This window comes from Pseudomonas phytophila, assembly GCF_025643095.1.
Lineage (GTDB): Bacteria > Pseudomonadota > Gammaproteobacteria > Pseudomonadales > Pseudomonadaceae > Aquipseudomonas > Aquipseudomonas quasicaspiana.
On sequence record NZ_CP081201.1, the window covers coordinates 5,209,804 to 5,325,146 of the forward strand.

The 115,343-nt window shown below is 57.0% G+C and carries 100 protein-coding genes and 1 pseudogene (1 of these 101 running past the window's edge); 56 read left to right on the forward strand and 45 right to left on the reverse strand.

Going from position 1 to position 115,343, the window contains the following annotated elements; genetic code table 11:
- The 3 genes from K3169_RS23580 to K3169_RS23590 form a co-directional block, all read left to right on the forward strand.
- A protein-coding gene (locus K3169_RS23580) for a sensor histidine kinase (protein WP_263268258.1) crosses the window boundary here: on the forward strand, nt 1–458 show its 3' end. The gene continues 1,429 nt to the left of window position 1, outside the view; 458 of the gene's 1,887 nt are visible here — the last part of the coding sequence; its start codon lies beyond the left edge, outside the window; the stop codon is at nt 456–458.
- Between the two features lie 141 nt (nt 459–599).
- Nucleotides 600–1,928 (forward strand): sigma-54-dependent transcriptional regulator, encoded by a 1,329-nt coding sequence (locus tag K3169_RS23585; protein WP_027900771.1) that lies wholly within the window; start codon nt 600–602, stop codon nt 1,926–1,928.
- Nucleotides 1,929–2,062: 134 nt separating this feature from the next.
- A complete protein-coding gene (locus tag K3169_RS23590; RefSeq protein ID WP_122703974.1) occupies nt 2,063–2,392 on the forward strand; it encodes a GlpM family protein in 330 nt (109 codons plus the stop codon).
- A gap of 118 nt (nt 2,393–2,510) precedes the next feature.
- Here the strand turns inward: K3169_RS23590 and K3169_RS23595 are convergent, their stop codons facing one another.
- The 7 genes from K3169_RS23595 to metE all read right to left on the reverse strand — a co-directional run bounded on the left by K3169_RS23595 (nt 2,511) and on the right by metE (nt 12,184).
- Nucleotides 2,511–3,437: a PfkB family carbohydrate kinase gene (locus tag K3169_RS23595; protein ID WP_263268260.1), complete on the reverse strand. Its 927-nt coding sequence runs from the start codon at nt 3,435–3,437 to the stop codon at nt 2,511–2,513.
- Nucleotides 3,427–4,896 carry a purine-cytosine permease family protein gene (locus K3169_RS23600; RefSeq protein WP_027900774.1) on the reverse strand — a complete coding sequence of 490 codons (1,470 nt, stop codon included), beginning with the start codon at nt 4,894–4,896 and terminating at the stop codon, nt 3,427–3,429. Before K3169_RS23600 ends, K3169_RS23595 begins: the two co-directional genes overlap by 11 nt.
- A 146-nt stretch (nt 4,897–5,042) precedes the next feature.
- Nucleotides 5,043–6,056, reverse strand: coding sequence for an ADP-ribosylglycohydrolase family protein (locus K3169_RS23605; RefSeq protein WP_122703934.1), 1,014 nt, complete (start codon nt 6,054–6,056; stop codon nt 5,043–5,045).
- Complete coding sequence (locus K3169_RS23610; RefSeq protein WP_263268263.1) at nt 6,053–6,766, reverse strand: GntR family transcriptional regulator; 714 nt, start codon at nt 6,764–6,766, stop codon at nt 6,053–6,055. Before K3169_RS23610 ends, K3169_RS23605 begins: the two co-directional genes overlap by 4 nt.
- Before the next feature lie 200 nt (nt 6,767–6,966).
- Nucleotides 6,967–7,614, reverse strand: coding sequence for a DsbA family oxidoreductase (locus tag K3169_RS23615; RefSeq protein ID WP_231675436.1), 648 nt, complete (start codon nt 7,612–7,614; stop codon nt 6,967–6,969).
- A 57-nt stretch (nt 7,615–7,671) separates the two neighbouring features.
- Nucleotides 7,672–8,664, reverse strand: coding sequence for an alpha/beta fold hydrolase (locus K3169_RS23620; protein WP_099270397.1), 993 nt, complete (start codon nt 8,662–8,664; stop codon nt 7,672–7,674).
- A 1,201-nt stretch (nt 8,665–9,865) separates the two neighbouring features.
- A complete protein-coding gene (metE, locus tag K3169_RS23625) occupies nt 9,866–12,184 on the reverse strand; it encodes a 5-methyltetrahydropteroyltriglutamate--homocysteine S-methyltransferase (protein WP_263268266.1) in 2,319 nt (772 codons plus the stop codon).
- A 122-nt stretch (nt 12,185–12,306) separates the two neighbouring features.
- On the opposite strand from metE, the gene metR reads away from it, so the two are divergent.
- The 6 genes from metR (at nt 12,307) to K3169_RS23655 (ending at nt 19,448) form a co-directional block, all read left to right on the forward strand.
- Nucleotides 12,307–13,224 carry a transcriptional regulator MetR gene (metR, locus tag K3169_RS23630; protein WP_231675434.1) on the forward strand — a complete coding sequence of 306 codons (918 nt, stop codon included), beginning with the start codon at nt 12,307–12,309 and terminating at the stop codon, nt 13,222–13,224.
- Between the two features lie 448 nt (nt 13,225–13,672).
- Nucleotides 13,673–14,056: a glycine cleavage system protein GcvH gene (gene gcvH, locus K3169_RS23635; protein ID WP_095101330.1), complete on the forward strand. Its 384-nt coding sequence runs from the start codon at nt 13,673–13,675 to the stop codon at nt 14,054–14,056.
- Nucleotides 14,057–14,066: 10 nt separating this feature from the next.
- Complete coding sequence (gene gcvP / locus K3169_RS23640) at nt 14,067–16,931, forward strand: aminomethyl-transferring glycine dehydrogenase (protein WP_263268270.1); 2,865 nt, start codon at nt 14,067–14,069, stop codon at nt 16,929–16,931.
- 199 nt (nt 16,932–17,130) lie between these two features.
- Nucleotides 17,131–18,252: a glycine cleavage system aminomethyltransferase GcvT gene (gene gcvT / locus K3169_RS23645; protein ID WP_263268272.1), complete on the forward strand. Its 1,122-nt coding sequence runs from the start codon at nt 17,131–17,133 to the stop codon at nt 18,250–18,252.
- 397 nt (nt 18,253–18,649) lie between these two features.
- Nucleotides 18,650–18,862: a cold-shock protein gene (locus tag K3169_RS23650; RefSeq protein WP_027902257.1), complete on the forward strand. Its 213-nt coding sequence runs from the start codon at nt 18,650–18,652 to the stop codon at nt 18,860–18,862.
- Nucleotides 18,863–18,962: 100 nt separating this feature from the next.
- Nucleotides 18,963–19,448 (forward strand): RDD family protein, encoded by a 486-nt coding sequence (locus K3169_RS23655; protein ID WP_231675432.1) that lies wholly within the window; start codon nt 18,963–18,965, stop codon nt 19,446–19,448.
- A 536-nt stretch (nt 19,449–19,984) separates the two neighbouring features.
- Here the strand turns inward: K3169_RS23655 and lptG are convergent.
- Both lptG and lptF read right to left on the reverse strand, forming a co-directional pair.
- Nucleotides 19,985–21,046, reverse strand: a complete 1,062-nt coding sequence (gene lptG, locus K3169_RS23660) for an LPS export ABC transporter permease LptG (protein ID WP_027902259.1) — start codon at nt 21,044–21,046, stop codon at nt 19,985–19,987.
- Nucleotides 21,039–22,160 carry an LPS export ABC transporter permease LptF gene (lptF, locus tag K3169_RS23665; protein ID WP_027902260.1) on the reverse strand — a complete coding sequence of 374 codons (1,122 nt, stop codon included), beginning with the start codon at nt 22,158–22,160 and terminating at the stop codon, nt 21,039–21,041. Before lptF ends, lptG begins: the two co-directional genes overlap by 8 nt.
- Nucleotides 22,161–22,480: 320 nt before the next feature.
- Here lptF and K3169_RS23670 point away from each other — a divergent pair, with 320 nt between their 5' ends.
- The 5 genes from K3169_RS23670 to rlmF all read left to right on the forward strand — a co-directional run bounded on the left by K3169_RS23670 (nt 22,481) and on the right by rlmF (nt 29,276).
- Nucleotides 22,481–23,971, forward strand: coding sequence for a leucyl aminopeptidase (locus K3169_RS23670; protein WP_027902261.1), 1,491 nt, complete (start codon nt 22,481–22,483; stop codon nt 23,969–23,971).
- 155 nt (nt 23,972–24,126) lie between these two features.
- The gene (locus K3169_RS23675; protein ID WP_122807209.1) at nt 24,127–24,555 is read left to right on the forward strand and encodes a DNA polymerase III subunit chi; all 429 of its coding nucleotides are present in this window, start codon (nt 24,127–24,129) and stop codon (nt 24,553–24,555) included.
- A 7-nt stretch (nt 24,556–24,562) separates the two neighbouring features.
- Nucleotides 24,563–24,994: a hypothetical protein gene (locus tag K3169_RS23680; protein ID WP_027902263.1), complete on the forward strand. Its 432-nt coding sequence runs from the start codon at nt 24,563–24,565 to the stop codon at nt 24,992–24,994.
- A 242-nt stretch (nt 24,995–25,236) separates the two neighbouring features.
- Nucleotides 25,237–28,083 (forward strand): valine--tRNA ligase, encoded by a 2,847-nt coding sequence (locus tag K3169_RS23685; protein WP_122807207.1) that lies wholly within the window; start codon nt 25,237–25,239, stop codon nt 28,081–28,083.
- A 170-nt stretch (nt 28,084–28,253) separates the two neighbouring features.
- Entirely contained in the window at nt 28,254–29,276 is a 1,023-nt protein-coding gene (gene rlmF / locus K3169_RS23690) for a 23S rRNA (adenine(1618)-N(6))-methyltransferase RlmF (protein ID WP_411567012.1), read from the forward strand.
- Between the two features lie 189 nt (nt 29,277–29,465).
- Here rlmF and K3169_RS23695 read toward each other — a convergent pair whose 3' ends face one another.
- Nucleotides 29,466–29,747: an HU family DNA-binding protein gene (locus tag K3169_RS23695; RefSeq protein ID WP_027900723.1), complete on the reverse strand. Its 282-nt coding sequence runs from the start codon at nt 29,745–29,747 to the stop codon at nt 29,466–29,468.
- A 405-nt stretch (nt 29,748–30,152) separates the two neighbouring features.
- On the opposite strand from K3169_RS23695, the gene yejK reads away from it, so the two are divergent.
- Entirely contained in the window at nt 30,153–31,154 is a 1,002-nt protein-coding gene (gene yejK, locus K3169_RS23700) for a nucleoid-associated protein YejK (RefSeq protein ID WP_027900722.1), read from the forward strand.
- Nucleotides 31,155–31,166: 12 nt separating this feature from the next.
- Nucleotides 31,167–31,517 carry a glutaredoxin family protein gene (locus K3169_RS23705; RefSeq protein ID WP_122397848.1) on the forward strand — a complete coding sequence of 117 codons (351 nt, stop codon included), beginning with the start codon at nt 31,167–31,169 and terminating at the stop codon, nt 31,515–31,517.
- Nucleotides 31,518–31,695: 178 nt separating this feature from the next.
- Here the strand turns inward: K3169_RS23705 and K3169_RS23710 are convergent, their stop codons facing one another.
- The 4 genes from K3169_RS23710 to K3169_RS23725 all read right to left on the reverse strand — a co-directional run bounded on the left by K3169_RS23710 (nt 31,696) and on the right by K3169_RS23725 (nt 35,149).
- Entirely contained in the window at nt 31,696–32,628 is a 933-nt protein-coding gene (locus tag K3169_RS23710) for a glutathione S-transferase family protein (protein WP_231675429.1), read from the reverse strand.
- 350 nt (nt 32,629–32,978) lie between these two features.
- On the reverse strand, nt 32,979–33,302 hold the full coding sequence (locus tag K3169_RS23715) for a GIY-YIG nuclease family protein (RefSeq protein ID WP_231675428.1): 324 nt from the start codon (nt 33,300–33,302) through the stop codon (nt 32,979–32,981).
- Nucleotides 33,303–33,346: 44 nt separating this feature from the next.
- Nucleotides 33,347–33,832, reverse strand: a complete 486-nt coding sequence (locus K3169_RS23720) for a nuclear transport factor 2 family protein (protein WP_027900718.1) — start codon at nt 33,830–33,832, stop codon at nt 33,347–33,349.
- A 90-nt stretch (nt 33,833–33,922) separates the two neighbouring features.
- Nucleotides 33,923–35,149, reverse strand: coding sequence for a CynX/NimT family MFS transporter (locus K3169_RS23725; protein ID WP_231675427.1), 1,227 nt, complete (start codon nt 35,147–35,149; stop codon nt 33,923–33,925).
- A gap of 916 nt (nt 35,150–36,065) precedes the next feature.
- Between K3169_RS23725 and K3169_RS23730 the strand changes: the two genes are divergently transcribed.
- From K3169_RS23730 to K3169_RS23740, 3 genes are all read left to right on the forward strand, one after another.
- Entirely contained in the window at nt 36,066–36,548 is a 483-nt protein-coding gene (locus tag K3169_RS23730) for an Hcp family type VI secretion system effector (RefSeq protein WP_122703910.1), read from the forward strand.
- Nucleotides 36,548–37,252 carry a DUF4225 domain-containing protein gene (locus tag K3169_RS23735; RefSeq protein WP_263268285.1) on the forward strand — a complete coding sequence of 235 codons (705 nt, stop codon included), beginning with the start codon at nt 36,548–36,550 and terminating at the stop codon, nt 37,250–37,252. The genes K3169_RS23730 and K3169_RS23735 overlap by 1 nt, the downstream gene beginning before the upstream one ends.
- A gap of 164 nt (nt 37,253–37,416) precedes the next feature.
- Nucleotides 37,417–38,097: a hypothetical protein gene (locus K3169_RS23740; protein WP_263268287.1), complete on the forward strand. Its 681-nt coding sequence runs from the start codon at nt 37,417–37,419 to the stop codon at nt 38,095–38,097.
- A 311-nt stretch (nt 38,098–38,408) separates the two neighbouring features.
- Here K3169_RS23740 and K3169_RS23745 read toward each other — a convergent pair whose 3' ends face one another.
- The 4 genes from K3169_RS23745 to K3169_RS23760 all read right to left on the reverse strand — a co-directional run bounded on the left by K3169_RS23745 (nt 38,409) and on the right by K3169_RS23760 (nt 42,572).
- Nucleotides 38,409–39,173, reverse strand: coding sequence for an amino acid ABC transporter ATP-binding protein (locus tag K3169_RS23745; RefSeq protein WP_027900712.1), 765 nt, complete (start codon nt 39,171–39,173; stop codon nt 38,409–38,411).
- Between the two features lie 10 nt (nt 39,174–39,183).
- Nucleotides 39,184–40,281, reverse strand: coding sequence for an amino acid ABC transporter permease (locus K3169_RS23750; protein ID WP_027900711.1), 1,098 nt, complete (start codon nt 40,279–40,281; stop codon nt 39,184–39,186).
- 10 nt (nt 40,282–40,291) lie between these two features.
- Nucleotides 40,292–41,473 carry an amino acid ABC transporter permease gene (locus K3169_RS23755; protein ID WP_027900710.1) on the reverse strand — a complete coding sequence of 394 codons (1,182 nt, stop codon included), beginning with the start codon at nt 41,471–41,473 and terminating at the stop codon, nt 40,292–40,294.
- A gap of 70 nt (nt 41,474–41,543) precedes the next feature.
- Nucleotides 41,544–42,572 (reverse strand): amino acid ABC transporter substrate-binding protein, encoded by a 1,029-nt coding sequence (locus tag K3169_RS23760; protein WP_027900709.1) that lies wholly within the window; start codon nt 42,570–42,572, stop codon nt 41,544–41,546.
- 480 nt (nt 42,573–43,052) lie between these two features.
- Here K3169_RS23760 and K3169_RS23765 point away from each other — a divergent pair, with 480 nt between their 5' ends.
- Together K3169_RS23765 and rhlB are read left to right on the forward strand one after the other, a co-directional pair.
- Nucleotides 43,053–43,709 carry an alpha/beta hydrolase gene (locus K3169_RS23765; protein WP_231675423.1) on the forward strand — a complete coding sequence of 219 codons (657 nt, stop codon included), beginning with the start codon at nt 43,053–43,055 and terminating at the stop codon, nt 43,707–43,709.
- 575 nt (nt 43,710–44,284) lie between these two features.
- Nucleotides 44,285–45,565 (forward strand): annotated as a pseudogene (gene rhlB / locus K3169_RS23770) (ATP-dependent RNA helicase RhlB); the annotation flags it as partial.
- A 107-nt stretch (nt 45,566–45,672) separates the two neighbouring features.
- Here rhlB and moaE read toward each other — a convergent pair.
- From moaE to K3169_RS23795, 5 genes are all read right to left on the reverse strand, one after another.
- A complete protein-coding gene (moaE, locus tag K3169_RS23775; RefSeq protein WP_231675421.1) occupies nt 45,673–46,122 on the reverse strand; it encodes a molybdopterin synthase catalytic subunit MoaE in 450 nt (149 codons plus the stop codon).
- Nucleotides 46,123–46,124: 2 nt separating this feature from the next.
- A complete protein-coding gene (locus tag K3169_RS23780; protein ID WP_231675420.1) occupies nt 46,125–46,370 on the reverse strand; it encodes a MoaD/ThiS family protein in 246 nt (81 codons plus the stop codon).
- The gene (gene moaC / locus K3169_RS23785; protein WP_027900704.1) at nt 46,367–46,855 is read right to left on the reverse strand and encodes a cyclic pyranopterin monophosphate synthase MoaC; all 489 of its coding nucleotides are present in this window, start codon (nt 46,853–46,855) and stop codon (nt 46,367–46,369) included. Before moaC ends, K3169_RS23780 begins: the two co-directional genes overlap by 4 nt.
- A 177-nt stretch (nt 46,856–47,032) precedes the next feature.
- Nucleotides 47,033–48,427, reverse strand: coding sequence for a PhoH family protein (locus tag K3169_RS23790; RefSeq protein WP_027900702.1), 1,395 nt, complete (start codon nt 48,425–48,427; stop codon nt 47,033–47,035).
- A 332-nt stretch (nt 48,428–48,759) separates the two neighbouring features.
- Entirely contained in the window at nt 48,760–49,896 is a 1,137-nt protein-coding gene (locus K3169_RS23795) for a polysaccharide deacetylase family protein (RefSeq protein ID WP_263268292.1), read from the reverse strand.
- Nucleotides 49,897–50,853: 957 nt separating this feature from the next.
- On the opposite strand from K3169_RS23795, the gene yaaA reads away from it, so the two are divergent.
- The 15 genes from yaaA to K3169_RS23870 all read left to right on the forward strand — a co-directional run bounded on the left by yaaA (nt 50,854) and on the right by K3169_RS23870 (nt 70,826).
- Complete coding sequence (gene yaaA, locus K3169_RS23800) at nt 50,854–51,633, forward strand: peroxide stress protein YaaA (RefSeq protein WP_122703896.1); 780 nt, start codon at nt 50,854–50,856, stop codon at nt 51,631–51,633.
- Between the two features lie 933 nt (nt 51,634–52,566).
- A complete protein-coding gene (locus K3169_RS23805) occupies nt 52,567–53,883 on the forward strand; it encodes a nucleotide sugar dehydrogenase (protein WP_027898936.1) in 1,317 nt (438 codons plus the stop codon).
- 106 nt (nt 53,884–53,989) lie between these two features.
- Complete coding sequence (gene alg8, locus K3169_RS23810) at nt 53,990–55,471, forward strand: mannuronan synthase (protein ID WP_099270421.1); 1,482 nt, start codon at nt 53,990–53,992, stop codon at nt 55,469–55,471.
- 42 nt (nt 55,472–55,513) lie between these two features.
- The gene (locus K3169_RS23815; protein WP_095102239.1) at nt 55,514–56,683 is read left to right on the forward strand and encodes an alginate biosynthesis protein Alg44; all 1,170 of its coding nucleotides are present in this window, start codon (nt 55,514–55,516) and stop codon (nt 56,681–56,683) included.
- Nucleotide 56,684: 1 nt separating this feature from the next.
- Nucleotides 56,685–58,103 carry an alginate biosynthesis TPR repeat lipoprotein AlgK gene (gene algK, locus K3169_RS23820; protein ID WP_122703894.1) on the forward strand — a complete coding sequence of 473 codons (1,419 nt, stop codon included), beginning with the start codon at nt 56,685–56,687 and terminating at the stop codon, nt 58,101–58,103.
- The gene (locus K3169_RS23825; protein WP_263268295.1) at nt 58,100–59,587 is read left to right on the forward strand and encodes an alginate export family protein; all 1,488 of its coding nucleotides are present in this window, start codon (nt 58,100–58,102) and stop codon (nt 59,585–59,587) included. The genes algK and K3169_RS23825 overlap by 4 nt, the downstream gene beginning before the upstream one ends.
- Before the next feature lie 26 nt (nt 59,588–59,613).
- A complete protein-coding gene (gene algG / locus K3169_RS23830; protein WP_231675415.1) occupies nt 59,614–61,236 on the forward strand; it encodes a mannuronan 5-epimerase AlgG in 1,623 nt (540 codons plus the stop codon).
- A 13-nt stretch (nt 61,237–61,249) separates the two neighbouring features.
- Entirely contained in the window at nt 61,250–62,689 is a 1,440-nt protein-coding gene (locus K3169_RS23835; RefSeq protein ID WP_027898942.1) for an alginate O-acetyltransferase AlgX-related protein, read from the forward strand.
- An 8-nt stretch (nt 62,690–62,697) separates the two neighbouring features.
- The gene (locus K3169_RS23840; protein ID WP_231675414.1) at nt 62,698–63,819 is read left to right on the forward strand and encodes a mannuronate-specific alginate lyase; all 1,122 of its coding nucleotides are present in this window, start codon (nt 62,698–62,700) and stop codon (nt 63,817–63,819) included.
- Between the two features lie 200 nt (nt 63,820–64,019).
- The gene (locus tag K3169_RS23845) at nt 64,020–65,597 is read left to right on the forward strand and encodes an MBOAT family O-acyltransferase (RefSeq protein WP_027898944.1); all 1,578 of its coding nucleotides are present in this window, start codon (nt 64,020–64,022) and stop codon (nt 65,595–65,597) included.
- Nucleotides 65,598–65,606: 9 nt separating this feature from the next.
- A complete protein-coding gene (locus K3169_RS23850; RefSeq protein WP_027898945.1) occupies nt 65,607–66,794 on the forward strand; it encodes an alginate O-acetyltransferase in 1,188 nt (395 codons plus the stop codon).
- Between the two features lie 13 nt (nt 66,795–66,807).
- Nucleotides 66,808–67,476 carry an alginate O-acetyltransferase AlgF gene (locus K3169_RS23855; protein WP_027898946.1) on the forward strand — a complete coding sequence of 223 codons (669 nt, stop codon included), beginning with the start codon at nt 66,808–66,810 and terminating at the stop codon, nt 67,474–67,476.
- Nucleotides 67,477–67,592: 116 nt separating this feature from the next.
- The gene (locus tag K3169_RS23860) at nt 67,593–69,044 is read left to right on the forward strand and encodes a mannose-1-phosphate guanylyltransferase/mannose-6-phosphate isomerase (protein WP_099270426.1); all 1,452 of its coding nucleotides are present in this window, start codon (nt 67,593–67,595) and stop codon (nt 69,042–69,044) included.
- Nucleotides 69,045–69,531: 487 nt separating this feature from the next.
- A complete protein-coding gene (locus K3169_RS23865) occupies nt 69,532–69,996 on the forward strand; it encodes a multidrug transporter (RefSeq protein ID WP_263268300.1) in 465 nt (154 codons plus the stop codon).
- A gap of 17 nt (nt 69,997–70,013) precedes the next feature.
- Nucleotides 70,014–70,826, forward strand: coding sequence for an SDR family oxidoreductase (locus K3169_RS23870; RefSeq protein ID WP_263268302.1), 813 nt, complete (start codon nt 70,014–70,016; stop codon nt 70,824–70,826).
- Between the two features lie 144 nt (nt 70,827–70,970).
- On the opposite strand, the gene K3169_RS23875 is transcribed toward K3169_RS23870, so the two are convergent.
- Nucleotides 70,971–71,183, reverse strand: coding sequence for a DUF6124 family protein (locus K3169_RS23875; protein ID WP_122703880.1), 213 nt, complete (start codon nt 71,181–71,183; stop codon nt 70,971–70,973).
- A gap of 1,026 nt (nt 71,184–72,209) precedes the next feature.
- On the opposite strand from K3169_RS23875, the gene K3169_RS23880 reads away from it, so the two are divergent.
- Complete coding sequence (locus K3169_RS23880) at nt 72,210–74,270, forward strand: hypothetical protein (protein WP_263268304.1); 2,061 nt, start codon at nt 72,210–72,212, stop codon at nt 74,268–74,270.
- Between the two features lie 358 nt (nt 74,271–74,628).
- On the opposite strand, the gene K3169_RS23885 is transcribed toward K3169_RS23880, so the two are convergent.
- The 4 genes from K3169_RS23885 to K3169_RS23900 all read right to left on the reverse strand — a co-directional run bounded on the left by K3169_RS23885 (nt 74,629) and on the right by K3169_RS23900 (nt 79,701).
- Entirely contained in the window at nt 74,629–75,501 is an 873-nt protein-coding gene (locus tag K3169_RS23885) for an HlyD family secretion protein (protein ID WP_027900197.1), read from the reverse strand.
- Between the two features lie 16 nt (nt 75,502–75,517).
- Nucleotides 75,518–75,718: a DUF1656 domain-containing protein gene (locus K3169_RS23890; RefSeq protein WP_099270435.1), complete on the reverse strand. Its 201-nt coding sequence runs from the start codon at nt 75,716–75,718 to the stop codon at nt 75,518–75,520.
- Nucleotides 75,708–77,885, reverse strand: a complete 2,178-nt coding sequence (locus tag K3169_RS23895; protein ID WP_263272355.1) for an FUSC family protein — start codon at nt 77,883–77,885, stop codon at nt 75,708–75,710. Before K3169_RS23895 ends, K3169_RS23890 begins: the two co-directional genes overlap by 11 nt.
- Nucleotides 77,886–78,189: 304 nt before the next feature.
- The gene (locus K3169_RS23900; RefSeq protein WP_263268306.1) at nt 78,190–79,701 is read right to left on the reverse strand and encodes an efflux transporter outer membrane subunit; all 1,512 of its coding nucleotides are present in this window, start codon (nt 79,699–79,701) and stop codon (nt 78,190–78,192) included.
- Nucleotides 79,702–79,883: 182 nt separating this feature from the next.
- Between K3169_RS23900 and K3169_RS23905 the strand changes: the two genes are divergently transcribed.
- Together K3169_RS23905 and K3169_RS23910 are read left to right on the forward strand one after the other, a co-directional pair.
- A complete protein-coding gene (locus tag K3169_RS23905; RefSeq protein ID WP_027900201.1) occupies nt 79,884–80,831 on the forward strand; it encodes a LysR family transcriptional regulator in 948 nt (315 codons plus the stop codon).
- A gap of 193 nt (nt 80,832–81,024) precedes the next feature.
- Nucleotides 81,025–81,999, forward strand: a complete 975-nt coding sequence (locus K3169_RS23910) for a 2-hydroxyacid dehydrogenase (RefSeq protein ID WP_263268309.1) — start codon at nt 81,025–81,027, stop codon at nt 81,997–81,999.
- Nucleotides 82,000–82,098: 99 nt separating this feature from the next.
- Here the strand turns inward: K3169_RS23910 and K3169_RS23915 are convergent, their stop codons facing one another.
- On the reverse strand, nt 82,099–82,998 hold the full coding sequence (locus K3169_RS23915; RefSeq protein ID WP_263268311.1) for a DMT family transporter: 900 nt from the start codon (nt 82,996–82,998) through the stop codon (nt 82,099–82,101).
- 121 nt (nt 82,999–83,119) lie between these two features.
- Here K3169_RS23915 and K3169_RS23920 point away from each other — a divergent pair, with 121 nt between their 5' ends.
- Nucleotides 83,120–84,013 carry an AraC family transcriptional regulator gene (locus K3169_RS23920; protein ID WP_231675405.1) on the forward strand — a complete coding sequence of 298 codons (894 nt, stop codon included), beginning with the start codon at nt 83,120–83,122 and terminating at the stop codon, nt 84,011–84,013.
- A gap of 103 nt (nt 84,014–84,116) precedes the next feature.
- Here K3169_RS23920 and K3169_RS23925 read toward each other — a convergent pair whose 3' ends face one another.
- The 3 genes from K3169_RS23925 to K3169_RS23935 are packed head-to-tail and all read right to left on the reverse strand — an operon-like array spanning nt 84,117 to nt 86,361.
- The gene (locus tag K3169_RS23925) at nt 84,117–84,449 is read right to left on the reverse strand and encodes a DUF3325 domain-containing protein (RefSeq protein WP_263268313.1); all 333 of its coding nucleotides are present in this window, start codon (nt 84,447–84,449) and stop codon (nt 84,117–84,119) included.
- Nucleotides 84,449–86,020, reverse strand: a complete 1,572-nt coding sequence (locus K3169_RS23930; protein ID WP_263268315.1) for a PepSY-associated TM helix domain-containing protein — start codon at nt 86,018–86,020, stop codon at nt 84,449–84,451. The genes K3169_RS23925 and K3169_RS23930 overlap by 1 nt, the downstream gene beginning before the upstream one ends.
- A complete protein-coding gene (locus K3169_RS23935) occupies nt 86,017–86,361 on the reverse strand; it encodes a DUF3649 domain-containing protein (protein ID WP_406643781.1) in 345 nt (114 codons plus the stop codon). The genes K3169_RS23930 and K3169_RS23935 overlap by 4 nt, the downstream gene beginning before the upstream one ends.
- A 209-nt stretch (nt 86,362–86,570) precedes the next feature.
- Between K3169_RS23935 and K3169_RS23940 the strand changes: the two genes are divergently transcribed.
- From K3169_RS23940 to fecA, 3 genes are all read left to right on the forward strand, one after another.
- The gene (locus tag K3169_RS23940) at nt 86,571–87,074 is read left to right on the forward strand and encodes a sigma-70 family RNA polymerase sigma factor (protein WP_099270445.1); all 504 of its coding nucleotides are present in this window, start codon (nt 86,571–86,573) and stop codon (nt 87,072–87,074) included.
- A complete protein-coding gene (locus K3169_RS23945) occupies nt 87,071–88,048 on the forward strand; it encodes a FecR domain-containing protein (RefSeq protein WP_231675402.1) in 978 nt (325 codons plus the stop codon). The genes K3169_RS23940 and K3169_RS23945 overlap by 4 nt, the downstream gene beginning before the upstream one ends.
- Nucleotides 88,049–88,295: 247 nt before the next feature.
- Nucleotides 88,296–90,650 (forward strand): TonB-dependent Fe(3+) dicitrate receptor FecA, encoded by a 2,355-nt coding sequence (gene fecA / locus K3169_RS23950; RefSeq protein ID WP_263268318.1) that lies wholly within the window; start codon nt 88,296–88,298, stop codon nt 90,648–90,650.
- Nucleotides 90,651–91,056: 406 nt separating this feature from the next.
- Here fecA and K3169_RS23955 read toward each other — a convergent pair whose 3' ends face one another.
- Nucleotides 91,057–93,555 (reverse strand): TonB-dependent siderophore receptor, encoded by a 2,499-nt coding sequence (locus tag K3169_RS23955; RefSeq protein WP_231677647.1) that lies wholly within the window; start codon nt 93,553–93,555, stop codon nt 91,057–91,059.
- Between the two features lie 250 nt (nt 93,556–93,805).
- On the opposite strand from K3169_RS23955, the gene K3169_RS23960 reads away from it, so the two are divergent.
- Complete coding sequence (locus K3169_RS23960) at nt 93,806–94,234, forward strand: HPF/RaiA family ribosome-associated protein (RefSeq protein WP_027899583.1); 429 nt, start codon at nt 93,806–93,808, stop codon at nt 94,232–94,234.
- A gap of 85 nt (nt 94,235–94,319) precedes the next feature.
- Here K3169_RS23960 and K3169_RS23965 read toward each other — a convergent pair whose 3' ends face one another.
- Together K3169_RS23965 and K3169_RS23970 are read right to left on the reverse strand one after the other, a co-directional pair.
- Nucleotides 94,320–95,282, reverse strand: a complete 963-nt coding sequence (locus K3169_RS23965) for a FecR family protein (protein ID WP_263268320.1) — start codon at nt 95,280–95,282, stop codon at nt 94,320–94,322.
- Nucleotides 95,279–95,824 (reverse strand): sigma-70 family RNA polymerase sigma factor, encoded by a 546-nt coding sequence (locus K3169_RS23970; protein ID WP_263268322.1) that lies wholly within the window; start codon nt 95,822–95,824, stop codon nt 95,279–95,281. Before K3169_RS23970 ends, K3169_RS23965 begins: the two co-directional genes overlap by 4 nt.
- A gap of 165 nt (nt 95,825–95,989) precedes the next feature.
- Between K3169_RS23970 and K3169_RS23975 the strand changes: the two genes are divergently transcribed.
- Together K3169_RS23975 and K3169_RS23980 are read left to right on the forward strand one after the other, a co-directional pair.
- On the forward strand, nt 95,990–96,325 hold the full coding sequence (locus K3169_RS23975) for a DUF3509 domain-containing protein (RefSeq protein ID WP_027899580.1): 336 nt from the start codon (nt 95,990–95,992) through the stop codon (nt 96,323–96,325).
- Between the two features lie 315 nt (nt 96,326–96,640).
- Nucleotides 96,641–96,970, forward strand: coding sequence for a YXWGXW repeat-containing protein (locus K3169_RS23980; RefSeq protein WP_027899579.1), 330 nt, complete (start codon nt 96,641–96,643; stop codon nt 96,968–96,970).
- Between the two features lie 61 nt (nt 96,971–97,031).
- On the opposite strand, the gene K3169_RS23985 is transcribed toward K3169_RS23980, so the two are convergent.
- Nucleotides 97,032–97,481, reverse strand: coding sequence for a phosphate-starvation-inducible protein PsiE (locus K3169_RS23985; protein WP_027899578.1), 450 nt, complete (start codon nt 97,479–97,481; stop codon nt 97,032–97,034).
- A gap of 356 nt (nt 97,482–97,837) precedes the next feature.
- On the opposite strand from K3169_RS23985, the gene K3169_RS23990 reads away from it, so the two are divergent.
- The 3 genes from K3169_RS23990 to K3169_RS24000 all read left to right on the forward strand — a co-directional run bounded on the left by K3169_RS23990 (nt 97,838) and on the right by K3169_RS24000 (nt 99,979).
- Nucleotides 97,838–98,092 (forward strand): YebG family protein, encoded by a 255-nt coding sequence (locus tag K3169_RS23990; RefSeq protein WP_027899577.1) that lies wholly within the window; start codon nt 97,838–97,840, stop codon nt 98,090–98,092.
- A gap of 386 nt (nt 98,093–98,478) precedes the next feature.
- Complete coding sequence (locus tag K3169_RS23995; protein WP_241154061.1) at nt 98,479–99,054, forward strand: sigma-70 family RNA polymerase sigma factor; 576 nt, start codon at nt 98,479–98,481, stop codon at nt 99,052–99,054.
- The gene (locus tag K3169_RS24000) at nt 99,047–99,979 is read left to right on the forward strand and encodes a FecR family protein (RefSeq protein WP_263268323.1); all 933 of its coding nucleotides are present in this window, start codon (nt 99,047–99,049) and stop codon (nt 99,977–99,979) included. The genes K3169_RS23995 and K3169_RS24000 overlap by 8 nt, the downstream gene beginning before the upstream one ends.
- Before the next feature lie 85 nt (nt 99,980–100,064).
- Here the strand turns inward: K3169_RS24000 and K3169_RS24005 are convergent, their stop codons facing one another.
- Nucleotides 100,065–101,087: a Glu/Leu/Phe/Val dehydrogenase family protein gene (locus tag K3169_RS24005; protein WP_263268325.1), complete on the reverse strand. Its 1,023-nt coding sequence runs from the start codon at nt 101,085–101,087 to the stop codon at nt 100,065–100,067.
- Between the two features lie 171 nt (nt 101,088–101,258).
- On the opposite strand from K3169_RS24005, the gene K3169_RS24010 reads away from it, so the two are divergent.
- Nucleotides 101,259–102,062, forward strand: a complete 804-nt coding sequence (locus K3169_RS24010) for a SirB1 family protein (RefSeq protein WP_263268327.1) — start codon at nt 101,259–101,261, stop codon at nt 102,060–102,062.
- Here K3169_RS24010 and K3169_RS24015 read toward each other — a convergent pair.
- The 5 genes from K3169_RS24015 to K3169_RS24035 form a co-directional block, all read right to left on the reverse strand.
- The gene (locus K3169_RS24015; RefSeq protein WP_263268329.1) at nt 102,059–104,737 is read right to left on the reverse strand and encodes a dermonecrotic toxin domain-containing protein; all 2,679 of its coding nucleotides are present in this window, start codon (nt 104,735–104,737) and stop codon (nt 102,059–102,061) included. The two genes, K3169_RS24010 and K3169_RS24015, sit on opposite strands and share 4 nt — an antisense overlap.
- Nucleotides 104,707–105,495 carry a hypothetical protein gene (locus K3169_RS24020; RefSeq protein ID WP_263268331.1) on the reverse strand — a complete coding sequence of 263 codons (789 nt, stop codon included), beginning with the start codon at nt 105,493–105,495 and terminating at the stop codon, nt 104,707–104,709. The genes K3169_RS24015 and K3169_RS24020 overlap by 31 nt, the downstream gene beginning before the upstream one ends.
- 350 nt (nt 105,496–105,845) lie before the next feature.
- Entirely contained in the window at nt 105,846–106,409 is a 564-nt protein-coding gene (locus K3169_RS24025) for a hypothetical protein (RefSeq protein ID WP_141562239.1), read from the reverse strand.
- A 636-nt stretch (nt 106,410–107,045) separates the two neighbouring features.
- Complete coding sequence (locus tag K3169_RS24030; protein ID WP_263268332.1) at nt 107,046–107,957, reverse strand: SDR family oxidoreductase; 912 nt, start codon at nt 107,955–107,957, stop codon at nt 107,046–107,048.
- A gap of 128 nt (nt 107,958–108,085) precedes the next feature.
- On the reverse strand, nt 108,086–108,541 hold the full coding sequence (locus tag K3169_RS24035; RefSeq protein WP_027899570.1) for a flavodoxin: 456 nt from the start codon (nt 108,539–108,541) through the stop codon (nt 108,086–108,088).
- Between the two features lie 98 nt (nt 108,542–108,639).
- Between K3169_RS24035 and K3169_RS24040 the strand changes: the two genes are divergently transcribed.
- Together K3169_RS24040 and K3169_RS24045 are read left to right on the forward strand one after the other, a co-directional pair.
- Nucleotides 108,640–109,086 carry a PAS sensor domain-containing protein gene (locus tag K3169_RS24040; RefSeq protein WP_027899569.1) on the forward strand — a complete coding sequence of 149 codons (447 nt, stop codon included), beginning with the start codon at nt 108,640–108,642 and terminating at the stop codon, nt 109,084–109,086.
- A 69-nt stretch (nt 109,087–109,155) separates the two neighbouring features.
- Nucleotides 109,156–109,764: a hypothetical protein gene (locus tag K3169_RS24045; RefSeq protein ID WP_027899568.1), complete on the forward strand. Its 609-nt coding sequence runs from the start codon at nt 109,156–109,158 to the stop codon at nt 109,762–109,764.
- A gap of 9 nt (nt 109,765–109,773) precedes the next feature.
- On the opposite strand, the gene K3169_RS24050 is transcribed toward K3169_RS24045, so the two are convergent.
- On the reverse strand, nt 109,774–110,724 hold the full coding sequence (locus K3169_RS24050) for a MerR family transcriptional regulator (RefSeq protein ID WP_231677639.1): 951 nt from the start codon (nt 110,722–110,724) through the stop codon (nt 109,774–109,776).
- 237 nt (nt 110,725–110,961) lie between these two features.
- Between K3169_RS24050 and K3169_RS24055 the strand changes: the two genes are divergently transcribed.
- The 4 genes from K3169_RS24055 to K3169_RS24070 all read left to right on the forward strand — a co-directional run bounded on the left by K3169_RS24055 (nt 110,962) and on the right by K3169_RS24070 (nt 113,109).
- The gene (locus tag K3169_RS24055) at nt 110,962–111,531 is read left to right on the forward strand and encodes an antibiotic biosynthesis monooxygenase (protein WP_027899566.1); all 570 of its coding nucleotides are present in this window, start codon (nt 110,962–110,964) and stop codon (nt 111,529–111,531) included.
- Nucleotides 111,532–111,704: 173 nt separating this feature from the next.
- On the forward strand, nt 111,705–112,403 hold the full coding sequence (gene folM, locus K3169_RS24060; RefSeq protein WP_231677637.1) for a dihydromonapterin reductase: 699 nt from the start codon (nt 111,705–111,707) through the stop codon (nt 112,401–112,403).
- Between the two features lie 75 nt (nt 112,404–112,478).
- Entirely contained in the window at nt 112,479–112,775 is a 297-nt protein-coding gene (locus tag K3169_RS24065) for a DUF1244 domain-containing protein (RefSeq protein WP_099270462.1), read from the forward strand.
- On the forward strand, nt 112,768–113,109 hold the full coding sequence (locus K3169_RS24070; RefSeq protein ID WP_263268337.1) for a HopJ type III effector protein: 342 nt from the start codon (nt 112,768–112,770) through the stop codon (nt 113,107–113,109). The genes K3169_RS24065 and K3169_RS24070 overlap by 8 nt, the downstream gene beginning before the upstream one ends.
- Nucleotides 113,110–113,369: 260 nt before the next feature.
- Here the strand turns inward: K3169_RS24070 and trxB are convergent, their stop codons facing one another.
- Nucleotides 113,370–114,332, reverse strand: coding sequence for a thioredoxin-disulfide reductase (gene trxB / locus K3169_RS24075; RefSeq protein WP_027899562.1), 963 nt, complete (start codon nt 114,330–114,332; stop codon nt 113,370–113,372).
- A gap of 141 nt (nt 114,333–114,473) precedes the next feature.
- Nucleotides 114,474–115,073: a peroxiredoxin gene (locus K3169_RS24080; protein ID WP_027899561.1), complete on the reverse strand. Its 600-nt coding sequence runs from the start codon at nt 115,071–115,073 to the stop codon at nt 114,474–114,476.
- Between the last annotated feature and the right edge of the window lie 270 nt (nt 115,074–115,343).

Genomic DNA, 115,343 nt, shown 5'->3' on the forward strand with positions numbered 1-115,343 from the left:
ACAAGGGCCAGGCAAGACTCAGCAAAGCCGTCGATGCTGCACTGCAGTTGTTGACCCCACGCCTGGAAAATTTTTCCCTTGAACTGCACCAGCGCTATGCCGATGCCGAACTAATGATTGATCAGACTCGCCTCGAGCAGATTCTGGTCAACCTGATTGGCAACGCTCTGGACGCCATGCACGCCCAGCCCCTGCCGGAAATCTGGCTTGCAGGCTCGGTGATCGAAGGCCGTTACTGCTTGCGGGTTCGAGACAACGGCCACGGCATAGACGACGAAACCCGCAAGCATCTGTTCGAACCGTTCTTCACCACCAAACCCGGCGAGCAAGGTCTGGGACTGGGCCTCACCCTCTCCGCCAGCCTCGCAGCCGCAACCGGTGGTAGCCTGAGCGCTGAACAGCCGGAGAGTGGCGGTACCGAGTTTGTGTTGTGGTTGCCGGTGGTGAAAGGGCCATGATGATCTGTAGGAGCGCGCTTGCCCGCGAAGGGGTCCTTTACTCGACATCCGTATCGGCTGACCTGACGCTATCGCGGGCAAGCGCGCTCCTACCGCGTAGCCCCGGCCTTTCTTATGCCCGCATTCCGATGAGCCCCCAAAATGACCACTGACCTGACCGTACTCATCGTCGAAGACGACCCTCACGTCTTGCTCGGCTGCCAGCAGGCGCTGACGCTGGAGGACATACCCAGCGAAGGCGTGGGCAGTGCCGAAGAAGCATTGGCGCGGATCGGCGATAACTTTGCCGGAATCGTGATCAGTGATATTCGTCTGCCAGGCATTGATGGTCTGGAGTTGCTCAGCCGTCTCAAGGCGCGTGACCGCAGCCTTCCCGTGGTGTTGATCACCGGTCATGGCGATATCTCCATGGCAGTCAACGCCATGCGCGACGGCGCTTACGATTTCATGGAGAAACCCTTCTCCCCTGAACGTCTGGTGGAGGTGACCCGCCGCGCCCTTGAGCAGCGAGGTCTGGCGCGAGAAGTCTGGTCATTGCGCAAGCAACTGGCCGAGCGCGATTCACTTGAAGGCAAGATCATTGGCCGCTCGCCCGCCATGCAGAACTTGCGCGCGCTGATTGCCAACGTTGCCGACACTTCAGCCAATGTGCTGATCGAAGGTGAAACCGGTACCGGTAAAGAGCTGGTTGCCCGCTGCCTGCATGATTTCAGTCGTCGTCATCAGCACCAGTTCGTCGCGCTCAACTGCGGTGGCCTTCCGGAGACCCTGTTCGAAACCGAAATCTTCGGCCATGAATCCAACGCCTTCACGGGCGCGGGCAAGCGACGCATCGGCAAGATCGAACACGCGCATAACGGCACGCTGTTTCTCGATGAAGTGGAAAGCATGCCGATCAGCCTGCAGATCAAACTGCTGCGGGTTTTGCAGGAGCGAACGCTGGAACGCCTCGGCTCCAATCAGAGTGTCGAAGTGGATTGCCGGGTGATTGCCGCGACCAAGTCAGACCTCGATGAGCAAAGCAAAGCCGGACAGTTCCGCAGCGACCTGTACTACCGGCTGAACGTGGTCACGCTTGAACTGCCGCCGTTGCGGGAGCGTCGTGAAGACATCCTGCAACTGTTCGAACACTTCCTTCAGTTGTCCGCGTTGCGTTTTGATCGCGAGCCTCCAGAACTGGACCCGAACACGTTATCGAGCCTGATGAGCCACGACTGGCCCGGTAACGTAAGGGAGTTGCGTAACGTCGCCGAACGTTATGCCCTGGGCTTGCCCGCTTTCAAGAAACCCAACGCCAACCCGGAAGAACCTCAAAGTCTGGGCTTCGCCGAAGCCGTGGAAGCCTTCGAGAAAAACCTGCTCAGCGAAGCCCTGCAACGCAGCGGCGGCAACCTGAGCCAGGCCAGCCAGGAGCTGGGCATGGCCAAGACCACGCTGTTTGATAAGGTCAAAAAGTATGGGCTTGGATAATCACCCCGGACCTGTAGGAGCCAACTTGTTGGCGAAGCGAAATTGCTGATCACGCAGGTCTGACGCCTCGCCAACAAGTTGGCTCCTACAGTTCATGTGTATTTCAATTTTAGAAAGGGGATTCTGTGGATCTAGTGTTCAAAGCCCTGATCGGCGCAGCCGTCGTGGTCATTCTCGCCGCACTGGCCAAGACCAGAAACTACTACATCGCAGGCCTGGTGCCGCTGTTCCCGACTTTCGCCTTGATCGCTCATTACATCGTTGGCAAAGGTCGTTCTCTGGACGACCTCAAGACCACCATCCTGTTTGGCATGTGGTCGATCATTCCCTACTTTGTCTATCTGGCGGCCCTGTACCTGCTGGTGGACCGCTGGCGGCTGGAGGTGTCACTCGCATTGGCCGCCGTTGCCTGGCTGGTGGCGGCGACGTTGCTGGTGACGTTGTGGGTGAGATTTCATGGTTGAAGGACAAAAACGTCCTATGGCCCCGGCGCCCTGTGGGAGCGAATTCATTCGCGAAAGCGGTTTCCCAAACGACAGACATGGGTCGACTGTACCGGCCTCTTCGCGAATAAATTCGCTCCTACCGGGATCGCGCGACCAACTCCTCTACTTCCTGCGCATCCGGCGATGTCGCCGGACCCCAGCGAGTCACGGCAATTGCTGCCGCAGCGTTGGCCCGCAAGGCCGCCTGTTCCCATGAAAGCCCCACCGCAAGGTTAGCCAGCAGCACGCCCGCATGGGCATCACCCGCGCCATTGGTATCGATGGCTTTGACTGGAAAGCCGCCCACATGCCGCGTCTGTCGATGCTGACGAACCCAACACCCTTTCGGTCCGTCGCGGACCACGATCAAGGCATTATCCGGCAATAGCTCATCCAGCTGGTCAAGCGCCTGGGCAATGTCTTCGCACTGAGTGAAACGCAACGCCTCTTCGCAATTGCTGCTCCACAAATCAAGCCGCGGCAGCAACGCCCTGACCTGAGGCGCTTCGGGCGAATGCACCAGCGGCCCCGGGTCGAACGCCACGGTCACACTGGTCGGCAACGACCCCAGCCAATCCAGGAGGCTCTGCACTTTGCCTTCGTGCAACAGGCTGTAGCCACTGACGTAAACATAGTCGTCAGCTTGCACCGTCACGCTATTCAAATCCTGTGCCGACAAACCGCCTTCGGCCCCCACGTAAGAAATGAACGAGCGCTCCGCGGACGGTTCGATCAGTGCCACGGACAGCCCGGTGTCCTGCTCCTCGCTGCACGCAGCACTGAACTGAATACCTTCGGCTGTCATGGCCTGACGCGCCAGATCACCGAACTGACCTTTGCCATGGCGACCCAGATAGACCACCGGCATGCCGTTGCGCCGGGCCGCAGCCATGACATTGAAACCGCCACCCGCTTCAAACCGGGCGGAACTGGCCAGCACATCGCCGCCAGAAGCTGGCAGCTTGTCCAGCGCCATGACCAGGTCGACAACGATCTGGCCGGTGTGCAGCAATCTAGCGGGCATGTTGGGCCTCTTCGGAAAACGCTCGGCGATCACGGGCACCGCCCAGAATCCCATAGACACCACCCGCCACCAGGAAGGTCACGATCCAGCCCAGGCCGTTATGACCCAACCAGGAGTCGGACAGGAAACCGGTGAACAACACGTTGTCAGCGGTAGTGGCGACGGTGGTAAAGCTGAAGCCCAGCACGATCGCCAATGCCCAGGCTCCCAGTGCACGCCACTCCACGCCGCCGCTGTACCAGTAAGCACTGCTCGGCGATACGTCCATCAGGTCTTTACCCGAGTAAACCTGGCGATGAATGAGGTCGACAATGAAGATCCCGACCCACGCCGTAATCGGCACTGCCAGCAGCGAAATGAAGGTAATGAACGGGCCGTAGAAGCTCTCGGCGATGAGCATGAAATAGATCGAGCCGATGAAAATCGCGACGATATCGACGATCACAGCGTGAACCCGTTTGACCTTCAAACCCAGGGTCAAGGTGGTCAAACCGGCCGAGTAAACGGAGAGGTTATTCGACAATAGCAAGCCACCAAACGCAGTAATCAGGTACGGCACAGCCATCCAGTTCGGCAACAGTTCGCGGATCGCGATGATCGGGTCGGTGGCCGAGGCCAGATGATCATTGCCCACCGACAACAGCCCACCAAGGGTAATCAGCAACACCAGCGGAATCCCCGCACCAAATGCCGCCGAGGCCACCAGCCGCGTGGCTTTGACGCTGCGATGCTGATAGCGGGACATGTCCGCACCGGCGTTGGCCCAACCGATGCCGGTGCCTGCCGCCATGATGCCCACGCCAATGATCATTGCGCTCAGTGGTGCAGGCGCCGCGCTGAACACCGCATTCCAGTCGATATGGGCAATCAGGAAGCCGCCAACCACCACGTTCAGCGCGCCAAAGATGTAAGTCGCCCACTTCTGGATAACCAGCAACGTGGCGTGGCCCAAGCCGGAAACGCACAGCGTCATCAGCACGAAAATGGCGATGAACACCAAGGTCAGGGCCGGAGTGTTTTTCGCTTCAACCGGAGTGCCGAACAGGATCGCGGACAGCGACAGCAGCACGAAAGCTGCCGTCGTGGTGTTGACCGTTTCCCAGCCCAGGCGCGACATCAGCGAAACGATGGTCGGACCAATATTGCCGCGCACACCGAAGATGGCGCGGGACAACGTCAGGCTCGGCGCGCGTCCACGGCGACCGGCGATGGAGATCACCCCGACTACCGCAAACGATCCTGCCGCACCGAGAATCGCCACAATGATTGCCTGCCAGATCGACAACCCCCGGAACGCCACCAACGTCGCACCCAAAGGCAAACCGAGGATGCTGATGTTGGCGGCAAACCACACCCAGAACAGCTGCAACGGATGGCCATTGCATTCGCTTTCCGGGACCGGCTCAATGCCGCGGGTTTCCAGTTGTCCTGCGCTTTGTGTGCTGCTTGATGAAGTCATGAGCCTAGCTCCAGTGCCGGTTATTTTGGTTGTGGGCAGTGCGGAATCAGTAACACGTCCGTGTCATGTGTGGCTGTCGGGACAGCCGGATGCCTGGCGCCACAACGGTTGCCCGCGCGGCGTCAACATTCTTCACATCAGCAAACTCAGGCTGAACGCAAGGCCAGCAGTCCCTCGACCAGAGCCGTCAGCTCCAGCCCGTTAACGCGTTTGACCTGATCAATCAGCACCGGTGGCCAGGCTCGCAAACCCTGACTGGCACCCAGAATTGCGCCGAGAATCGCCGCGATGGTGTCGGTGTCGCCGCCGAGGCTGGCTGCCATGCACAGCGCCTCAAATGCCGACAAACGATCCACTGCGACTTGCTGCGCCAGAGCGAAGGCTGCGACCACCGATTCCTGTGACGCCACCGAGGTGCCGATCACGTCGTAGAGCAAATCCGGCAGTGCCTCGTTATCGCAATCGGCGCACAACTGTTGCGCCCATTCGATACGTGCCCCGACGCGCCCGCCCGCGACCCAATGACCGTGCTGCTCGCCCAGTTTGGCGGCGACGATGCCGAGCTTCAGCGCATCGCTCAGGCTCGCACCGTTGATCCCGGCGGAAACGGCACCGGCCACTGCAGCAGCACTGGAAATCCCAAGGGTGGTGTTATGGGTGACCTGACAGGCCTGGACTACCGAAGCAATAAACCGCTGCGGGTCGGCAATGTTGGCGGCAATGCCCACCGGGGTGATACGCATCGCGGCACCGTTGGTGGTGCCAAACCGGCCTGACTCTTCAGGGCTGTGACCCGCAAGAATCATTTCGATGGCGCGCTTGGTGGAAGGGCCCAGCAGATCCTGTGACCCCTTGGCCTGCATCACCGCTTCCCAGTCGATCAGGCTTTGAGCCAGATCAGAAGGGTTGATGCGCCCTGCCCCAGCCACCAGCAATTCGCCGACCAATACAGCCTGCTCGGTGTCATCGGTGATTGACCCTGCGGGCATATTCGGCGCAATGGGTTGATCAGCATCGGCGGCCATCAAGGTCAGGATTCGACCGAAACGCGCCTCGATCTGAGCACGACTCAACGATTGGGTCGGCATGCCCAGGGCATCGCCCAAGGCCAGCCCGTAGAACGCCCCCAAGGCGCGATCGGTTGTGTCGACAAGGCTCATGACTGACCTCCGAACGCCAGATGCATCCTGAAATGCACCGGGTCCAGCAAGCTCTCCACGTGCTCCATGAAGCGCTCTTGTCGATCGTAAGTTGTACGGATAGCCTTGAGGAAAACGCTGCCCGGCTTGCGCATCATCAACAGCGCATCGTCGGAGCTCAGCGGCTCGGCGCCGATCCATTGATCACCACGATCACCGACGAAGCCGTGAGCCGCCAGCGTGATGGTCAGGGAGTCCTCGATCAAGCCGGTGTCGGGCAGGTTTTCCAGCCCTTCGATAGCCGGGACCAACGCCCGCTCCAGGGAAACCACACTGCCATCGGCGGCGCTGCGCCGACGGTCAATGGCGATGAAGTGGACGGTGCCAAAGCGGCTGTGCAGGTCTGCCCGCTCGACCTGCACGACGCGCAGGATTTCGGTAGTAACCCTCGCTCCGGTATCAGCCAACGCCTGCGCCCAGCCGCTGCGCTGATCAAGGCTGATGCCGTCGTAGGTCACAATCGAACCGACACCCGACTGGGTGGCGATGTAATTGCGTCGTTTGAGTTCGGCGAGGGCTTCACGCAACGTGCCGCGACTGACATCGAATTCCTGCGCCAGCAGATGCTCGCCCGGCAACAGATTGCCCGACTCTAGCTGGCCACATTCGATGCGTCGTGCAAGCTCATCCACTACGCGTTGTTTTTTATCAAATCGGACATGTCTAATCATGTACAAAGTGATAACCGAAAGCTGCCTTGGTCGGCAACATTTATTTCACGGAGGAAACCAGAGTTTATGTGTGTGGGAGCGAATTCATTCGCGAAGGCGGTGGCATACAGGACAGAAACTCTGTCGACCAGACCAGCCCTTTCGCGAATAAATTCGCTCCTACCGAGATAGATCCCGAAGAATCTATAGCGAATATCCGGTTACTTCCCCTCGCCCAATATCTGACGAATGGCACCCACAAACACCTCAACCGGCTGCCCGCCCGATACTGCATATTGGTCATTGAAGACAATCGTCGGCACCGAGCTGATGCCTCGTGAAACCCACAATTGCTCTTGCTCGCGGACTTCGGCGGCAAATTGATCGCTGCTCAGAATCGCCTCTGCACGCACTCGATCAAGGCCGACTTTCTGCGCAACATCAGCCAACACGCGATGGCTGGACGGATCAGCAAGGTCTGTGAAATAAGCCGCGAACAATGCTTCCTTCAACGCTTTTTGCTTGCCTTCAAGCTCGGCCCAATGCAGCAGCCGATGGGCGTCAAACGTGTTGTAGATGCGGCGGTTACCCTGAGTGAAAGTGAAGCCTAGCTCGGCCCCACGCTGACGAATATTTTCCCGGTTGGCGGCAGACTGTTCAGGCGTCGAACCGTATTTCTCGAAGATGTGCTCGTTCAGGTCCTGCCCTTCAGCAGGCATGTTCGGGTTCAGCTCAAAAGGCTGGAAATGAATCTGTGCGCGCACTTCATCGCCCAGCTCAGCCAGGGCGTCGTTCAAGGCTCTCAGGCCGACCACGCACCAGGGGCAGGACACATCGGAAACGAAATCGATTTTTAGCGGAGTGCTCATGGCAGGCTCTCTCTGGATAAAGAAAGCCACCACGATACGCCTAAGTCGGGAGGTTGTTCAAAGCTGAGCCATGTTGCGACCGTCGTCGTGCTGCGCACGTAAGTAAGGCAACACGGCTGCCAGCAAGGGCGCTTTGAAGGCCTCCTGAAAGCGGTGCGCCAAGCCTGGAATCAGCCGCAATTGGCTGCCGCGAATGTGCGCCGCCACATGCACACCGTGCATGACCGGCAATAGCGGGTCGGCGGTGCCGTGCACCACCAGCACCGGCAGGCGAAGACGGTCAAGCAATTCCACCCGGCTCGGCTCAGCAAGAATCGCCAGGATCTGACGCTTTACGCCTTCAGGATTGAAAGCCCGGTCGTAGGACGCAGCAGCTTGCTGCAACAGCATTGCGCGATCATCCTTGACCTCCGGACTGCCCAGCGCCGCGAGCAAATCAGCCTGTTGTTCCAGTGCTGCTTCGCGATTAGGCGCACCACGTTTAGCCAGCAACTGCAGCAACGCGGGATTGGGCATCGGTAAACCCTGCGCTCCGGAGCTGGTCATGATCAGGGTCAGGCTCTCGACGCGCTGCGGTGCGAGATCCGCCAGATGCTGCGCAATCATGCCGCCCATGCTCGCGCCTAATACATGAAACTGGCGAATCTGCAGGGCATCCATCAGCCCCAGCGCATCGTCAGCCATGTCGGTCAATGAATACGGTGCAGACACTTGCAAGCCCAGCTTGTAGCGCAGCACTTCATAGGCGAGGTTGGCATTGGCTGGCGGAGCGTTCCAGGTCGACAGACCGACGTCACGGTTGTCATAGCGAATGACCCGATAACCCTGCTGACACAGAGCAGCCACGACTTCGTCAGGCCAGTGAATCAACTGACCACCCAGCCCCATGACCAGCAGCAACGCTGGGTCGGATTCGCTGCCGATACTCTGATAGGCGAGCCGCACTTCTTTGAGCGCGGCTATCTGCACAGGAACATTGACATCACATTTGGAGGCCGCAAAAGACGGCAAGCCGCACAAAAGTGCGGCCAGAAAAAGAAGAACGCGCATTAAGAAACACCGACAAACAAATCCCCAGTAGGCAGCGAGTGTGATGAAGTTTTGCAAAGCGCGCTGCCACAGTTACGTGACAGTTTGATGAAGGGGGCTGAGCGGTCGTTTTCGAGCCAACCGCACAATCCCGTAGGAGCGAATTCATTCGCGAAGAGGCCGGTACATCCGCAGCCTGTTTATCGATTGGAATGCCGCCTTCCCGAATAAATTCGGTCCCACCGGTTCGCTGTGAGCCAAAAGCGCATGGACATTCCGTGGGAAGTCCTATGCAGGCCTGCAAACACACAGGGGGGAGCGAATTCATTCGCGAAGAAGCCGGTAAATCCGCAGCCTGTTTATCAACTGGAATGCCGCCTTCCCGAATAAATTCGGTCCCACCGGTTCGCTGTGAGCCAAAAGCGCATGGACATTCCGTGGGAAGTTCTATGCAGGCCTGCAAACACTCGTGTGGGAGCGAATTCATTCGCGAAGGGGCCGGTACATCCGCAGCCTGTTTATCGACTGGAATGCCGCCTTCCCGAATAAATTCGGTCCCACCGGTTCGCTGTGAGCCAAAAGCGCATGGACATTTCGTGGGAAGTTCTATGCAGGCCTGCAAACACACAGATGGGAGCGAATTCATTCGCGAAGAGGCCGGTACATCCGCAGCCTGTTTATCGACTGGAATGCCGCCTTCCCGAATAAATTCGCTCCCACCGGTTCGCTGTGAGCCAAAAGCGCATGGACATTTCGTGGGAAGTTCTATGCAGACCTGCAAACACACAGGTGGGAGCGAATTCAGTCGCGAAGGGGCCGGTACATCCGCGGCCTGTGTATCGCCTGGAATGCCGCCTTCCCGAATAAATTCGGTCCCACCGGTTCGCTGTGAGCCAAAAGGGCATGGACATTCCGTGGGAAGTTCTATGCAGGCCTGCAAACACACAGGTGGGAGCGAATTCATTCGCGAAGGGGACGGTACATCCGCGGCCTGTGTATCGCCTGGAATGCCGCCTTCCCGAATAAATTCGGTCCCACCGGTTCGCTGTGAGCCAAAAGCGCATGGACATTTCGTGGGAAGTTCTATGCAGGCCTGCAAACACACAGGTGGGAGCGAATTCATTCGCGAAGAGGCCGGTAAATCCGCAGCCTGTTTATCGACTGGAATGCCGCCTTCCCGAATAAATTCGCTCCCACAGGATGCGCAGTCACCTTTGAAGCTTCAGGCCAACTGGCTGCGCAGTTGCCGGGCCGCCGCCACCATGTTCACCAATGCCGCCTCGGTCTCAGGCCAGGCACGGGTTTTCAGGCCGCAATCCGGGTTGACCCATAAGCGCTCGGCAGGCACATGCTGCACGGCCTTGCTCATCAGTCGCACCATCTCATCCGTACCCGGCACGCGTGGCGAGTGAATGTCGTAAACACCGGGACCAAGGTCATTCGGGTAGTCGAACGCTTTGAAAGCCTCCAGCAACTCCATGTCCGAGCGCGAGGTTTCGATAGTGATCACGTCGGCATCCATCGCCGCGATGGACTCGATCACGTCGTTGAATTCGCTGTAGCACATATGGGTGTGAATCTGCGTTTCGTCCCGCACACCGCTGGCACACAAGCGAAACGCTTCAACGGCCCAATCCAGATATTCCTGCCATTGCGCCCGGCGCAGCGGCAAGCCTTCGCGGAAGGCGGCTTCGTCGATCTGCACGATCTTGATTCCGGCCGCTTCCAGGTCCACCACTTCATCACGAATCGCCAATGCCAGCTGTTGCGCCTGCACTTTGCGGGACACGTCTTCCCGTGGGAACGACCACATCAACATAGTCACCGGCCCCGTCAGCATGCCCTTCATCAGCTTGTCGGTCAGGCTTTGTGCATAGCTGATCCAGTCCACAGTCATGGCCTGCGGGCGACTCAGGTCGCCAAAAATCACCGCCGGTTTTACGCAGCGCGAACCGTAACTCTGCACCCAGCCAAAGCGGGTAAATGCATAACCGTCCAGTTGCTCGGCGAAGTACTCGACCATGTCGTTGCGTTCGGCCTCGCCGTGCACCAATACGTCCAGCCCCAGGCGTTCCTGAATCTGCACGGCATGGCGAATCTCGTGACGCATGGCATCGTGGTAGTCATTGGCCGACAGCTTGCCCTGTTTGAACGACTGACGCGCCAGACGAATCGACGCAGTCTGCGGGAATGAGCCAATAGTCGTCGTCGGAAACGCAGGCAAATCCAGACGCTGGCGTTGCTGCTCGATACGTTCGGCGAAAGCAGATTGGCGCTGGCTGTCCTGCGCTGTGATCGCAGCGATACGTGCCTGGACCTGCGGCTTGTGAATACGCGACGACTGCACGCGGCTAGCTTGCACCGCGCGGCTTTCGGCCAACGCGCCTTCTACACTGTCGGGATCATTCAAAGCCTTGGTGAGCAGCGAAATTTCACCACACTTCTGCACGGCGAACGCCAGCCAGCTCTTGAGTTCGACATCGAGCTTGTCTTCACGACCCAGGTCAACCGGGCTGTGCAACAAGGAGCAGGAGCCGGCTACCCAGAGATTGTCGCCAAAACGCTGCTGCGCTTCACGCAACTGATCCAGTGCTTGCTCGAGATCACAGCGCCAGACATTTCGCCCGTTGACCACACCCAGCGACAGCACTTTGTAAGTCGGCAAGCGATCCAGCACGGCAGCCAGTTGGTCCGGCGCACGTACCAGGTCGATGTGCAGACCATCCACCGGTAAAGAAGCCGCCAGCCCAAGGTTGTCTTCCAGACCACTGAAATAAGTCGAGATGAGCTTTTTCAGCGGTGAATATTGCAGACTGTGATAAGCGCGCTCGAAGGCATTTTTCCAGTCCTGAGGCAGGTCCAGTGTGAGGATAGGCTCATCGATCTGCACCCACTCCACACCCTGCCCGGCCAGACGACCGAGGATTTCGCCGTAAACAGGAAGCAGGCGCTCCAGCAGGTCGAGCTTGTCGAAAAGTTCACCCTTGGCCTTGCCCAGCCACAGGTAAGTCAACGGGCCGATGATTACCGGCTTGACCTTGTGACCCAGAGCGCGGGCTTCATCCACTTCTTCGAACAACTGCTCCCAGCTCAACTGGAAGCGCTGATCCTGGGTAAATTCCGGGACCAGATAGTGGTAGTTGGTGTCGAACCACTTGGTCAGTTCTTGAGCATATTGCTGCTGGCCATGCCCCTGACCATGACCATGAGCACCGCAGCAGCTTTCAGCACCACGGGCCATGGCGAACAAGGTGTCCAGTGTCGGCAAACCACGAAAATCCCGGGTATCAGCAAATCGCTCAGGCACCACACCGAATGCCAGCGAGTGGCTCAGCACCTGGTCGTACCAAGCGAAATCGCCCACGGGCAGCAGTTCGATACCCGCATCTTTTTGCAGTTGCCAATGGGTGGCCCGAAGCTCCCGGCCTACTGTGCGCAAACCGTACTGATCGATATCGCCTTTCCAGTACGCTTCCAGCGCTTTTTTAAGTTCACGGTCAGCGCCGATGCGCGGGAAACCAAGATTGTGGGCCAAGGCCATGATGAAGCTCCTGTCGAAATATGACGCTATTGTCGACAGCCGGACCAACGTGAGACAAACTCATTGTTTTCGTGTTGATCACAAAATTCATTCATGGAGCGCAGAGATGTCTGCGAGACGAGATGCTTGAGATACGCCATCTGAAAACCCTGCATGCCTTGCGCGAGGCCGATAGCCTTGTGGAAGCCGCCGAGCGCCTGCATCTGACGCAATCAGCGCTGTCCCACCAGTTCAAGGAACTGGAAGAGCGAATGGGGATGCAGTTGTTTGTGCGTAAAACCAAACCAGTACGCTTTACCAGCGCCGGGTTGCGCCTGCTGCAACTGGCGGACTCGGTGCTGCCACAATTGCGTGGCGCAGAGCGAGACATTGCCCGACTGGCGGGCGGCACCGCGGGGCGTTTGCACATGGCGATCGAGTGTCACAGCTGTTTTCAGTGGCTGATGCCAACCATCGACCAGTTCCGCGACGCCTGGCCGGAAGTCGAACTGGACCTGGCCTCCGGCTTTGCCTTCGCACCCTTGCCTGCTCTGGCCAGAGGAGATCTGGATCTGGTGGTGACGTCCGATCCGCTTGAACTGGTGGGCATTACCTACGTGCCGTTGTTTACCTACGAGGCCATGCTGGCGGTTGCCAATCAGCACACATTGGCGAGCAAGCCGTACATCGTGCCCGAAGACCTGATCAAGGAAACCCTGATCACTTACCCCGTGGAACGGGATCGGCTGGATATCTTCACGCGCTTCCTTGAACCCGCCGACATCGAACCGGCGCAGGTGCGCACATCGGAACTCACCGTCATGATGATGCAACTGGTCGCCAGCGGCCGTGGCGTCTGTGGCATGCCCCACTGGGCATTGCATGAATACAGCTCGCGAGGCTATGTGAAAGGCAAACGCCTGGGCGAAAAAGGTTTGTTCGCTACACTCTATGCCGGAGTGCGAACCGACATGCTGGACGCGCCTTATATGCGCGACTTCTTGCTGACTGCCAAGGACACGTCGTTCTCGACGCTGGATGGAGTGAGTGCGGTGCGGTGATGGTGTGAAGGACGCAGAACCTGTGGGCGATTCTATGTTGGCATGCAAACGCTGATCACGGTGGGAGCGAATTCATTCGCGAAAGCGGAATTCCAGAAGAAAGAGATGTATTAAATGTACCGGCCCATTCGCGAATGAATTCGCTCCCACAGGACTTCGTTCAGCCAGTGCCAGCAACGGCCCCCACAATCGTATCGATTTCAATACACCGTAACGATTTCAATACGAAATTGGCATGCCCGCCGCCGCCAAGGCTCTGATCCGTCGAAAGTTTGTAACCGGATACAGGTTGTATCGATTTCGCTACACCGCAAATCATTGCTAGATATTCGATATCATATAACTAGCTGATTTATATAACAAAAATAAAACTGGCCGCATATTTGCTAAGTGTTTGTCATCAATGCTCGGGCCTGCCGCGAGCATCAAAGTCACCTTAGGAGTATCTATGAGCGAGTTGCGATTCACCGTCGATCACGAATGGCTGCGGGCCGAAGCCGATGGCAGTGTCACGGTAGGCATCACGCCTTACGCGCAAGAATCTCTGGGTGATGTGGTTTACGTGCAACTTCCTGAGCTGCAGACCTACGCCAAAGACGCCGAAGCTTCGGTCGTCGAATCAGTGAAGGCAGCCAGCAGCATCAACATGCCGCTCGATGGCGAAGTGGTTGAAGTCAACCAGGCCCTCGACGCCACCCCGGAACTGGTCAATGAAGACGCCCTGGGCGCCGGCTGGTTCTTCCGCTTCATTCCCCAAGACGCCAGCGCTATCGATAGCCTGCTTGATCAGGACGCCTACGACCGCCTGATCAAAGCCAACGCCGAAGCCTGAGGAGCAGACCATGACTGACCGCATTCAATTGAACACCGCCAACGAGTTCATCGCCCGTCACATCGGCCCACGCGCCGATGACGAGCAGGCCATGCTGCAAACCCTGGGCTATGACTCGCTGGAAGCCCTGAGCGCCAGCGTCATCCCGGAAAGCATCAAAGGCACCAGCGTTCTGGGCATGCAGCCAGGCCTGAGCGAAGCAGACGCACTGGCTTCGATCAAAGCCATCGCGAGCAAGAACCAACTGTTCAAGACCTACATCGGTCAGGGTTACTACAACACCCACACGCCTGCGCCGATCCTGCGCAACCTGCTGGAAAACCCGGCCTGGTACACCGCCTACACGCCTTATCAGCCAGAAATTTCCCAAGGCCGTCTGGAATCACTGCTGAACTTCCAGACCCTGATCAGCGACCTGACCGGCCTGCCAATCGCCAACGCCTCGCTGCTCGATGAAGCCACGGCCGCTGCCGAAGCGATGACCTTCTGCAAACGCTTGAGCAAGAACAAGAGCAGCCACCAGTTCTTCGCTTCCAGCCACTGCCATCCGCAAACCCTCGACGTGCTGCGCACCCGCGCTGAACCACTGGGCATCACCGTAGTTGTCGCTGACGAAGCAGAGCTGACCGACGTCAGCCCGTTCTTCGGCGCACTCCTGCAATACCCCGCCAGTAACGGCGATCTGTTCGATTACCGCGAACTGGTTGAGCGCTTCCACTCCGCCAACGCTCTGGTGGCCGTCGCGGCCGACCTGCTGGCTTTGACCCTGCTGACGCCGCCAGGTGAGTTCGGTGCAGACGTGGCCATCGGCAGCGCCCAGCGTTTTGGCGTGCCACTGGGTTTTGGCGGCCCGCATGCTGCTTACTTCTCGACTAAAGATGCGTACAAGCGCGACATGCCTGGCCGTCTGGTCGGTGTTTCCGTGGACCGTCACGGCAAGCAGGCCTTGCGTCTGGCCATGCAGACCCGCGAGCAACATATCCGTCGCGAGAAAGCCACCAGCAACATCTGCACCGCTCAAGTGCTGCTGGCCAACATCGCCAGCATGTACGCCGTTTATCACGGCCCACGCGGCCTGACGCAAATCGCCAACCGCGTGCACCACCTGACTGCAATCTTCGCCAAGGGCTTGAGCCAGCTGGGCCTGAACGTCGAGCAGCAATACTTCTTCGACAGCGTGACAGTGAACACCGGCGCGGATACCGCAGCGCTGCATGCCAAGGCTCGCGCCCAGCAGATCAACCTGCGGGAAATCGACGCTCAGCGTCTTGGCCTGTCGCTGGACGAAACCACCTCGCAAGCATCGGTCGAAGACCTGTGGGCGATCTTTGCCGGTGACGGGCAAACCCTGCCGGACTTCGCAGCACTGGAACAAAGTGTTGAAGCTCGCCTGCCGCAAGCACTGTTGCGCGAGTCGGCGATCCTCAGCCACCCGGTGTTCAACCGCTATCACTCTGAAACCGAGCTGATGCGCTACCTGCGCAAACTGGCCGACAAGGACCTGGCGCTGGATCGCACCATGATCCCGCTGGGCTCGTGCACCATGAAGCTCAACGCAGCCAGCGAAATGATCCCGGTGACCTGGGCTGAGTTCGGCAACCTGCACCCGTTTGCACCTGCGGACCAAAGCGCTGGCTACCAGCAACTGACCGACGAACTGGAAGCGATGCTTTGCGCAGCCACCGGTTACGACTCGATCTCGCTGCAGCCTAACGCGGGCTCTCAAGGTGAATACGCCGGCCTGCTGGCGATCCGTGCCTATCACCAGAGCCGGGGCGACGAGCGCCGCGACATCTGCCTGATCCCGCAATCTGCTCACGGCACCAACCCGGCCACCGCCAACATGGCTGGCATGCGCGTTGTTGTGACAGCGTGCGATTCGCGTGGCAACGTCGACATCGAAGACCTGCGCGCCAAGGCCATCGAGCACCGCGATCATCTGGCCGCGATCATGATCACCTACCCGTCGACTCACGGCGTGTTTGAAGAAGGCATCCGCGAGATCTGCGCCATCGTTCACGATAACGGCGGCCAGGTTTACATCGACGGCGCCAACATGAACGCCATGGTTGGCCTCTGCGCACCGGGCAAGTTCGGCGGCGACGTTTCCCACCTGAATCTGCACAAAACCTTCTGCATCCCTCACGGCGGTGGCGGCCCGGGCGTTGGCCCTATTGGCGTCAAGTCGCACCTGACCCCGTTCCTGCCGGGCCACGCGACCATGGCCCGCAAGGAAGGCGCAGTCTGCGCAGCACCGTTCGGCAGCGCGAGCATCCTGCCAATCACCTGGATGTACATCAGCATGATGGGCGGCGAAGGCCTGAAACGCGCCTCGCAACTGGCGATCCTCAACGCCAACTACATTTCTCGCCGCCTTGAAGAACACTACCCGGTGCTCTACACCGGCAGCAGCGGTCTGGTGGCTCACGAATGCATCCTCGACCTGCGTCCGCTGAAGGAAACCAGCGGCATCAGCGTTGATGACGTCGCCAAGCGCCTGATCGACTTTGGCTTCCACGCACCGACCATGTCGTTCCCGGTGGCTGGCACCTTGATGATCGAGCCGACCGAAAGTGAATCCAGAGAAGAGCTGGACCGCTTCTGCGACGCCATGATCAAGATCCGCGAAGAGATCCGCGCAGTGGAAAGCGGCGTCCTGGACAAGGAAGACAACCCGCTGAAAAACGCCCCGCACACCGCGGCAGAAATCGTCGGCGAATGGACCCATCCTTACAGCCGCGAGCAAGCGGTGTATCCAGTTGTGTCCTTGATCGATGGCAAATACTGGCCACCGGTTGGCCGCGTCGACAACGTGTTTGGCGACCGCAACCTGATCTGTGCCTGCCCGTCCATCGAGAGCTATCAAGAGGCGTGATCGAGCCACCGAGATAATGTCGGGTCTGTTGAATGACGGACCTGTGGGAGCGAATTCATTCGCGAATGCGGTATTTCAATCGACGGATATGCGTCGGATGTACCGGCCTCTTCGCGAATGAATTCGCTCCCACGGGCTGACCTCCTCAGTTCCGTCATGACCTCGGCCCCGATCCATCTGAACACTCAAGGAATCGATCATGACCGAACAACTGCTCACCACCCCGCTCCACGCCCTGCACCGTGAACTGGGTGCCAAAATGGTGCCTTTCGCGGGCTACGACATGCCGGTGCAATACCCGGCTGGCGTGATGAAAGAACACCTGCACACCCGGGAAAAAGCCGGGTTGTTTGATGTGTCGCACATGGGCCAGATTCGCCTGAGCGGTGCCGATGCCGCCAAGGCACTGGAAGCTCTGGTGCCGGTGGACATCATCGACCTGCCCGTCGGCATGCAGCGTTACGCAATGTTCACCAACAACACCGGCGGCATCCTTGACGATCTGATGGTCGCCAATCTCGGCAATGACCAACTGATGCTGGTGGTCAACGCTGCCTGCAAGAACGACGACCTTGCCCACCTGCAGAAACATCTGGGTGAGCATTGTGAAATCCAGCCCCTGTTTGAAGAGCGCGCCCTGCTCGCCCTTCAGGGTCCGCAGGCAGTAACCGTGCTGGCGCGTCTGGCGCCGGAAGTCGCAAAAATGACCTTCATGCAGTTCGCCAGCGTGCAGTTGCTGGGCGTGGACTGCTACGTCAGCCGCTCGGGCTACACTGGCGAAGACGGCTACGAGATTTCTGTACCGGCCGATCAGGCTGAAACCCTGGCCCGGCGCTTGCTGGATGAACCGGAAGTGGCCCCGATTGGCCTGGGTGCGCGCGACTCGCTGCGTCTGGAAGCAGGCTTGTGCCTTTACGGCCACGACATGAACACCGAGACAACCCCCATTGAAGCCAGCCTGCTGTGGGCTATTTCCAAAGTTCGCCGCGCTGATGGCGCTCGTGCCGGCGGCTTCCCCGGTGCCGAGCAGATCTTTGCTCAACAACAGACCGCCCCAGCCCGCAAACGCGTTGGCCTGTTGCCACAGGAACGCACGCCTGTGCGCGAAGGCACAGATATTGTCGATGCCCACGGCAACTCGATTGGCACCGTATGCAGCGGCGGCTTCGGCCCCAGCCTTGGCGGTCCTTTGGCGATGGGTTATTTGAACAGCGCGTTTACCGCACTGGACACTCAAGTCTGGGCGGTAGTGCGCGGCAAGCAAGTACCGATGCTGGTCAGCAAAATGCCTTTCGTTGCACAACGCTACTATCGCGGGTAAGTGCCAGTCGCGGCTGATTAACGGCGTCAAAAAAATACGGCGGCTAACGCCTATATCAGCCGCTTGTATTACACGCACTAAACAGCAGCGTAATAGCCAAAACAGCGCACTCGAAGAGTGCGCCTAACAGTAAAAAACTATCGATTCCTGATAACTGGTAAATATTTTAAAACGCCGCGAAACCGCCTGAATCCGGGCACCAGACAGGGGCTTGTGTTTGTAATAAGAGTTAGCGTAGAGTTTCTCAACTGTGTTTGCATGGGTCGCTGAATCGGGACCTGGGCAGTAGCGCCAAGTTTGCTACAACCCGCTCTACGCTTCTTAATTCCTGCAACCAGCCCAGTACTCTTTCATGTGAAAGAGGCTGTCATCAATTCAAGTTCCAGGGAATAAGAAAATGGCTGAACGTCAGAGCGGTACCGTCAAGTGGTTTAACGACGAGAAAGGTTTTGGTTTTATCACTCCAGAAAGCGGTCCGGATCTGTTTGTGCACTTCCGCGCTATTCAGGGCAACGGCTTCAAGAGCCTGAAAGAAGGTCAGAAAGTGACTTTCGTTGCGGTGCAAGGCCAGAAAGGTATGCAGGCTGACGAAGTTCAAGCCGAAGCGTAAGCCTTGGAACATGAAAAGCCCCCTGGTATTGATATCAGGGGGCTTTTTTGTGGGCGCGAGTCAGTAACATGCACGCTTTCGATGATTGAGAACCGCTGCCATGTCCCGACACCTGCTTAGCCCGCAAGGTGACTTCCCGCCCGCGAGCCTGGGCCGTCGCCTTGCTGCGATTTTCTACGACGCGCTGCTGTGCTTTGCTCTGCTGCTGGTCACAGCCTTTATCTACAAGCTGGTGTTGATGGCGTTCATTGGCGAGGCCCGACTGAAGGCGATGTCGGAATCGGGCTCGCTGGACGGCGACCCATTCCTGTCTACGATTTTGCTGCTGGTGATATTTGGTTTCTTCGCGAAATTCTGGACTCACTCAGGGCAAACGCTGGGCATGCAGGTGTGGGGCATCCGCGTGCAGAACGCCGATGGAAGCGGAATCAGTCTGCTGCAAGCGCTGCTGCGCTTCATGGTGTCCATTGCATCGTGGCTGTGTTTAGGGCTGGGGTTTATCTGGGCGTTGTTTGATAAGCGGAATCGTAGCTGGCATGACCTGTATTCCAATAGCCAGTTGGTACGGGTGCCGAAGAAGCGGTAGAACAGCTCATCTTTGCGGGTGGGTGGTGCCATTAGATCCTACAGCCGGATCGCGATCCGGTAGGAGGCAACTTGTTGGCGAACGGGGCTGACGCGTTTATTCAGGCACACCGCCTCGCGAACAAGTTCGCTCCTACCGGCTGCTGCGTGGGCTTTACATCGTCATCGCGGGCGCTCTCCTACAGCCAGATCGCGATCCGGTAGGAGGCAACTTGTTGGCGAACGGGGCTGACGCGTTTATTCAGGCACACCGCCTCGCAAACAAGTTCGCTCCTACCGGCTGCTGCGTGGGCTTTACATCGTCATCGCGGGCGCTCTCCTACAGCTGGATCGCGATCCGGTAGGAGGCAACTTGTTGGCGAACGGGCTTGATGCGGCGATTCAGGCTGACCGCCTCGCGAACAAGTTCGCTCCTACCGGATCGCGCGGTTATGTAGGAGCGCGCTTGCCCGCGATAGCTGTAGTAAGTTCGCCACGGTACTTAACTGCACACACAAAAAAGCCGACACGAAGTCGGCTTTTTCACAGATGCGAACCTTACCCGGCCCTGCGCAACAACAGCACCCCGGCCAATGCACAGACACCCGCAGGCACCAGCACTGCAAATAACGGCGAGAAGCCGAACACAAGGCTCGATGGCCCCAGCAGGTCCTGCACGATGCGGAAGGTGAACCCCACCAGCACGCCGGTGAACACCCGCTGGCCCAGCGTCACGGAGCGCAGCGGACCGAAGATGAAGGAAATCGCCATCAACACCAACGCGACCGTTACCAGCGGCTGCAGAACCTTGGTCCAGAACGCCAGCCAGTAACGGCCATTGCTCAGGCCTTGATCGGCCAGGTAGTGCGCGTATTGCCACAAACCGGTGATCGACAGCGAGTCGGGCGGCATGACAACCGTGCTGAGCAACTGCGGACTCAGCGCAACGTCCCAACGCTCGTCAGCGGTCTTGATCACCTCGGTGCTGCCATCGCGGAAGAAGGTGGTGGAGATGTCGTTCAACGACCAGTGATCTTCGTTGAACTTGGCCTGTCTGGCGAAGCTGGCGCTGAGCATGTGACGCTCATTGTCGAAACGATACCGTGTCACGCCGTACAGAATGCCGTTAGGTTGCACTGAGTTGATGTGAATGAACTCATCGCCCTGACGGTGCCACATACCGTGGCGTGCACTTTGCGCATCACCACTGCCCTGCGCCAGAGAACGGTTGGCCTGAGCCTGGTTCTCGGCTGCGGGAGCTACGTATTCGCCGATCAGTACACCGGCAATCATCAGCACCAGCATTGGTTTCATGACCGCCCAGACGATACGGCCGATAGACACGCCAGCGGCACGCATGATCGTCAGTTCGCTGCTGCTGGCCAGGCTGCCCAGGCCGATCAGGCAGCCAATCAGCGCCGCCATTGGCAGCATTTCATACACACGCCGTGGCGCAGTCATCAATACGAAGCTGCTGGCATCCAGCAAGGTGTAGCTGTCGCTGATGTCACCCATTTCATCGATAAAGGCGAACAACGACGCCAGACCGAGAATGATCCCGAGAACCGCCAGGATGGCAACGAAAACGCTTTTGCCAATGTAACGATCGAGCTTAACCATGAGCCACCTCCGACGCGCTGCGGCGACTCGCCATCTTCAAGCGCAGCGGCTCCCAGTACAAAAGCCCAAGGCCGATCAACAGAAACAGCACATGCACCCACCAGATTCCCAGCGCCATTGGCAGCTTGCCTTTCTCCAGTGCACCGCGCACCGCGATCAGCATGGTCAGGTAAGCCATATAGAGAAGGATTGCAGGCAGCAGCTTCAGATAACGACCCTGACGCGGGTTGACGCGGGACAGCGGCACTGCCATCAAGGTCACGATGAACACCAGAATCGGCAGCGAGATACGCCACTGCAGTTCGGCTTTATTGCGCAAGACATCGCTGCCGAACAGGTCGGAGGTCGGAATGGCTTCGCGGTCAGTGATCTCGTCGCTGATGTCCGGCTTGGGCAGCATCGCGCCATAAGTGTCGTACTTGATCGCCCGATAATTGGCCTCACCCGGATTGCCGTCATAGCGATAGCCGTTCTCCAGGATCAGGAAGCGGTTACCGTCCGGCTTGATCTCCTGGTGGCCTTTTTCTGCCACCAGAACGGTAATCCCGCGATCCTTGCTCTTGTCGGAGGAGACACGCTTTTCCGAAATGAACACGCCGCCCAGATTCGAACGGTCTTCGGAAAGCTCCTGGGTATAAGTGACGCGAGTACCATCGCGTAGCGCCTGGAAGCGGCCTGGCACTAACGTATCGAATTCGGTCATCGCGTCCTGCTTGTTAATAAGCAGGGAGAACTGGGTCGCGCCTTGCGGTGCCAGGCTAAAACTCAGCCAGGCTACCAGCAGCGCCACCACGGTCGCCGGTGCCATGGTCATCCACAGCAAACGTTGCTGGCTCATGCCGGTCGCGGCAAGAACAGTCATTTCGCTTTCAAGGTAAAGCCGACCGTAAGCCAGCAGAATCCCCAGAAACAGACCCAGCGGCAGGATCAATTGCAGGAAGCCGGGCATACGAAAGCCCATGATCATGAACAGGACGCCCGGATCCAGCGCCCCGGACGCAGCCTGCGCGAGGTACTTGATGAAGCGTCCGCTCATGATGATTACCAACAACACGGCGCTCACAGCGCTCAGGGTAACCAGCACTTCTCGGGACAGATAACGAAAGACGATCAAACCAGACACTCCAGGGTCGCCAGGCTCAGGCAGCCAGACAAGAAAAGGTACTAGCAGTGGCGGCAGATTCAACACAGGTCTGCCAAAAAATATGCGGCATTATCCTGTGAATGAGGTCCTCTGTCACTGCGTGCTCCGGATAGTTCTCTCGGAAACGTCCTGCACAGAGCCACATTCACATGTTTTCCGGGGTTGTCAGCGATCCCGTGGCGGGGTCAAACTGCGGGCCTTGTCGTTGGCATGTTGATGCGAAACACCCGCTCCCTGCCGCGCACGTCATTCATTTCGCGATAGCTCATCGTTTATTCGGGGACCCCGACATGGAATTGGTTGTTAAAAGCGTAAGTCCAGAAACCTTGAAAACCGCGACCCTGGTAGTCGCCGTAGGCGAAGGCCGCGCACTCAGCGACGCTGCAAAAACCGTAGACGCGCTCAGCGGCGGCGCCATCAGTGCGGTGCTCAAACGTGGTGACCTGGCCGGAAAGGTGGCTCAAACCCTGCTCCTGCACAACCTGCCCAATTTGAAAGCCGAGCGCGTTTTGCTGGTCGGTACCGGTAAAGAAGCAGAATTGTCTGACCGTCAATTCAAGAAAGTCATCAGCGCCGTGCTGTCGACTCTTAAAGGTTTGGGCGGCAGCGACGCAGCCATTGCGCTGGATCAGGTCGTCGTCAAAAACCGGGATACCTACGGCAAGGCACGTCTGCTGGTAGAAACCCTCGCCGACGGCGAATATGTTTTCGATCGTTTCAAGAGCAAGAAAGCCGAAGCCAAAGCGCTGAAAAAGGTCACCTTGCTGACCGACAAGATCAGCGTCGCCGATGTAGAGCGTGCAGCTACTCATGCACAGGCCATCGCCGCTGGCATGGCGTTCACTCGCGATCTGGGTAACATGCCGCCTAACGTCTGCCACCCGGTTTATCTGGGCGAACAGGCCAAGGCGCTGGGTAAAGCACACAAGAACCTCAAGGTTGAAGTTCACGACGAGAAGAAACTCGCCGAACTGGGCATGGGTTCGTTCCTCGCCGTGGCACAGGGCAGCGCTCAGCCGCCACGCCTGATCGTCATGAACTACTCCGGCGGCAAGAAAAGCGAAAAACCTTTCGTGCTGGTCGGTAAAGGCATCACTTTTGATACCGGCGGCATCAGCATCAAGCCTGCTGCGGGCATGGACGAAATGAAGTTCGACATGTGTGGCGCTGCCAGCGTGTTCGGCACCCTGCGCGCCGTGCTGGAACTGCAACTGCCGATCAATCTGGTGTGCGTCATCGCCGCCGCGGAAAACATGCCGAGCGGCACCGCGACACGTCCAGGCGATATCGTCACCACCATGAGCGGCCAGACCGTGGAAATCCTCAACACTGACGCCGAAGGCCGTCTGGTGTTGTGTGACGCGCTGACCTACGCCGAACGCTTCAAGCCTCAGGCCGTGATCGACATCGCCACCCTGACCGGCGCTTGCGTTGTAGCATTGGGCGGTCATACGTCTGGCCTACTGGGCAACAACGACGCGCTGATCAATCAGTTGCTCGACGCTGGCAAGTTTGCCGACGACCGTGCCTGGCAGTTGCCGCTATTCGACGAATATCAGGAGCAACTGGACAGCCCGTTCGCCGACATCGCCAACATTGGCGGCCCGAAAGGCGGCACCATCACCGCAGCCTGCTTCCTGTCGCGCTTCACCAAAACCTACGACTGGGCGCACTTGGACATCGCTGGCACAGCCTGGCTGAGCGGCGGCAAGGACAAGGGCGCCACCGGCCGTCCTGTGCCTTTGTTGACTCAATACCTGCTCGACCGCGCTGGCGCGTAAGGAAACCGGGGGCGTTAACAGCCCGGTAGGAGCGAACTTGTTCGCGAGGCGATAGACCTGCAAACGCATTTATTACGCCTCGCGAACAAGTTCGCTCCTACCGGAAACTGCGTTTCATGTGATGTTTGACAAGCGCCCCGCGACCTGGAACCTACATGACACAAGTCGATTTCTACATTCTCCCCAGCCCCGATCCTTCGGCACGTCTGGACTTCGCCTGCAAGCTCACGGAGAAAGCCTGGCGAATGGGCCATCGGATTTACCTGCACTGCAGCGATGCCGCGCAGCGTGAAGACCTGGACGCCCGGTTATGGCGCTTCAAAGGCGAAACTTTTATTCCCCACGGTGACGCTGAAGACGATCAGGTCGCGCCAGTGGTGCTGGGCCTGGGGCAAGACCCGGGACAACATCAGGATCTGCTGGTCAATCTGGACCTGCGCATCCCCGAATTTTTCAAACGTTTCGCCCGAGTGGCGGAAATAGTGGTGGAAGACCCCGCCATACGACTGGCCGCACGAGAGAGTTTTCGTTTCTATCGTGAACAGGGCTATCCTCTGCAAGATCACCGACTACAGCGGCTTTGAGCACACGATGGATAATTCAAACCCTCTGAAAAACTCCGCCCATTTGCTGGACGACCTCGAGTCGATCCGCCAACTGCTCGGCGATGATTCACAGCAACCGCCCACTCATGGCGAAGGGCAGATCCCTTTGCTGTTCGATGTGGTGGGCGCAAAACCGGCACTGCACCAGGAACTGGATTTCGGCGATGAAGATGAGGCCGATATCCCAACCCTGACACCTGAGCCTGTCGCACAACCTGTCGAGCCGCCAGCGACTGTTGCCCCGGCGCAGGCAAGATCTAAAGAAGATGCTCTGTTGCATCTGGACTCTGAGCTGCGCGCCGCTGCCCAACTGATCATGCAAGACGTCATCGACGACTTCGCGCCGCATATCGAGACCGAAATCAAACGCCGTCTTGAAGCGCGGATGGAACGGCTGCTGAGCCAGTATCAGAATTAAATAACCACGGCGGTGCCTGGACTGACGCATTCGCGAATGAATTCGCTCCCACAGGGCTCACCGCAGTTACCTGCGGGAGCGAATTCATTCGCGAAAAAAGCCTTAACAGTCGAAATTTCAGTATCTGATTCACACATAACCCAATTTTGCGGCACCCATCATCGCCCCGCTCTACGCCCAGCCGTTCATCCCCGCTATACTTGTCGGCTTTCCTGAATTACAGCAATAGGTTCCCGCCGCGCATGGACAAGACCTACCAGCCGCATGCTATTGAAACTTCCTGGTATCAAACCTGGGAATCCGAGAATTACTTCGCCCCACAAGGCGCGGGTGACTCGTACACCATCATGATCCCGCCGCCGAACGTCACCGGCAGCCTGCACATGGGCCATGGTTTCAATAACGCGATCATGGACGCCTTGATCCGTTTCCGCCGCATGCAGGGTCGCAACACCCTGTGGCAACCGGGCACCGACCACGCCGGTATCGCCACGCAAATGCTGGTAGAGCGTCAGATCGAAGCGCAAGGCCTGAACCGTCACGATCTGGGCCGCGAAAAATTCCTGGAGAAAATCTGGGAATGGAAAGATCAGTCCGGCGGCAACATCAGCCGTCAGATCCGCCGCCTGGGCTCGTCCGTTGACTGGAGCCGTGAGCGCTTCACCATGGACGACGGCCTGTCGGACGCGGTTAAAGAAGCTTTCGTACGTCTGCATGAAGACGGCCTGATCTATCGCGGCAAGCGTCTGGTCAACTGGGACACCAAACTGCACACCGCTATTTCCGACCTGGAAGTGGAGAACCACGACGAGAAAGGTTTCCTGTGGAACCTGCGTTATCCACTGGCTGACGGCGCGAAAACCGCTGACGGTCTGGATTATCTGATCGTTGCCACCACGCGTCCGGAAACCATGCTCGGTGATGCCGCCGTCGCCGTTAACCCGGAAGACGAGCGTTACAAAGCGCTGATCGGCAAGTTCGTTGAGCTGCCACTGGTTGGCCGCCGCATCCCGATCATTGCAGATGAATACTGCGACCCGGAATTCGGCACCGGCTGCGTGAAAATCACCCCGGCCCACGATTTCAACGACTACGAAGTCGGCAAGCGCCACAACCTGCCGCTGCTGAATATCTTCGACAAGAACGCCAACGTACTGGCCGCCGCTCAGGTGTTCAACCTCGACGGCACCCTGAACGAAACCGTAGACGGAACCCTGCCCGCCGAATACGCAGGTCTTGACCGTTTCGAAGCGCGCAAGCAGATCGTTGCTGCATTCGACGCCGCCGGCCTGCTGGTCAGCGTCGACGATCACGCCCTGAAAGTCCCGAAAGGCGACCGCTCCGGCACCATCATCGAGCCGTGGCTGACTGACCAGTGGTACGTGTCTACCAAGCCTTTGGCTGAACCGGCTATCGCTGCAGTTGAAGACGGCCGCATCGCCTTCGTGCCCAAGCAGTACGAAAACATGTATTTCTCGTGGATGCGTGACATCCAGGACTGGTGCATCAGCCGTCAACTCTGGTGGGGCCACCGCATCCCGGCCTGGTACGACGAGTCCGGCAAGGTATACGTCGGTCGCGATGAAGCCGAAGTACGTGCCAAGAACAACCTGGGCCCCGACGTTGCGCTGCAACAGGACAACGACGTACTCGACACCTGGTTCAGTTCGGGCTTGTGGACCTTCTCCACCCTAGGCTGGCCGGAAAAGACCAAAGCGCTGGAAACCTTCCACTCCACCGACGTACTGGTTACTGGCTTCGACATCATTTTCTTCTGGGTTGCCCGGATGATCATGCTCACCATGCATCTGGTGAAAGACGAAGACGGCACGCCGCAAGTGCCGTTCAAGACGGTGTATGTGCACGGTCTGGTCCGAGATGGCCAAGGTCAGAAGATGTCCAAGTCCAAGGGCAACGTCCTCGACCCGCTGGACATCATCGACGGCATCGAGCTGGAAGACCTGGTGCAGAAACGCACCTCCGGCATGATGCAGCCGAAACTGGCGAAGAAAATTGAAAAGCAGACTCGCGACGAGTTCGCTGACGGTATCGCCAGCTACGGCACCGACGCCCTGCGCTTCACCTTCTGCTCGCTGGCGTCTACCGGTCGCGACATCAAGTTCGACATGGGCCGCGTTGAGGGCTATCGCAACTTCTGCAACAAGATCTGGAACGCCGCACGCTACGTGCTGGACAAAGGCGAAGACTGTGGCCAGAACGGCGAAGAAGTCGAACTGTCCCTGGCTGATCGCTGGATCATCTCGCAACTGCAGCGCACCGAAGCCGAAGTGACCCGTCAACTGGATCAATTCCGTTTCGACCTCGCGGCTCAGGCGCTGTACGAGTTCATCTGGAACCAGTACTGCGACTGGTATCTGGAACTGTCCAAGCCGGTGCTGTGGGACGAGAATGCCCCGGTTGAACGTCAGCGTGGCACCCGCCGTACGCTGGTTCGCGTGCTGGAAGTTGCGCTGCGTCTGGCGCATCCGTTCATGCCGTTCATCACCGAAGAAATCTGGCAGCGCCTCGCGCCGCTGGCCGGTGCAGAAGGCAAAACCATCATGCTGCAGCCTTGGCCAGTGGCCAATGAAGCGCGCATCGATCAAGCCGCCGAAGACGACATCGAATGGCTCAAGGGCCTGATGCTCGCCACCCGTAACATCCGTGGCGAAATGAACATCGGTCCGGGCAAGCCGTTGCAACTGTTCCTCAAGAACGTCAACGCCGAAGACCTGCGTCGCCTGCAGGAGAACGATTACCTGCTGAAGAAACTGGCCAAGCTGGAATCCATCACCGTACTGGAAGCAGGCGCAGAAGCACCGCTGTCGGCTACCGGTCTGGTGGGTGAAATGGAAGTGCTGGTGCCAATGGCAGGTCTGATCGACAAAGACGCCGAGCTGGCGCGTCTGGACAAGGAAATCCTGCGCCTGCAAGGCGAAGTGCAACGGGTGGGCGGCAAGCTGTCCAACGCTGCCTTCGTTGACAAGGCACCGCCTGAGGTCATCGCCAAGGAACGGGCGAAGATGGCCGAGGCCGAACAGGCCTTGGGCAAGCTGGCTGAGCAGCATGCGCGGATTGCGAGTTTGTAAATAAACCAGTCAGCCAGCCTTCCCCAAGGCTGGCTGATTTATTCAAACCCTGTAGGAGTGAGCTTGCTCGCGATAGCGGTCTGTCATTCACATGATTAGTGCCTGACATACCGCTATCGCGAGCAAGCTCACTCCTACAGGGTTTTGCGTTTCAACGAGACCTCATCGGCATGACCATCCCGAACACCTCAAAACCACCCCGCAAAAAGCCTAAACCGGCGCAGCCAGGCAAACCCGCCGAGCCCCGTGAAAAAGCGACTTTGCACCCACGCAATCGCCATCAAGGCCATTACGATTTTCCCAAGCTGATCAAAAGCAGCCCGGAACTGGGGCAGTTTCTGATCACCAATCCGTATGGCAAGGAAAGCATCGACTTCGCCAACCCGGCCGCCGTACGCGTGTTCAACCGGGCGCTACTCAAGTCGTTTTACGGCATCGCCCACTGGGATATCCCGGCCGACTACCTGTGCCCGCCGATTCCGGGCCGCGCCGACTACCTGCACTTCCTCGCCGACCTGCTGGCTGAGCGCAACGAAGGCGTTATCCCACGCGGTGCCTCGATCAAGGCACTGGACGTCGGCACAGGCGCCAACTGCGTCTATCCACTGATCGGTCATAGCGACTATGGCTGGCAATTCCTGGGCTCGGAAATCGACACCACCGCCGTTGCAGCTGCCACTGCGATCATCAAGTCCAACAACCTGAGCAAAGCCATCAGCCTGCGTCAGCAAACCAATCGCAATCAGATCCTGCTGGGCCTGCTGAGCGACGATGAACGCTTCGACGTGAGCCTCTGCAACCCGCCCTTCCACTCGTCTCTGGAAGAAGCACAGCGCGGCAGCCAGCGTAAATGGCGGGCGTTGGGCAAGGCGGACCCGAAACGAAAACTTCCGGTACTCAACTTCGGCGGGCAATCGCAGGAGTTGTGGTGTGAAGGCGGCGAGATCGGCTTCGTCACTCAACTGATCAAAGAAAGCACCCAATCAGCTAAACAGGTGTTGTGGTTCAGCACGCTGGTTTCAAAGGCGTCCAACCTGCCAATGATTCAAAGCACACTGAAAAAAGCAGGAGTGTTTGAAAGCCAGGTGATCGAGATGGGCCAGGGCCAGAAGCAAAGCCGCTTCGTGGCGTGGACGTTTCATGACAAGGCTAAACAGGAGGCGTGGCGGCTGGAGCGCTGGGTGTTGAAATAAACAACCGGTACTCACCTGTGGGAGCGAATTTATTCGCGAAGACGGCGTTACTCACGATAGATGTGCATTGAATGTACCGACCTCTTCGCGAATAAATTCGCTCCCACAGGCCCGCATTTCCAATAGACAGACACAAAAAAGCCGTGCCCGGTTAACCGGTGCACGGCTTTTTCAACAGCAAGCGTGTGCTTACTTGTTGATCGAGTCGTTCAGCACTTTAGCTGGTACGAACTTGATGACTTTCTTGGCAGCGATTTCGATGGCAGCGCCAGTCGAAGGGTTGCGGCCAGTGCGAGCTGGACGCTCGGCTACTTTCAGTTTGCCGATACCCGGCAGAGTGATTTCAGCGCCGTTTTCCAGTTGGTCGGCAACAATTTGGCCCAATTGCTCAAGAGCATTACGCGCGGTGGTTTTTGGCGCGTCGATAGCTTCTGCGATATCGGCGATCAATTGGTCTTTAGTCAGAGCCATGGTGGTGTTCCTTCCCTATCAAATTCATTTGGATTGCAGAGTGCAGCGTCGGCCTGGAGCCGGATAATGAACCCGACCCTCCAGTAGCAGCCACGATTAATCGCGAAGTGTAGATACTGAAACCGGGCATTGGTTCGGCCCAAACGCACACAAACTGCGGTGCTTGGCGCGCTATGCTGCACAAGACGGGGCAAAACTAGCACAGAGCCGAGCAAATATCCGCACTAACCTACCCGTTTGGACAGGTTTCTCCCGTTTGAACCGAAAAAAAGCGGTTCGGACACCTCATGAGAGCTAAAACCAAGGGGTTCAGCCTCGTTTCACGTCTCGGGTGCGTTACACTGCGTGCCGTAAATCGAGCAGCGCCGCTCGTCAGTATTCCGCTCACAACCAGCCGAGAAACCCATGCCGATCCGTCATTGCATCGTCCACCTGATCGACAAGAAACCCGACGGCACGCCCGCAGTTCTCCACGCACGCGACTCCGAACTCGCTGAGTCTCAAGCCATCGAGAACATGCTGGCCGACCTCAACGAAAGCTATAACGCCAAACAGGGCAAGGCCTGGGGATTCTTCCACGCCGAGTCTGGCGCGCATCCGTTCAGCGGCTGGCTGAAGGAGTACATGGACGGCGGCAAAGACTTCACGGCATTCAGCCGGGTCGCAGTAGAGCACCTGCAAAAGCTGATGGAAGAATCCAACCTGTCCGTCGGCGGCCACGTGCTGTTTGCTCACTATCAACAAGGCATGACGGATTATCTGGTCATCGCCCTGCTGCACCACAGCGAAGGCGTGGCCGTGAGCGAAACCCTCGACGTGACCCCGTCACGCCATCTGGACCTTGGTCAACTGCACCTTGCGGCGCGGATCAACGTGTCCGAATGGCAGAACAACAAGATGTCCAAGCAGTACATCTCGTTCATCAAGGGCAAGAACGGCAAGAAGGTCTCTGAATACTTCCGCGACTTCATCGGCTGCCAGGAAGGTGTCGACGGCCCCGGCGAAACCCGAACCCTGCTCAAGGCCTTCAGCGACTTCGTCGAAAGCGAAGACCTGCCGGAAGATTCTGCCCGGGAGAAAACCAAGACCCTGGTCGACTACGCCAGCAGCCAGAGCAAAATGGGTGAGCCCATGGGTCTGGAAGAACTCTCCGGCCTGATCGACGAAGAGCGCCCACGCGCGTTCTACGATCACATCCGCAACAAAGACTACGGCCTGTCGCCAGAGATCCCTGCCGATAAGCGCACCCTCAACCAGTTCCGCCGCTTCACCGGCCGCGCTGAAGGCCTGTCGATCAGTTTTGAAGCGCACCTGCTGGGCGACAAGATCGAATACGACGAAGCAGCCGGTACGCTGATCATCAAGGGTTTGCCAACGCAACTGACTGATCAGCTCAAGCGCCGCTGAGGACAAATGAGCATGTTGCTACGCACCCTGAAGAAGTTCGCTCTGATCATGCTGGTGGTCGTGGTTTATCAGAACTGGGGCAAGATCGAGCACTTTTTCAACCCCTCGGACGCAATCCCTGCACAGACTCAGGCACAAGCCCGGGTGGTGATGTACGCGACCGAATGGTGCGGCTACTGCAAACAGACCCGACGCTTTCTCGACAGCAAAGGTATTCCGTTCAAGGAGTACGACATCGAGAAGTCAGACGAAGGCCGCAAGGCTTATGAAGCGCTGGGTGGGCGTGGCATCCCGTTGATTGATGTGAATGGCACGATCATCAGAGGCTTCAGCGAAGAAGCTATATTGGCGGCCTTGAAGTGATTGCGGAAATCCAAGGCTAAACAATCCCTGTCAGAGATTCCATGTTGGCCCAAGTCATCAGTGTGTCCTGTGGGAGCGAGGCTTGCCCGCGATAAAGTCGACGCGGTCTACTTTATTTCCGAGGTGCCTGCATCGCGGGCAAGCCTCGCTCCCACAGATAGATCATAGCCTGGCTCTCTCAGCCCTTCTCGATTCGAAATCCAAACCGCGGAAAGTGCACATGCACCACACCCGCCCGCTCGTCTTCACGGCGAAGGATCAGCTCTTCGCGACCACTGAAGACTAGCTCGCCTTCAACCGGATCCACGCCGTAATCAACAGCTGAAATGGACACTTGATCACCGGCCTTGAAGCCATTGAGATCAACGAACTGCTCATCCGGCAACGCAGCAGGCGTCGCGTTCAAAGCGATCTCAACCGCCTCAGCCGGGCTCAACTCGCTTGGCGCGCCATGACCGAAGCCCAGAACCCGAGCCAGCCAGGCCGCCACTTCAGGGTAATCATCGACAAACGGCGCAGTCACAGGGGTTTGCTTGAGGAACCACAGGGTATGGGCAACAGAGAAGTCGGCAATCGAAGGTGCACCAAACAAGAAGTCGCCATTGCGCTCAAGTTGCTGCTCCAGCCGGGACATCAACGTTGGCCATTGGTGTTTGGCCTGCTCGACGGGCAAACGAGTTGCACTGCCGCCCTGGAACAACGCAGCGCGATCAGCGACGAAGGCTTTCACTCCTTCAGGCGGCACTTTGGCGAAACGTACCGCCAGCGACTCAGGCTGGAACACCAGGCTCACGGCGTGCATGAACATTACTGAGTCGGCCCACGCTGCAAAGCTGGCGACCGTGAACTCCTGCCCTTCCGGGAAAAACGCAGGCGAGGCTTTTTCCTGTTCCAGACGACGGGCCATCAATGCCGTATCGCAGTAGATATCAGCGCCGATCTGTAGCACCGGAGTTCGGCGATAACCACCGGTCAGCGCCGTCAGATCGGGTTTTGGCATGATCGAAGGGACAGTGACGGAGCGCCAGGACAGGCCTTTGAACCCCAGCATCAGACGGGCTTTTTCAGCGAACAGCGAGGTGGGGTAATGGTGCAGGATGATGTCGGTCATGGCTGGCTTTCCAACGGTAGGTAAGTCAGCAGCTTAACCGGGTACAGGCAGCGAGCCTACCCGACAACAATGATGGCAAATCATCACAGCGATTGATCGAAACACAGTGTTCTGGAGCTGCCGAAGGCTGCGAATGGCGGCGCGCCAGACAAACCGGCATCTTCGCCGTCGTAACCTCCGACAAAGCGTACAAGAGCGAGGTGTGCCTGAAAGAATACAGAACCCAGTGGGAGCGAATTCATTCGCGAAAGCGATATTCCACACGATGCATAAGCTGCGGATGTACCGGCCTCTTCGCGAATGAATTCGCTCCCACGGGAATTGTGTTCGCAGCCCAGCATAGAGGTCCGCTATTTAACGCGGGGCAGCGTGGTGCAATACCCCGCCGCCAGACACTCCTTCGCACTCTTCCTCAATTTCTTGATCAACCGCTCCTGGCGCAACGCCTCCCCCTTGCTCACACACTGCTCAACATAAACAAGTGCCACCGCCGGGCTGGAATAAAAGTAGCGTGCACCTTTGCCACTCTGATGGGCCGCAAAACGGCGCTGCGGATCGTCGCTGATGCCGCAGTACAACGAGCCGTTTTCAGCGCGCACCAAGTACACGAACCAAGGTTTGCTGACCGCTGGTTCGGGTGTCTCGTTGACGGATGAGGACAAGGCTTCAGGCATGGCAACAGATCAAATGGTGCGAAAGCCGCGATTCTATCAGAGGCTTAACGTCCGGCCTGAAACGCCTTCAGGCCCTTCTGCGCCTGAGCGCGGATAGCGTTCTGTACAAACGGCGTCCAGCCGAGCAACAGGCCTTTGGTGCCCAAGGCCTGTCGAGACCAGCGCCACAGGTCAAATTGATCATGATGCTCCGCGATCTTGCCGTCGCGAAACACGAAGCGCGCCTGAATGTCGTTGACCACGGTATTGCCGGTCTGACTAAACAGATACGTGGCAATCCAGTGCGCTGCGCCGCTGCGTTCATCAGCGCGGACGCTATCGAAGGTCAGGGAAAAGTCCTTGGCCCGCGAGGTGAGCATGCGCCACATGTCGCAAGCCTGCTGGCCGCGCAACTCGCCAAAGACTGGATCGCTGAACAGCACGTCATCGGTGTAACACGCAGCCATCGCCTCGGCATCCAGGCGATTGAAGGCCTCGTAAAAGCGGGTAATCAGCGCGTTATTGATCAGGCGTTTGTCTTCGTCGCTCATGCATGCAGGTCCGTTGGAGCAAAAGGTGCCTGCACGATAAGCGGCAATCGCTGGTTTTGCCATGGGCATAAGCGAGACAAATGCCTGGAGTCAGACTTTTTCGCTACTCACCTGCACATAAAGCGCTCGTCCGGCACCAAGCCCCGCAATGATCGCCGACAAGCCGAGCACCGCGAAGATCCAGCCGATGGAATCCCAACCACCGGTAACGTCATGCACGACGCCTACGGCAAATGGGCCAATGGAAGCGATGGTATAACCAATGCCCTGCGCCATGCCCGACAGGTTCGACGCAACATGGGAGTCCCTGGACCGCAGCACGATCAGCGTCAACGCGATACTGAAGGCACCACCCTGCCCCAACCCCAGCAAAATAGCCCAGCCCCACAGGCTATCGATGGGCGCATACAAACACCCAAATAATCCGGCCAGCGACATGGACATGACCACCAGCACGCCCAGGCGTTGATCCTTGCCGCGAGTCGCCAGCCAAGGCGCGGTCAATGCGCTGATCAACTGAACCATGATCGACCCGGACATCATTAAACCGGCATCCGTAGGGCTCATGCCCCGGCCGATCAACACCGAAGGCAACCAGCCAAACACGATATAAGCCAGCGAAGACTGCAGCCCCATGTAAAGGGTGACTTGCCAGGCCAGGCGATCGCGCAACAGGCCACGCACGCGATAAGTCACTTGATTCACATCGTGCTTTTGCCGAGCCTGGGGCCACCAGATGAGTGCCGCCAACAATGCTGGAATCATCCAGAAGCCCAGGCCGATGGCCCAGTCATCGCCGAAATATTGAGTCAGCGGTACCGTCGAACCAGCCGCCAAGGCTGCGCCCAGACACAAGGCCATGGTGTAGACGCCGGTCATCGTACCGGCCTGTTTGGGGAAGTCGCGTTTAACGATACCCGGCAGCAGCACGCCAATCACACCGATGCTCGCGCCAGCCAGAACACTGCCCGCAAACAACCCGACCTCACCGAACAGGCTACGCAACAAGATACCGGCGGCCAGGGTCAGTAAAATCCCCAACACCACCTGCTCACTGCCAAAGCGCCGCGCCAATCGCGGGGCCAGCGGCGCGAACAACCCAAGACACAACACCGGCAGAGTGGTCAGCAGCCCCGCCGAAGCGGATGAGAGCCCCAGGCTGCTGGAAACACTGCTGAGCAGCGGTGCCATACTCGCCAGCGCCGGACGCAGGTTAAGCGCCACCAGCACCAGCCCGAGCAGCAACAGCCACGGCCGATCGAGTACAGAAGAAGGATGTTGTGGGGTAGAGCTCGCCGATGGCGCCTTGGTCGTCATTGTTTTCTCAGGGCAGGTAGTGAAGCGGCGCAGAGCGCCAAAAAGGTGCATCGTGTTGGAGAACAGCAACGAATACAAGTTTCGCTCGGATTGAATACAGCCCTGAACTGAAATGCGATCTCCTGTGAGATGTCTCTGACACAGCACTATGGAGCGCTAAACAGAGAACCTGTGGGAGCGAGGCTTGCCCGCGATATGGGCGATAAGGTGTCAAGCCTTACAATGAGTTATCGTTCATCGTCGGAATGCCGCCCAGACCAAGCCCAGCTCCCACAGATTTGCGCGCCACTGGAAACATCATCAGCCCTGCTTCTGCCCTGAAGCCACTTGCCGCAACACATTTGCCAGACCTGATCCCTTCCCACTGCCAGACCTTTCCGAGAAACTTGTCCCTCACTTGCGCCTGCAAATCCGTCTCACCAGGCTGCCTCCGTCGCTGCACATCAGCGATCGGGTTTAGTAGCCCGGACCAATAGGCGCACAGGTGTTCACCTTTACGGTGGCTGTGCGCAGGGCATCTTCGGGTGCGCCGGTTTTCCTATTGTCCGGTCTACTAACCTGCTGCACAGCCGCCCCCTTTCGATTGCCTATGAATCCGCCGACCAACTGAGTGGCAGCAAACGTGACCTGGCGTTTTTTCGGTGGTGCACTTGATTGATATGGCCTGTGGGACGGTGGAGAAATCCCTGAATAAACAGGAAGCCTGATACAACCGTGGGAGCGAATTCATTCGCGAAGTCGCTGGGTCAACAAAACACATCGAACCTGATACACCGCCTTCGCGAATGAATTCGCTCCCACTGGATGCTCGAAATACTATCAGCGCAAAGCCCTTCAACAATCACAGAAATGCCCTACATAACCCTGAATCTCCCGTCCATAAACTGACCGCCCATTTATTTCAGGCGATCACTCCATGGCTCATCCCATCTACATGACCATCAAGGGCAAGGAACAGGGCGATATCTCCGCAGGCTGTTCGACCCCTGAGTCCATGGGTAATAAATGCCAGGAAGCACACCAGAACGAAATCATGGTGCTGTCCTACACGCACCAAATGGCCAACGTCGCGAACATCGACCGCGCCACGCACATGCCCGTCGTCATTACCAAGAACATCGACAAGTCATCACCTTTATTGGCCCAGGCCTTGGCGCAACGGGAATCCGTCACCTGCAAGATCGATTTCTATCGCACCACGCCCAATGGCAGCCAGGAGAAGTTCTACAGCGTCGAGATCACGGAAGCGGTCATCGAAAATCTGATTGTCCAGACACCTCACGTCACCCTGGATAACGACGCCGAACCCGTCGAACAACTCGCCATCCGCTACGGCGACATCAGTTGGACCCACCACGCCGCAGGGACAAGTGGTTATAGCTATTGGGGCGAGTCCTGATGGTAGATCCCAGATCGAACACTTCCGAGAATAAGCAGCTTAAACAGGCGGCTATTGCGCTGACGAATCATGCTTGCACGTTGAGCATGCAGCATATTCAAGACGGTATGTTGCGGCTGCAATTTAATAGAGAGGTTTCTTATTACGCACAGGGGATTGTTCGGGATGTTGAGGGTGGAAGGAAGAGTGTTACGGAGGGGGTTAAGGCGCTGGAGGGTGAGCAGGAGAGTTTGAGGGATCAATCAGTACGAATAGCTACCCAAAGTATTGGGCTAATCGCTGGCGGGCTTCAAGTCACAGGAGGCGTAGGGATATGCGTCGGCACAGTTGGGTGGATGTGTGCACCCGCCGCTATCGTCATCGGACACGGCTTGAATAACCTATATGAAAATGGCAATAATCTACTTGAAGGAAGATCTGACACTGAGGGCTGGGGTCGAGTCCCCTATCAGGTGGTCTCTGAATATTTTAGCGGAAGCAAGACCGCAGGTAATATTGCTTATGGAGCTGTCGACGTCGGACTATCTGTATTCGGCGCATACAGACTTACCGTAAAAAAGGACGCGTGGCGTTTATTTCGACATATCGATAGTGACTACGTTAGGGCATACAAGGAATCCTCTAAGACCGTACTGGGAATTGATGCTGCGGCCGGCACAATTACGACGAAATGCATGCTAGACGAGTGGCAAAAAATAAAATGAGTTCAACACTTCAACACCTAAGCTATTTATGCCTAAGCATGGCGTGCTTCCTACCCTCACTCCTGCTATCAGGATACATATCAAAAGCTCGTCACCGCGGACTCCTGTTCAAGTTGGGTTTTATTTACAACATTACATTAGCGCTGGTACAGATGAATTTTTTCATGGTAGGAAAATTCCCGCTAATAGAAACTTTCGAAAATTCCTGGATAGTTTTTTTAGGCCTTGTCTTTTCTTTTTTTCACTGCCGTCATATTGGCATGCTCGACGCCAAAGCTTTCCACGACACAACTCCCTCATTAGCATTCAGCAACAGCTTCATGACTTTACTTGACATCACCATAAATCGAGGCCTTTTTTTCGCAAAATGGACGACAATCATACTGGCGACGTCCGCTTTCTACACCGTGATGATTGGCGTCCTCCTAATCCAAGTAATCCCTACCGAATCGGTAGACATGCCTACACGTATATTCTTGGGAGCGACTTTATATTTGGTTTTAGTAGCAACTGGAACCTACATCACGTACAAATATCATAGAGTGAAGCGTTACAGCCCTAACTTTTTAAAAGAACAACATCGCGTATTAAACCCAGCTGGCAAAAAACTCTGGAACATATTACGAGACTTACAACCGAATTGGATTTTGCTGGTTATGACTATCTACTGCGCCACCATGGCAATAGTTTTACTTGATAGGCTTACCGATTTCGACGTCCAAACGTCACCATGGCGAAATCTCGCAAAAGCGATAATCTATATATTTTTCCTGGCTCTGTGGCTTTTCGGGACAGTTATCCATCATGGCTTCAAGAGAAAATCAGAAATGAAAAAGTTAAAATAACTTTTCCGCTTCACTTATCAAGGCACTTTCAGACGAGCGAAGAATAAAAATCATGACCAGCCTGACATTTAACCTACTTTTCATCTTTGGCTGCCACTTATTCTATCTGCCGACACTCTATGTTTAAACAAAGCACCAGACCAATAAGACGGCTGAAGAGATCGGTGAAAACCTCTGAGGTCAGTGCTACCAGACAAACCGCCTCGCGAACAAGTTCGCTCCTACCCGTGAATGCCAGTTCCAGCCTTACCTGACACCCATAAAAAAACCCGAACACAACGTCCGGGTTTCTCAGTCCATCACTCAACCAATCAATGCAGGATCTGGCTCAGGAACAGACGCGTACGGTCACTCTGTGGATTGTCGAAGAAGTCGTTCGGCGCAGCCTGTTCGACGATTTCGCCTTTGTCCATGAAGATCACGCGGTTGGCCACGGTGCGGGCGAAGCCCATTTCGTGGGTTACGCAGAGCATGGTCATGCCTTCTTCTGCCAGGCCTACCATGGTGTCCAGAACCTCTTTCACCATTTCCGGGTCGAGTGCCGAGGTCGGCTCGTCGAACAACATGATTTTCGGCTTCATGCACAGGGCACGGGCAATCGCCACACGCTGTTGCTGACCGCCGGAAAGCTGGCCCGGGAATTTATGCGCCTGCTCCGGAATGCGTACGCGCTCCAAGTAGTGCATGGCGATTTCTTCGGCCTTTTTCTTCGGCATCTTGCGGACCCACATCGGGGCCAGTGTGCAGTTCTGCAGAATGGTCAGGTGCGGGAACAAGTTGAAGTGCTGGAACACCATGCCGACTTCGCGGCGGATGGTTTCGATCTGCTTCAGGTCCGAGGTCAGTTCGGTGCCATCGACGATGATCTTGCCTTGCTGGTGCTCTTCCAGACGGTTCAGGCAACGAATGGTCGTAGATTTGCCCGAGCCAGACGGGCCGCACAACACGATACGCTCGCCCTGACGCACGTTCAGGTTGATGTCCTTGAGCACGTGGAACTGGCCGTACCACTTGTGGACGCCTTCCATCCGGATCATGCCTTCGGCGCCCAGAGGCTTGGTGATAACTTCACTCATGTCAAAACTCCTAACGCTTGTGGCCTGTGTCCAGCTTACGTTCCAAGTGCATGGAATAGCGGGACATACCGAAACAGAAGATCCAGAACACCAGGGCTGCGAAGACATAGCCCTCGGTGGCCATACCCAACCACGACGGGTCGGCGGTGGCTTGCTTGACGCTGTTGAGCAGGTCGAACAGGCCGATAATGATCACCAGACTGGTGTCTTTGAACAGGGCAATGAAGGTGTTGACGATGCCGGGAATAACCATCTTCAACGCCTGCGGCAGAATCACCAGCCCCATGCTGCGCCAGTAACCGAGGCCCATGGCCGCGGCAGCTTCGTACTGACCTTTAGGGATTGCCTGCATGCCACCCCGAACCACTTCAGCGATGTACGCCGACTGGAACAGGATCACGCCAATCAACGCCCGCAGCAGCTTGTCGAAGTTCATCCCTTCCGGCATGAACAGCGGCAACATCACCGACGACATGAACAGCACGGTGATCAACGGCACGCCGCGCCAGAACTCGATGAACGTCACACACACCACGCGCACCGCAGGCATGTTGGAACGACGACCCAGCGCCAGCAAAATACCCAGAGGCAATGCACCGGCGATACCGACGGTGGCGATTACCAGCGTCAACATCAGGCCGCCCCACTGGCTGGTGGCCACGTGGGTCAGACCAAACGCGCCGCCGCTCAGCAGGTAGAAAGCAACAATCGGGTAAACAATCAGGAAGCCGATGGCGTAAATCGCTTTACGCGGAAACTTCGAGATAAACAGCGGTGCCGCACCGACGATTGCCAGAATGGCAGTCAGGTCTACCCTCCAGCGCAGCTCGTTCGGGAAGTAGCCGTACATGAACTGGCCGAAGCGCTGTTGGATAAACACCCAGCACGCGCCGTCCTTGGTGCAGTCAGCCCGTGTTGTACCGATCCAGTTGGCGTCCAGCAAAGCCCAACTGAGGATCGGCGGAACGACCAGGTAAATCAGGTACAGCGAGAACAAGGTCAGCAGCGTGTTGATCCAGCTGGAGAACAGGTTCTGCCGCATCCACGCTACCGGGCCAAATACTTTGCCCGGTGGTGGCATGTCAGGTTTGAAAGTATGAGTAGTCATGCGCGTTTCCTCACCGCTCGATCAGCGCAATGCGCTTGTTGTACCAGTTCATCAGCAGGGAAATGCTGATACTGATCGCCAGGTACACGCTCATGGTGATGGCAATAACTTCGATGGCCTGACCGGTCTGGTTAAGCACGGTACCGGCAAACAACGAAACCATTTCCGGGTAACCAATAGCGGCCGCCAGCGAGGAGTTCTTCGCCAGGTTCAGGTATTGGCTGGTCAATGGCGGGATGATCACACGCAGCGCCTGCGGGATGATGACCTTGCGCAGGGTCGGCCCAGGGCGCAGACCCAGGGAGCGAGCTGCTTCCGTCTGACCGTGGCTGACCGACTTGATACCCGAACGCACGATTTCCGCGATAAACGCTGCGGTGTAGACCGTAAGGGCCAGGGTCAGGGAGATAAGTTCAGGAATCAGTACCCAGCCGCCAACAAAGTTGAAGCCTTTGAGCTCTGGCACTTCCCAATGCACCGGGGCACCGAAAATCAGCATGCTCAGAGCCGGAATACCCAGAAACAGCGCCAGACCAGCCCAGAACTTGTGGAACGGCTCGCCGGTGGCTTCAAAGCGCTTGTTGGCCCAACGGGTCATCGCCACGATAGCGACGATAGCCACGATGATGCTGGTCACGAATGGCCAGGCACCTTCCGCGGCGACGGCGCTTGGCATGTTCAAACCGCGGCTGCTGATAAAGAACATGTCGAAGTAACCGTGCGCTTGTCTCGGACCCGGCAGGGTCAGGAACACAGCGGTGTACCAGAACAGGATCTGCAACAACGGCGGGATGTTACGGAAGACTTCCACATAGACGGTTGCCAGCTTGCTGATCATCCAGTTCGGTGACAAGCGTGCAACGCCAATGATGAAGCCCAGGATCGTGGCCAGGAAAATACCGATGACCGACACCAGCAGCGTATTAAGCAAGCCGATGACAAACACCCGGGCATAGCTGTCCGCTTCCGTGTAATCGATCAAATGCTGCGCAATGCCAAACCCGGCACTGCGTTCAAGAAATCCAAAACCCGAGGTAATACCACGGTGCTGGAGGTTGGTCTGGGTGTTGTCGAACATGAACCAGCCCAACGAGACCACCGCCAGTACGGTAATGATCTGAAATAACCACGCGCGCACTTTTGGGTCGCTCAAGGAGAGCTTTTGCTTGGGTGCGACGATTTGCTTTTCCATGAAGTGCCCCAGGAAAAATGAAACAAAACGACGCCCGACAGCCGGTGAAGGCTGTCGGGCGTCGGGTCAATCAACGAATTGGTGGAGCGTACTGGATGCCGCCGGCATTCCACAGAGCGTTCTGGCCGCGCTTGATTTTCAGCGGGGTCGATTCGCCCAGGTTGCGTTCAAACACTTCGCCGTAGTTACCGACTTGTTTGACGATCTGCACTACCCAGTCTTTCGGCAGTTTCAGGTCGGCACCGTAAGCGCCATCAGCACCCAACATACGGGCAACGTCAGGGTTCTTGGTGGACTTGGCTTCAGCTTCAACGTTTTTCGAAGTCACTTTGGCTTCTTCGGCGTTGAGCATTGCGAACAGGGTCCATTTCACAATGGAGAACCACTCTTCGTCGCCTTTACGTACGACTGGGCCCAGTGGCTCTTTCGAGATCACTTCTGGCAGAACCACGTAGTCAGCCGGGCTGGCCAGTTTGCTGCGCTGTGCGTACAGCTGCGACTGGTCGGAAGTCAGTACGTCGCAACGGCCGCCTTCCAGGGACTTGGCGCTTTCGTCAGAGGTGTCGAAAGTGATCGGGGTGTATTTCAGACCATTCGAACGGAAGTAGTCGGAAACGTTAAGTTCGGTGGTAGTACCAGCCTGGATACAGATGGTTGCGCCATCCAGTTCCTTGGCGCTTTTGACGCCCAGCTTGTTGTTTACCAAGAAGCCGATGCCGTCGTAGTAAGTCACACCGGCGAAAACCAGACCCATGCCCGAATCGCGGGAGCTGGTCCAGGTGGTGTTACGCGACAGAATGTCGATCTCGCCCGATTGCAGCGCGGTGAAACGCTCTTTGGCGTTCAGCTGGCTGAATTTTACTTTGGTGGCGTCACCGAAAACGGCAGCAGCAACAGCGCGGCAGACGTCGGCGTCGATACCGGTGATCTTGCCGGTAGCATCAGGAACGGAGAAACCTGGCAGGCCATCGCTGACGCCGCACTGTACAAAGCCTTTCTTCTGAATGGCGTCCAGTGTTGCGCCTGCCTGAGCAAAACTGCTCACGCCGAGTGCTGCTGCGGCGGCTACTACAGCCAGGGTGGATTTCAACATCTTCATTCAAACCTCCAGTTTTGCTCTTTGTTGTTTAGGCGCTTCAATCCCGTCGCACCCTTGTGAGGCATTGACGACCCGTGCTGGCTTATTTTTGGGTCATCCGACTTTCAGGCCAGTTCATGAGCCGAGCGTGAGGTCATCTCATCGCTCGCCTCATGATCTTAGACGGCCTACAGGATTCAAGCCCCATGATGTTCCTGAACCAATCCGGTACAGGATGAACCGTGCCGTGAATCCTGATGCATGGACTCCGTGCTTGCCCCCGTTGAGTCTCGGTAATAGCACAATAGTGTTACCGAACGAGGTAAGCGCTTCACTCCCCGGTTTTTCATAGCAAACGCCGTACCAGCATGGTGGCGATGTCGAATTAGCGACAGGTCAAGAGAAAAACTTGTAACCTTGCGACATCTTCTTTCATTTTTAACAACACGCGCACCGCATTAACGCACTGCAAAAGAGCGAGCGCACCCGGATAGAGCACTCATGACCAACCCTCTGATTCTCGAACCTGTTAACACTCCAGACGCATGCGTTATCTGGCTGCATGGCCTTGGCGCAGATCGTTATGACTTCATGCCGGTCGCTGAAGCACTTCAGGAATCGCTGCTTACTACCCGCTTCATCCTGCCTCAGGCACCGACCCAGGCCGTGACGATCAACGGCGGCTATGAGATGCCGAGCTGGTACGACATCAGGGCCATGAGCCCCGCCCGTGCTATCGATCACGACCAGTTGGAGGTTTCCGCGCAGACAGTTCTCGACCTTGTAGAAGGCCAACGCAACAGCGGAATCGACCCGGCGCGGATCTTCCTCGCAGGGTTCTCCCAAGGTGGCGCGGTGGTGCTGCATACCGCTTTCAAGCGCTGGCAGGGTCCATTGGGCGGGGTACTTGCCCTCTCCACTTACGCACCGACATTTGGCGATCAATTACAGCTTTCGGATAGTCAGAAACGCATTCCGGTGTGCTGTTTGCATGGCACATTCGACAACGTGGTCCAGAAATCCATGGGGCTGGCGGCTTATGAGTGTTTGAAGGCTCAAGGCGTAACCGTCACATGGCAGGAATACCCAATGGAACACCAAGTGTTACCGCAGGAGATTTCTGACATTCGTGCCTGGCTGATCGACAAGCTCATCTGATTGGGAGCTTGTAGGGCGCAAATCCCCGGGAGCGGCACGCTGCCTCACGGCAAACGGGACCTGTAGGAGCGCGCTTGCCCGCGATCCGGTCCATCAGTCGATGAATCTATCGCCTATGCTGACGCTATCGCGGGCAAGCGCGCTCGTATAGTAAAAAGCATTCAAAATCAGATAGTTATTTGTTGTTTTATAAGAGCCAGGTTGTTGGTGAGACGCAGGGCCTGCCTGGTCAGAGACTCCGCCCTCCCGGTCAAAGCCGGTCCCACAAATTGGGGCATATGTAGCCCGTTTGGCATGACACTACGCCGCGCCCGATTCTTGCTTTACACTGCTGGGCGTACATTCCTTAACCAACTGATGAGATGACCGTGCTCAAAGCACTTAAAAAGATGTTCGGTAAAAGCGAGGCTGAGCCGCTCGCTGCTGGCCCTGTTACTCCTTCCCCTGCCCCGCAAAGCAAGACTGAAGGCCACTCAAGGGATCGCAGCGCTGCAGCCAAGGCACCTGCCCAACCCCGTGCAGACGATAAAGAGCCGAGTGCACTGGCTGAAACGGCAGACCTTGCCGTCGTCGCCAAACCCAAACCCGAGCGCCCACGTCGCGAACGTGCGCCCAAGCCGGTCGTTATTCCCTGGAAACTCGAAGATTTCGTCGTCGAACCTCAGGAAGGCAAAACCCGCTTTCATGACTTCGCCCTCGCACCCGAATTGATGCACGCGATTCAAGACCTCGGTTTCCCTTACTGCACGCCGATTCAGGCACAGGTGCTGGGGTTCACCCTCAAGGGCCAAGACGCCATCGGCCGCGCGCAGACCGGTACCGGAAAGACCGCAGCGTTCCTTATCTCGATCATCTCGCAGTTGACTCAGACACCACCGCCCAAAGAGCGCTATATGGGCGAACCTCGCGCACTGATCATCGCCCCGACCCGGGAACTGGTGGTGCAGATCGCCAAGGACGCTGCTGACCTGACCAAGTACACCGACCTGAACGTCATGACGTTTGTGGGCGGCATGGACTTCGATAAACAGCTCAAACAGCTTGAAGCCCGTCATTGCGACATTCTGGTCGCCACCCCTGGCCGTTTGCTGGACTTCAACCAGCGCGGCGAAGTGCATCTGGACATGGTCGAAGTGATGGTCCTCGACGAAGCCGACCGCATGCTCGACATGGGCTTCATCCCGCAGGTGCGCTCGATCATTCGCCAGACGCCACACAAAGGCGAACGCCAGACCCTGCTGTTCTCCGCCACTTTCACTGAAGACGTGATGAACCTCGCCAAACAATGGACAACCGAACCGGCCATCGTTGAAATCGAAGCCGAGCAGGTTGCCAGCGAAAACGTTGAGCAGCATATCTACGCGGTCGCCGGTGCCGATAAATACAAGTTGCTCTACAACCTGGTCACCGACAACGGCTGGGAACGCGTCATGGTATTTGCCAACCGCAAGGACGAAGTACGTCGTATCGAAGAACGCCTGGTACGTGATGGGGTGAACGCCGCGCAGTTGTCAGGTGATGTGCCACAACACAAACGCATCAAAACGCTGGAAGGCTTCCGCGAAGGCAAGATTCGCGTACTGGTTGCCACCGATGTCGCCGGTCGCGGGATTCATATCGACGGTATCAGTCATGTGATCAACTTCACGCTGCCGGAAGTGCCTGACGACTATGTGCACCGCATTGGCCGTACAGGCCGGGCGGGTGCAGCAGGTGTTTCGATCAGCTTCGCCGGTGAAGATGACTCTTATCAACTGCCTGCGATTGAAGAGAAGCTGGGTCGCAAGATCAGCTGCGAAACACCGCCGACCGAGTTGTTGCGTACGGTGGTGCGTAAGCCAGCACAGCCTCAGTAGCGCTCACTCCCTGTAGGAGCGCGCTTGCCCGCGATAGCGTCAGTCCAGTCGATGAAAATGTCGCCTGGTACATCCAATCGCGGGCAAGCGCGCTCCTACAGGCTTGTTTATTCCCACCGCCCCGCCGCCGCTTTATCACTCGCCCGCCCCTCGACCCATTTCGGCCCTTCTGACGTGTTTTCCTTCTTCCAGAACGGTGCACGGGTCTTGAGGTAGTCCATCACGAAATCACAGGCCTCGAAGGCTGCCTGACGATGGGCACTGGCAACGCCGACAAACACAATCGGCTCCCCCGGTTCCAGCGCGCCAACCCGATGCAGCACCTCCAGCCTGAGCAATGGCCAGCGCTGTTCGGCCTCAAGCACAATCTTGCCCAATGCCTTTTCGGTCATGCCGGGATAGTGTTCCAGGAACATCCCCGAGACTTCCCGCCCTTCGTTAAAGTCCCGTACGTAGCCCACAAAGCTGACCACCGCGCCGATGCCGACGTTAGCCGCATGCAGAGCGTTGACTTCAAAGCCTGGATCGAACGGTTCCGCCTGAACCCGAATCGCCATGCTCAGCCTCCGGTCACGGTCGGGAAGAATGCCACTTCGTCGCCGGCCTGCAACGGCTCATCCAACTGACACAGCTCCTGATTGCGAGCGCACATCAGGTTCTGCTCGGCCAATACCTGCCATACGCCATCGCGCTCAAGCAAGTGCAAGCGCAGTGTGTCGATAGTGGCGAACTCGCCGTCAACCTGCTCACCGTCAGTACCCAGGGTTTCCCGGTAACGGGCGAAATACTGGACGCTGATGCTCATGGAGCCTCCGGTGCCGTTTCGTCGGCAATGAAGTGGCCGCTTTTGCCGCCGAGCTTTTCCAGCAAGCGAACGTTCTCGATGACCATGCCGCGATCAACCGCCTTACACATGTCATAGATGGTCAGCGCAGCGACGCTGGCAGCGGTCAGCGCCTCCATTTCTACACCGGTCTGCCCGGCCAGCTTACAGCGGGCGACGATGCGGACAGCGTCTTCGCCTTCAGCGCTGAGCTCCACCTTGATACTGGTCAACATCAAAGGGTGACACAGCGGGATCAGATCACTGGTCTTCTTAGCCGCCTGAATGCCGGCAATACGCGCCACGGCAAACACATCCCCTTTGGGATGCCCACCGCTGACGATCATTTGCAGGGTGTCGGGCAGCATACGGATTAATGCTTCGGCCACCGCCTCACGGGACGTCACAGCTTTATCAGTGACGTCGACCATATTGGCGCGACCTTGGGAATCTAGATGAGTGAGCACAGCGTTACTCCTGAACAGGAGCGGGGATTGTAAACCTAAACAAAGCAACCGACAGGGCATGAAACAATTGTGGGAGCGGATTCATCCGCGAAGAGGCCATCCCAACCGACACATTTATGTGCCTGAAACGGCCTCTTCGCGAATGAATTCGCTCCCACGGGTGGGGATCTTCAATGCTTACAAATGCGACTCCGCATATTCAGCCAGGATGGAGCGTGGCACGCCTTGCAGCGAGATGTGCACGCCGTTCGGGAAGTCTTTGAAGCGCTCCGTCAGGTAGGTCAGCCCGGAACTGGTGGCCGACAGGTATGGAGTATCGATCTGCGCGAGGTTGCCCAGGCAGACCACTTTGGAACCGGCGCCGGCACGGGTGATGATGGTTTTCATCTGGTGCGGCGTCAGGTTTTGACATTCATCGATCAAAATCAGGCTTTGCTGGAAGCTGCGACCCCGTATGTAGTTGAGGGATTTGAACTGCAACGGCACTTTGCTGAGGATGTAATCAACGCTGCCATGGGTGTTTTCGTCATCCATGTGCAAGGCTTCGAGGTTGTCGGTGATGGCGCCCAGCCAAGGCTCCATTTTTTCTGCTTCGGTGCCTGGCAGGAAGCCGATCTCCTGGTCGAGACCCTGCACGCTACGAGTCGCAATAATGCGCCGATAACGCTTGCTGACCATGGTTTGCTCGATGGCCGCAGCCAGCGCCAGAATGGTCTTGCCGGAACCGGCAGCGCCGGACAGGTTGACCAGATGGATATCCGGGTCAAGCAAGGCAAACAGCGCCAGGCCCTGGTAGATATCACGCGGTTTGAGACCCCAGGCTTCCTGATGTAGCAGTGGCTCCTGGTGCATGTCGAGGATCATCAGTTCGTCGGCCTTGACGCCTTTGACCCAGCCGACAAATCCCTGCTCGTCGATGATGAACTCGTTGATGTGTACCGACGGCAGCATTTCAGTCATTTGCACGCGGTGCCAGGTACGGCCGTGATCCTGACGGGTGTCGACTTTACTGACCCGGTCCCAGAAGGACCCGGTCACGTTGTGATAACCACGGGACAGCATCGACACGTCATCGACCAACTGGTCGGTGCTGTAGTCTTCGGCAGCGATCCCGCAGGCACGCGCCTTGAGACGCATGTTGATGTCTTTAGTGACCAGCACAAGACGCAAGTCCTTGTCGCGCGCATGCAGGTCAATCAATTGGTTGATGATGATGTTGTCGTTGAGGTGTTCAGGCAGAAGGCTGTTGGGCTCCTCGCGTTTGCTCATCATGATCGACAGGAAGCCCTTGAAGACTCCGGTGCCACGGTCGATGGGTACGCCCTTCTCGACTTCTTCAGGCGTGGCTTCGCCCAGTGTCTTGTCGATCAGGCGGATGGCTTGACGGCATTCGGCAGCGACCGAATGTTTACCGGCTTTGAGCTTGTCCAGCTCTTCCAGCACGGTCATGGGGATGGCGACGCGGTGTTCTTCGAAATTCAGCAGTGCATTTGGATCGTGAATCAGTACGTTGGTATCGAGCACGTAAAGGATTGGCTGGGTAGAAGAAGGGGTGCGTCCGTGATCATCCATACTCGCTCACCTTTATAAAAGCCAGGTGACGCAGAACCACTCACACTGCGCCACGAAAAGGCCGCCGGGCTCTCTCCTTAGGGCAGGAGAGAAATGCTCAAGATGGAGTCTTGGAGGACGCCACCTGTGTTGCAGGTTTCGGCGGTCTGATAGTGGTAATACCGCAAAACACATGACAGAAAAAAGCACTTTGACACTTTTTTGAAGTTTATTTCACAGTATGACGAATAGCCCTTGGCGACCTGCCCAAGCCCGTTTACAGTCGGAAGTCCGCTCTACCCAAAACCGTCGGAAAATTCGCCTCATCCTTCCCGGAAAATGAACGCAAGCCCTTATTCTGCGGGCTTGTCAGGGATATTGTGGCAATCGTCCCAGATCAGCTCGCTTTGCGCGGTGTTTGCCAGTAACAGCGGCACTGCCGACTGCACCCTCGCACTGGCGTCGTGAAACACCACTGTCCCTCGCCGCCACAGCAACATCAGGTTCACAATCCGGTCTGTTATCTGCTCGGACGTCAGTCGACCATTGCTGTCCTGCGCATCGATATTCCACAGCGACACCCGCAGATTCTGATCACGAAAGAACTGCCCGCTGTCCGCACGTCGATGGCCGTAGGGAGGACGGAACAGCGGGATGAAGTTGTCGGGTAGCAGTTGTTGAGTCAGGCCTTCACTTCGACGCACCGAGTCTTGCCACTCCAGCCACTGGCTATGCGAGCGATATTCCCATCCCTGAATGCCGACGCACTGCAGACGATAAAGCGATTGCAACGCGGTGCCGTTACTCGCGGCGAGGCGTTCCTGCAGGTTCTTACCCAATACAAAGAACGTCGCGTTCATCTTCTGCTGACGCATGAAGTCAGTCAGCCAGTCGGTGCCCCCGTCAGCGCCGGTGGGGCCACCTTCGAAATTCATCTGAAAGGTACGGTCAGCCATTTCATCGCCGCTCAACTCATCAGAGTTATATAGGGCGATTTCACTGCTGGTTTGCGGGAATAACGCCGCCATGTACATCAGTTCGTTGAGATAGCGCTCATGAAAGGTCGCACTCGGCGCAGCCCAGTTGGCGTAGAACGAATCGCTGGCGATGGTGAATTCGGCGGCACGCTGGCGCAGTTGGTCCATGTCCTCGACCAACACGCAGAACGATGCGTCCTGGGGGCAGCTCAATTGCGCGCTCTGGTAACCCTCCAGCAAACGATTCCAGAGACGGTGACGAAGCAGATTCAGTGACGGCACGTTAACGTACCTGAGCCCCAGACGCTTCTTGAGCCCCTCCTCGTCCAGTGCTTCGCTAGCCAGCAATTCGTGGGCAAAGCCGAGAATCTCCGCACGGGATGCCACATCGAACAGATCAGGCGATTCCAGCCGCTCCGGCCAAAGGCTACGGTCAATGGTTGCAACCGGAGGCGGAGCCGCCATGGCCTGAACGCTGAACAGACACGCGCACACTGCTAGAAACTTACGCAACACCAATCGCTCCCTGAACATCGAACCTGGATAAGCGCCGCACTATAGCTGATATGAGTGGTTGGGCTTGTGTCCGGGCCGATACAAATGCGTCTGCGCCCCCGACAAGGCACTACCCGGTAGGAGCGAACTTGTTCGCGAGGCGGTATGCCTGAAGAAACGCGCCAGCCCCCCTCGCCAACAAGTTGCCTCCTACCTGCTATGCGTGAATGTCGGTCCGTCGCGTGCCACTGACAAGGCGATGCCGGTAGGAGCGAACTTGTTCGCGAGGCGGTGTGCCTGAAGAACCGCGTCAACCCTCTCGCCAACAAGTTGCCTCCTACCGGCCATGCGTGAACGTCGGTTCGCCGAGTGCCCGTAAAAAGACGATACCCGGTAGGAGCGAACTTGTTCGCGAAGCGGTGTGCCTGAAGAACCGCGCCAGCCCTCTCGCCAACAAGTTGCCTCCTACCGGCTATGCGTGAATGCCGGTTCGCCGCGTATCCGTGAAAAGGCGCTACCTGGCAGGAGCGAACTTGTTCGCGAAGCGGTATGCCTGAAGAACCGCGTCAACCCTCTCGCCAACAAGTTGCCTCCTACCGGCTATGCGTGAATGCCGGTTCGCCGCGTGCCCCCGACAAGGAGCTGCCCGGTAGGAGCGAACTTGTTCGCGAGGCGGTATGCCTGAAGAAACGCGCCAGCCCCCCTCGCCAACAAGTTGCCTCCTACCGGCTATGCGTGAACGTCGGTTCGCCGCGTGCCCCCGACAAGGCGCTGCCCGGTAGGAGCGAACTTGTTCGCGAGGCGGCGTGCCTGAAGAACCGCGTCAACCCTCTCGCCAACAAGTTGCCTCCTACCTGAACGCCCCCCCCCTACAGCCCTGCGCCACGCGTCAAAACATCTCTCCTATCGCCACCATAGCTGGAGTCAGCCAGCAACAGCCCCTAGAATCGTCCGACGATTAAAGGAGACGACCCCATGCTGATGGTGATTTCCCCGGCAAAAACCCTGGATTTCGAAACCCCGCCGACTACCGAACGTTTTACCCAGCCGCAGTATCTGGATCACTCCCAGGAGCTGATCGAGATACTGCGCGAATTGACCCCCGCACAGATCGGCGAATTGATGCACCTTTCCGACAAGCTCTCAGGGCTCAATGCCGCACGTTTCGGCAGCTGGAACCCAGCGTTCACTCCGGAGAATGCCAAGCAGGCGCTGCTGGCTTTTAAAGGCGACGTGTACACCGGCTTGCAAGCCGAAACACTGAGTGAAACTGAACTCAGCTATGCCCAGGATCACTTGCGCATGCTGTCCGGCCTTTATGGTCTGTTGCGCCCACTGGACCTGATGCAGCCCTACAGGCTGGAAATGGGCACCAAACTCGCCAATGCTCGCGGCAAGGATCTCTACGCGTTCTGGGGCACACGAATCAGTGAGTGGCTGAACGAGGCACTGGCAGAACAAGGCGATGACCTGCTGTTGAACCTGGCGTCCAACGAGTACTTTTCTGCCGTTAAACGTCCAGCATTAAACGCGCGCATCATCGATACCGATTTCAAAGACCTGAAGAACGGCCAGTACAAGATCATCAGCTTCTACGCCAAGAAGGCGCGGGGCATGATGAGCCGCTTTGTTATATCGGAAAAAATCGATACACCGGATGCACTGAAACAGTTCGACGTCGGGGGTTATCGCTTCAGCAAAGAGCAGTCAACGGCAACCCGTCTGGTATTCCTGCGCGACACGCCCGAATCGTAGCTCTTCGCTCCGCAGGAGGACCCGCTTTGACCGGGCAAGACGCTGGCGCTTTCGCGGCATTTTCACTGCCTGAAATGCTGCTTTTCCGGTCAAAGGCATTCCACAACATTCGTATTAACCCGCTTAAGGCGAGTTTATCCCCTGCACTATGCTATTTATCCCCTTATAAACGTCATGCAAATTGCACTTTGACAATTTACTGTCGCCAACTAAAAGTCACCTTTTTTTAGTTAGTGTTTTTCTCAAAAAATTAACAAATTTTTTGTGTAGTAGCATTTGGCTTGTTCACAGTAGTAGCATCCTCACACCGACTCGGCGGCAACCCTTGCCCTACAAGGCCTTCAGCCCAGATGGCATCACCGTGCGATCACCTCATCCGGGCCTTCAAAAAGAAAAATTCTCAAAAAGAGGACGAGTGGCCCGGAACTTATCCCGAAATCAAACGCTCCTACATCCCGTAACAATTCTCGCCCTCCTTGTGAGAGATCACTTACAAGGGGTGTAGAAAATGTGGAAGTTGCCGTTCATCACACTGATCTCAGGATCAGCGGCGGTAGGCAGTCGGGAGATTGGCTCACACTTACAAAGTTTTAGTCGTATGGCAAAGCACTGTTCAAGTGCAGAGCGCGACATTGAGGCATGGCAGCCCAAGGCTCTGGTCCGGGTCTGTCGGTATCAAGACAGCGTCAGCACCTAAAGGAGTGGTTTACCACATCCCAGAGCGAGGCCCTGTCGCTGTCACAGCCAGGTTACTTGCCGTTCAAGACTCAGCAGTATTTGAGATTGCCTTAGTTACTTCTGGCACTCGTCTTTTTTAAATATGCCTGTACTTGTTGTGAGACTTCTTTAAGTCCCACCTCCGAGTGCGCGATACCTGCTGGCCAAAATTCAATATCCAGCCAACTTAATGGCGTGTAAATCGAGGAGAGTACGATGCGTATCAGCATCTTTGGTTTGGGTTACGTCGGTGCAGTATGTGCCGGTTGCCTTTCTGCGCGGGGTCATGATGTTGTTGGTGTTGATATCTCCAGCGCCAAAATCGACCTTATCAATAACGGCAAATCGCCAATCGTAGAGCCTGGTCTGGGCGAGCTTCTGGACAAGGGTATTCGCACTGGCAAACTGCGTGGCACCACGGACTTTTCCGAGGCCATCCGCGCCACTGACGTGTCGATGATCTGCGTGGGTACTCCAAGCAAGAAAAACGGCGACCTGGAACTCGATTTCATCGAATCCGTTTGCCGCGAAATCGGCTTCGTACTGCGTGAAAAAGACACCCGTCACACTATCGTTGTGCGCAGCACCGTTCTGCCGGGCACTGTTGCCAACGTTGTGATCCCAATCCTCGAAGACTGCTCCGGCAAAAAAGCCGGTGTCGACTTCGGCGTTGCAGTGAACCCTGAGTTCCTGCGCGAAAGCACCGCGATCAAAGACTACGATCACCCGCCAATGACCGTTATCGGCGAGTTCGATAAAGCGTCCGGCGACGTGCTGCAAGCTCTGTACGAAGAACTCGACGCACCGATCATCCGCAAGGACATCGCTGTTGCCGAAATGATCAAGTACACCTGCAACGTGTGGCACGCCACCAAGGTCACCTTCGCCAACGAAATCGGCAACATTGCCAAAGCGTGCGGCGTCGATGGTCGTGAAGTAATGGAAGTGGTTTGCCAGGACAAGCAACTGAACCTGTCCCAGTACTACATGCGTCCAGGCTTCGCTTTCGGCGGTTCTTGCCTGCCAAAAGACGTCCGCGCCCTGACCTACCGTGCTGGCAGCCTGGACGTTGAAGCACCTCTGCTCAACTCGCTGATGCGCAGTAACGTTTCCCAGGTTCAGAACGCTTTCGACATCGTGGCTGCCCACGACACTCGCAAAGTCGCGCTGATGGGTCTGAGCTTCAAGGCCGGTACTGACGACCTGCGTGAAAGCCCGCTGGTAGAGCTGGCTGAAATGCTGATCGGTAAAGGCTTCGACTTGAGCATCTACGACAGCAACGTTGAATACGCTCGTGTTCACGGTGCCAACAAGGAATACATCGAGTCCAAGATCCCGCACGTTTCGTCCCTGCTGAACTCGGACTTCGACGCTGTGATCGAACACGCCGACGTGATCATCCTGGGCAACCGTGATGAGCGCTTCCGCGCCCTGGCCGACAAGGCTCCAGCGGGCAAGCAGATTGTGGACCTGGTCGGCTTCATGACCACCACTACTGCCGAAAACGCTAGCGCTGAAGGTATCTGCTGGTAAACCAGCGGCAAGCTACAAGCTTAAAGCGGCAAGCCAAAAGTTCAAGCTGCAACCCCCACTTGGGGCTTGCAGCTTGAAGCTTGCAACTGACCTAGGGATACCAGATATGCACAGGCTTAAGCATGGTCTACTACAGGCCGCAGGTTGGTTGTTCTACCTGAGTTTATTAGGGGCTCTCGCAACCGCGTTGCCTACCAGTATCTTCGACTCACAGTCGAAGAACTTTATTTTCCTGATTGGCGCCGTGGGCATCTGGCGCTACTCGATGGGCGCTACGCACTTTGTGCGCGGCATGATCTTTCTCTACATCGTTTACCCGCACCTGCGTCGCAAAGTGCGCAAGCTGGGCAAGTCGGCGGACCCGTCTCACGTGTTCCTGATGGTCACCAGCTTTCGTATCGACGCACTGACCACCGCCCAGGTGTACAGCTCGGTCATTCGCGAAGCCATTGAATGCGGCTACCCGACCACCGTGGTCTGCTCCCTGGTAGAAATGTCAGACGAGTTGCTGGTCAAAGCGATGTGGGAAAAGGCCAACCCGCCTGCTCACGTCAAACTGGACTTCGTACGTATTGCCGGTACCGGTAAACGCGACGGTCTGGCTTTCGGCTTCCGCGCAATCTCCCGGCACATGCCGGATGACCGTGCTGTGGTCGCCGTGATCGATGGCGACACCGTGCTGTCTGAAGGCGTGGTTCGCAAGACTGTTCCGTGGTTCCAGCTGTTCGGCAATGTCGGCGGCCTGACCACTAACGAGTTCTGCGAAGTCCGCGGCGGCTACATCATGAGTGAGTGGCACAAACTGCGTTTCGCGCAGCGTCACATCAACATGTGCTCGATGGCCCTGTCCAAGCGCGTACTGACCATGACCGGTCGTATGTCAGTGTTCCGCGCCACGGTCGTGACTGACCCTGAGTTCATTGCCGACGTTGAAAGCGATTCGCTGCATCACTGGCGTCTGGGTACGTTCAAGTTCCTGACCGGTGATGACAAGTCCAGCTGGTTCAGCCTGATGCGTCTTGGCTACGACACGTTCTACGTGCCGGACGCTACGATCAACACCGTTGAGCACCCGCCGGAAAAGAGCTTCTTGAAGGCCAGCCGCAAACTGATGTACCGCTGGTACGGCAACAACCTGCGTCAGAACTCGCGTGCATTGGGTCTGGGCGTTCGTCGTCTCGGGATCTTCACCAGCATCGTGCTGTTCGACCAGCGTGTGTCGATGTGGACCTCCATTCTCGGCCTCACCGTTGCGATCATCGCCAGCTTCAAATACGGCGGTGTGTTCATCCTGATGTATCTGCTGTGGATCGGGATAACCCGCTTGATCCTGACCCTGCTGCTGTCCTTGTCAGGGCACAACATCGGGCCGGCCTACCCCGTCATTCTTTATTACAACCAGATCGTCGGCGCACTGATGAAGATCTACGTCTTCTTCCGCCTGGACCGCCAGTCCTGGACGCGTCAAGACACCAAACTCAGCCGTGACATGGCCAGTTTCCAGGGTTGGTTCAACACCTGGTCATCTCGAACCATGACTTTCTCGGCTGGCACCATCTTCGTCGCAGTGCTGTTGACGATGGTTTAAACCGGGCCAACGGATTAATCGCTTAAGTAGGAAAAATTAGCCATGAATACAGCCGTGAATGCAAACGTCGTACACGAATCCGAAGCCCAGCGCCAACACGCCCGGGTCAAAATCCCGGCCAAGCTGCGCTTGCTCGAAGCCCCGAACGCGCCTCTGGTACAAGTTGAAGACTTGTCCGCTGGCGGCCTGAGCTTCGTCGCGCCTGCGCAGCAGCGCCCAACGGCAGGTGAAGTTATCAAGGGGCGCCTGCAGTTCCTGATCGACAACCTTGGCCTGGCCATGGACGTTGAGATGCAGGTGCGCTCCATTGATCCTTCCACCGGTCGCGTGGGTTGCCAGTTCCAGAATCTGGAAGCTCAAGACATCGCCACTCTGCGTCACCTGATCACCTCGCACCTGAGCGGCGACATCGTCAGCATGGGTGAAGTGCTCGCTACCCTGCAGCGTGACAACTTCACCAAAGCACGCAAGGTGAAAGGCAGCGGCGACGGCATGAGCGCTCTGGGTCGCCTGCGCGCAGTGACCTTCACCCTCGGTATCTTCATCGTCGGTCTGGCAGCATTCGGCTTTATCTTCAAAACCGTTTACGGCCTGTACTTCGTCAGCCACTCCTCGGCCGGCCTGGTCACCTTGCCAGCCATGGACGTAACGATGCCGCGTGAAGGCACCGTACAGAGCCTGGTCGCGGTCAACACTCCGGTCGCCAAGGGCGCACCAATGGCCTCGTTCAACACCAGCATGCTGGAAATGCTCAAGGGCAGCCTGAACGGCGACGACCTGCAACCTGCAAAAATCGAAGAGCTGTATGGCAAGCAAATGGCCGGTACCCTCACCAGCCCTTGCGACTGCGTGATTGCCAAGCAACTGGTTTCCGATGGTCAGTTCGCTGCCAAAGGCCAGGTGATCTTCCAACTGGTACCGCGTAACACCGCAGCCAATGTTGAAGCCCGCTTCACCTATCGCCAGTTCAACGACGTCAAGCCAGGCACCCGCGTTAACTTCCAGGTAGCCGGTGAAGACAACGTTCGCAGCGGCAAAATCGTCAGCAGCACCAACCTGAGCGAAACCGATCTGGCCACCGATATCCGCGTGCAGATCAAGCCTGACGAAGTGCTGGACACTTCCCTGGCTGGCCGTCCGGTTGAAGTCACCAGCGATCGTGGTCCATCGATGAACTGGCTGATCGACAAAGCCATGGCCGCGGGTCTCTAACATGCGTAGCCCATTACAACGATTGTCGAGCCCTACCCTATTGAGCCTGGCCGTTGCCATCGCGCTGACCGGTTGTGCCGGTCTGCCCGATCAACGCCTGGCCAATGAAGCCTTGAAGAACGGCGACACCGCTCTGGCAGAACAGAACTATCGGCAACTGGCGGACCTGGGCTACAGCGATGCACAGGTAGGCCTGGCTGACATTGCAGTGCAAAGCGGTGATCCGCAGCGCATCAAGGAAGCTGAAGCCACTTATCGCGCTGCTGCTGAAACGTCGCCGCGTGCTCAAGCTCGTCTGGGTCGCCTGCTGGCGACCAAACCGGGCGCGACTGAAGCGGAACACCACGAAGCTGAAAGCCTGCTGAAAAAGGCCTTCGCCAGTGGCGATACCAGCTCTTTGACGCCGTTGGCCATGCTTTACCTGCAATTCCCGCACAGCTTTCCGAACGTGAATGCCCAGCAGAAAATCAGCGAGTGGCGTGCACAGGGTTATCCGGAAGCCGGTCTGGCCCAAGTGCTGCTGTACCGCACCCAGGGCACTTACGATCAGCATCTGGATGACGTGGAAAACATCTGCAAAAACGCACTGAGCAAAGTCGACATCTGCTACGTCGAGCTGGTGACGGTCTATCAGAAACGTGGCCAGAACGAACAGCGCACCGCCGTGGTCGAGCAACTGAAAAGTGCTTATTCCATTGGCGGCGTCGGCGCTCAGCGTGTGGACAGCGTAGCCCGCGTATTGGGTGATGCGTCCATCGGTACTCCCGATGAAAAAACCGCTCAGCAATTGCTTGAACAAGTTGCACCGGGTTACCCCGCTTCATGGGTAACACTGGCCAAACTGCTTTACGACTTCCCCGAACTGGGCGACGTCAACAAGATGATGGAATACCTGGATAACGGTCGTGCTGCGGACCAACCCCGCGCCGAGCTGTTGCTGGGTCGCCTGTACTACGAAGGTAAATGGGTACCGGCTGATTCACGCAAAGCCGAAGAGCACATGAAAAAAGCCGCCGCCGGTGGTGAGCTCTCCGCGCATTACTACCTGGGTCAGATCTACCGCCGTGGTTACCTCGGCAAGGTCGAATCGCAAAAGGCACTGGACGAACTGCTGATCGCTGCACGTGGCGGCCAGAACAGCGCTGACTTTGCCATTGCCCAATTGTTCTCCCAAGGCAAAGGCACCATGCCTAACCCGGTCAATGCCTGGGTGTTCAGCCAACTGGCGCTTCAGGCTCCAACGCCGACGCCGGCTGCCACTGATCTCGCGCAGGAAATCAGCACCGCCTTGCCCCCTGAAAAACTCGCCACCGCCCAACGGCTGTTGCAGCAAGAGAAAAACGTCCGGGGCATCACCAGCCAAAACGCGCTGGCCATTCAAGCCCTGAAAGAAGAAGACGGCGAGGACGCACCACTATGAAGTTGAATCCCCTGATGGCCGCAGGCCTGGGTCTTGGCTTTACCCTGCTTTGGGCTACGCCGACACTGGCGGCCCTGACCGAAGAGAAGAACTTTGGTCTGGAAGTAAAAATCAGCGGCCAGGCCGAAGACGACCGCGACCTGGGCACACGCTCCGGTGGCGATGTAAACGGTCTCGGTCTGGACCTGCGTCCTTGGGTCTATGGCGAACGTGGCGACTGGAGCGGTTATGCGATGGGTCAAGTGGTGACTGCCACTGACACCATTCAGACTGACCCTCTTGAACAAACCGACGCCGCAACCCAACAAACCACTCAGTCTCGTGGCAATGCCAGCGAGCGCGAAGTCGACAAGAGCTATCTGGCCTTGCGCGAATTCTGGATTGGCTACAGCGGCTTCACCGCCTACCCTGGCGAGGTACTCAAAGTCGGTCGTCAGCGTCTGCGCAATGACGATGGCCAGTGGCACGACACGAATATCGAGGCCGTTAACTGGGTCTTCGACACCACACTGCTCAAAGCAGACGTGGGCGTTGCTCAACGCTTCAGCGAATACCGCACTGACCTGACTGAATTGTCCCCGCGGGATGAAGACCGCAAACATATCTTCGGTGACGTCAGCTACCAGTGGATGCCGGGCCAATGGGCCGGTGTGCGTGCACACCATAGCCAGGATGACGGCAACCTGAAAAAGCCAGGTCAGGAAGTTGATGATCTGGACAAGACCTCCAATGGTGACCTCACCTGGCTGGGCATTCAGGCCAACAGCGATGCTTACAACCATCGCAACACCAACCCGATCAATTACTGGGGCAGCCTGACCTGGCTGACCGGTGATCGTGACAGTATCACTACACCGTTCGACTCGACGACTGACCAGCGATTTGAAGCAGGTCCTAAAACCAGTAGCAACGTCAATGGCTGGGCCACTGACCTGGGTCTGCGTTTCCGTCTTGACCCGCAATGGCAAGTCGGCGCCGCCTACTCGCGCGCCAGCAAGGAATACGAACAGAACGGTCTGGAATCCAACCGCTCAAACTGGACCGGTACTCGCTCACGCATCCACCGCTTCGGTGAAGCATTCCAGGCCGACATGGCCAACGTGGAAAGCGGCTCGCTGTTTGCGTCCTGGCAGATGCAGGATGAATACGACGCTTCTTTGATCTACCACAAATTCCGCCGCACCGATGGTGACTCTCGCATCGGCACCTCGGGCATCAACGCGGTTGGCAGAGATGACAACGGGGTTCTCTCGTCCCTGCCATTGAGCACCGACGGTGATAAAGACCTGGGTCAGGAAATGGACCTGGTCGTGACCAAGTACTTCAAAGGCGGTCTGTTGCCTGCGGCACTCAGTCAGTCGATGGACGAACCTTCAGCGCTCGTCCGTCTGCGTGCCGGTGTCTTCAAACCGGGTGATGCTTACGGCAGCGAAGTCGACAGCTACATGCACCGCGCCATTGTCGACGTCATCTGGCGCTTCTGATGCAACCGCGAAAGGAGTGCGATGAGATGAACAGTCAAGCAAGCAGTCTGCGCAACCGCGCATGGCCGCAAGCACTGCTCGAAAGCGCAGTGCTGAGCGGCGCGCTGTTGCTCGCCAGCTCCGCCATGGCCGCCACAGTGCCGGTCAACCCGGTCCCGGCTCCGGTGAACGGTGCGGCAGTGGTCAAAGAGTTGCAGCAGGCCAAAAACTACACCATCAGCAGCCCGCCGGTGGAAACACTGCACCTGGAAAAACCCAAGCTACCAGACCTCTCCGGCTACACCGCCGAAGCCGCTGCCAAGAAAATTGTCCGCACCAAAGCGGGCAAGATTCGAGTGGCTCGAATGATGTCGGAAGTGGGTCTGAAAGAGTTTATCGGTGGCGATAACAAGATGGCCGAATGGGTTGCCCGTCAACAAGGCATCCCGCAGGCAATCATCATCGAAGACGGCTATGTGACGGTTCAGGATCTGGCGAAAAAAGTCCCGAAACAGTACCTGAGCGAAGTATCGCCAGGCACTTACGTAGCTCGCCTGCCGATTCTGGTCAAGGCTACCGGCATCTTCGAAGCCAACAAGAAAACCAAGGAGCTGCGCCTGTCTCAAGAGAAAGGCGCATTCCTGGTTGTTGAAGGCAAGCTGTTCATGAGCGACACCCAGATGAATGGCTGGCGCGAAAAGGACAACACGCCGTCGACCTTCCGCAAGCCCGACGAATTCCGTCCGTTCCTGCTGTCCTGGGGTGGCTCTGAGGTCTACATCATCAACACCAAAATGGCGAGCCTGGGTTACGACCAGAGCAAGTCCTACGGTGTGAGTATTTCCCAGTACACGCCCAACATGGTCAAAGAAATGAACAAGCCCGATCCGACCGGCTGGATCGTCGGCTCGGAGTTCTCGGACATGTGGTACGGCTTCTACTGCTATGAAACCAAAGACTTCGTGGTCAAAGGCAGTACCTACCGCGACAACATCGTTTACGGCATCGACCCACACGACCGTTCCCACGGTCTAATCATTGCCGAAAACGACGTCTACGGAACCAAGAAAAAGCACGGGATCATTATTTCCCGTGAGGTGAACGACAGCTTCATCTTCAACAACAAGACTCACAACAACAAGTTGTCCGGCATGGTTCTGGACCGTAACAGCGTCAACAACATCGTTGCCTACAACGAGGTTTACCAGAACCACACTGACGGCATCACCTTGTACGAAAGCGGCGACAACCTGCTGTGGGGCAACAAGGTCATCGCTAACCGTCGTCACGGCATACGCGTTCGTAACAGCGTGAACATCCGCCTTTACGAAAACATCGCCATGGCCAACGGTCTGCTGGGTGTCTACGGGCACATCAAGGATTTGAGCAACACCGACCGCGACATCGCGCTCGACCCGTTCGAATCCAAGGTGTCGCTGATTGTTGTCGGTGGTGAACTGACCGGTAATAACTCGGGCCCACTGTCGATCGATTCGCCACTGAGTATCGAACTCTACCGAGTGGCGATGCTGGCTCCGACCAAGAACAGCGGTATCAGCTTCGCCGGCATTCTGGGCGAACGTCAGGATGAAATCCTTGACCTGCTGGTACGCCAACAGAAAGCCGTGCTGATCGATCCGGTCGAAAGCCAGAAAGAACTTCAGGACTGAGAAGGTAATGTTTATGCACGCACACTTGATCAAATTACTCAGCCTGTCCGGCCTGACCGCAGCACTGATGGCAATCAGCAGCGGCGCACGTGCAGACGAGTTGCAAGCGCCCAACTTCACCGCTGAGCCATGCTGCCAGTTGTGCCCGCAAGCGCATGACGCCAGAAATTACACCACGCGCTACCAGCAGAACTTCACCACGCTGGTGCAAGCAGAAGGTGACTGGCTGTTCCGTACCCAGGAAGACCTGCGTACCGAATTCAACACCACGCCAGAAGGCTATCGCCGCATGCAACAACTGCACGATGCCTTCAAGAGCAAAGGCGTTGAACTGGTAGTGGTGTATCAGCCGACTCGCGGCCTTGTGGATCGCAACAAACTGTTCCCTGCCGAACGCGACAAGTTCGACTATGAAAAAGCGCTGACCAACTACAAGGCCATGCTCGGTCGCTTCGACAAGATGGGCTACTGGGTTCCAGATCTGTCGCCGTTGACCAACGAGCAACAGGCCCATGATTTCTATTTCCGCGGCGACCAGCACTGGACGCCATACGGCGCTCAGCGCACCGCGAAAATCGTTGCCGAAACCGTGAAGAAAATCCCGGGCTACGCCGACATTCCAAAGCGTGAATTCGAAAGCCACGTTTCGGGACGCATGGGCAAAACCGGTACCCTGCACAACATGGCAGCACAATTGTGCGGTAACACCTACGCGATCCAGTACATGGACCAGTTCACCACCGAGCCTAAAGGCGAGGCCGGTGACGGCGACCTGTTCGGTGATTCCGGCAACCCGGAAATCACTCTGGTCGGTACCAGTCACAGCGGCAAGAACTACAACTTCGCCGGCTTCCTGCAAGAGTACATCGGTGCCGACATCCTCAACGTCGCCTTCCCTGGCGGTGGTCTGGAAGGTTCGATGTTGCAGTACCTGGGCAGTGAAGACTTCCAGAAACGTCCACCAAAAATCCTGATCTGGGAATTCTCGCCGCTGTATCGCCTGGACCAGGAGACCATTTACCGCCAGATGATGTCGCTGCTGGATAACGGCTGCGAAGGCAAACCTGCACTGATGAGTGCAAGCACCACGCTGAAAACCGGCAACAACGAAGTGCTGGTCAACGGTAAGAATGGAATCAAGAACATCCGCAATGGCAGCAATCAGATCGACATCCGTTTTGCCGACACGTCGGTAAAAGTTCTGCAAGCCAGACTCTGGTACATGAACGGTCGTCACGAAGATCTGAAAATCGAAAAACCGGAAACATCCGATACAGACGGGCGCTTCTCCTTCGAATTGCGAACAGATGAAGACTGGGCTGACCAGCAACTGCTAGCACTGGAAATCCAGGGTCCGGAAGCGGGCACTGCACCCCAGAAAGTCGAAGCGAAAGTATGCAAACGCAACGTGTTCCCAGGCACTGCGCAGCAAACTGCGCAAGCCGGGTTATGAGGCTACCTATGCACACTCCGAAACTGATGTTACCTACCCTGCTGTCACTGGCCATTATGGCCGGTGGCGCCGGGGCCGCCAGCGCCGCGAACCTCGTGCCACCCAAAGGCTACGACGCTCCGATCGAAAAAATGAAAACCGGCGACCACAACTTCAGTTGTGACGCCGTTCCAAAGCCTTACACCGACAAGCTGGTGTTTCGCAGCAAATACGAAGGTTCAGACAAGGCGCGTGCGACCCTGAACGAAGCGTCCGAAGAAGCGTTTCGCAGTGCGACCAAAGACATCACCACCCTTGAGCGTGGCGTCAGCAAAGTCGTGATGCAGTACATGCGCGATGGTCGTCCAGAACAGCTCGATTGCGCGCTGAACATGATGACTACCTGGGCCAAGGCTGATGCGCTGGAGTCCAAGGACTTCAACCATACCGGTAAATCGATGCGCAAATGGGCGTTGGGCAGCATGTCCTCCGCTTACCTGCGCTTGAAGTTCTCCGACTCGCATCCATTGGCCAACCGCCAGGCGGACGCGCAGATCATTGAGGCATGGTTCAGCAAACTGGCTGACCAGGTCATCAGTGACTGGAGCAACTTGCCGATGGAAAAAATCAACAACCACTCGTACTGGGCCGCATGGTCGGTGATGGCAACGGCTGTCGCCACCAACCGTCAGGACCTGTTCGACTGGGCAATCAAAGAATTCAAAGTTGCCGCCAGCCAAGTCGATCCGGAAGGCTACTTGCCGAACGAGATGAAGCGTCGTCAGCGTGCCCTCTCCTATCACAACTACGCCTTGCCGCCACTGGCGATGATTGCCAGCTTTGCGCAGGCCAACGGTGTAGACCTGCGTCCGGAAAACAATGGTGCATTGAAACGTCTGGCTGATCGCGTGCTGTCTGGCGTGAAAGACCCGGCTGCCTTCGCTGCTAAAAACGGTGAAAAACAGGACATGACGGACCTCAAGAAGGATCCGAAATTTGCCTGGCTGGAACCGTACTGCTCGCTCTACACCTGCAGCCCTGAAGTACTTGAAGACAAGCACGAAAAACAACCTTTCAAAACCTTCCGTCTGGGCGGTGACCTGACCAAGGTCTACGACCCTGAGCATGAGAAAGGCGACAAAGGCGGTTGATACACGATTGAAACTGTAGGAGCTGCCGCAGGCTGCGATCGGCTGCGGAGCAGTCTCTGATTTCGGAGTTGCTTGAAGGTCGTACCGACCTTATCGCAGCCTTCGGCAGCTCCTACAGGTAACGCGTTAACCCCCACATCGGTGTGGGGGGTTTGGGGGGGCTTTGGGCCCTTGACTGATGGATAAACGGAGATATCAGGATGGTGTTCTCATCCAACGTGTTCCTGTTCCTGTTCCTGCCGATTTTCCTCGGCTTGTATTACTTGAGCGGGCAACGCTATCGCAATCTGCTGCTGCTGATTGCCAGTTATGTGTTCTATGCCTGGTGGCGTGTGGACTTCCTCGCGCTGTTCATCGGCGTAACGGTGTGGAACTACTGGATCGGCCTGCAGATTGGTGCGGCAGGCGTTCGCACCAAGCCGGCTCAACGCTGGCTGTTGCTGGGCGTGGTGGTCGACCTCGGTATCCTCGGCTACTTTAAGTACGCCAATTTCGGCGTCGACAGCATCAACGCAATGATGACGTCGGTCGGTCTGGAACCGTTCATCCTGACCCACGTGTTGCTGCCAATCGGTATCTCGTTCTATGTCTTCGAGTCCATCAGTTACATCATTGACGTGTACCGCGGTGATACCCCGGCCACACGCAACCTGATCGACTTCGCTGCATTTGTCGCGATCTTCCCGCACTTGATTGCAGGCCCTGTGCTGCGTTTTCGTGACCTGGCTGACCAGTTCAACAATCGCACCCACACCCTGGACAAGTTCTCCGAAGGCTGCACGCGCTTCATGCAGGGCTTCATCAAGAAAGTGTTCATCGCCGACACCCTCGCCGTTGTCGCTGACCACTGCTTCGCGCTGGAAAACCCGACCACAGGCGACGCCTGGCTGGGTGCACTGGCTTATACCGCGCAACTGTATTTCGACTTCTCCGGTTACAGCGACATGGCCATTGGTCTGGGCCTGATGATGGGTTTCCGCTTCATGGAAAACTTCAAACAGCCTTACATCAGCCAGTCGATCACCGAGTTCTGGCGTCGCTGGCACATCAGCCTCTCCACTTGGTTGCGTGACTACCTGTACATCACTCTGGGCGGCAACCGTGGCAGCAAGTTCGCGACCTATCGCAACCTGTTCCTGACCATGCTGCTGGGTGGTTTGTGGCACGGCGCCAACATCACGTACGTAATCTGGGGTGCATGGCACGGTATCTGGCTGGCGATCGAGAAAGCCATCGGCCTGAACACCGCACCACGTACTTTTAACGTACTGCGCTGGGCCCTGACTTTCCTGATCGTGGTCACTGGCTGGGTCATCTTCCGCTCCGAAAACCTGCACGTTGCCGGCCGTATGTACAGCGCGATGTTTGGCTTCGGTGACTGGAAACTGTCGGAACTCAACCAGGCCAGCCTCACCGGTCTGCAAGTGGCGACCATGGTCGTGGCTTACGCAACACTGGCGTTCTTCGGTCTGCGTGACTTCTATGCCAACCGTCCTGCCGAAAAAGCTGCCAGCAAGAGCAACCCGGATCTGGGTGTTCAGGCTGACGGCCCTGCCACTGCGCAGCCAGGCATGATCAAAGCCGTACCGGGTGACAAACCAGGAAGCATTCACGAACCAGGCTACATCGTGGGTACTGAAGCTCAGGTACAGCCTGCTTACTGGGTTGCTGACTGGCCACGTTACGCAATGCGCGCACTGATCCTGCTGCTGTTCATTGCTTCGATTCTCAAACTGTCGGCGCAAAGCTTCTCGCCGTTCCTTTACTTCCAATTCTGAGGACCTGCCATGACCCGTTCATTACGCATCCTCTACATCACCCTGTTCCTGGCTATCCTGCTGATCCTGGGTATCTGGTCGCTGCGCAGCTTTGCCAGCTTCTCGACCACCCCGGAAACCACCGTGCTTAACGGTAAGTGGACCAAGGCAGCGGAAACTCATTACGACGAAGAGTTTCCGATCAAGCGTCTGGGCACCAACCTTTGGGCAGCGCTGGATTACAAGCTGTTCAACGAAGGCCGCCCGGGCGTTGTACTCGGCAAGGATCAGTGGCTGTTCACTGATGAAGAGTTCGATGCCATCGCCAACGGTGACAAGAACGAAGCGGAAAACCTGGCAATCATCCAGGGCGTACGCGACGAACTAAACGCAAAAGGTACAAAGCTGGTGCTGGCGATTATTCCTGCCAAGACCCGCTTGTATCCGGAGCACATTGGCGACAACAAACCTGCCACGTTGCACACCGACCTTTATCAGCAGTTCCACGAGCACGCTGCGCAAGCCGGTCTGGTCGCGCCTGATTTGCTGACACCGCTGCAAGGTGCCAAGCAACACGGCCAGGTCTTCCTGCGCACCGATACCCACTGGACGCCGATGGGTGCCGAAGTTGTGGCCAAGCAGTTGGGCACAGTCATCGCAGAGCAGACGCCATTGAGCGGCGAGCCTGAAAAGTTCGTCACCCAGGCCAAGGAAACAGCGCCTTACAAAGGCGACCTGACCAACTTCCTTCCGCTTGACCCGTTGTTCAGCAACCTGTTGCCACAACCGGATCAACTGCAACAACGCAGCACTGACCCGGTAGCCGCAGAGGCCGAAGGCGATGACGCGTTGTTCGCCGACAGTGATGTCGCCGTTGGTCTGGTGGGAACAAGCTACAGCGCCAACCCGAACTGGAACTTCGTCGGTGCGCTTAAAGAGGCGCTGCACAGTGATGTTGTGAACTACGCGGAAGACGGCCACGGCCCGATCCTGCCGATGCTCAAATACCTGCAAACCGACGCGTTCAAAAACAGCCCGCCGCAAGTATTGATCTGGGAATTTCCGGAACGTTATCTGCCCGTTCACAACGACCTTAAAGACTTTGATCAGCAGTGGATTGCACAGCTAAAAAAAGCTGCTCCTGAAGCGATCAAAACGCAACAAAACGTCGTTCAGAACGTCAAACCTTCCGACTCGCCAAACCAGGCCCAAAACTGAGAGGACTAAACAGATGAACCTACAGAATTCGAACACTCGTACTGCCAAGAAAAGCCTGCTGAAAACCTGCGCACTGGCTGCCGGTATCAGCCTCTTCACCCTGCAAGCATTCGCCGGTGACTCCGCGCTGTATGGCCCAACCGCACCAAAAGGCTCGACCTTCGTGCGTGTCTACAACGCCAGCAGCTCCGAGATCAGCGCTTCGGTTGGCAACACCAACATGAACGAAGTAGCGCCACAGGGCAGCACCGCATTCAGCTTCATGCCACAAGGTGACTACACCGCCAAACTGGGCAGCCAAAGCGTCCCGGTGAAACTGGCAGGCGACCACTATTACACCCTGGTCAACAACGCCAGCGGCAAGCCACAACTGGTTGAAGAACCACCGTTCAAAAACAAGCAGAAATCCCTGGTTCGCGTACAGAACCTGAGCGACAAGGCACTGACCTTGAAGACTGCTGACGGCAAAACCGAAGTCGTAAAAACCGTTGCTGCCAAAGGCACCGGTGAGCGTGAAATCAATCCGGTAAAAGTCAGCCTGGCGCTGTACGACGGCGACAAGAAAGTGACTGACCTGAAACCGGTTGCCCTGGAGCGTGGCGAAGCCGCCGTGTTGTACATCACCGGTAGCGGCAGTGGCCTGTCTCCGGTATGGGTAAAACCACCGGTAGCGACTCGCTAATAAAGGATTAGTCAGTCGGCCCACTGATGAGTGGGCCGATCGACACGGAACAAAAACAAGACAGAAACGACAGACCGACGTACAGCCCTATTTCGAAATGCTCTTGGAGAAACAACATGATTCCAGTGATCTTGTCAGGCGGTAGCGGTTCACGACTCTGGCCGCTTTCGCGTAAACAATTCCCTAAACAGTTTCTGGCGCTGACCGGGAACCACACCCTCTTCCAGCAAACCCTCGAGCGTTTGAAGTTCGAAGGCATGCAAGCACCGATCGTGGTTTGCAACAAAGAACACCGTTTCATCGTCAACGAGCAACTGAGTGTTCTGGGCCTCGAAACCCAGACCGTGATCATGGAACCGTTTGGCCGCAACACTGCGCCAGCCGTTGCCATCACCGCCATGCACCTGCTCAGCGAAGGCAACGACGAGCTGATGCTGGTCATGCCTGCTGACCACGTGATTGAAGATCAGAAAGCTCTGCAACGCGCACTGGCGCTGGCCACTGTCGCGGCCGAGCGTGGCGAGATGGTTCTGTTCGGCGTGCCGGCCACCAAGCCGGAAACCGGTTATGGCTACATCAAATCCACTGCTGATGCGCTGCTGCCAGAAGGCGTGAGCCGCGTATCGCACTTCGTCGAGAAGCCTGACGAACAGCGCGCTACCGAGTTCGTTGAAGCCGGTGGTTACTACTGGAACAGCGGTATGTTCCTGTTCCGCGCCAGCCGCTTCCTCGAAGAGCTGAAAAAGCACGATCCGGACATCTACGACACCTGCATGATGACCCTGGAGCGCAGCAAGCAAGAAGGCGACACCATCGACATCGACGAAGCCACCTTCGCCTGCTGCCCGGACAACTCCATCGACTACGCCGTGATGGAAAAAACCCAGCGCGCTTGCGTTGTGCCACTGACCGCTGGCTGGAACGACGTGGGCTGCTGGTCCTCGCTGTGGGCTGTGCAGCAGAAAGACGCCAACGGCAACGTCACCAAAGGCGACGTGGTTATCCAGGACAGCCGCAACTGCATGATCCACGGCAACGGCAAACTGGTATCGGTGATCGGTCTGGACAACATCGTTGTCGTCGAAACCAAAGACGCCATGATGATTGCTCACAAGGACAAGGTTCAGGGCGTCAAGCAGATGGTCAACACGCTCAATGAGCAGGGCCGTAGCGAGACTCAGAACCACCTTGAAGTCTATCGTCCATGGGGTTCATACGACTCCGTCGACATGGGCGGCCGCTTCCAGGTCAAACGCATTTCGGTAAAACCGGGTGCCAGCCTGTCCCTGCAAATGCACCACCACCGCGCCGAACACTGGATCGTGGTATCGGGCACTGCACAGGTTACCTGTGACGAGAACGTGTTCCTGCTGACCGAAAACCAGTCGACCTACATCCCGATTGCCTCGGTTCACCGCCTGAAAAACCCAGGCAAGATCCCGTTGGAAATCATCGAAGTTCAGTCGGGCAGCTACCTGGGTGAAGACGACATCGAACGTTACGAAGACGTTTACGGTCGCTCCGCTCAACTGGAAGCTGGCGTCAAGACGCAAACCATTGCACGTTAATCTGCTGTTTTAACTGCAATCGGCAACGAGCAGTACACCTCAACAACCTTTTGCGTACCCCATCCGCAGCAGGTTGTTGAGGTTTTTTTTGGCCTGCGTTTTTGTGGGTCGAAATGGCACCTTCCCCTGTGGGAGCGAATTCATTCGCGAAGGGACCGGTAAATCCAATACATGTGCGGGGCTGTCAAAAAGCTTTCGCGATTAAATTCGCTCCTACACAGACTGTGTGAAAACGTAGCGAGCGACGGCAAGACAACGAAAAAAAGGCGAAAAACGGCCGGGATCGCGTCCGACTCTAGTGTTCTAAATGAGTATTTTTCGCCTTTTTTAACGCAGTATTGTGCGCGTAGTACCGAAGGTGCCCAGCCTGCAGTAGTTTTCACGCAGTCTGTACAGGTATGTGGCTCAGTTCCTCTAGCACCACCATTAGCAAACCCCACCTCGCTTTCGGTACGATGCGTGCTCATCTGTTCACGAGGCGCGACTCATGCTGTTCGGCGCATTGCTTATCCTTACCTGGCTAGTCCTGTTGCTGAAGTATCCCGCCAAGGCCTTGCCTGTTTCATTGGCGGCGGCTGCGGGCCTCGGGCTTGTGGCGATGGTGGTCATCTGGCAAGACAGTCGCGAAACCCGCCGCCTGGAGCATCTGGGCCTGCGGATGAATTACGCCCCGGACCAATGCCCTGTTGGTAAGCCATTGCTGGTACTGATCGATAATACCAACGACGTCCCGCTGCGCGAGCTGCGTTGGCGTGTGGCCGCGTATGCGCCTGGCGATACCGTCAACCTCACCGACGACGCCTACGCAGGCCCGCGCTATCAAGGCCCCGGCGATTTACAGGCCGGTAGCCAGTCGCAGGATTGTTTGCCGCTCCCTCCCCTGCGCCAAGGCTATCGCCCGCAGACGCTGGAGTTTCGGGCTGAGCATTTACAAGGCAGTTTTTCGGACTAATTCATAGGAACACTTCAATGCCCAACGTCCTGATCACCGGCTGCTCCAGCGGCATTGGCCGCGCCTTGGCGGATGCTTTCAAAGTTGCCGGTTATGAGGTCTGGGCGACCGCGCGCAAGCCTGAAGACGTTGCCGCGCTCAACGCAGCGGGTTTCACCGGCGTGCAACTGGACGTCAATGACGGCGCTGGGCTGGCACAATTGGCGGCCCGGTTTGATGGGCTGGATGTGTTGATCAACAACGCCGGTTACGGTGCCATGGGACCGTTGCTTGATGGCGGCGTCGAGGCGATGCAGCGCCAGTTCGAAACCAACGTGTTTTCGATCGTGGGCGTGACCCGTGCGTTCTTTCCAGCACTGCGGCGCAACAAGGGCCTGGTGGTGAACATCGGTAGCGTATCCGGAGTGTTGGTCACACCTTTTGCCGGGGCCTATTGCGCTTCCAAGGCAGCAGTGCATGCGGTGAGTGACGCCTTACGTCTTGAGTTGGCGCCCTTCTCGATTCAGGTGCTGGAGGTTCAGCCGGGCGCCATCGATACGAGTTTTGCAAAGAACGCCAGCCATGAGGCTGAATTGCTGATTAGCGAGCAATCGCCATGGTGGCCGTTGCGCGAAGGGATTCGGGCACGGGCCAAGGCTTCGCAGGACAACCCGACTCCTGCCACCCGTTTCGCCCTCGACGTATTGCGCGCCGTACAACAGCCGACGCCACCGCGCATGCTCCGGTCAGGAAATGGCTCAAGGGTTTTGCCCCTGATGAGCTGGTTACTGCCCAAAGGTTTACTGGATAAAAAACTGCGCCAGCGGTTTGGGTTGGATGAGAAGCTGTGAGCGGACCTCCATGTTGAAGGACGCCTCGCGGTGGGAGCGAATTCATTCGCGAAGGGCCAGCACGATCAATACATATCCATCGCTTGTTATGCCGCCTTCGCGAATGAATTCGCTCCCACGGTGGTCCTCATTCGCAACCTGGATTTACCTGGACTCCACCCGCGCCAATGAGCGCTCCAGTTCGGTCTTGGCCATACCAATCAAGTGCACCACCGAGAAGGCTAAATCGCGTTTGGGACCGTTAAGACTGTCGCCGGTTTCGTAGGCAGTGGCGGCTGCGCAACGCAGCAGGTCACTGACGTGCTGCAGGGACTCTTCTAGCGTAGGTTGTGGTGGATCTGGCGTTACTTTGATCATCTGATTAGGCCTTTTGCTAGGCCACCGAATGATCGCTGCTAAACAAGCAAAGGTGGCGACTTTGATACGGGTTAGCAGACCGGCGACCCAATCCCATAAACCGGCGCACCCAAAGGTGCCCCGCACAAAGCCGCCATAGACGGATCTTGCGTTGGAATTGAAATCAAACAGGCTGCTAAACCCGATCGCTGATACTCAACGACGGACGCAGCCTAGTGCCCGAAATCCCCCTGCGCAAGGGCTCGGGATTTTCTCGGAAACTTCACTCAGAAGAAAGGGAAAAGGCCGCAGGAATGGGGTGTAGGACGGGGTTATTTGGTTAGCTGAAGTTACATAAACGATGCTCATTCATGTGGGTGTCGCCTCGGCGTCCCTGACACCACGCTGTCGCGGAGCAAAAACTGGACTGTAGGAGCTCACCGAGGTTACGAGGCCAGCGATGGCTGGTGTGTCAGATAACCGCCATCGCTGGCCTCGTAACCTCGGTGAGCTCCTACAGGATTTGGGTCAACTCTGAAAATTGCATCTTGTTTGACAGGATCCGGGCTTGGTATCGGCAGCTCCTATCAAACAAACTACAACTATTTGATTTGGAGTACTTTTTCATCTGTAGGAGCGCGCCCGCGATCGCGTCAGCACAGGCAATATATTCATCGACTGACAGACCGAATCGCGGGCAAGCGCGCTCCTACAGGGTCCGTGTTTGCTGCGCGACAGCGTGGTGTCAGGGACACCGGGGCGACTCCCACAGGCTTTACGTCATTGCGCAGGACAGGCTTTAGCCGGGAGGACGCTGGTGCGTTTGTTAAATATCTTTCAGCAAAAATACCGCCCTCCCGGCTGAAGCAGATCCTGCGGGATCTCCACAGCGGCTAGCGCCCGGCGCTGAGAACACGCCTGCATCCCGCGCCTTTAACCCGCGATAACAAGGAAGATTCCTACAACCGCGCCAAGTCCCAACCTCTATATTCCATAGCCTGAGCAGAGCAATGGATGCACTGCGCACGGCCTGTCAAGGAATGACAAATGAGCACTACAGTTACAGTCCCCGCCGATATCGACCATCTGGCCAATGAGCTGGCCGAATTGATCGACGCGGTCTCGCAACCTCGATTACTTTCCCCTTTTGCTTTTATCGATGATTTCATTCGCACAGCAATAAAGCGCTCAACGATGCATGAGCCGCACAAGGCGCTATTCACCAGCAACGTAAAGATCAATGTCGAATACACAGAAGATCGCCAAAGCGGACTCATCGGTGTCAGCCCTCCCCGCTCCAGAATCGCCACCTTTGAACTCCATCAGATAGTCACTGACTTTTTTCGCCACGACCTTAAAGGGGCAACCTCCATCCGCATCCGCTGGCCGCCTGCGTTCCCGCCCGAACTGCGCGAGCTGTTCGACACGGTGAACCTGCAGGCGCGCTATATCAGTGAGGTCGAGGCGCACTTCAATCGCCCTCATGTCAAAGAACTTTCCCTGCTTCTCACACGGCACGAACTGGATAGCATTATTCGTCGATATCTGGAGCATAGAGCCTCAGCGACAACGCTCAGTACACTCGCTGATGATTACTTGAGCGGCTGGATCGAACCCCGACTTGTGCAGTTTGAGGGCTCGTCGCGAGTGAAGCTGGAACGGGCGGTATTCCTGCCAACGCCTGAGTATTATGAAGACCAGACCGTTCAAGGTTTGTTGGTATTTCTGGGCAATGAACCCCAGCAACGGTCGGTCTACGAAATACCGCGTGATTTCGGTCAGTTTCGTGCGCTGATCGAAAGTCACGCCTCGTTGCGCAACAAAGTGTTGGCGCGGATCCCGCTCTATCAGCGACTCACGCCGGGTAATGACGAAGTCAAATATGTCCGCAGGTTCGAGACCAAGTATTACTGGGTGGCGCCCATCACCTTTCATGCGAGCCCCGACATCGCCAATGCGCTGTTTGATCTGAGCTATAAACGCTTGCTGTCTGATATCGATACGCTGGTGTCGACGGATGCAGAGCGGCTTGCTGACTCGGCTCTCGAATTCAGCGGTTATCTTCTGGCGGGCCTGTCGCTAGGTATCACGCTGCCGGTCAGTGTCAGTCTGGTGCCGATCAGGTTGATCGCAGCTTTCCTGCTGGGCGTCGCCTCTGCAGCCACCGATGCAGTCAGGGCCGAACTGGAAGACCTGCCCGAAGTGGCGGCTGATTTGTACCGCGCTGCCATCATCGGCGCACTGGCTGAAGTCATTGCCCCTCTGGTGCTGAAGGTGGTCGGCAAAGGACTTTCAGTGTTGGCCAGAACTCAACTTGCACAGAAGCTCAAAGTCATCCTGACAACCAAGAACCTGCCGTCCGCAGCGACGCCTTATTTGATTGATGCCCTGGAGCGCTCGAAACACTCGGCAAGGATGCGCTCGCTGGAATTGAAACTGAATGCCGACTTTAAAAAAGGCCCACAGGCCACTCAGCTGTGGGTGGAAAAGCACGGGCATTTTTCACAGCAGCTCATTGAATCGTATGACATCACGGTGTATCGCGGTTTTGTTTTCCGCGGCGACTCCCGCGCCCCCGATGTCATCTTCAAAAAAGGTTTCAAACTGCGAACCCCTGCTGCCGATCTGCAAAAAGACATCCATCAGGCGACCGGCGTGCGCGGCGGATTTGGTGGCGGCCACGATGCGCTGGACCCCGATGGCAGAGGGATCTCCACATCAGTTTTTTATGATCAGGACCACGTTGGGGCTTTTACTTACGGAGGCGCTAAAGGGGGTCACACCTACCTTGTCGACGCGCGCAAGCTGGACGGTTATCACCTTTACGCCAATGACTTTGCTGTGCGCTACCCTCAATCACCCCGCCTGGATCTGGCTCCGGTGGAGATCAACTACGCAACCGATATACCACCCTTGGCGATTGTCGGTGCCTACGACAAGGATGGCTTATTCATTCCCAACCTTGAGGGGTTGCGCAGAACAGCGGGCATCAACCAGGCGCGACTTGAGCGAGAGCTGACCAAACGCACGTTCAACCGCGCGATTCAGAAAACAGCGGCTGACGAGGCCAGACTGGGGATTGAGGCAACACTCAGGTTGTTCTCATGAAGCTCATCGCAGACAACATTGAGCACCGCCAGGTTAGATGATCTGCCAGATAGATCGGGGTTCCCTATCGCGAGCAAGCTCTGCTCCTATCAAACAAAATATAACTATCTGATTTGGAATGCTTTTTACTGTAGGAGCGCGCTTGCCCGCGATCGCGTCAGCACAGGCAATATATTCATCGGCTGACAGGCCGAATCGCGGGCAAGCGCGCTCCTACAGGGTCCGTGTTTGCTGCGCGACAGCGTGGTGTCAGGGACACCGGGGCGACTCCCACAGAACCCAAGCGGTCCAGATCTGTGGGAGCTGAGCTTGCTCGCGATGCAGACGACTCGGTATGCAGCCTTGAACCGAGTGATCGTTATCCGTCGGAACGCCCCACCTCTGGATTCACAATCACCGTACATGTGGTGCCCGCCGACAGCAGCACGTCGGCGGGCACTTCATCCAGATGAATGCGCACTGGCACGCGTTGCGCCAGGCGCACCCAGTTGAAGGTCGGGTTGACGTCGGCGATCAGTTCACGGCTCTCCGGATTGTCACGGTCATAGATGCCGCGGGCGATGCTTTCCACGTGACCTTTGAGCAACTGACCGCTCATGAGCTGCATGTCTGCGGGGTCGCCGACGCGGATATGTGGCAGTTTGGTCTCTTCAAAGAAGCCGTAAACCCAGAACGAATTCATGTCGACGACGGCCATCTTCGCTTCGCCAATGCGCGCGTAGTCACCGCGATGCACGTTGAGGTTGGTGACATAGCCGTCTACCGCTGCCAGCACCCGCGTGCGGCGCAGGTTTAGCTCGGCAGCTTCAAGCCCGGCCAGCGCCAGTTGATAATCGGCCTGGGCCGACACCGCGATGTTGCTCGCGTCGTCGCGGCTTTCGGTTGAGATCACCAGATTGTCCATGTCGGCACGACGCCTGGCGTTGACCTTGCGCATCTCCCAGGTGGCCTTGCGTGAAGCCACCAATGCCTGCGCCTGCTTGACCGCCACCTCGTAATGCTCGGGATCGATCTGCATCAACAGGTCGCCCTTTTTGACCTGTTGGTTATCACGCACCGGCACATCGACCACTGTGCCGCTGACGTCAGCGGCGACATTGATGATATCAGCGCGCACCCGACCATCCCGGGTCCAGGGCGTGTCCATGTAGTTGACCCACAAGGTGCGGCCGATCCAGATGGCCAGTGCCAGAACCAGTAACGTGGCGATCAGACTGAAGAGCTTTTTCATCAGGGCTACTCAAGAATCAACGGTAAACGGTCAGCGCCATTGCGCCGAAAATGCAGGTAAACAGGCTCAGACGCAGCAACGCCGGATGCCAGAAAAACCGGTACAGATCAAATCCCGCCAGCAGTCGGTCAAGTGCCCAGGCAAGCACCAATGCGATCAAAAACAGGACGGTCACGCTGGGCATGTACAGGCCATGAAAAGCAATTTCACGAGGCATGAGTCAGTCCTTGCTGATGACCTTTGCGGGCATGCGCGGCCAGAGGTGATTGAGGGTCCAGCAGTGACGAGCGGATGAAGTGCAGATAGCTCTTCACCCGACGTAGCACCGAGGTATCAAAGTGAGGCGCGAATGGTTCGTCGCTGCTTTGCACACGATTGATCGCGTGATCAACGGCTGCCAGTGCGCGCTGCCAGTTGCTGTGATCCGGCTGGATGAACAAACGGATCAGCGCCCTGCCCATCACCCGGATCGCTACACGCCAGGATTGCCACGGCGCATACGCCGGATGAACCGGGAGGATGTCCTGTTCGCGACGCAGCTCGATGATTGCGTGGCCGATTTCCAGTACCACGAACATCCAGCGCAGCAATTCACGTTGCACCAACGGCTTGCCAGCGGCCAGACCGTAGGCCTGATGCATGAGGTCGCGGGTCTGGCTTTCGAAACTGGAACCCAGACGATTCAGCGGCGCGCTGATGGCGAACACCACCTGACGACGCAAATCGCCCTCAAGCCGCTGCCACATCCAGCGCGCGTTGGGCGGCAAGATGATCGCGCCCGCAGCGGCACACAGCAGCATGCCAATGACCATGGCGATGTAGTCGTTGATGAAGGTGTAAGGGTTGTAGATCGTCAGGTTGTCCGGCACTGAGCCGATGCTGAAGAAGATCAGCAATCCAAGCCCGTAGCCCGACCACTGCGGCCGCGAACCGAGGAATGCACCCAGCATGAACACTGGCGCAAGGCTCAGGCACAGCAGCGGGAAGCCATCGATGTTCGGGAAGATGAAAAAGGTTTCGATGAAGCCCAACACGGCTCCGAGCAAGGTGCCGCAGGCCATCTGAAATGACATACGGCGCGGGTTGTTGGTGGTGGATGACAACGCCACGGTGGCTGCCGACACGAGAATCATGGTTGCGCCACTGGGCCAGGCGGTCGCCACCCAATAAGCACTCATGATCGCCAGAATGAACGTGGCCCGAATGCCTGCCGCTGCCGCTGTCATCCAGCTGGTTTTGGGCAGGAACGCTTCTTCCCACTTTTCCCGGATGTGTTTGTGATCGGCCAGGGAGGCGTGGGTCTGAGCATAGTCGTGCATGTCGCTGACCAACCGGTACAGCAATTCGTAAGCGGTGTGGAAATCCAGCAATTCGGCTTCGCTGGGTTGGATGTCTTCCAGAGCGGCACGCTGGGCACGTACCCTCTCTGGCAGCTCTGCCTTGAAGGCTTCCAGTTGCTGAACCAGTTGCGCGGCATCCTCTGGGGTCAGAAAACGATTGGCGAAACCGTCGAGCAACTCGGCCAGGGCTGTGAGGCCTGGCTGTGCAGCGATGAATACCCGGCTAACGCCATCGCTTCTTACGCGCTCGAGCAACTGGTGCAGCGCGTTGAAGCGGGTGGTGATTGCCATGAACTCACTGTTCAGGCGGTTGAGTCGTCCGTTACGACGGCGCATGTGGGGATCTTCAAAAACCGTGACGCTGCGTAGTCCTTCCAGGCCGATGGCTTCTGCGACAAAGCGCACGTTGCCGGTTTCAAATGCATCCCGAGGGTTAACACCACGCAGGCCATCGGCGACGAAACGAGCAAATATGCCGAAGCGTGAATACAGCGCGTTACGCATCGCCGCGCCCGAGCTTTGCGGCAGAATCGCTGCGGTGACGGCCGTGGAGCAAACGATGCCGAGGCTGATTTCCAGCACGCGCCACACGGCCGCCATGAACGAGCCTTCCGGGTGTGCCAGTGCAGGCAGGCCGACCATCGCAGCGGTATAGCCCGCGAGCACAAAACCGTAGGCGCGAAAGTTTCGATAACGCGCCGCACCTGCCGAACAGAACCCCACCCACAGCGCGAGGCAGCCGAGGAACAGTTCGGAATTCTGCGCAAACAGCGCCATCAGCACGACCATTACCGTGGAACCAGCCAAGGTGCCGAGCAGGCGATAAAAGCTTTTGGCAAAGACATGGCCGCTTTGCGGTTGCATGACGATGAACACAGTAATCATCGCCGTGCGCGGTTGAGGTAATTCCAGGCGCAGGGCCAGCCAGTAAGTGAGGAATGCGGCGATCAGCACCTTGAAGATGTAGATCCAGGTCACCCCGTCGCTGCGCGCCCAACTATTGAATTCCCGACGCCATGGGAGTTGGGTGATTCGGTTCAAGATGTCACATGCCTGTTGCGGCGAATCACGATCAATTGTGGGAGCGGTGCTTGCCCGCGATATTGGCGACACGGTTTTTCAGCTATACCGAGGTGCCTGAATCGCGGGCAAGCACCGCTCCCACAAGTACAGCGTTCGCTTGAGGTATTCACCGTCTGGCTATAGCGGGCATGCCCTGTTTTACCGGCAGGATCGCACTCCCCGGTAAGAGGCAACTTGTTGGCGAGGCGGTCGAAGCGGCGCGTCGTATGAAAAGCCTCGCGAACAAGTTCGCTCTTACCGGGATCAAGGCGTTCAGTGGAGATATTCATTGGCCAAACACCGCCAGTGTGGCCGGCGTTTTCGGTGCCTGGGTTTTATCTTCGGCCGGTGTATCGCTGCCCGCGTCCAGGCCGCCGCCCAGCGCTACGACGAGTTCGGCATGGGCGCTCAGGCGGGCGGCCTGGACTTGTTGTTGAACCTGCTGCTGACGAAACAACAGAGTCTGGGCATTGAGCACGTTGAGGTAATCGGTGAGCCCGCGCTGGTAAGCGATCATTGCGATGTCGTAAGTCTTCTGCGCCGCAGCCACCGACTCGCTGGCGAACGCTTGTTGTTTGTCCATGGACTCACGGCGGATCAACTGATCGGAAATGCTCTTGAGCGCGGTTATCAGCGTCTGGTTGTACTGCGCCACCGCGAGGTCATAACCGGCAGAGGCTTCCCCCAACTGTGAACGTAAACGCCCACCGTCAAAGATCGGCAAACTCACCGCGGGCCCGGCGCTGTAGTTGAATTTTTTACCCGTCAGAAATTCCAGCATGCCGCCACCTGTGGCCATGTAACCCAGGTTGGCGATCAGATCGACGTTGGGATAAAACCCGGCATGGGCCACGTCGATACCGCGAGCCTGAGCAGCGACCGCCCACCGACTGGCCACCACATCCGGGCGCTGACCAAGCAATTGCGCAGGTAAAGCAGAAGGTAACTTCAGGGCCGTTTTGAGGGCCAGCGTCGGGCGATGGAGGTTGGCGCCCTCCCCCGGACCTTTGCCCGCCAGCGCGGCCAACTGATTACGACTGAGGGCAATGGCCTCATCCAGCGCGTCGATCTGCCGGTGGGTTTCCGGCAAAGGCGTTTCAGCCTGACTGACTTCAAAGTGGGTACCAATCCCGCCCTTCAAACGGCGCTGGGCCAGATCAAGAATCTGTTGCTGCTGGGCGAGCGTCGCTTCGACGATGTCGCGCTGGGCGTAATTCAATGAAAGCTGGATGTAGGCGCGAACGATGTTGTCCTGCAATTCGAGCTGCGCCTGACGTGCCTGGGCAGCACTCATGTGAGCCAGGTCAAGCGCCCGTTCGGATGCGTTGCTTTCCCGCCCCCAGAAATCCAGCGAGTAGCTCAACCCAAGGGACGCATTGTTGTCCCAGGTGGTGGTATTAGCGAGCGCGCCGGGACCGTAGAACTGATCAGTCGCCCAGTCATGCCGTTTGAGGGAAGCTTCACTATTGATGTGCAACGACTCGGCAGATTCAGCCATACCCGCCATTGCTTTGGCTTGACGAACTCTCGCCGCCGCGATGGCCAGACTCGGCGCTCCGGCAGCGGCCAGGTCAATCCAGTGATCCAGTTGCGGATCGTTATAGGCGTGCCACCACTGAGCAACAGGCCAGTGCGCATCCCGGTCGGCACTGCGTATGGCAGCGTCGGTCGTCAGGCTATCGACAGGCAAAGCCTTGCCTTGTGGTGCGATCCCGCCGGTTCCGATACAGCCGCTGATGACTAACGTTAAAGCCCAGACACTGAAGGGCGCGGCCCTTCTGATGATGCGACGCGGCACGGATGCAACTTCCCGACATAAGGTGAAATGACTCAGGTGCCGCGATTCTAGGGGCGCATCAACTCCCCGATAAGCCAGAAGAACTGTGAATCTTTGTTACAGAATCGGAGATAATCATCAGTCAGGCTGACATGCGTCAGTTACTTCGTGTCACAATTTGCCATCTCTCCAGAGAACTGCCCATGGATACCCTGCAAAACATGCGCGCGTTCAGTTGTGTGGCTCAGGCCGGAAGCTTTACGGCAGCTGCCGTTCAGCTCGACACGACTACCGCCAACGTTTCGCGCGCCGTCTCAAATCTCGAAGCACATCTGCAAACCCGTCTGCTTAACCGCACCACACGCCGAATCGCGCTCACAGAAGCCGGCAAGCGCTATCTCCTGCGGTGCGAACAGATTCTGGGGTATGTGGAAGAGGCCGAAGCCGAGGCCAGCGATGCTCATGCGCGGCCAGCCGGTCAGCTCAAGGTGCATTCGATGTCCAGTGTCGGTCAGCACTATGTGATCGATGCAATCGCCCGCTACCGACGCAATCACCCGGACGTGTCCTTCGACCTGACCATGGCCAATCGCGTGCCGGATCTGCTCGAGGAAGGCTATGACGTGTCCATTGTCCTGGCCAGTGAGCTGCCAGACTCGGGTTTTGTCTCGCAACGTTTGGGCATCACTTACAGCATCGCGTGTGCATCGCCGGAGTACGTCAAAAGCTTTGGCATCCCGCTCAAGCCTACTGACCTGCTCAACCACGCGTGCCTGCGATTGGTCAGCCCGGTGTTCCCGCTGGAAAAATGGCTGTTCGACGGCCCGGAAGGTCAGGAAATGGTCACGATCCATACCTCGCCATTTCTGGTCAACTCGGCAGACGCCATGAAGACGGCGATCAGCAGCGGCATGGGTGTGGGTATCTTGCCGATCTACTCTGCGATTGAAGGCCTGCGCAATGGCACGCTGGTGCGGGTCCTGCCCGAGTACCGCTCGCAGGAACTGAATCTGTACGCTATCTATCCGTCGCGCCAGTATCTGGATGCCAAGATCAAGACGTGGGTGGAATACCTGCGCGGCTCGCTGCCGGAAATCCTCGCCGCCCATGAAGCGGATCTGCATACACACGCCATGCGGTCCATCGCCTGATCGTTGCAATACCCTGCTGTAGGAGCTGACGAGCAACGCGAGGCTGCGATGGCGGTTCATCTGACACACCGCCATCGCAGCCTCGCGTTGCTCGTCAGCTCCTACAGGCCGATGTTTACGTCTCGACGACGGGAATGTTAGCGTGCTACTCATCTGTAACCCTTTATAAAAAGCGTGCGAGAGTAGCTACCCCATGAAAAAGACCGTACTTGCCTTCAGCCGTGTATCCCCCGAAATGGCCGAACGGCTGGAACAAGACTTCAATGTGATCGTGCCCGACCCGAAGCTGGGCGACCTGAATGCGCAGTTCAATGACGCACTGCCCAAATGCCACGGCATGATCGGCGCAGGTCGTCAGTTAGGGCGTGAGCAACTGGCAGCCGCCACTCAACTGGAAGTGGTGTCGAGCATCTCCGTCGGTTACGACAACTACGACGTCAGCTACTTCAACGAGCGCGGCATCATGCTCACCAACACGCCGGACGTGCTGACAGAAAGCACCGCTGATCTGGGGTTTTCCCTCATCATGAGCAGCGCCCGTCGGGTTGCAGAACTGGACGCCTGGACCAAGTCCGGTCAGTGGAAACGCAGTGTCGAAGCCGCACAATTCGGTACTGATGTTTACGGCAAGACGTTGGGTATCGTCGGTATGGGCAACATTGGCGCAGCGGTTGCGCGACGTGGTCGTCTGGGTTTCAACATGCCGATCCTGTACAGCGGCAACAGCCGCAAGACCGAGCTGGAGCAGGAACTGGGCGCGCAATTTCGCAGCCTTGATCAACTGCTTGCCGAGTCGGACTTCGTCTGCCTTGTGGTGCCGTTGAGCGAGAAAACCAAACACCTGATCAGCAGCCGCGAGCTAGGCCTGATGAAGTCCAGCGCAATTCTGATCAACATCGCCCGCGGCCCGATCGTCGACGAAGCAGCGCTGATCGAGGCCTTGCAGAACGGCACCATTCGTGGCGCCGGGCTGGACGTCTACGAGAAGGAACCGCTGAGCGAGTCGCCGTTGTTCAGTTTGAAAAACGCCGTGACCCTGCCACACATCGGCTCCGCCACCACGGAGACCCGACAAGCCATGGCGGACCTTGCCTATGCCAACCTGCGTGCCGCGTTGCTGGGTGAGAAGCCGAAAAACCTGGTGAATCCGCAGGTGTGGAAAGATTGATGTAGCCCTATAGGAGCTGCCGAAGGCTGCGATTGCGGTATACCTGAAAAACGCTTCGCAGCCTGCGGCAGCTCCTACAGATAATGCATTCCACTTACCTCAAGCCAGCTTCGCCCCCACCGGCACCGGCAACTTCGGCTTTCTGAACACCAACACATTCCCCAGCATGACCAACACCAGGCCCATTAACGCGGGTGCGGTCCATTGGTAGCCTTCGGCGAACGCCGAAATGTTCAGCGCCACCACCGGGAACAGCACCGTGCAATACGCTGCGCGCTCCGGGCCCATGCGGCCGACCAGCGTCAGGTAGGCGGTGAAGCCGATCACCGAGCCCGGAATCACCAGATACAGCAACGAACTGATGTAACGGGTCGTCCACTCGAAACCGAACGGCGTACCGCTGAGCAAGCAATACAGACTGAGCATCCCGGCGCCGTAGAGCATGCCCCAGGCGTTAGTGGTCAGCGGCCGCAGACCGGCTTTCTGCTGCATGCTGGAAAGCATGTTGCCGGCCGAAAAACACATCGTACCCAGTAACGCCAGGCCAAGGCCCATCAGGGTCTCGTGGCTGGCGCTGTGCCCGGACAACTCAGGCCAGAACATACAGCCCAGACCAATCAAACCCAGCGCACCACCGGTCAATACGTTGTGCGCAATTTTCTGTTTGAAGAACACCCGTGCATTCAGGGCGTTCCACAGGGTTGCGGTGGAAAACACCACCGCAATCAACCCGCTGGGAATACACTGACTGGCCGTGAGGAAACACATGAAATTAATGCAGAACAGGCACAGCCCCTGCGCGACGCAAAGCATGTGCCCACGCTGATTGACCTTCTGCAGCTTGCCGCTGAGCAGCAGCATCGCGAACAACATCAATGCCGCGAGGCCGAATCGGTAAACGATGGAGACCGCGATTGCCACTTCGCCCAGCTGCAACTTCAGAGCGATCCAGGTGGTGCCCCAGATCAGGACGGTCAGCAAATAAAGCGAAATGTTCATGATGCGGCTCCCGATTTGAGCCGTCATTCTGCGGCGAGCATGAACCGGGCATTTGCATAATCTTGCGCATTTGTTTCAGCGGTGGCTGGCAGAGAGTGCTGTAAAGCGTAGGATGCGAGCCATGCCAGCCATCGAATCCATCCAGGTCTTCCAGGCCCTTAACAGTTCCCCTCATGCTCAACTGGAGCAGAGCGCGGTGCTGGGCGATGGTTTGGTCGCGGCTTTGTGGAACAACCGTCACGATTCTCAGGAGTATCACGGCCCGAGCCACCATACCTTGTCGTGCTACATCGACGGCGGCACGGGCACGTTTCGTCGCGACCGCCCCGATCAGAAAGGCAGCCCCAACAAGCTTTGCACCCTGCCCGCCGGGCACGAATCAGCCTGGGTGATCAATGGCGAGATTCGTCTGGCCCACCTTTACATCAGCCCGGAACAGTTCGCCCTGGGTTGCATCACCCTGCTGGACCGTGAACCTCGTGAGCTGCAATTAAGGGAGAACACGTTTCACGATGATCCCGAGCAGGCCCAACGCTTTCGCCAGTTGATCCAGATGAACTGGAGTGAGCCCGGCGAGCGCCTGCTGACCAGTAGCCTGGCTCATGAAATGCTCAGCCGGGCCTTGTTCGACCAGGTGGGCATGCGTGAGGGTTTGCGTTTGAAAGGAGGGCTGGCCGCGCATCAGCGCCGACAGTTAGTGGATTTCATCGAAACCCATCTGGCCGAACCTCTCAGCCTTGGGCAACTGGCGGGGCTGTGTGCGCTGTCTGAATACCACTTCGCGAGGATGTTTCGCGAAAGCTTCGGCTTGCCGCCCCATCAATACCTGCTGGCCCGACGCCTCAACCATGCCCGACAGCTGCTGCGCACGACTCGCATGGCGTTCGGGGCAATCGCGATCGAGTGCGGATTTGCCAGCGCCAGTCATTTCAACAATCGCTTCAGGCAGGCAATGGGCGCGACGCCGGGGGAATATCGATTGGCGTTTGTCGGGGGGAACACGACGCCCCGGTAGGAGCCAACTTGTTGGCGAGGCGTCAGACCTGTGTATCAGAAATATCGTCTCGCCAACAAGTTGGCTCCTACCGGGAAAATCTGTGCTGCGCCACAGCGCGGTATCAAGCCAACAATCGATTAATCAAAATCAGCGGCCCCACCAAAACACCTGCCGCAGCAAGCACCAACACCAGCCGCGGCTGGAACGGGATCAGGAACACCAGCAGCAACGCGCTGCCCATCAGCGCCGCGCACCACTGCACCAGCCCCAAGCCCAAAGATGTCGACGCCAGCGCCGCCCAGAGCGAAAGGCACAGACACAGCCAGCCAACGACCTTCAGCATGCGACTGCGGCTGGCACTCAGCCTGCCGTGCAGCAACTCGCCGTAATGTTTGGTCATGGACAGGCACAGCGCGGTGAAGCCCACGTAGCACAGCAAAGTCGCCAGCAACATCAATGCACTTCCCCTTCAAGTCGACCTGTTGATAAAGGCCGCTCGACCACAATGGGCGGCACCTGGCGAAATTTCTTTGCGCCCCAGGCCATGAACAACCCGGTAAACAAAACGGTGAGGTCGAAGCCGATCAACACCCAGTCCTGATTCTGCAGCGAAGCCAGCAGGTAATTGCCACTGGTGACGATGTCCAGCAACGGCAAACCGGTAAACAATACCGCGCCCAGCATCAACTGCTCACGCCATGCCTGACGGCCTTTGCGCAATAGCGCATGCAGCACTGAAAAGCCCCAGACGCTAAAGAACAGATTGATCTCCCAATCACTTCGCTCGGCCAGCCCCACCGGCAACAAGCGATTGGCCCAGAAGAATGCAGCCACGGCGATCATCAGCCCGGCCATACCGGCAATGTTTAACACTTCCACCAGTCGCAGCTCGAAAGGCAAGACCCCGGTTGTGGCATGCTTGACCTGCCGCTTGGCCAGCCACATCACCAGTCCGGTGCCAATCATGGCCGTTCCGGCAATGCCAAACACGAAGTACAGCCAGCGCAATAAAGGCCCGGCGAACTCCCCAAGGTGCAGCCCGTACATGGCGCCGGACACCAGCAATGGTCCGGAGCGCTGGGTCGGCAACGTCAGCACCTCACCACTTACCCCGTTGAACACCACGTTAATACCCGGATCGTGAATGACGCTGCTGCCAGCACCGGGAGACACCACGACCGTTGCGGCTGCATCACCCGGGTTATAGACCACCAGGCGCCCCACCTCTTTATCGGGCCATTGTTGCCCACCCGCGCGCACGATCGGCGCAAGGGGTGCCAGGGCAGCAGCCGTACCGGTTGCCTTGGTGATGTTGGTATTCGGAAAAACATCGGCAAAGAACGCCTGAGTGTCCTTGCCATAAGAGGCCACGATGCTCGCCGGCATGACCAACGACATGAAGATCACCAGACTGCTGTAAGTGATCATCAGGTGAAACGGCAACGCCAGCACGCCGATTGCGTTATGCCCGTCCAGCCAGGAACGCTGCCCTTTTCGCGGACGAAAAGTGAAGAACTCCTTGAAGATTTTCTTGTGGGTGATGATCCCGGTGATCAGCGCGATGAACATCAGCATCGCCGCAATAGTCGACAACCAGCGGCCCCATGGATGCGGCATTTGCAGCTGGAAGTGGAACCGGTAGAAAAACTCTCCGCCCATGCTGCTGCGCGTCTGGATTTCTTCGCCGGTTTGCGGATCCAGGCTCTTGCGCATGAATGCGCCACGCTTGCCCTCTTGTTCTGCGGTCTGCCACATCAGCCCCAAGGCAGGTTTGCGCTCATCGGGCAGATCGATAAACCAGCGCGTGGCATTCGCCGCATGTTGCTGCAGATAAGCCTGGGCCCGATCGACACTGGCCTCGGTATCGACCACCCGTGCCGGGATTTCAGGATGAGTCCAGCGGTTTATTTCGTCCTTGAAGTAGGACATTGTTCCGGTCAGGAATATCGCGAACAACAGCCAGCCAAAGACCAGACCAATCCAGGTGTGCAGCCAGGCCATGGCCTGACGAAAACCTTCCTTCATGACAACCACCGCCCCAGGCCGAAAACGGCCGCCAGAATGGCAGCGGGCAGCAGGATGCCCGCCCAGGCGCGCCAGGCAGTCCGGCAGGCAAAGCACCAGATCACTGCAAGCAAGTAAGCCACAAACGAAAGCATCATGCCGGTGACAACGGCATCAGCCCGGGACATCGGCACCCACTGGCTGATGCACACGCTGCTCAGCGCAGCGATCAGGTAACCGCCGAACAGTGCAGCGACAATGCGCGAAGTGACCGCCAGCCGATACATCAGTGAAACACCGGCAGCTTTGGCTTTTCGCGTTGATTTACGGGCTTGCGGAGCGTCCATCGTCGCGTCGTTCATCAATGCGCAATCGTCAACAAAGGACGTCGCACAGTGAAACATAGGCGTTGAATCGGCATGGGGTAAGTCCTGATCGGGGGGCTATCGCACGTGACATTTTCTGACGTCGCGCACGAACAGAACGCAATATTAATGATAAATATTCTCATACGCAAAAGAGTCTGCCAGAATCCGCGCAATTAAATGGTTCATCGCGGACTGCAGCACCCATGTCTATCGCCCCATACGCGCTTAACGAAACTGTCGAAGGCCTGTATTACGCCCATCACAATTGGCTGACGGGCTGGTTGCGGCGTCGTCTGGGCTGCCCGCACAGCGCGGCTGATCTGGCGCAAGACACCTTCGTCAAAGTCCTGCTGGCCCGCGATACGCCTGAGATTATCGAGCCCAGGGCGTTTCTAACCACCATTGCCAAGCGCGTGCTGTTCAACCACTACCGTCGACAGGACCTTGAGCGCGCCTATTACCAGACGCTGGCGGAAATGCCCGAGTGTGTCGCCCCTTCGGAAGAAGAGCGGGCAATCATTCTGGAAACCTTGCTGGAGCTAGACCAGTTGCTCGATGGTCTGCCGGTTGCGGTCAAGCAAGCCTTCCTGTTGTCGCAAGTCGATGGCCTGAGCCACGGAGAAATCGCCGCGCAACTGGGTATTTCCATCGCCACGGTGAAGCGTCATTTGAACAAGGCGCTGCTGCGCTGCTATTTCGCCTTATGAATTCGAACGGCGAATCCCTGAACAAATCAGACATCGCACCGGCCGTGGCCGAGCAGGCGGTGAGCTGGCTGATCGAAATGCAGAGCGGCACCCTCGGCCCGTTGCGCCAGCAAGCCTGGCAACTCTGGTTGAACAGCAACACGGAACACCAGCGGGCGTGGGCGCATATCCAGCGGGTCAACCAGCGCCTGAGCGGGTTGTCCTCTCCGCTGGCACATGCTGCTATCAACGCGCCAAGATCCAGCGGCCGACGTCAGGCGCTGAAACTGCTGTTGCTGCTGGGCGCTGGCTCTGCGGCCGGCTGGGGTTTGCGCGATCAGCTCTCGTTGCAACCGTTGCTGGCCGATTATCACAACGGGGTCGGCGAGCAGCGCAAGATCGCGCTGGACGATGGCAGTGAAATCCACCTGAATACGGCGAGTGCCATCGACCTGCGCTTTGATGCTCAGCAACGCCTGATCAAGTTGTTGCAAGGCGAGATCCTGCTGACGGTGGCCGACGATCCACGTCCGCTGAATCTGGTCACGGCCGAGGGCAGCGTTCGGCCGATGTCGGCCGCCAGCCGTTTCGATGTGCGCCAGTTCGACGGTAAAACCCAACTGGCGGTGTTCAGCGGCACGGTACAGATCACCCCGACGACGTTCACCGGTCCTGGCTTGCAGTTGCAGGCCGCCCAGCAGGTGGTGTTCAACCGCAATACGTGGGAACCGGTGCGGGCACTGGACGCCAACAGTGGCGCGTGGGCCGATGGCATGCTGGTCGCCGCGCACATGCGCCTGCAGGACTTCCTCGCCGAACTGAGCCGCTACCGCCGCGGCCATTTGCAATGTGACGCGAAAGTGGCGGACTTGCTGATTTCAGGAAGTTATCCACTGGCCAACAGTGAGCGGATTCTGGACTTGCTGGAGGTTGCTTTGCCGGTCAAGGTCAAGCGGTTTACCCGGTATTGGGTGAGTGTTGAGGCGCGGGTTTAGCACCAAGTTCATTAAACAACACGCATTTGAAATGAAACGAGATCCCTGTGGGAGCGAGGCTTGCCCGCGATAGGGCTGGATGCGATCTAACATGAACCTTGCCTGGCCTTATTGCGGGCAAGCCTCGCTCCCACATAGGCTGCGTTCCAACCGGAATAATTATTTTTCAAAACCGGTGAGCCGTTTTCGGTTCCTCGCGTGACAGACAGGGAAAGCACCTTAATCCTCTCGCCCAAGGACTCCCTGTATGTCAGTTCGCCCCAGCCGTTTGTCCCCCCTGTCCCGCTCGTTGCGGCATATCGTGTTTGGTGCCGGTCTGTCGCTGTGCAGCGTGCCGCTGTTGCAGGCGGCTGATGTCGGCAGCAAGGCGTATCACATTGCCCCGAGCGCACTGGAAACCGCACTGAATCAATTCGGTCGCGAAGCAGGTGTCCTGATTTCCTTTGGTTCGCAAATCACCAGCGGTCTGCAGAGCCGGGGGCTGGAAGGTCAATACACCCCTGAGCAGGGGCTGGCGGCGTTGCTCGAAGGTACCGGCCTGCAAGCCAGTCCCGATGGCCAGAATGGCTTTACTCTGCAACCGGTTAGCGCACAGGGTAATGGTCCGATTGAGCTGGGTGCATCCAACGTCGTCGGTGACTGGCTGGGCGAAGCGCAACAAACTGATGTCTTCGAGCATCCAGGTGCGCGGGACGTAATCCGTCGCGAGGAAATCGAGCGCATGGGTGCAAGCTCAGCACGCGAAGTGCTCAATCGCATCCCGGGCGTCAACGCTCCGGAAAACAACGGCACCGGCAGCCATGACATGGCGCTGAACTTCGGCATACGCGGCCTCAACCCGCGTCTTGCATCACGCTCCACGGTGTTGATGGACGGTATCCCGGTGCCCTTCGCGCCTTACGGTCAGCCGCAGCTGTCCTTTGCCCCGATCAGCATGGGCAACATGGATGCGGTGGACGTGGTTCGCGGTGGCGGCGCGGTGCGCTACGGCCCGCAGAACGTCGGCGGCGTCGTCAACTTCGTGACCCGCGCCATCCCTGACGAACCCACCCTCAAAGGCGGTTTCCAGACCGAAACCAGCCCTTCTTCCAGCCACGATGGCTTCAAGACTACGGGTAACGTGTTGGCCGGTGGCACCGCCGACAATGGCCTGGGCGGCGCGATTCTGTACACCGGCGTTCGCGGCGGAGACTGGCGCGAACACAGCGACACGCAGATCGACGACCTGATCCTCAAGGGTAAATACCAGATCGACGAAGCCAACAGCGTTAACGCCATGGCTCAGTACTACGAAGGCGAAGCAGAGATGCCGGGCGGCCTCAACGTTGCCGATTACAAAGACGACCCGTACCAGTCGACGCGCTTGAAAGACAAATTCTGGGGCCGTCGCACCATGGTCAATTTCGGCTATCGCTACGAAGAAGACGCGCGGGTTTTCACCGCCAATACGTTCTTCACCAAAACCCTGCGCAGTGGTTATCTGGAACAAGGCAGTTTCGTGTCGCTGTCGCCTCGCGAGTACTGGGTCCGCGGTCTGGAAACGCGCTTCTCCCAAGGTTTTGCGCTGGGTGAAACCTGGCACGAAGTCGGCGTCGGTTACCGTTACATCAACGAAGCCGGCCATGAGATGCGCTACCGCGAGAACACTGTCGATAACGTCCTGCCGACCACTGGCAGCCGTTTCGACCGCGATACCCGAGGTGCCACAGAAGCCAATGCAATCTACATCGATGACCGTATCGACATCGGCAAATGGACCATTACGCCGGGTATTCGCTACGAGATGATCGACACCGCGCAGTCCGATAACTTCAACAACCGCAAATACCAGGGTGACTACAAAACCGCCCTGCCCGCGTTGAACGTGCTGTATCACCTGACCGATAGCTGGAACCTGTACGCCAACACCGAAGGCTCGTTCGGCAGCGTGCAATACAGCCAGATGTCCAGCCGCATCGCAGGGGGTGAAGTCAAACCCGAGAAAGCGCGGACCTGGGAATTGGGCACGCGCTACGACAACGGTAACCTGCGTGCAGAGATTGGCGCGTTCCTGATCAACTTCGATAACCAGTACGAAACCAACCAGACCGACAGCAGCGTGATCGCCCGTGGCGAAACCCGTCATCAGGGTATCGAGACCAGCGTCAACTATGCGTTGGCTGGCCTGAATCCGGCGCTGGCAGGGTTTGATGTGTACGCCACGTATGCCTTCGTCGATGCGACGATTCGTGAGGACGGTCCGAACAAGGGCAACCGCGTGCCGTTCGCGTCGAAACACAAAGGCACTCTGGGTGTGGCGTATACCGAAGGCCCATGGAAGCTGAATCTGGACAGTTCGTACCAGAGCGACCAATTCGCCGACAACGCCAACACCCAGGCAGAAACCGCCAATGGTGCTGCGGGCAAGATCCCGGGTTACATGCTGTTCAGCACCCGCGCCGCCTACGACTTCGGCCCGCAATTGTCTGATCTGAACGTGGCCGTCGGGGTGAAGAACATCTTCAACCACGAGTACTTCACCCGTTCGTTTGACGACAACAACCGCGGCAAATATGTCGGCGAACCGCGCACGGTGTATGTGCAGACCTCTGTGGCGTTTTGATACATCGCGTCGCCTGCATCGCTGGCAAGCCCGGCTCCCACAGTGATCGTATTCCCCCTGTAGGAGCCGGGCTTGGTCTGAGCGGCACTCCGACGATGAACGATAGCGCGGTGTGGCTTATGACTGCGTCTCATGCATCGCGGGCAAGCCCGGCTCCCACAGTGATCGCATTCCCCTGTAGGAGCCGGGCTTGGTCTGGGCGGCATTCCGACGATGAACGATAACGCGGTGTGGCTTATGACTGCGTCTCATGCATCGCGGGCAAGCCCGGCTCCCACGGTGATCGCATTCCTCTGCAGGAGCCGGGCTTGGTCTGGGCGGCATTCCGACGATGAACGATAGCGCGGTGTGGCTTATGGCTGCGTCTCATGCATCGCTGGCAAGCCCGGCTCCCACAGTGATGGCTTTACCAACGATAGGTCGCACTGGCCTGCACGGTGCGTTGCGAGCCATACCAGCACCAGCCATAACCGCTGCAGGAGGCGACGTATTCCTTGTTGGCCAGGTTGGTGATGTTAAGCGCCAGGCGCAGGTTGTCCATCGGGTTGTAGAGGCTTGGAATATCGTAGTGCGCTGATGCGTCGAACAAGGTGTAGCCAGGCACCTTCAACGAGTTGGCAGTGTCACCCCAGGTCGAGCCGACATAACGTGTCCCACCGCCAACACCGAAGCCTTTCATCTGACCGTCACGGAAGGTGTAATCAACCCAGGCGGAGGCGGTATGACGTGGAATAGCCACAGACGTCTTGCCTTCAGCCGACTCGGTCGGACCGTTGGCAATGCCACTTCCCGGCGACACAACCACGGTGTTGTTCGATTTGGTCGTCCTGTTATCCAGGTACGCATAGGCCGCCGTGATGTCCAGGTTATCACTCAGGCTAGCCTTGCCTTCCAGCTCGAAACCTCGGGATTGCACCTCACCGGATTGCACCTGACACCGTGCACCGTTACACCGAGGCGCTGGATCCGGGTCGGGGGTCAGCACATTGGTTCTACGCAGATCGAAGATCGACGCGGTGATGAAGCTGTTGCTCCCTGGCGGCTGATACTTGATACCCAGTTCGTATTGCGTGCCTTCGGTTGGATCAAACGGTTTATCACCTAAACCGGTGCCCGATTGTGGCTCAAAGGATTCGGAGTAGCTGATGTAGGGCGCCAGGCCGTTATCGAACAGATAGACCAGCCCCAGACGTCCGGTAAAGGCTTCAGCCTCGGTCGCGCTTTTGGTTTTAACACCGGAGGCAATGGTCGTAGAGCTGTTAGTACTGTCTGCCCAGTCATAACGACCTCCGGCAAGAAACACCCATTTGTCCCATTTCATCTGCTCTTGCAGATACAGGCCTTTTTGTTGGCTGCGGCCTGTGGCGTCGGAGACATAAGGAGGCACTGTCACTGGGCTGCCGTAGACGGGGTTGAAGATATCCAGAGAAGGCCCGGAAGAACCTAATCCGCCGGACGCTTTGGTGTGAGTGCTAGTGTTTTGATAATCGCCCCCAAACAGCACAGTGTGTTGCAAAGGCCCCGTGGCAAATTTAGCCTGGACCTGATTATCAATGGTGTATGAATCGATATTGGCATCAGTCGCTATGACGCTTCGGTTCAAGGTGCGGAAATCCGATTGGAGAGAGCTGTTGTAGATGCTGCGATAGAGCCCCTCACTGCGCATGTATCGAGTGTTCTGACGGATCGTCCAGACATCATTCAGGTGATGTTCAAAGAGGTAACCAAGCGCGTAATAATTACGGTCGCTTTTCTCGAAATCCTTCTCCCCGTCATAAAAATCGACGTCGATGTCACGACCGGTCGGGCTTCTCAATACCGAACCAAACGCAGGAACGGCACCATACGAAGCACCCTTCGGATCAGCCTGGTAATTAGCCAGCAGCGTCAGCGACGTATCCTCACTCGGACGCCAGGTAAACGCCCCGGCGATGGACTGGCGGCGGGTTTCCGTGTGCTCGACCTGCCCGTCGGCATCGTCGTATAAACCGGAAAGCCGGTAGGAATACACACCTTGATCATCAATCGGGCCGCCGAAATCGAAGGTTGTACGCTTCTTGTTGAAAGTGCCGTACGTCAGGCCGATTTCGTGAAACGGGGTTTCGGTCGGCAGCTTGCTGACCATATTCACCACACCGCTGGGGCTGGCCTGTCCATACAACACGGACGACGGGCCACGCAGGATTTCGACGCGCTCCAGATCAAATGCATCCTTCTGCGGTGAAGCATCTCGGCTGCCCGGCATGCGCAGGCCGTCCAGGTATGTCGCAGGCGAAAACCCGCGAATGCTCAGTTGATCCAGACGCGAAGCGGTCGCACCGCGAGTCTCCGGCACAACGGCTGCGGTATAACGCAGGATCTGATTCAGGCTCTGCGCGCCCTGCGCAGTCATCTGGTCCTTGGTCACGACCGAAATCGATTGCGGTGTTTCGATCAACGCGGTGTCGGTCTTGGTACCGGTGCGGCCGCGGGTTGCCACGTAACCGGAAACCGGCCCCGAAGCTGTTTCGCTGCGCCAGGCCCCCTGAATATCCGTCGCCCCCAACTCCAAGGCCCCTGCCACGGCCTCGGGGACGGCTTCAATGCGATAACGATTGGCCGACAATGCCGTTGCCCGTAAACCGCTGCCTGCCAATAAGCGTGCCAGAGCGACATTAGTATCGAAATCACCCTGCAAGCCAGGGCTGCGCTTACCACGAGTGAGAGCCGGATCGAAGGCCAGCGCCAGACTCGCCTGCTCGGCCAGGCTGTTCAGTGCCTGGCTCAGATCACCGGCCGGAATCGAAAAATTTCTTACCGATGCCTGCGCGTTCGGCACGGATTCAGCAGCGTTGAGCGGCGCAACGGCGAACGCCATGACGACGGCCAGAGCCAGTGGTTGCAGAGAATGGACAGCGCGTGACATGGACAATCCTTGGCTGGGAAATGAAGTACTCCTAGCCATGACGCACGCGCGAGGAAAACAGACAGTGAATGAGATGGATTAACATTCAAATACTGCACGCCTGATTTTTTGCCGCGAAATATTTCTTTCACGCCGGGGTTGAATTGTTCCTCCAGAAGCGCCAACACTGTGACTGAGGCGGACAAAAATGAACCTCCTGAACAGGAGCCCTGTCCGATCTCACAAGAGCAAGCCTTAGAAGGGAACAACTATGCAAATCCAGGTCAATTGCGATAACCACATCGAAAGCAGCATCCGACTGGAGGAGTGGGTACGTACCACTGTTGAAAGCACGCTCGAACGTTACGAAGAGGATCTGACCCGCATCGAAGTCCACATCCGCGATGAGAACGGTGACAAGCCCGGCCCGCATGACATGCGCTGCCAAATGGAAGCCCGACCAAAAGGTCACCAACCCATTTCCGTAACTCACAAGGCCGATACCCTGGATCAGGCCGTAGATGGTGCCGCAGTCAAACTTGACCATGCCCTTGAGCATCTATTTGGCAAATTGCGCAAAAAGCGCGCAGGAGCCCCGGTCGTTGACGACTCAGAGCTTGAATCGGAAAACCCCGACGCTCTGTTGCAAGAAGAATTTCTGGAGAAGGAGCAGGAAAAAAGCGTCGCCCAATTGGGTTGAGCCACGCATTAACCTGAATCACATTACGACCTCTTGAAAGAAGGGCGGACTTGCACAGCAGGTTCGCCCTTTTTCGTTTTCGGCTTTATCTGGCTGGAGTGACCCTGACGAACAGCGGCGTGAAGTGCTCGACCTTGATGGGCAGGTTATCGGCCAGCGTAGCCAGGGCAGCATCGGTGTCATCCAGACGGAACACGCCGGATACACGAATCCCGCGAAGCGCCTCTTTATCAAACTGCAGAACGCCATGTCGCCAGGACTCAAGGGCCTGCAACACCTCGACCAGTGGCCGGTCATCCGCTTTGAGCATCCCGCGCGTCCACGCAGCCGGATCATCATTGCCGATGGCTGTGGGTATCTGTACCACGCCATCCTTGAGCGTCGCCCGTTGACCGGTGTTGACCCGAACGTCGGTCGAGCGATCAGCATTGGCGGCGATCGCCGACTCAAGCACGCTGACCTGAACTGAACCGTCCTGCTCTTTACGCACCACAAAGCGCGTACCCAGCGCCGTTATGGTGCCTTCACGCGTCTTGACCACGAACGGTCGCTGCGGGTCTTTGGCGACCTGCACCCACATTTCCCCGCGGTACAACTCAATGACGCGCTGCCGTTCGTCGAATTCAACGTCCAGTGCCGAGCCGCTATTGAGCTGCAACTCACTACCGTCGGTCAGCAAAATCTCACGTTTTTCGCCGGTTTCAGTGCGTTCGTCAGCCAGCCAGGCCGGCCCCTGATCAACACTGAACCAGCCAAAAACCAGCACACCCAACAAGGCAATAGCCTGCACCGGGCGATGGGAAATTCTCCGTTTGGCCGGGGGAAAAATCTTGCCCAATGCCTTCCTGGCGGGCTCGACGGGCAACTGCTCGAAGCTGCCCATGACCGCTTGCATGCGGGTCACCGCCAGTGCATGCCGAGGGTCTGCATGACGCCATGCGTTGAAGGCCTGCCGGTCAGCGCTGCTCACGGCATCGTCCTGCAGCAACGCCAGCCACTGCGCGGCCTGGCCGATCATCGACTCCGAGGGTTCGTGCTCTACATTCATGACATGTGGCCCGAACCATGCACAGTCTTATAGCAATGCACCAATACGCTGGCCATGTACTGCTTGACCATGCTGGCGGACACACCCAACACCTTGGCGATTTCGTTGTAGCTCAAACCGTCCAGACGGTTGAGTAAAAACGCTTCGCGGGGTTTGGGGGGCAAGCCCTCCAGCATTCGGGAGATTTTGTCGAGCATCTGCAGGGCGGCGTGAATCGCCTCAGGGCTAGGGATATTGGCATCGTCGGCGCTGAGAGCCAACGCCTCAAGGTAGGCATGCTCGATCTTGCGACGCCGGGCACCGTCGATCAGCAGACGCGTGGCGGTGGTGGTCAGGAATGCACGAGGCTCTTTAAGGTTTTGCGGTTCAGCGAGCGTCAGGATTCGGATGAAGGCGTCATGAGCAAGGTCAGCCGCACGCTGCGAACAACCGAGCTTTTTACGCAGCCACCCATGCAACCAGGAGTGATGGTCACTGTAGAGGGCAGTAAATTGCCGGTGACGAAGGATCAGGTCGTCATCGGGTGCAGGAGTGTCGCGCATGTGGCAATGCTTCTTAAACACGAAAAATTATCATTAACGCGGAAGATGCCATTATTCAGTCACAACGGCAAGCGCAGGAATTTTCCGATTTTTCACTCAACCGTCGAGAACTAAAGGGTCAAACGCCCAGTCAATTTATGCAGTCCCTACTGGCAGGTACCGAAAATGGATAATCCTTTTCAGCAGATTACCGACGTATTTCATCCTGACTACCGGGTGAACCTGAGCATTCAAGGCCTCGACGGCAGCATTATGCTGACGCTGTCGAATGAAACGGGTGTGGTCGCCAAACGCTTGATCAGCGCCGCACAGCGCAACGACCCCAAGCGTTTGAAGCGATTGATCGAAAGCGTGCAATTCGGTATCGCAATCGAGGAAGGTCACAGCGCTATCAAGATCCTGGCGGCCATGACCGACGGCGACGTGAAACGACTTGCGCCTCCACCCTCCAAGCTCGCTAATCTGCTGGCGACCCGCCCGCCGGTGTCGGTGGGGATTTGATGCCGGTTAAGTGCCTGTAAGCCTGTTTACGATAAATCATCACACCCCCATTCAGATCCTGCTGACGTCGACCGGCAGCAGGATCTGAATCTTGCGTGCGCATCGCCACACGCCTGAATAGCCCGCCCCCCACTACTCCCCTCCCCGTCGTTCTCAAGCTGATGGCTAGCTTGCCAGGCACCTGTTTGTCTTCGGTCACTGTTCAGGCGAGGTACAGACAAGGACTGTTACAACATTACTGAGACTAGGTTGTTGGGTGACAGGATCCTCCTGTCGCAGCGTCACTCCACCGACGGATAACTCCGAGGAGGCAACATGTTCTTGCGTTATGTGGCACTGATTGCACTGGTAACAGTGGCGTCCGGTTGCGTAGAAGAGCGAATCGTCCACCAACGAAGTCCGGTGCACCACGAGTACGTTGAGGTCGTGGCACCACAAGCCCCGCCTGAACGCATTGTGGAAGTCGAACCCGCACCTCGACCAGGCTATGTCTGGGCCCGCGGTTACTGGCATTGGGATGGAGCCCGTTATGTGCCTGTGCGAGGCCATTGGGAAGCTGAGCGCCCTGGCTATCGCTATGAGCATCCGCACTGGGAACGAGCAGGAGATGGCTGGCATTGGCATGCCGGAGTGTGGCTTAACTAGCTGTTGATAAAGCCTGTCCTGCAAGGCCCATAGGCCAGGCAGGACACGCAATCCCATCCCCTCAGCTTTCCGACTTGTCCTTCACCGACGGAAAGCGCGACGAAGCAAATCGCACCACCAGAATCGCAAACGCCAGCAGCAGAATCCCGCCGCACAGGTAGATGATCCCCAGATCAGGTGGCGCATGATGGGACACGTCGCTGATCAGCAACCGCGTCAGAGCGGTGATTGCAACGTAGATCAAGAATCTGATTGGCATGTGGTTGGTCTTGAAATAAATACCCACCATCGCTCCAAGCTCCAGATAGATGAACAGCAGCAGAATGTCATCAACGCTGACGCTGCCTTTGCCGATCATCTCTATGAAAGCCAGGATCGCGCCGTATGCCGTGATCGCCCCAATCCCGAAAAGTGCCAGGTAATGGAAAGCCTCTACGCACAGATTGCCAAGCGAATCTGCTTGATCGTGCAGAGTCTTGCGTAGCTTTTCAGCCCATTTCAGTTCTGACATCTTCAACTCTTCCTGTACAAAAATTGAGCAACACTTACCGGTCAATATAATGCCGCTTTGTAGGTGAAGCCTCGTGGCGCGTGATTCTCAAGCAGGAACGAGGCCATTAGCCAGGGTTAAGAGCGCGGCGGGTTGTCGCAAGGCACACGAAGGGAGTAAAAAAGATGCGTGTTCGCCACTATTCAAGCCGCGACGATTGGCTTATGCTTACAACTGTATAAACAACCAGTATTCGCAGAATCAGATCTTGCATCGTTGCAGGTCGGCATTTTGACCTGCAATACAAGCGTTGACCGTTTCACAAGCACAACCGGGGGCGTTCCCCTCCAATACTGCACCTGATTACGAGGCCTCACATGGCTGTTGAAACCCTATATCGCAGTACCCGCGACTTGGAGACTACATTCGTGGATCGTAAACTCGCCGATGCACACGACCAGATGCTCGAACTGGCAGAGTCGCTGACCGAGATTCTGATGAAGAACGTACCGGGCCTGACCGAGAAACAAGCTGAAGACACCAGTATCTTCATGGCTAAAAACCGCGTTGTATTCGCGGCTGCGTTCAAGAACAACGCAAGTGCGCTGGCCGAGTTGGGTCAGGAAGGCTGAATTCTCACAGGCCTTCAGGAGCTCATGAACAATGCGAGGCAGCGATAGCGTGTTGCCTGACACGCCGCCATCGCGGGCAAGCGCGCTCCTACAAATCTCCGGTTGCTGCGCGACAGCGCGGCTGTCTGGACGACGGTGACGCTCTCATCAAACGAAATGCAAATTAATGGATTGAAATGCATTTTCTGTAGGAGCTGCCGAAGGCTGCGAAGCATTTCTCCTCATACACCGCGATCGCAGCCTTCGGCAGCTCCAGGTCCAATGTTTGCCACGAGACACAAGGCAATCTCCTGCAAAAATAGTGGCATCCAGACTCACCAACACCAAAGCAATTGAGAAGCAGTCTCATCCATGATAGCCTCGCCGACACATTATCTGTGGCTGCCATGGGCGGCGAACTTTGCTTTTCAGAGCGTTTTGCCGTGCCCGATAAAGCCGCCAGGCTTAGCCTCTATCTTGCCCATCGTCCTGCGTTGATCAACTACGCCAAAGGGGTCTTGGGCGACCGAGCGAGCGCGGAAGATGTAGTGCAGGATGCCTTTCTGCGTTTCAGCGAGGCGACCAGCGCGGCACTGGAACAGCCCGCAGCTTATCTGTATCGAATCGTGCGCAATCTGGCGCTCGATACCATGCGCCGTCAGAACAGCGAAAACCGTCAGCAGCAGAGTCCGCCGCAATGGATGCAGCCCGGTCAGTTGCACTCTCCCGAACAGCAGTTCCTTCAGCAAGCAGACGTCAGTCGCGTAGCCGCGACCTTTGCCGACCTGCCTGAACAAACGCGTATTGCCGTCGAGATGCACCGGTTGGGTGGTTACACTCTGCAGCAAATCGCCAGCCACCTGAACATTTCGCTGTCCATGACTCACCGTCTGGTACGCGACGCCGTGGTTCAGCTGGCCTCCAGTATCGAGGTTGAACAGCCTGTTCAGGCCGTTCAACGCAAGGAGCGCCCACGTGCATGAGTTGACGCCTTCCAGGGCCAGCCTGGAACAGGCCAGTGACTGGTTACTGGAACTTCAGGCTGAACCCGCACGCTTCGAGGAATTCGATCACTGGTTGCATGCGAGTCCAGAACACCTCAACGCCTGGGCTCAGGTCAATCGCGCCTGGTCAGCCATCGAGCAGCCCTCGACCACAGTCCACTGGCCCGCAGCCACACAAGTCACACAACTCAGACCTTCGCGCCGTAAATGGTCGATGCTTGCAGTGGCCTGCGTCTGCGTCATAGCCGTGGGCGTCGCGTGGCTGAACAACCCGGACTGGCAGGCTGACTACCACACGGGCACCGGGGAAACCCGTGTTGTGCAGTTGACCGACGGCAGCCAACTGACCCTCGCCGCACGCAGCGCCGTAGATGTGGATTACAGCGGCAACACCCGACACATTACGTTGCTCAGCGGTGAAGCACTGTTCGACGTGGTACATGATGCCCGCCGCCCTTTCCAGGTCGACGCCAGTAACGTGGTTATCAGAGTCTTGGGAACATCGTTCGACGTGGCGCGCAGTGAGACAGGTACCAAGGTCGAAGTCCGCGAAGGTGCAGTCGGGGTCAGTGCAAACGGTTCGCCCTATCGCCTCGGCGCAGGTCAGCGCCTGTGGTTCGACGCCCTCCAGGGTAGCGTTCAGCAAACCGCAATGGCTCCCGACGAAGTCGCGACCTGGGTCAGCGGCCAGCAGTTTTTCGAAAACGCTACCGTGCAGGAAGTCGTCGAGCAATTACGCAAATATCAGCGTGGCTGGATTGTGATCGGTGACGATGCCTTGGGGCAGAAGCGAGTGACAGGGCTTTATGATCTGCGCGATACGCAACGGGCGTTGCAGGCTCTGGCCAAGCCGATTGGTGGCACGCTGGTGCGCTATTCGCCATTGTTGACGGTGTTGAAGTAAAGGCTGACAAACTCGGTGAGCTCCTACAGGGATTTCGTGTCCGGCTAAGCTGCCCGACAGACATCAAAGGCCACGCAAGCCTGCCCTACCCCTCTTTCAATAAATGCTCTGCCAACATGTCTGCAACCCGCGCCGGTGAGCGTTTTTCCGCCTGAGCATGCGCATATACCTCGGTCAATCGATAACCGATGCGAGAGAGATGAGCCGTGATGGTCCCCAGGTTTTCGCCTTGGTGCTGCAAAGCAACGTAAATAAGACCACCAGAATTGATCACATAATCCGGCGCATAAAGAATGCCGCGACTCTCAAGCTGATCGGCGACCTGCAGGCTACTAAGCTGATTACTGGCACCACCCGCCACCGCCGCGCAGCGTAATTGCGCTACCGTCTGGCTGTTGAGCACGCCGCCAAGGCCACAGGGCGCAAGAATATCGCAGGGCGTGCTGAGCAACGCTTCACAGGCAATGGGATGAGCACCGAACTGCTCCATGGCCAACTGCACACGGCCCTGATCCAGATCACTGACCAACAGATCTGCTCCCGCGGCATGCAACTGCTCGGCTAGCGCATAGCCCACATTCCCAAGGCCTTGTATGGCCACACGCAAGCCTTCCAGATTGTCGCTGCCCAAGCGGGCCATTGCCGTGGTTCGAATGCCGGTAAACACGCCCATGGCGGTGTGCGCAGACGGATCACCCGATTCGCTGGTGCTGGTCACGTGTCGGGTATGTTGCGCAATACAATCCATGTCGACGCTGGAGGTGCCACTGTCCAGAGCAGTGATGTAACGCCCGTTCAGACTTTCAATAAAACGGCCGAACGACTCAAACAGCGCCGCACGATTGGGAAGATGTGCCGGACGCATGATCACGGCTTTTCCACCACCCAACGGCAGCCCGGCGAGTACGGCCTTGTAGCTCATGCTTCGGGCGAGGCGTATGGCGTCTTCGATGGCGCTGTCTTCATCCGGGTAAGAAAGATAGCGACAGCCCCCCAAGGCCGGTCCTTTACGACAATTATCAATGGCGATCACTGCTTTCAGGCCGGTTTCCGGGTCGACGACCAGATGCAGCGACTCGACACGTGATGTATGCATGAGTGCGAACATCGACGGTGCTCCGGTATGTTTTTATGAACCGAGTATAGGCGTTTCGAAAAAAAATGACCGACCGCTCGATACATGGAATGAAACATATTCACGGGGCTATTTGGCGCTGGACGAAAAGCATCAGTGGGTCTAAAACAGGTCATGACTGCCAAGGTCTGCTCGGAGAGCGACATGACACCACGCCAACACTGCCTGGCTTGCCTGCAACGAACACCGTGCGATGTTTTCGAAGCGGCGCTGTGGATATCCGCCGAGCATGATCAGCAGTTCACGCCCGAACTGGCGCTCAACTGCATGGATGACCTGTTGCGACAGGTCAGAGCCGCCCTGCCGGATTTACCCGTCTCGGAGCTTGCTCAGCCCTTACTGCGACAGCTCAATACACTTGGCTTTGCTCAGGACGACTGGAATCCGCCAAAACCGCACTCGGCGTTGTTGCATAAAGTCCTGGAGCGCCGTCGAGGCCAGCCACTCGGCCTGGCGCTAGTGGCGATGGAGCTTGCCAGACGTCTGGATATCAAGCTCGAAGGTGTGAGCTTCCCGGGGCATTTTCTGCTGCGGGTACCGGGTGCCGATCATCTGTTGGACCCCTGCGGCGGCCGCAGGCTTTATCCCAAAGACTGTCGTGAGTTGCTGGCGCGCCAGTTCGGGCCGGACATGTCGTTGCGCGCCGAACACATGGCGCGGGCCACCGAAGTCAATATGCTGCAACGCCTGTCGCGCAACCTGCGACACCTGCATCAGATCAATGATGATTTTCTGGGCGCTCTCAAGGACGCAAATCGCGTGATGGAACTGGGCCCGGCAACCACCGCCGACTATCTCGCCCGCGCCAGCTTGTATCGCACGCTGGAATGTCCCCAGGCCGAGCGTTACGACCTGGAGCATGCCTTGATGTTGAGTGACGACGCCGTTCAGCGCTTGAGACTCACCGAACGATTGGGCCAGTTACCTCATGGAAGGGCGATTCATTAAGCAAAACCGGGATGTGATTTGCGCAACGCCCATCCCAATGCTTTGTACCCCAGACCAGCGCTCGATTGTGCGAGGTCTTTTGCACCCGAAGCGCCAAGCACCAGGCCAAAGACGCCCCAGACATAATACGGAGTTGCTGCGGCCCGGTCCCCATCAAGATAAGCCAGGTATCCCCGGGCAAGACCGATAGAGGTATTGAGCAAGCTCCACGCCAGCGCAGCAGGCGGGAATGGAAGCAGCAGAATCGTGCCAGTCCACTTAACCAGCGTGTAAAGGTTTTCAGCGAAGGTCTCTGCCTTGCTGAGCGATTGCTCATCCACGTCCTGGATCATGCGCTCGATCATGGCGTCATGCAGAGCCTGCAGGTCTTGAACCTGGTCATTGGTTCCAATGGTCAGCGACTTGAGTGCCTGCTGTGGATTTTTGACCAGTGCCGAGAAGAACGTGCCAATAGCCGGCTGATTTTTATAACTGACCCGATTGTAATAATAAGTATCCATCCCTGGAGAGTTCAGGGTGGAAATGAAAATACCGTAATTTCTGAAGCGAATGCCGTCGGGCGCGTCAGGCGTATAAATCAGATTGTAATCTGCGTCACCAGTGCCATTGGTTTTGAAAGCGAACACCCCCTCGATCAAGCATCCGTTCAGGTACAGTTGGTTGAGCGAACTGTTACCTGCACCTGACGTCCCATTCCGGCCAGATTGATCCGGATAGACCGTCGAGAGCAGGCTTATAGCCCATTGATACTGTGCCTCGGTGAACCCTTGCTCCAGATAGGTGATGACCACGTCACGCCGCATCTGATAGAAACTTCTTTGAGCAAATAGCGCCCTCCTCTTCGCATGCTCGGGCTGCTGCCGGTCACTGTAGTCTTCCTTGAGTATTTCGATGTATCGCTCGCCAAGTGGCGCGGCCAGCACTTCTCTTATAACCGGCATGGACAACTCTGAAAGATCCTGCCCCGTGGAGGAATACATGGGCGCTCGCTCATCCAGATTGTAGATAAAGTCATTCATGAGCAACTGCGTCAGGGAGACCAGATCAGTGTGAGGGCCAAAATCAGGTTGAAGCTTTCGAGTGCGGCTATTTAAATCGAAATAAACCGTATCCGTATTGACGATCAGCTCGACCCCCATTCTTTTCAAAACATTCGAGATGTAGATCTCTCCCGAGAGACGGGCAAAATGACGATAGGAAATAAGCTGCATACTGTTTTTGTAGCGTTTCTGCAGAAAATCGATTCGAGCTTCGCACAACGCCAACTGTCGGCGATATGTATAGGTTGAGGTATTCCGTTCGCCCCCGACGACCCTGGGCAGTTCGGCCAATTGATAATCGAGTTTCTTGCTTATCAACGCGGACATAATGCCCTGAAAGTCTGGCTCCGGCATGGCAACAGAACGCACATCCTCTTGATTCCACAAGGTCGGCTTCTGACTGACGGCTTGCATGAACGCGGCGGTGGCATCCTGAAAAACGGGCGCAGATTGAGCGATGAGGTATTCCCGGCCACTAGGCGTGGCTGACCATTTCGCAACTTCATGGTAGAGGTGACGCCAACTGCGAAACTCGAACATATCGCGCCCACCAGGCGCACCGGGTGCGTAAAGCACATAGTGTTGATCCGTGCTGGTTTCTTCGCTGAACACAATGACATCGCGTAACTGATTACCCATCTTCCCGACTTCCAGTGCTCCGGTTTTACGCGTAACTCCTTGCTCTTGAACATCACCCCGCAACGCCCAGACCAATTCCACGCTCTTGTCCGAAATATGGTGCTGCAGTTTTGCTGCCCAGGTACTCAGCGCCAGTCCACTGTCACGTTGATGCAATAGTGCTCGCTGGGTATCAGGCTGACGGTAACAAGCCTCAAGCGCTTGCCGATAGCGGTGCCGCAAGTCCAGATCAGCAACCAGCTCTTTGACAAACTCAAAGGTAAACCCAGGGTGACTGCTACCCCGAGGTAGCTCCACGCGGGCGTCAGATTCCGCAGTAATCAACGGCAGGCCATTCAACGCATATTCAAACAGCGACTTGCGATAAACGGGACTCAAATCGCCTGTCGGGGAAGACCATCGATCTTTCAAGATAATGAATACTTTTCGAGTGTCCACCCGGTAACCAAGATGCTGCCGAACATAGTCATCGACTTTCAGTAACGCATAGTCCTCGAGCGATTCCAGCCCCGCAAACAGGTGGCTTGCCGCTTGGGCACGGCCACGGTATTCACTGTCGAATACGTCATAGTCAGCCTTTTCATTATTACTGGCGTGCTTCAACCAGCGTGGCGTGTTCAAGGCTTGCAGGCGTTGCATGTGCGAGTGAACGCTTTGCCGCCGCGACTCGTCGAGGGGGGCGAAAGTCTGAGACGTGTTCACAGCGTTCAGAAATCCCGAAACACTTTCGCCACGGCTGCTCTCGATCAGGAAGTGAAGATCCTCCTGTTGCCTGACCCGCAATGCCTTGACCAGATTGCTTACCAAATCAGAGGTCGGGCTGTACTGAATCCCAATGTCCGAGGCCTCCGAAAACAGGTCGGCTTGTGACAGTAAAAGGTCTTCTAGCAAGTCGCTGCGGGCTCCTGGATCGGAGAATCGTTCGAGGAGCTTTTCGCTGAGCAATGAAAGCGAGCTGAATTTTTCTACGCCGTGCCTGGCGGAGAGTAAAAACACCGACCCAAACTGCTTGCCAGACTTGGCGTTTCGTCGGCCTGAGGCTTCAAGTTGATCACGAAAGTACTGTGCAACAAAGCAGGCGCATGACCCGGCATGACCAACGAAACACGGTGCAGGCCTTCAGCCAGTGGATCATCAATTATCCAGTCCAGCCGGCTTTTGTCCTGCTCGTCCAGATTGCCGCCAAGGTGGCTTATCTCCACCTCACTGAGACATGCAGTGCGCTGTAGAGAAGCCCAGAGCTTTTGACGCGTAATAAGCTGCCCCGCAGAATCCGGATCTTTTATACCCTGCGACCAGAACTCATCCAGCTCATTTAGATAGTGTTCAGACAGGCGCTCACGGGTGTAAGTTAATATTGCCTTGAGACCCTCATCGTCGATGTTCCTTGCCAGAAACGCTTCATCCACGGTGTCGTGGCGGGTATACAGCGCAACGAGATCACTGTGAGATACATCCATGCCGTCAATAAGCGTTTGAATCATCCCGTCCGTGAGAGAGATCGAACGCAACAACGTACCGTCCGTGGTTCGTTCATTGAGAAACAGGATGTCAGGGTTGTAATCGACCCCAGCCTTGAGCAGAGCTGCGCCTATGAGTGTTCGCGCCGCTTGACGCAAGCCTGGCAAAGAAGAAATTAATTCGGCTGCCTGGGCTGAGGCTTCACACAGTCGGCCCAGAGAAAAGGATATTTGCGAAGAGGACGAAACAGAACCCGAGGACGTGAAACGCGATGCGACAGAAAGATCATTCATGATAGAGCTCCAATAGAGCGGTCACGTCCAAGAGGCATCCAGCCAAATGAAAGAACACGTGAACCGCCGAAAACACGTTCATAAGACGCGTTCGATGGATCTATTTTGCGGTATCTATTGATGCCCCCGAGGACAGAAATTGACGGGAAACGCGAGTTAGCCTGACAGACGCTTTACCGGTGGCTGTAAGCAATCCCGTAGCGACCATTGCGTTTACTGCAACACTCCATATCTCGAACCACTCTTTTTCAGGGTCCAGCGAGTCACTATCATCCGGCCCACGTTGATTTTGAAGCTCCTGGATCTGCGTAATATTTAGCCGCTGCCCGTGCAGCGGCTTTTTTTCGCCACTACCTGATAGGCTTCAAAGCTTGTTGCTTGGGAATTTCACCTGCATCCTCCCGACGTTTGCGTGTAACGCTGTCGTAGCTGTCGCCCGTGGCACCGAAGTGCTGCAGGCACTTCAATACGTGTACGGCTCGCACATAATCAGGCATCAACAGCTTTGCGTATTTATCGCCTTTAAGAGACTTCGCCTTTATCTCATCAATCTGCGTAACGAAAAACTCCAGCACATTTATTTCTTCATCGGGGTTAGAGGGATTACCGTCTTTATCAAACTCCAGCGCAGCGCGACCTAACAAATCGGCAGTCAGATTATCAATCAAGCCAAATGAATAGAGTTGCTTGCCAACTTTATCGAGACCAGAGGAGCTGATACTTTCCGGATTAAAGCCTTTGAACATCGGTTTTAGCTTGCCTAACTCCATCTTTGTCGTGTTAAGCGCCGTACGATTTTCGCCGATCTCGTCAAGCATTCGACTGACTTCAGCGGCACGATGCCTGACGGCAGGTTGAGTGGGTAATGGTTTAAAAGTTACGGGTGGAAGTTCTGGAATATACCATCGGCTCATGATCATGCTCCTGCAATGAAAGTTCCTGTATCGAGGAGCATATCGGTGCCTGACACGCAGACTTTATAGGGGATGGACTGCAGATTTAAAATCCAGAGAAGTACTACATTTGAAGTGGAAAAGCCTTACACAGCATCAATATATTTCAGACAACTTATTAATAACATAGGAAATATCACCATTATAAGTTTTCATCCTGCTCCCCCATAACAGCGCCTGACGAACACATCCACCACTCTTGTCAAAAAGAATGCCCACTCGGAAATGGAAATACGTTTTCTGTAGGAGCTGCCGAAGGCTGCGAAACATTCATCCTGACACACCGCGATCGCAGCCTTCGGCAGCTCCTACAGGCGAGACAGCGCGGTGCCATCGACACCGGGGCAGCTCTCATCAAGCAACATGCAAACCGCTGGATTGAAATACATTTTCTGTAGGAGCGCGCTTGCCCGCGATTGTATTGGGTCAGGCAACGCATTTTCCGCTGACGCACCGCATCGTCCGAACGCTGCCCAGACCAAGCGCGCTCCTACAGGGCCCCGTTTGCTGGGCGACAGCGAGGTGTCAGGGGTACCGGACAACTCCTACGGATCCATCGCTCCGCAAGAGCGCCTTTCGCCACTCAATTAGCACCACTCACACTGCATACTTCTGCAAATGAGCCATCATTTCTTTAAGTGCTTCCATGTTGTCCTGCGGATGGACCGCTTCATTGAAGTCACTGATAACTTGCCATTGAGCTGCGACGTCTTCCGGGCTGAAGCCGGCACGGGGATCGAAGCCCGCACCAAGACTGCGTTCCCAGCGAACCTTGCCGATCCAGCCGCCACCCACTTCGAATAAACCTGCGGTGTCCTGACACGTTTCGCTGCCCAGATACACCACCAACGGGCTGACCAGTTCCGGCTTGAGCAGTTCGAACACGTCAGGCGGGAGCAGCCCTTCGGTCATGCGGGTTCCGCCGGTGGGAGCGATAGCGTTGACCAATATATTGTTTTTACGTCCCTCCAGCGCCAGGGTACGAGTCAACCCATAAAGGCCTAACTTGGCCATCGCATAATTGGACTGGCCAAAGTTGCCGTAAATACCGGAAGTGGATGAGGTGAAAATCACCCTGCCGTAATTCTGCTCACGCAGGTGCGGCCAGGCGGCATGGGTCACTTTGTAAGCGCCTTCCACATGAACCCGGTAAACCAGATCCCAGTCGGCGTCATCCATCTTCGCAAAGGACTTGTCGCGCAAGATACCGGCGTTGTTCACCAGCACATCAACACGTCCAAAATCGTCCAGAGCGTTCTGGACGATTTTGTCGCCGTCGGTCACCGAGTCATGGTTGGCGACAGCGATACCGCCCGCCTCACGAATTTCGGCTACAACGCGGTCGGCTGCCGAAGCATTGGCGCCCTCACCGTGCGCCGAACCGCCAAGGTCGTTGACCACCACACGCGCACCGTGACGGGCGAACAACAGAGCATGAGCACGGCCAAGGCCGCCGCCTGCCCCCGTGACAATGACGACCTTGTCTTCAAAATGAATGGCATGACTCATGATTGACTCCGGCAAAGGATTGCAAGAGACCAGTGTCATCCACCCATGCAGCAGTCACAATCAACACAATCGATGCTGAATAGTGCGCGATAACGGAGCGGGATAATTTAGAAGTCCCGCACGCAGTGTCAGGCGCGCAACCGCTCGATCAGCGTAGCCAGCCAAGGTTCGGCGTCGGTCTCCGGAGTGACGCTTTCACTGCCATCCAGACGCAGCATTTCCTGGACTTCATTCACACCCAGCTCGGCAAACAGCTCACGAATCAGCTCGCCCCCGCCACAGAAAGTGTCGCCATAGCTGGCGTCGCCCAACGCGATCACTGCGCCCGGCAGACCGCGCCAGGCAGCTGGCAATACGTCGCGAATCTGCGAATAAATAGCCTGAATATTATCGGGCAGCTCGCCCATACCGGTGGTCGATGTCACGCCCAGTAGCGCTTGCGGCTCAAAGGCCTGAAGCTCGGCCAGGGTCACGCGAGGGTTGTGCAAGACTTCAAAACCAGCGTCACGCAGGATCTTCCCGGCATGACGAGCGACTTCTTCAGCCGATCCGTAGACCGAACCGGAAATAATGGCGACTTTCATGAATCATCCTGTAGCAACGTAAAAAACGTTTGGCATTATGCCCCAAGTGGCCTCATGACCTAGAATGCGGACTTTGCTTCTTCGCTCCGGATACTTTTATGATCAACGCAAAACTGCTGCAGCTAGTAGTTGACGCCTCCAACGACGGTATCGTCGTCGCCGAGCAGGAAGGTGAGGACAATATCCTCATTTATGCCAACAAGGCATTCGAAACCCTGACGGGCTATGCCGTCGACGACATTCTGTATCAGGATTGCCGTTTCCTGCAGGGTGACGACCGCCATCAGGCGGCGCTGGACCATATTCGCGAAGCGTTGATCAACAAACAGCCGTGCCGCCAGATCGTGCGCAATTACCGCAAGGATGGCAGCCTGTTCTGGAATGAACTGTCGATCACGCCCGTGTTCAATGAAGCTGATCAGCTGACTTATTTCATCGGTATCCAGAAAAACGTCACGCAGCAGATCGAAGCCGAACAGCGAGTGCTGCAGCTGGAAGCGGAGCTGAAACTGGCACGCGAAGAAATAGATTCATTGAAAAGTTGACGAATGGATGTAACAAAACGTTGAATTAAAGGTCTGCTTCCTCAATAACGGGTTCCTTCGAGCTCCATCATGCCCCACGAAACGCTACTCACTCAGGCTGAGCTGGATTTCATCCAGAGCATGCAGCACAACCCCAAGCTGAACGTGCGCGATGCGACACGTAGCCTGACTGTGAACGGCGGAAGGCAAATTCAGGATTTGCTGACACGTCTGGCTGCTCATGAGCAAGTCACGATCCAGGCGCAGTTCGATAACCAGCAAATGACTTTCCCGCTGCACCTGGTGGAAGACGAATTTCACGCGCTGCATCTGGAACTGGGCGCACCGTCTATCTTCGAGGAAGGGCCACGCATCCGTCCATGGCGTCTGACGCTGCCGGAACCGGTAGCGCTGGAGACAGAGAAAGGCGCACAGACCGCGCTGTGGGTGCATGAGATTTCGTTCAAAGGCGTGCTACTGGAACACCGCAAGACCACGCGGCCTCCCAAGCTCTTCAACGCCTGGTTCGTTCCACCAGGGCACGCGCCGATTTCCATGCGAGGCGCTTTCGAGCGTCTTACCGAGTCAGGTCTGGCAGCTTACCGGTTGAGCGACCGGAACAAGGAAGACACTGAACGTCTGCGTCAGTACATCCTGCAACAGCATCGCAAGATGTACCCGACGATGCACCGCGGATAAGCATTACCCTCAGCTATCAAGACGCCCCTTCAGAAACAATTGCAGCCCACGCTGCATGGCGACCCCCTCGCTGCCGATGCAGGCAACCGGCGAGCCCTCCAGCTCTTCACGGGCAAGATCCGCCCCTTCGCCCGCCAACAGCAGCGGACAATCCAGTGCCAGCGAGAGACGCTTCAGACGACGAGAAAAGTCCGGGGCTGGCGGATGATTGCTGTAGAGCACCACGGCTACGGGCTCGACCTTGCCGCACACCAGCGTCAGTTCTTCCAGTGGCTGCCCGAGGGCCAGCACTTGAATGTCCAGATCCGGGCTGCCAATCAATAGCCCGGCAACCCACAGCTCCAGTTCCCGGCACTGCTCAGGCACGGCAGCGAGAATGACCTTGTGCGCAGCCGAGCCACGAGCGAACTGCAAGCGCTGCGATGTTCGTGCACGCAGGAAGTTGTCCAGAAACAGCCACTCACTGGCCTGACCGAACTGATCATGGTGCAGCAGCAACTCTCGCCAGACCGGCAGAAAAATGTCTTCGAACACCACCGTCAGCGGATAAGTCGAGAAGACCCGGCCGTAGAGTTGCTCAAGGCGCGCTTCATCAAACGTCCCTACTGCCTGTTTTATCTGCTGCTGCAATTGCGCCCAGTCACCGGGCAGAACATCGCTATCAAGTGCCGATGCCTGGAGCCGGACGTCATTGGTTTTCTCCAGAATCTTGCCGACTTTGCTCACCGCGACACCGCGCTCGATCCAGCCAAGAATGCTTCGCACTTCGTCGATATCGGCCTGTGAGTAAAGACGATGCCCGCTTTCTGTGCGAGTCGGCTGAATCAGACCATAGCGCCGCTCCCAGGCACGCAAGGTAACCGGGTTGATGCCCGTGATACGGGACACTTCGCGAATGGGGAAGAGTTCTTCTTGCTTTAGTCCGGAGCAAGGGTCCAGGCCAGTAGCGGATTCAGTCATGACGAGGATCGCTTGAAAACAATCGGCGCATTGTACGCCTGCACCGGGCTTATTTCGCAAAAACAGGGCCTGAGAAGGCTATTCGTCAGGGAATTACTGCCGCCCTATAGCTTATTCAAGGATTTCAGGAATAATCCTTGCTTGCTTGAACAACGAAGCTGACGCCGCCCACCACCCCGGAGCTGCGTCATGTGACTTCCTTACCCGGGAATCTCACTCGTTTATCGGAGATACATAATGTCTACCACTCCCGTCACCTTGCTGGTTGCACGCCGCGTTGCCCATGGCCGCTATCAGGAGCTGATCGCCTGGCTGCATGAAGGCGAAAGACTGGCCACCGACTTTCCCGGTTATCTGGGCTCAGGCGTGCTCGCGCCGCCACCCGGAGACGACGAATTCCAGATTATTTTCCGCTTTGCCGACGCTGAAACCATGCACGCCTGGGAGCATTCCGCCTCCCGAAGCTCCTGGTTGGTGCGTGGCAGCGGCCTGTTTGCACAACCTTCAGAGCATCGCGTCAGCGGGATCGACGGCTGGTTCGGCGCTGCTGGCCAACGCCCACCACGCTGGAAGCAGGCCGTAGCCATCTGGCTGGCATTCTTTCCGGTGTCGCTGCTGTTCAACTTCGTGCTCGGCCCGTTGCTCAATGACTGGCAATTGGTACCACGCATCATGATCAGCACAATGATCCTCACGCCGCTGATGGTCTTCTGGTTCATCCCGCTGTCGACCCATCTGCTGGCCGGCTGGCTGAATCCAACCGGGCCTGAGCAGCCAGCGCGATCGGAATCAGCAGCCAGCCGGTAACGAAGCGTTCGGCCTTGCAGCCACATTTCAATAGCAGGTGCCGATAGAGGTTTTCAGGGGCGGATGGGCCTTCTGCTTGCTCTCGTCTCTGACCTGTCCGGAGTAGAGCAAGCACCTTTAAACTTTGTTACAGTTACATCTTGTTTCTCTCTCATACTATCCGCGAGCGCAAGATGGTTTTTCCTCAAGCTCCGATCCTGATTACTGGTGCTAGCCAGCGCGTGGGGCTCGAGTTAGCAATCGAACTGGCCAAAGCGGGCCACTTCGTAGTCAACGCCAGCCGCAGCATTGCGCACACCCCTGAACACCCGAACATAGTCTCGTTTCAGACGGACCTGCTACTTGCAGAAGACCGGATGGCACTTGTCGGCTATCTGAAAGCCAATTACACCGCTCTTCGAGCCGTGATTCATAACGCGTCACTTTGGCTCGATGACGGCGTCGACAATCTGAACACCATGTTCAAGCTGCACATGGAAGCGCCCTATCACTTGAATCATGAGTTGGCCCCCCTGCTGACCATGAGCGAGAAGTCGGACATCATCCATATCTGCGATGAAACCTCATCGCGAGGCAGTAAAAGCCATATCGCCTACGCAGCGACGAAAGCTGCACTGCAGAACATGGTTCTGTCGTTCGCCGAAAAGCTCGCGCCTGATATCCGGGTCAACGCCGTCTTGCCGGGCCTGCTGATCCTCAAGGAAAACAGCGATGAGGCCTATCGCAGCCAGACACTTAAAAAAGCCTTGCTCGAGTTCGAACCCGGCTCCAGACCTTTGATCGATGCGGTGTTCTATCTGCTCAATACGCAATACAGCACTGGAAGCAGCGTGGTCGTTAATGGCGGCCGGCATCTCAAGAAAGGGATTTGAAAACGCGCTTCAAATCCCTCATGTTGGCGGGGCTATCATGCTTCGCCTCCCCCCATTGAAAGTGGCAGGAATGATATGACTGACCAACAACGCCTTGAACTCGAAGCAGCGGCCTTTCGCAGGCTCGTTGCGCATCTGGACAGCCGCAAGGATGTGCAGAATATCGATTTGATGAACCTGTCCGGCTTCTGCCGTAATTGCCTGTCCAAGTGGTACAAGGCAGCCGCCGACGAGAAACACATTGAGGTCAGCCTCGATGAGGCTCGCGAAGTGGTTTACGGCATGCCGTATAGCGAGTGGAAAGCCCAATACCAGAAAGAAGCCAGCGTCGAGCAGCAAGCGACGTTTGCCAAGGAAACCAAGCATGACTGATCTGAACACCCTGCGCGCCAGCCTCGACAGCGGCGAACATCTCTTCGCTGACACCCTGGCATTCATCGCCGCTGGCTATGATTACCAGCCACAGGCGTTTACCAACGGCGGCGTGGTAAACGCTGCTGGCCAGAACGAAGGCTCATGCAAGACATTGGGCCTGGCGCTGCTGGAAGGCCTGAGCGACGAACAGGCGCTATTGGCTTTTGGCGAACATTACCGTTCGGTTGTCGCTACGCCAGACGGCAGCGATCACGGCAATATCCGTGCACTGATCGCCAATGGGTTGGCAGGCGTGAAGTTCGCGGGCGAGCCGCTGACGCGCAAGGCTTGAGCCTGCAGGATCAAAAACAAGATAAGTATATGAATTGAAACGCTTTCCTGTAGGAGTGAGCTTGCTCGCGATAGCGGTAGATCTGTAGAGAAATGATCGTCTGACCTAACGCTATCGCGAGCAAGCTCACTCCTACAGAATTAAGTGTTTTCTCCACCGACAGCGCTGTATCAAGGAGATCGCGGGACCCCATGCGGGAGTTTCGCGTCAAAAAAAAACCGGCCTGGGCCGGTTTTTTTATTGCTGCTGAACAGCCGCTATCAGAACGAAGCGTTCGCCAGGCCGTCCAGATACCGCTCGGTATCCAGTGCAGCCATGCAGCCTGCGCCAGCCGAAGTGATTGCTTGACGGTAAACGTGGTCAGCCACGTCGCCTGCCGCAAACACACCCTCAACGCTTGTTGCAGTGGCATTGCCCTCACGGCCGCCCTGCACAACCATGTAACCGTCTTTCAATGCCAGTTGGCCTTCGAACAGTGAAGTGTTTGGCGTGTGGCCAATGGCGATAAACACACCATCCACTTTCAGCTCGGAGGTGCTGCCGTCGTTGTTCTTCAGACGTGCGCCAGTCACACCCATGTTATCGCCCAGCACTTCATCCAGTGTGGCGTTCAGCTTGAGCTCGATCTTGCCTTCGGCAACCCGGGCATGCAGCTTGTCGATCAGGATCTTCTCGGCGCGGAAAGTCTCGCGACGGTGAACCAGAGTCACTTTGCTGGCGATGTTAGCCAGATACAGCGCTTCCTCAACAGCAGTGTTGCCACCGCCCACTACCGCCACTTCACGGTTACGGTAGAAGAAACCGTCGCAGGTTGCGCAGGCCGAAACACCTTTGCCCATGAAGGCTTCTTCAGAAGGCAGGCCCAGGTAGCGAGCGCTCGCACCGGTAGCGATGATCAACGCGTCGCAGGTGTAGGTGCCGCTGTCGCCTTTCAGGCTGAACGGCTTGCCAGCCAGATCAACAGCATTGATGTGGTCGAAGACGATTTCAGTCTCGAAACGCTCAGCGTGTTCACGCATACGCTCCATCAACACCGGGCCGGTCAAACCATGCGGATCGCCAGGCCAGTTATCAACCTCGGTGGTGGTGGTCAACTGACCGCCAGCCTGCATGCCGGTGATCAGCAAAGGCTTGAGATTGGCACGCGCGGCATATACCGCAGCGCTGTAACCGGCAGGGCCAGAGCCGAGAATGATTACCCGGGAATGACGTACATCAGACATGACAGACTCCTATCGACCGACCATTGACGCCGTGGTCGTACCGGCTGGAATAAAAAGGATCGCCGATAAGCACTTGGGGAAGGCTCAGAAACACGGCAATCCTGGAAAAATTGAGGCTGCGACCGAAGCCGCAGCAACGTGTTACAGGCTAGTAGCGTTTTCGGCCAGGTAATCAGCAACGCCTTTTGCGTCAGCTTTCATGCCTTTTTGACCCGGACGCCAGCCCGCTGGGCAAACTTCGCCGTGTTCTTCGGTGAACTGCAGCGCTTCGACCAGACGGATCATGTCTTCAACGTCACGACCCAGTGGCAGGTTGTTCACCACCTGATGTTGAACAACGCCTTCACGGTCGATCAGGAACGAAGCACGCAGTGCTACGCCAGCATCATGCTCGATGCCGTAAGCGCGGGTGATCTCGTGCTTGACGTCAGCAACCATGGTGAACTCGACTTCGCCGATGCCGCCTTTCTCTACCGGGGTGCTGCGCCATGCGTAGTGAGTGAACTGCGAGTCGATGGAAACACCTACCACTTCAACACCCAGCTCGCGGAATTTAGCGATGCGGTTGTTATGGGCGATGATTTCCGAAGGGCAAACGAAGGTGAAATCCAGAGGCCAGAAAAACAGCACAACGTATTTGCCACGCAGCGAGGACAGTTTGAAGCTGTCAACGATGGAGCCGTCGCCCAGCACTGCTGCTGAATCGAAATCCGGTGCCTGTTTGTTTACCAGTACGCTCATGATGTCTCCTTGGAGGATCAAATTTGAAAGGGATAGGTTGAGAAATTGGTGGCCAGCCTATCGGGGCTGCAAAGATTAAGGAAATATCGTTTCACAATCCACCTCATAGGCAATCCCTATTCCGATAAGCCCTTGATTCAAGCCGGCAGGAAAATTTTACGCTCATGGGGTTGTTACTGCGATGTCGGCTGTCACCCAGATGCTTCGTTTCAGCAGGATCACCCCAGTCTCCATGGCTCCCGCTAAACATAGAACAGGTTCTATGTTTGC

Excerpts from the sequence above, each read along its gene's own strand:
- K3169_RS23585 (WP_027900771.1), top strand. The coding sequence starts at position 600 with ATGACCACTGACCTGACCGTACTCATCGTCGAAGACGACCCTCACGTC.
- K3169_RS23595 (WP_263268260.1), bottom strand. The coding sequence starts at position 3,437 with ATGCCCGCTAGATTGCTGCACACCGGCCAGATCGTTGTCGACCTGGTC.
- K3169_RS23600 (WP_027900774.1), bottom strand. The coding sequence starts at position 4,896 with ATGACTTCATCAAGCAGCACACAAAGCGCAGGACAACTGGAAACCCGC.
- K3169_RS23605 (WP_122703934.1), bottom strand. The coding sequence starts at position 6,056 with ATGAGCCTTGTCGACACAACCGATCGCGCCTTGGGGGCGTTCTACGGG.
- K3169_RS23610 (WP_263268263.1), bottom strand. The coding sequence starts at position 6,766 with ATGATTAGACATGTCCGATTTGATAAAAAACAACGCGTAGTGGATGAG.
- K3169_RS23615 (WP_231675436.1), bottom strand. The coding sequence starts at position 7,614 with ATGAGCACTCCGCTAAAAATCGATTTCGTTTCCGATGTGTCCTGCCCC.
- K3169_RS23620 (WP_099270397.1), bottom strand. The coding sequence starts at position 8,664 with ATGCGCGTTCTTCTTTTTCTGGCCGCACTTTTGTGCGGCTTGCCGTCT.
- metE (WP_263268266.1), bottom strand. The coding sequence starts at position 12,184 with ATGGCCTTGGCCCACAATCTTGGTTTCCCGCGCATCGGCGCTGACCGT.
- metR (WP_231675434.1), top strand. The coding sequence starts at position 12,307 with ATGCTTGAGATACGCCATCTGAAAACCCTGCATGCCTTGCGCGAGGCC.
- gcvH (WP_095101330.1), top strand. The coding sequence starts at position 13,673 with ATGAGCGAGTTGCGATTCACCGTCGATCACGAATGGCTGCGGGCCGAA.
- gcvP (WP_263268270.1), top strand. The coding sequence starts at position 14,067 with ATGACTGACCGCATTCAATTGAACACCGCCAACGAGTTCATCGCCCGT.
- gcvT (WP_263268272.1), top strand. The coding sequence starts at position 17,131 with ATGACCGAACAACTGCTCACCACCCCGCTCCACGCCCTGCACCGTGAA.
- K3169_RS23650 (WP_027902257.1), top strand. The coding sequence starts at position 18,650 with ATGGCTGAACGTCAGAGCGGTACCGTCAAGTGGTTTAACGACGAGAAA.
- K3169_RS23655 (WP_231675432.1), top strand. The coding sequence starts at position 18,963 with ATGTCCCGACACCTGCTTAGCCCGCAAGGTGACTTCCCGCCCGCGAGC.
- lptG (WP_027902259.1), bottom strand. The coding sequence starts at position 21,046 with ATGGTTAAGCTCGATCGTTACATTGGCAAAAGCGTTTTCGTTGCCATC.
- K3169_RS23670 (WP_027902261.1), top strand. The coding sequence starts at position 22,481 with ATGGAATTGGTTGTTAAAAGCGTAAGTCCAGAAACCTTGAAAACCGCG.
- K3169_RS23675 (WP_122807209.1), top strand. The coding sequence starts at position 24,127 with ATGACACAAGTCGATTTCTACATTCTCCCCAGCCCCGATCCTTCGGCA.
- K3169_RS23680 (WP_027902263.1), top strand. The coding sequence starts at position 24,563 with ATGGATAATTCAAACCCTCTGAAAAACTCCGCCCATTTGCTGGACGAC.
- K3169_RS23685 (WP_122807207.1), top strand. The coding sequence starts at position 25,237 with ATGGACAAGACCTACCAGCCGCATGCTATTGAAACTTCCTGGTATCAA.
- rlmF (WP_411567012.1), top strand. The coding sequence starts at position 28,254 with ATGACCATCCCGAACACCTCAAAACCACCCCGCAAAAAGCCTAAACCG.
- K3169_RS23695 (WP_027900723.1), bottom strand. The coding sequence starts at position 29,747 with ATGGCTCTGACTAAAGACCAATTGATCGCCGATATCGCAGAAGCTATC.
- yejK (WP_027900722.1), top strand. The coding sequence starts at position 30,153 with ATGCCGATCCGTCATTGCATCGTCCACCTGATCGACAAGAAACCCGAC.
- K3169_RS23705 (WP_122397848.1), top strand. The coding sequence starts at position 31,167 with ATGTTGCTACGCACCCTGAAGAAGTTCGCTCTGATCATGCTGGTGGTC.
- K3169_RS23710 (WP_231675429.1), bottom strand. The coding sequence starts at position 32,628 with ATGACCGACATCATCCTGCACCATTACCCCACCTCGCTGTTCGCTGAA.
- K3169_RS23715 (WP_231675428.1), bottom strand. The coding sequence starts at position 33,302 with ATGCCTGAAGCCTTGTCCTCATCCGTCAACGAGACACCCGAACCAGCG.
- K3169_RS23720 (WP_027900718.1), bottom strand. The coding sequence starts at position 33,832 with ATGAGCGACGAAGACAAACGCCTGATCAATAACGCGCTGATTACCCGC.
- K3169_RS23725 (WP_231675427.1), bottom strand. The coding sequence starts at position 35,149 with ATGACGACCAAGGCGCCATCGGCGAGCTCTACCCCACAACATCCTTCT.
- K3169_RS23730 (WP_122703910.1), top strand. The coding sequence starts at position 36,066 with ATGGCTCATCCCATCTACATGACCATCAAGGGCAAGGAACAGGGCGAT.
- K3169_RS23735 (WP_263268285.1), top strand. The coding sequence starts at position 36,548 with ATGGTAGATCCCAGATCGAACACTTCCGAGAATAAGCAGCTTAAACAG.
- K3169_RS23740 (WP_263268287.1), top strand. The coding sequence starts at position 37,417 with ATGGTAGGAAAATTCCCGCTAATAGAAACTTTCGAAAATTCCTGGATA.
- K3169_RS23745 (WP_027900712.1), bottom strand. The coding sequence starts at position 39,173 with ATGAGTGAAGTTATCACCAAGCCTCTGGGCGCCGAAGGCATGATCCGG.
- K3169_RS23750 (WP_027900711.1), bottom strand. The coding sequence starts at position 40,281 with ATGACTACTCATACTTTCAAACCTGACATGCCACCACCGGGCAAAGTA.
- K3169_RS23755 (WP_027900710.1), bottom strand. The coding sequence starts at position 41,473 with ATGGAAAAGCAAATCGTCGCACCCAAGCAAAAGCTCTCCTTGAGCGAC.
- K3169_RS23760 (WP_027900709.1), bottom strand. The coding sequence starts at position 42,572 with ATGAAGATGTTGAAATCCACCCTGGCTGTAGTAGCCGCCGCAGCAGCA.
- K3169_RS23765 (WP_231675423.1), top strand. The coding sequence starts at position 43,053 with ATGACCAACCCTCTGATTCTCGAACCTGTTAACACTCCAGACGCATGC.
- moaE (WP_231675421.1), bottom strand. The coding sequence starts at position 46,122 with ATGGCGATTCGGGTTCAGGCGGAACCGTTCGATCCAGGCTTTGAAGTC.
- K3169_RS23780 (WP_231675420.1), bottom strand. The coding sequence starts at position 46,370 with ATGAGCATCAGCGTCCAGTATTTCGCCCGTTACCGGGAAACCCTGGGT.
- K3169_RS23790 (WP_027900702.1), bottom strand. The coding sequence starts at position 48,427 with ATGGATGATCACGGACGCACCCCTTCTTCTACCCAGCCAATCCTTTAC.
- yaaA (WP_122703896.1), top strand. The coding sequence starts at position 50,854 with ATGCTGATGGTGATTTCCCCGGCAAAAACCCTGGATTTCGAAACCCCG.
- K3169_RS23805 (WP_027898936.1), top strand. The coding sequence starts at position 52,567 with ATGCGTATCAGCATCTTTGGTTTGGGTTACGTCGGTGCAGTATGTGCC.
- alg8 (WP_099270421.1), top strand. The coding sequence starts at position 53,990 with ATGCACAGGCTTAAGCATGGTCTACTACAGGCCGCAGGTTGGTTGTTC.
- K3169_RS23815 (WP_095102239.1), top strand. The coding sequence starts at position 55,514 with ATGAATACAGCCGTGAATGCAAACGTCGTACACGAATCCGAAGCCCAG.
- algK (WP_122703894.1), top strand. The coding sequence starts at position 56,685 with ATGCGTAGCCCATTACAACGATTGTCGAGCCCTACCCTATTGAGCCTG.
- K3169_RS23825 (WP_263268295.1), top strand. The coding sequence starts at position 58,100 with ATGAAGTTGAATCCCCTGATGGCCGCAGGCCTGGGTCTTGGCTTTACC.
- algG (WP_231675415.1), top strand. The coding sequence starts at position 59,614 with ATGAACAGTCAAGCAAGCAGTCTGCGCAACCGCGCATGGCCGCAAGCA.
- K3169_RS23835 (WP_027898942.1), top strand. The coding sequence starts at position 61,250 with ATGCACGCACACTTGATCAAATTACTCAGCCTGTCCGGCCTGACCGCA.
- K3169_RS23840 (WP_231675414.1), top strand. The coding sequence starts at position 62,698 with ATGCACACTCCGAAACTGATGTTACCTACCCTGCTGTCACTGGCCATT.
- K3169_RS23845 (WP_027898944.1), top strand. The coding sequence starts at position 64,020 with ATGGTGTTCTCATCCAACGTGTTCCTGTTCCTGTTCCTGCCGATTTTC.
- K3169_RS23850 (WP_027898945.1), top strand. The coding sequence starts at position 65,607 with ATGACCCGTTCATTACGCATCCTCTACATCACCCTGTTCCTGGCTATC.
- K3169_RS23855 (WP_027898946.1), top strand. The coding sequence starts at position 66,808 with ATGAACCTACAGAATTCGAACACTCGTACTGCCAAGAAAAGCCTGCTG.
- K3169_RS23860 (WP_099270426.1), top strand. The coding sequence starts at position 67,593 with ATGATTCCAGTGATCTTGTCAGGCGGTAGCGGTTCACGACTCTGGCCG.
- K3169_RS23865 (WP_263268300.1), top strand. The coding sequence starts at position 69,532 with ATGCTGTTCGGCGCATTGCTTATCCTTACCTGGCTAGTCCTGTTGCTG.
- K3169_RS23870 (WP_263268302.1), top strand. The coding sequence starts at position 70,014 with ATGCCCAACGTCCTGATCACCGGCTGCTCCAGCGGCATTGGCCGCGCC.
- K3169_RS23875 (WP_122703880.1), bottom strand. The coding sequence starts at position 71,183 with ATGATCAAAGTAACGCCAGATCCACCACAACCTACGCTAGAAGAGTCC.
- K3169_RS23880 (WP_263268304.1), top strand. The coding sequence starts at position 72,210 with ATGAGCACTACAGTTACAGTCCCCGCCGATATCGACCATCTGGCCAAT.
- K3169_RS23885 (WP_027900197.1), bottom strand. The coding sequence starts at position 75,501 with ATGAAAAAGCTCTTCAGTCTGATCGCCACGTTACTGGTTCTGGCACTG.
- K3169_RS23890 (WP_099270435.1), bottom strand. The coding sequence starts at position 75,718 with ATGCCTCGTGAAATTGCTTTTCATGGCCTGTACATGCCCAGCGTGACC.
- K3169_RS23905 (WP_027900201.1), top strand. The coding sequence starts at position 79,884 with ATGGATACCCTGCAAAACATGCGCGCGTTCAGTTGTGTGGCTCAGGCC.
- K3169_RS23910 (WP_263268309.1), top strand. The coding sequence starts at position 81,025 with ATGAAAAAGACCGTACTTGCCTTCAGCCGTGTATCCCCCGAAATGGCC.
- K3169_RS23915 (WP_263268311.1), bottom strand. The coding sequence starts at position 82,998 with ATGAACATTTCGCTTTATTTGCTGACCGTCCTGATCTGGGGCACCACC.
- K3169_RS23920 (WP_231675405.1), top strand. The coding sequence starts at position 83,120 with ATGCCAGCCATCGAATCCATCCAGGTCTTCCAGGCCCTTAACAGTTCC.
- K3169_RS23925 (WP_263268313.1), bottom strand. The coding sequence starts at position 84,449 with ATGTTGCTGGCGACTTTGCTGTGCTACGTGGGCTTCACCGCGCTGTGC.
- K3169_RS23930 (WP_263268315.1), bottom strand. The coding sequence starts at position 86,020 with ATGAAGGAAGGTTTTCGTCAGGCCATGGCCTGGCTGCACACCTGGATT.
- K3169_RS23935 (WP_406643781.1), bottom strand. The coding sequence starts at position 86,361 with ATGAACGACGCGACGATGGACGCTCCGCAAGCCCGTAAATCAACGCGA.
- K3169_RS23940 (WP_099270445.1), top strand. The coding sequence starts at position 86,571 with ATGTCTATCGCCCCATACGCGCTTAACGAAACTGTCGAAGGCCTGTAT.
- K3169_RS23945 (WP_231675402.1), top strand. The coding sequence starts at position 87,071 with ATGAATTCGAACGGCGAATCCCTGAACAAATCAGACATCGCACCGGCC.
- fecA (WP_263268318.1), top strand. The coding sequence starts at position 88,296 with ATGTCAGTTCGCCCCAGCCGTTTGTCCCCCCTGTCCCGCTCGTTGCGG.
- K3169_RS23955 (WP_231677647.1), bottom strand. The coding sequence starts at position 93,555 with ATGTCACGCGCTGTCCATTCTCTGCAACCACTGGCTCTGGCCGTCGTC.
- K3169_RS23960 (WP_027899583.1), top strand. The coding sequence starts at position 93,806 with ATGCAAATCCAGGTCAATTGCGATAACCACATCGAAAGCAGCATCCGA.
- K3169_RS23965 (WP_263268320.1), bottom strand. The coding sequence starts at position 95,282 with ATGAATGTAGAGCACGAACCCTCGGAGTCGATGATCGGCCAGGCCGCG.
- K3169_RS23970 (WP_263268322.1), bottom strand. The coding sequence starts at position 95,824 with ATGCGCGACACTCCTGCACCCGATGACGACCTGATCCTTCGTCACCGG.
- K3169_RS23975 (WP_027899580.1), top strand. The coding sequence starts at position 95,990 with ATGGATAATCCTTTTCAGCAGATTACCGACGTATTTCATCCTGACTAC.
- K3169_RS23980 (WP_027899579.1), top strand. The coding sequence starts at position 96,641 with ATGTTCTTGCGTTATGTGGCACTGATTGCACTGGTAACAGTGGCGTCC.
- K3169_RS23985 (WP_027899578.1), bottom strand. The coding sequence starts at position 97,481 with ATGTCAGAACTGAAATGGGCTGAAAAGCTACGCAAGACTCTGCACGAT.
- K3169_RS23990 (WP_027899577.1), top strand. The coding sequence starts at position 97,838 with ATGGCTGTTGAAACCCTATATCGCAGTACCCGCGACTTGGAGACTACA.
- K3169_RS23995 (WP_241154061.1), top strand. The coding sequence starts at position 98,479 with ATGGGCGGCGAACTTTGCTTTTCAGAGCGTTTTGCCGTGCCCGATAAA.
- K3169_RS24005 (WP_263268325.1), bottom strand. The coding sequence starts at position 101,087 with ATGTTCGCACTCATGCATACATCACGTGTCGAGTCGCTGCATCTGGTC.
- K3169_RS24010 (WP_263268327.1), top strand. The coding sequence starts at position 101,259 with ATGACACCACGCCAACACTGCCTGGCTTGCCTGCAACGAACACCGTGC.
- K3169_RS24020 (WP_263268331.1), bottom strand. The coding sequence starts at position 105,495 with ATGAATGATCTTTCTGTCGCATCGCGTTTCACGTCCTCGGGTTCTGTT.
- K3169_RS24025 (WP_141562239.1), bottom strand. The coding sequence starts at position 106,409 with ATGAGCCGATGGTATATTCCAGAACTTCCACCCGTAACTTTTAAACCA.
- K3169_RS24030 (WP_263268332.1), bottom strand. The coding sequence starts at position 107,957 with ATGAGTCATGCCATTCATTTTGAAGACAAGGTCGTCATTGTCACGGGG.
- K3169_RS24035 (WP_027899570.1), bottom strand. The coding sequence starts at position 108,541 with ATGAAAGTCGCCATTATTTCCGGTTCGGTCTACGGATCGGCTGAAGAA.
- K3169_RS24040 (WP_027899569.1), top strand. The coding sequence starts at position 108,640 with ATGATCAACGCAAAACTGCTGCAGCTAGTAGTTGACGCCTCCAACGAC.
- K3169_RS24045 (WP_027899568.1), top strand. The coding sequence starts at position 109,156 with ATGCCCCACGAAACGCTACTCACTCAGGCTGAGCTGGATTTCATCCAG.
- K3169_RS24050 (WP_231677639.1), bottom strand. The coding sequence starts at position 110,724 with ATGACTGAATCCGCTACTGGCCTGGACCCTTGCTCCGGACTAAAGCAA.
- K3169_RS24055 (WP_027899566.1), top strand. The coding sequence starts at position 110,962 with ATGTCTACCACTCCCGTCACCTTGCTGGTTGCACGCCGCGTTGCCCAT.
- folM (WP_231677637.1), top strand. The coding sequence starts at position 111,705 with ATGGTTTTTCCTCAAGCTCCGATCCTGATTACTGGTGCTAGCCAGCGC.
- K3169_RS24065 (WP_099270462.1), top strand. The coding sequence starts at position 112,479 with ATGACTGACCAACAACGCCTTGAACTCGAAGCAGCGGCCTTTCGCAGG.
- K3169_RS24070 (WP_263268337.1), top strand. The coding sequence starts at position 112,768 with ATGACTGATCTGAACACCCTGCGCGCCAGCCTCGACAGCGGCGAACAT.
- trxB (WP_027899562.1), bottom strand. The coding sequence starts at position 114,332 with ATGTCTGATGTACGTCATTCCCGGGTAATCATTCTCGGCTCTGGCCCT.
- K3169_RS24080 (WP_027899561.1), bottom strand. The coding sequence starts at position 115,073 with ATGAGCGTACTGGTAAACAAACAGGCACCGGATTTCGATTCAGCAGCA.